Below are 114,651 nucleotides of genomic sequence, written 5' to 3'. Positions count from 1 at the left end.
AATGCCCGGGACTTCGAGCGCGTGCGCGGCCTGATCTATAAACGCGCCGGCATCTCGCTGGCCGACAGCAAGCAGGAAATGGTGTACAGCCGCCTGGCGCGACGCCTGCGCGCCACCGGTATTGCATCGTTCGCCAAGTACCTCGACGACCTCGAAGCCGGCCGCCTGGGCGAGGAGTGGGAGGCATTCACCAATGCGCTCACCACCAATCTGACGTCGTTCTTCCGCGAGGCGCACCACTTCCCGCTGCTGGCCGACCATATCAAGGGCAAGCGCGACACCTTGAACATCTGGTGCTCGGCCGCGTCCACCGGCGAGGAACCGTATTCGATCGCCATGACCGTGTGCGAGGCGTTCAACACGCTCACGCCCAACTGCAACATCATCGCCACCGACATCGACACCAACGTGCTGGCCCACGCCGCCAACGGCGTCTATACGATGGACCGGCTCGACAAGATGAGCCCCGAGCGCAGCCGCCGCTTTTTCCTGAAAGGCAAGGGCGAGCGCGAAGGCCAGGCCCGCGTGCGCCAGGAGCTGCGCAACATGATTACTTTCAAGCCGCTCAATCTGCTGGCCGACAGCTGGCCGGTAAGCGGCCAGTTCGACGTGATCTTTTGCCGCAACGTCATGATCTATTTCGACAAGGACACCCAGCGCAAGATCCTGTCGCGGTTCGTGCCGTTGATGAAGCCGGACGCGCTGCTGTTCGCGGGTCATTCCGAGAATTTCCTGTACGTGTCCGATGCGCTCAAGCTGCGCGGCAAGACGGTGTACGAGCTCGACGAAAAAAACCGGACCGCGGCCAAGGCGCCGCACCGCACCTAGAGAGCTGCCATGGACCTCGAACAATTTGCCACGAATCTGTACTACGACCGCACCTTCGATTGCGAAGCGGCCAAGATCCTGCCGGGCGAATACTATTTCACCAACAAGGACATGCTGATCGTGACCGTGCTGGGTTCGTGCGTATCGGCCTGCATCCGCGACCGCGTGACCGGCCTGGGCGGCATGAACCACTTCATGCTGCCCGATGGCGGCGGCGACGGCAGCCCGGTCTCGGCCTCGGCGCGCTACGGCACGTACGCAATGGAAATCCTGATCAACGACCTGCTCAAGGCCGGCGCCAAGCGTGAGAACCTGGAGGCGAAAGTCTTCGGCGGCGGCGCCGTGCTGAAAGGTTTTACGGCGATCAACGTCGGCGAACGCAATGCCGCCTTCGTGCTCAGCTTCCTGAAGACCGAACGCATCCGCGTGGTGGCCGAGGACCTGAACGACATCCATCCGCGCAAGGTGTACTTCTTCCCGCGTACCGGCAAGGTGCTGGTGAAAAAGCTGATGCAAACCCATAACGATACGCTGGTCAAGCGCGAAGTGGAGTACGCGAGCCGCCTGAAGAAAGCACCGGTCGGTGGCGAAATCGATTTGTTTTAATTTGTAGAAAGCACACGTATGAAGATCAAAGTTCTCATCGTCGACGACTCCGCGCTGATCCGCAGTGTCATGAGCGAGATCATCAACAGCCAACCCGACATGGAAGTGGTGGCGACGGCGCCCGACCCGCTGGTCGCGCGCGAGCTGATCAAGCAGCACAACCCGGACGTGCTCACGCTCGACGTCGAGATGCCGAAGATGGACGGCCTCGACTTCCTGGAAAAGCTGATGCGCCTGCGGCCGATGCCGGTCGTGATGGTGTCGTCGCTCACCGAGCGCGGCTCCGAGATCACCATGCGCGCGCTGGAACTGGGCGCGGTCGATTTTGTCACCAAGCCGAAGATCTCGATCCAGGCCGGCATGCGCGAATATACCGACCTGATCTCCGACAAGATCCGTGCAGCCGCCAAGGCCCGCGTGCGTGCGCGCACGCTGCCTGCTGCCGGCGCCGCCCAGGGCAGCGTGCCGCTCTCAGCGCTACGCAACCCGCTGCTGTCGTCGGAAAAACTGATCATCGTGGGCGCCTCCACCGGCGGCACCGAAGCGATCCGCGAATTTTTGATGCAGATGCCGTCGGACTGCCCCGGCATCCTGATCACCCAGCACATGCCCGAAGGTTTTACCCGCTCGTTTGCCAAGCGGCTCGACTCGCTGTGCAAGATCTCTGTGCAGGAAGCGCAGGGTAACGAACGGGTGCTGCCGGGCCACGCCTACATCGCGCCCGGCCACTCGCACCTGTACCTGACCCGCAGCGGCGCCAACTACATGACCAAAATCGACCAGGCCGAACCGGTCAACCGCCACCGGCCCTCGGTGGACGTGCTGTTCCGCTCGGCGGCGCAGGCGGCCGGCAAGAATGCGGTGGGCGTGATCCTGACCGGCATGGGCAAGGACGGCGCGGCCGGCATGCTGGAGATGAGGAATGCCGGCGCGTATAATTTCGCCCAGGACGAAGCCAGCTGCGTGGTGTTCGGCATGCCGCGCGAAGCGATTGCCATCGGCGCCGCGCACGAGGTCGGTGCGCTGACGGCGCTGCCGGGCATGGTACTAGGTTATCTTGCGCAGCACGGCATGCGCGCATTGCGGGTCTAAAGGGTGTAAATGTGGTTGCAGTGACGTTTTACTGCGACTTTGTTCGCCTTGGAGCAACGAAAATGCTATCCTACAACTTGCTTGGAATTCGTAGGCAATATTAACAACCGCGTAAAGAAACAACGGAGTAATTCATGGCTGATCCAAAGATGAAATTTTTAGTTGTTGACGATTTTTCGACGATGCGTCGCATCGTCCGAAATCTGTTGAAAGAACTGGGTTATGCCAATGTCGACGAGGCGGAAGACGGCGTCATGGCGCTGGCCAAGCTGCGCGCCGAGTCGTTCGACTTCGTCGTCTCGGACTGGAACATGCCGAACATGGACGGCCTGACGATGTTGCAAAACATTCGTGCCGACCCCGCCCTGGCCAAGCTGCCGGTGCTGATGGTGACCGCCGAAGCCAAGAAGGAAAACATCATCGCCGCCGCGCAAGCCGGCGCCAATGGTTACGTGGTCAAGCCGTTCACCGCCGCCACCCTGGACGAAAAACTGAACAAGATTTTCGAAAAGCTGGGCGCGTAATACTTCGGTAGTCGGGCCCGTCCCGACTACGCTCGACATCCTGCCCACGGACGGTCATGCACCACACCCATTTCCTGGTTCGCGAGCCGTTGCTCGACCCGCAGCAGCGGGTGGTCGGGTATGAGTTGTCCTGGCAACAGCCGCAACATGCGGCCACTGGCAGCGCCTCCCCGGCGCCTGCGCTGGAGTCCCTGCTGGCGTTTGTCGCCAACCACGTGATCGGTGGCGACGACGGCGAGTCCTGGCTCCTGCTCGATAAAATCCTGTTCCTCGAAGCCGTGCCCGAGATGCTCTCGGCCGACGCCCTGCATCGAATGCCGCCGTCGCGCACGGTGCTGTCGCTGCCGGCCGCCACCCTGGACCATCCCGACACCCTGCAAGCGGTGCACGCATTGCGCGCCGGCGGCGTGGGCATCTTGCTGCGCAACTTTGCCCGCGCCCCGGCCGGCCTGCGCCTGGCGTCGCTGGCGTCGTTCGTGGAAGTACGGTTCAGTGGCGCGAACGTGGCCACGCAGGCGCGCGCGTATGCGGCACTCAAGCAGTCGGGGCTGACCATGGTAGCGCGCCCGGTGAGCAACTGGGCCGACTTCGACGCCTGCGCCGCACTGGGCCTGAACGCCTTCGTCGGCAAGCTGCACCTGACGCCGCGGCCGGGCACGGCCACGCGCGGCGTCAACCCGGCCCAGGCCATCATCCTGCAACTGATGCAACTGGTGAAGGAAAACGCCGACCTGGCCCAGATCGAAGCCGTGCTCAAGCGCGATCCCACGCTGTCGTACAAGCTGTTGCGATTTATTAATTCGTCCGGCTTCGGGGCGGGGCGCGAGGTGCAGTCGATGCGCCAGGCCCTGACCCTGCTCGGCTATGCGCCGCTGCACCGCTGGCTGACGTTGTTGCTGGCAACGGCCAGCACCAGCGGCTACTCGCCGGTGCTGCTGGAAACGGCGGTGGTGCGCGGCCGCCTGGCCGAACTGCTGGCGCGCGATACCCTGGGCAGGAGCGAGGCCGAACAGGTATTCGTGGCCGGCATGTTTTCGCTGCTGGACCGTTTGCTGGGCATGACGATGGAAGAGGTGCTGGGCGCGATCCAGTTGCCGGACGAAGTGATCGAGGCGCTGCTGACCCGCAGCGGGCGCTACGGGCCGTACCTGGCGCTGGCCGAGGCGTGCGAGCTGAACTCGGACCTGGTGGCGGCGCTGGCGATTTCTCTCAAGCTGAGCCCGGAAGAAATCAACCAGGCCCACCTGCAGGCGCTGGCGTGGGCGCAGCAGATGGCGGTTTGAATTTTACGCTGGTTCAAATTTCCAGGTTATCGATCAACCGCGTACCACCAAGCTTGGCCGCCGCCAGCACCACCAGCGGCGCGCCCTGCGCCAGGTCGCCGGCGGTTGGCGGCTGCAAGTCGATACGCTTGCGGATCGACACGTAATCGGGCTGCCAGCCGCGCTGCGCCAGGTTTTCCATCGCCTTGTGCTCGACCTCGAACACGTCCAGGTGACCGGCGCGAACTTCCTCAGCGACAAAATTCAGGGTCTGGAACAGCACCGGCGCTTCGGCCCGCTCGGTCTGCGACAGGTACATATTGCGCGACGACAGCGCCAGGCCATCCTCGGCGCGATAGGTTTCCGCCCCGATGATCTCCGTTGGCAGCGCAAACTGGCGGCTCATATTACGCACCATCATCAACTGCTGGTAATCCTTCTTGCCGAACACGGCCACCTTCGGCTGCACGCACGAAAACAGTTTCAGCACGATGGTGGTCACACCGGTGAAGAAGCCCGGACGGAACTCGCCCTCGAGCGTATTGCCCAGGTCGGACGGCGGGTTGACGCGGAATTCCTGGGGCTCCGGGTACAAGTCCTTCTCGGTCGGCGCGAACAGCACGTACACGCCTTCCTTTTCCAGTTTTTCCACGTCGGCCTGGAAGGTGCGCGGGTACTTGTCGAAGTCTTCGTTGGGGCCGAACTGCAGGCGGTTGACGAAGATGGACGCGACCACCGGATCGCCATGCTTGCGCGCCAGTCGCATCAGCGACAGGTGGCCCTCGTGCAGGTTGCCCATGGTGGGAACAAAGGCGGTGCGCAGTTGACCGCTGAGCTGATCGCGCAATTCTTCAATGGTGGTGATGATTTTCATGGGTGATTTCTGTAAACATTTCAGGCTGGCGAGTAGGCCAGCCGGACATAGATCGGTGCGAACGGTTCGGCCTGGGTGATTTCGATCAGCGTTTCCTTGGCCAGCTCGAGCAGGGCGACAAAATTGACCACCACCACCGGTACGCCGCCAGCGACGTCGAACAGGTCGGCAAACTCGACGAAGCGTGTCGATTGCAGACGCCGCAGAATACCCGTCATGTGCTCGCGCACCGACAGTTCCTCGCGGCTGATCTTGTGGTGCTGGGTCAGTCGTGCACGCTTCATCACGTCGAGCCAGGCCTGCTGCAAATCGACCGGCGCCACGTCGGGCAGCACGGTCACCAGGCTTTGCTCGATATGGATCTGGGTGCGCACGAAGTCGCGGTCGAGCTGCGGCAGGGCGTTCAGGTCGAACGCGGCCAGCTTGATCTGCTCGTAATCGAGCAGGCGCCGCACCAGCTCCGCGCGCGGATCGTCCGCCTCGATATCGAGGTCGCTCTGGCGCTGCGGCAGCAGCATGCGCGACTTGATCTCGATCAGCATGGCAGCCATCAGCAGGTACTCGGCCGCCAGTTCCAGGTTGGACTTGCGGATCTGGTCCACGTACTTCAGGTATTGCAGCGTGAGCTGCGCCATCGGTATGTCGAGAATATTAAAATTCTGCTTGCGGATCAGGTACAGCAGCAAGTCGAGCGGGCCTTCGAACGCGTCGAGGAACACTTCCAGCGCATCGGGCGGAATATACAGGTCGTTGGGCAGCTTGAGCAGCGGCTCGCCGTACAGGCGCGCGAAACCGGACGCATCGACGGTCGCCTCTGCCTCGGCGCCTGCCGGCGTCCCCGGCGTCACCGGTATGACATCGGCCGCTGGTTCTGGCAACATGCCTGCCGCCCTGGTGTGATCAGAGCTTGTTCTGGTACACGTAGGCTTGCTGTTTGACGGCCGACTTCAGCTGGCGTTCCTGCTCGTCGAGCGAGATCGGCGGGCGGTCCCACAGCAGGGCGCGGCCTTGCTGCTGACCGGCTTCGATCGCCGGATTCTTCGCTTTCAACTCTTTGATGAACAGGGTGTGGTCGGATTCGTACATCGAATGTTGTTTAGAGAGTTTCATATCGTCCGTATGAGTGGATTAGCAACGGCTATTTTACCGCGCCAGCGCCTTGCCAGGCGAATTTGATCGCTGCGCCGGGCGGCGGTTGGCACGATGGGTTAAGCTCACCGCATAAAAGTTGCCAATCTATAACCATGATAAAGCCATGACCGTGCGCCCGACCTCCCGCGCCATCTTCCTGCTGACCTTGCCGCCCTTGCCATGGGCCGGCAACGCCATCGTCGGTCGGCTGGTGCACCATATGGTGCCGCCGGTGCTGCTCAACCTGCTGCGCTGGACGATTGCAGGCTTGATCTTGCTGGTCCGCATCTTTGCCACGGCGCGGCGTTCGCGTTGATCGTGGCCGGTATCATGGTGTCGGCGCGGCGCTGACACTCGTGCCGGTAAGCGTACGCTAAGAGTACGGAACGCGAACGAAGCCGCGCCGGTTGCCCGGGGCGGCTTCGTCACGATGGAGTGGGATCGCTGTTTAGCGAACCATCGGGCGTGCGTTGGCGCGCTGGCAATCGGCTTTTGCCAGGCGGTTATCGTGTTTGCCGGCGTTGGCAGCCGTTTGCGAAGGCGAGGAGGTGGCAACGGCGCCGTCAACGCAGTTCACATCGGCGTTGTACTGGGCCGAGGCCATCTTGGCGTCCTGGCGGGTCTGATAGCGTTGTTGCGGATCGGTCTGGGTGGCAGCGTGGCTCGGCAGGGTGGGGTGCAGCTCACCGGTGGTGGAGGCAGCCTGGACCGACGTGGTGCTGATCGGTGCCGCTTCTTGCGGGCTCAGCTGGTTAGGTGTCAGCGCCGAGTTTTGCGCAAACACACTGGCGCTCATGCACAGGGTGGCGATCAGTGCGGTCATCTTGGCGGTAGTCTTGGTGTTCATGTCGGCTCCTCTTGTTGCGTTGAATGAGGCTTGATTATTCCATCTCCTTCCGAGTTCAACCGTAGGACTCACGCTCATGACAACGTCGGACGACGCGGCGCCGGATTGCCGTCCTGGTCCCATTAAAACCAAGTGTCGGTGACGACACGCAACAGTGATATGACGTGCCAGTCCCACCCATGCGGTATCACGCAACTGGGGTCGGACCCCGATCAGGGTCCGACCCCAGCCTTGGCCGAGCGGGGTTCGGCCCACCACGCTTACGGGCAGTTACCGACCTTGTAGAAGCCCTGGGCAGTCTGGGCCAGCGTGCTGCGGAAGTACAGGCTCGACAGTCCCAACAGGTCGTTCGAACCGTTGGCATAGGCCACGCCGTACTTGACGGTGGCGCGGCCCGCCTGCACGTGGGCGTAGTTGCTGGCCGTGACCGCAGTGCAGGTCCAGCCGCCGTTGCCGGCGGTGGTGGTCACCGACAGGGCCGCCGACTGCGCGCTCTCGCCGCCATTGCCCACCGAGGTCACCGTGATGGTGTAGGCGGTGTTGGCGATGAGGTTGCTGACGGTGTAGGCGGTGCCGGCTACCGGCTCGGTCGTCACGCGGGCGCCGTTGACGTACACCTGGTAGCCGGTGGCAGCGCCGGCGGCGGTCCACGTCAGTGGCACGGTGGTGTCGGTGACCGCGCCGGCGGTGATGCCGGTCGGTGGCGTCAGCGCCGGCTCGCTACCGACCGAGAACTGCGCAATGTTGCAGGCAGCCGAAGTGCGGTTGGCGGTGTCGGTGGCGGTCACGGTGCCGCTGTAGTTGCCGGCGGCCAGGTTGTAGGTCTTGTTGAAGTTGGCGCCGGCGCCGGCGGCGTTGTCGTTGACGGCGGTGGGGCCGTTCAGCACGACCGTGTAGTTCTTGACGTCGCCGGTGGCTGCGCCGCTGACGGTGGCGCTGGTGGTACTGATGCCGGCCGCCGTGCACGATTTCATTTCCGGTCCGACGCTGGTGCCCACGCGCAGGTTGTTCTTGTACCAGAAATCCATCACGAAGGCAGGGTAGTTGACCTTGGTGTTGTCCACGAAATTGACGTTCTGGCCGCCGGGGCCGGCCGGCCACGAGTGGCCCATGCCGGCGACCGTGATTTCGTGGGTGCGCACCTTGCCGTTGCTGTCACGGTACGGAATGTTGGTGCCGCCGCCAGGCACGGTTTCCGCCGCGCTCGGGGTGAACGAACTGCCGTAGACGATGCGCATCGCTTCCGTGGCCAGCGGACCATACTTCTGGTCCACCGTGTAGTCGAACGTGCCCCAGATGGCGCCGGCGATCTGCGTGCTGAACTTGTCGGCAGCGCTGCCAGCCATGGCCTTGCAGCGCGAGGCTGCGGTGCTGGCGGTGTAGCCGGAGGGCACGCCGCCGATCTGGATGGTCGTGGTGCCCGGGGTCGGGCCGGCATTGATGCCCACGCCGGCAAACACGTCAGGCGCCAGGCAACCCATCACCATGGTTTCGCCGCCGCCCGACGACAGGCCGGTGACGTACACCTGGTTCGGATCGATCTGGTACTGCGGATCCTTGACGAAGCGGTCCACCACGTCGAGCAGCACCTTGTCGTGGCCAGAGGCGCGGGTGTGGCTGGTGTTGGCGTAGTCCCAGCAATGGTTGTAGTAGACATTGCCGGTGGCATTGGGGGCGACGATGACGGCGCCGTACTGCTCGCCCATGGCCGACCAGTTGTAGCCGCCGTCGTTGCCGTTGACGACGTCGGCGGCAGCGGTTTGTTTGCAGCCGTGCAGGACCAGCACCAGCGCCCGCTTGCCACCAATCTTGGGTTCGCTTGCTGGCCAGTAGAAGAAGCCGGTGAGGTTGCCGCCGTTGACGCTGTCGGCGGCCCAGGTTTGTTGCGCACTCCACTTGCCCGGGCCCGGGGTTGCGCCCCACGAGGGCCAGGCCCAGCATAGAAGTATTAAGACGAGCGCGTGCCACAGCGTGCGCTGGATCTGGTGAGTCATGATGGTCTCCGTTATAAAAAGAATGGTGTGCTAACCCAGCCAAAAAAATGAATGGCTGAGGAAATATTAGTCCACGAAAATTTTCATACAAGCTCCCCCGTAGTTCTACTGTTGCGTGCGTGATTGGCGCGACTCAACAAAATGCTGTAAAGGAGAAATTGAAAGCGCGCCTTATAAAATAAGGCGGTCTGAGCAGTTGGCGCATCGGGAGGACCTGATTCGGCGCCGGCGGAGTCTGGTTGAGTCAGACGTTGTGGTTATGCTGCTGAGTGCGCTCGGATCGCAAGTCGGCACCTCAATTTCGCATTCGGCGCCACCTTTGGAGTGGCGTCGGCGAGCAGTATTTCACAAGTTTTTTCTGGAATAAGTAGGAGTATTACTCGTCCGCGAGTGGGAACGATGCCAACCGCCCATGGCGGGCGGTTGGCGAGGAGGCGGGGAATCAGCGGATGCGCATACCAGGCTCCGCACCTGGCCATGGAGTGAGGATGTAGATGCCAGGGGTGGCTTTTTCGTCCTTGGCCGACCCGGCCAATACCATGCCTTCGGAGACGCCGAACTTCATCTTGCGCGGCGCCAGGTTGGCGACCATGACGGTCAGCTTGCCCACCAGGTCTTGTGGCTGGTACATCGATTTGATGCCCGAGAAGACGTTGCGCAGGCGGCCTTCGCCCACGTCGAGCGTGAGGCGCAGCAGCTTGTCGGAGCCTTCCACGTGTTCGCAGTTGACGATTTTTGCCACGCGCAGGTCGATCTTGACGAAGTCGTCGATCGAGATTTGCGGCGCCAGTTCTTCCACGCCTTCGGGCATCGGCACCACCGGCGCAGGCGCAGATGCAGCCTGGGCGGCCTGCTTGGCTGGCTTGGCCGGTTTTTCAACCGGGGCCGCTGCTTGCTGGTTCGGTGCATCGAACAGCTCTTCGATCATCTTGGCGTCCACGCGCGTCATCAGGTGCGTGTAGGCGCCGATGGTGCGGCCGAGCATCGCTTGCGAGACGGCGCCATTGGCGACCATGGTGTCGGCCCACACCAGCTGGCCGTCACCCAGGAACTTGGCCACGTTGGCCGCCACGCCTGGCAGCACTGGCGAGAGCAGGATGGTGAGCTGGCGGAACAGGATCAGCGCGGCCGTGCACACGTCGTGCAGTTCGGCGGTTTTGGCGTCGTCCTTGGCCAGGATCCACGGCTTGTTTTCGTCGACGTACTGGTTGGTGATGTCGGCGATTTCCATGATCTCGCGCAGCGCCTTGCCGTATTCGCGAGCCTCGAAATTGGCGGCGATATTGGCTTGCCGTTCCACGCCCTCGGGCGTGACCAGCGCGCGCTTGATCCATTCCTGCGCGCCCGGCGACAGGGTTTCGGCCAGCTTGCCGTCGAACTTCTTGGCGATGAAACCGGCGCAGCGGCTGGCGATGTTGACGAACTTGCCGATCAGGTCGCTGTTCACGCGGGCGACGAAATCGTCACCGGTGAAGTCCAGGTCTTCGACCTTGGAGTTCAGTTTGAAGGCGATGTAGTAGCGCAGCCACTCCGGGTTCATGCCCAGGTTCAGGTAGCGCAGCGGCGAGATGCCGGTGCCGCGCGACTTCGACATTTTTTCGTTGTTGACGGTCAGGTGGCCGTGCACATTGACCTTCAGCTTGTCGATCACCGGGTGGCCGGCGAACTTGAGCATGGCAGGCCAGAACAGCAGGTGGAACGAGACGATGTCCTTGCCGATGAAGTGGATCTGTTCGGTGGCCGGGTCGTTGAGCAGGCCATTGAAATCGATGCCCTGTTTTTCGCAGTAGTTCTTCAGGCTGGCCAGGTAGCCTACCGGCGCGTCGAGCCAGACGTAGAAGAATTTGCCCGGTGCGTCGGGAATCGGGATGCCGAAGTACGGTGCATCGCGCGAGATGTCCCAGTCGGCCAGCTTTTCGCCGGACTCGCCCAGCCATTCGCTGACCTTGTTGACCATTTCGGGCTGCAGGCGGCCTGGCGTGTTGAGCCAGTCCTTGAGGAACTGGTAGCAGCGCGGGTCGGACAGCTTGAAGAAATACTGTTCCGAATCCTTGAGCACCGGCGTGGCGTTGGTAAACACCGAGAACGGGTTGATCAGTTCGGTAGGCTGGTAGGCCGCGCCGCACACTTCGCAGTTGTCGCCGTACTGGTCTTTCGCGTGGCATACCGGGCACTCGCCCTTGATGTTGCGGTCGGCCAGGAACATGCCCTTGACCGGGTCGTAGAAGCGCGGCACGATCTTGGTCTGGATCAGACCGGCATCGCGCAGCTTGCGGTAGATGCCCTGCGACAGTTCGACGTTTTCCGGCGAATCGGTCGAGTACCAGTTATCGAACGCGATGTGGAAGCCGTCGAGGTACTGGGCGCGGCCGGCAGCGATCTTGGCGACGAATTCCTGCGGCGTGATGCCTTCCTTTTCGGCGGCAATCATGATCGGCGTGCCGTGGGTGTCGTCGGCGCCCACGAAGTGCACGATGCGCTGCTGGTCGCCGTCGCGCTGCATTCGCTGGAACCGGACCCAGATGTCGGCCTGGATGTACTCCATCATGTGGCCAATATGGAAAGCGGCGTTTGCGTAGGGCAGGGCAGTGGTGACGAACAGCTTGCGGGTCATGGTTGATGCACTTTGTGGGTGGGAAAACAAGCATTTTAACAGCGGTTCGGGTTGGCGGTCATCCCGCCGGACCGGCGCCCGGGGATTTTTGCCGCGATGCGCTAGAATGGGCGCATATTTCACGGAGAGCCTCATGAGCATCACAGTAGACGCAGTCAAAGCCGCCCTGTCGCAAGTTATTGACCCAAATACAACGAAGGATTTCGTCAGCGGCAAGGCCGTGAAGAATCTGAAGGTTGATAACGGCGATATTTCGCTCGACATCGAGCTCGGCTACCCAGCAAAGAGCCAGGTCGACAGCATCCGCCGCAACGTCATCGCCGCCATCAAGGCCCTGCCCGGCGCCGGCAATATCAGCGTCGGCGTGAGTTCCAAGATCATTCCCCACACGGTGCAGCGCGGCTTGAAGCTGATGCCCAATGTGAAGAACATCATCGCCGTGGCTTCGGGCAAGGGCGGCGTGGGTAAATCGACCACCGCCGTCAACCTGGCGCTGGCGCTGGCTGCCGAAGGCGCGTCGGTCGGCCTGCTCGACGCCGACATCTATGGCCCGTCGCAGCCGATGATGCTGGGCGTGTCCGGTCGTCCGCAGACGGTCGACGGCAAGTCGATGGAACCGATGGAAAACCACGGCGTGCAGGTATCGTCGATCGGTTTCCTGATCGACCCGGACGAGCCGATGGTCTGGCGCGGCCCGATGGTCACGCAGGCGTTGCAGCAACTGCTGGAACAGACCAACTGGCGCGACCTCGACTACCTGATCGTCGACATGCCGCCGGGTACCGGCGACATTCAGCTGACCCTGTCGCAAAAAGTGCCGGTCACCGGCGCGGTCATCGTCACCACGCCGCAGGACATCGCGCTGCTCGACGCCCGCAAGGGCCTGAAAATGTTCGAGAAGGTCGGCATTCCTATCCTCGGTATCGTGGAAAACATGAGCACCCATATCTGCTCGAACTGCGGCCACGCGGAAGAAATCTTCGGCGCCGGCGGTGGCGAGAAGATGTGCAAGGACTTCAACGTGGACTTCCTCGGCGCGCTGCCGCTGACCATGTCGATCCGCGAGCAGGCCGATTCCGGCAAGCCGACCGTGGTGGCCGACCCTGACGGTCCGGTCGCTGCCATCTATAAAGACATCGCCCGCAAGATCGCGGTGCAGGTGGCGGAGAAGGCGAAGGACATGACCAGCAAGTTCCCGAGTATCGTCATCAAGAACGACTGACGATGACAAGGCTGGCGGCGCCACTCCGCCAGCCTTGGGCAGTGCCTACCACGGCCATGCCACGCTGTTGCCCAGTTCCTGCGCGACTGCCGCACCATACAAATACTCTCCCAGCACCAGGTCCTGCAACGCCAACCCTGTCATATCGAATACCGTCACGTCGTCTGCCGCGCGCGTGAATGCACCGCCGGTCAGCACATCGCCCAGCTCCAGGCACGCGACGTCTTCCGCCCACTGCATCTCTCCCAATGCCTGCGCCTGCGCGCGATCATCGGCCACCACGCGTGAGCGCGCCAGCAAGCCATCGGGCAGCTCGCGCTTGCCGCGCGTATCGGCGCCGACAGCAGTGATGTGCGTGCCGGGCTGCACCGCCTCCATGGTAAATAAAGCGCCGCCGCCCGGCGTCGCAGTGATGATCACGTCGCTGTCGGCCACGGCCGAATCGGCGTCCGGCGCGTGGCTTATGCAGCGCACGCCGGACAGTTCGGGCAAGCCGGGCGCATTGCACAGTACCTCGGCCAGCGCAGCCTCGAACCGGGCATGGGGCTTGCCATCGCGCGAGACGTAGCGCACCGACATCAGCGCGGGCAGGGCGCGCAAGGCTGCTGCCACCTGCGCGCGGGCCTGCACGCCGGTGCCGAACACGGTCAGCCGGGTGCTTTCGGCGCGCGCCAGCAACTGTGCACCGAGTTCGCCGGCGGCGGCCGTGCGCGCCGTGGTGATGGCGTTGCCGTCCAGCAGGCACACGGGCCGACCGGTGGCGGGATCGAACAGCATCACAGTGGCCTGGTGCGGTTCGCCGCCGTACTGCCGGTTGCCCGGCCAGAAGCCGGCCGCCTTGAAACCGAGCAGGTCGCGCGCCGCCACGTCGCCGGACTTGATGCCGAACACGCCATCGGCGAGTTTTTCACGGACCACCGGAAACACCCGGCCTTCGCGCTGGCAGTGCAGCGTGAACGCATCGCGCACTGCGGTGAGGGCGAGCTCCGTGGAGAGCAGGGCGGCGATGGCGTCGCGGTCGAGCAGCAGCAATTGGGCGATGTCGCGCATGAGGATTTCTCGTTATAAGATAATGTTTGGCATTTTATCTAAAAATAGATAAAATGTCTTTATTAAATCCAACTGGAGTCTCATCATGTCGTTGAGCCTGGAAACCCCGGCGCTGCTGCTGGACGAAGCGCGCATGCAGCAGAACATTGCGCGCATGCAGCAGCGGCTCAGTGCCTTGGGTGTGGCATTTCGTCCGCATGTCAAAACCAGCAAGTGCCTGGAAGTGGCCAGGCGCCAGCTGGCAGCAGGCGCGCAGGGGATCACGGTGTCCACCCTGAAAGAGGCCGAGCAGTTTTTCGAGGCAGGTATCAATGACATCCTGTATGCGGCAGCCATCGTGCCCAACAAGCTCGATCATGCGCTGCGCCTGCTGCGCGCTGGCCTGCGCCTGACGTTACTGGTGGAGTCGGTGGCGATGGCCGAGCACGTCGCCCGTCACGGCGCGCAAAACCGCGTGTGCTACGACGTGCTGATCGAAGTCGATACCGACGGCCACCGCTCCGGCATCGCCCCGGCAGATCCGCTGCTGCTGGACGTGGCCGCAAACTTGCGCGGCGGCGCGCGCTTCAAGGGCGTGATGACGCACGCCGGCAGCTCGTACGACCTGCGCACGCCCGAGGCGCTGGCCGCCATGGCCGAGCAGGAGCGCAGCCGCTGCGTCGATGCCGCCGAGCGGTTGCGCGCGGCCGGCCATGCGTGCGAAGTGGTGAGCGTCGGGTCCACGCCCACCGCGCTGTCGGCCGTTCACCTCGAGGGCGTGACCGAGGTGCGGGCGGGCGTGTACGTGTTCTTCGACCTGGTGATGGCCGGCGTGGGCGTGTGCCGCGTTGGCGACATCGCCTTGTCGGTGTTGTGTACGGTCAGTGGCCACCGGCCGGACCAGGGCTGGATCATCACCGACGCCGGCTGGATGGCAATGAGCCGCGACCGTGGCACGCAGAAGCAGGCGCGCGACTACGGCTACGGCATGGTCTGCGACGCGGACGGTAACGCCATCGCGGAACTCGCATTCGACCAGGCCAACCAGGAACACGGCGTGCTGCAATGGACCGGTGCCGAAATCGACCTGGCGGCGCGGTACCCGGTCGGCAGCAGCCTGCGCATAGTCCCCAACCACGCCTGCGCCACCGGCGCGCAGCATCCCTTCTATTATGTCTTGCCGCAGGACGGTGGCGCGCCGCGCAAATGGCAGCGTTTCAGCGGCTGGTGACGGCATTGGGGAAGCAAGGCTGTAAAATAGCGCTCTTTCTACCTCAGCTTTATAGAATCCGATGACCAACGCACCAGCCAAACCAGTCCGCACCCGTTTCGCCCCCAGCCCGACCGGCTATCTCCACCTGGGCGGCGCCCGCACGGCGCTGTACTCGTGGGCCTTTGCCCGCCACTTCGGCGGCACTTTCGTGCTGCGTATCGAAGACACCGACCTGGAACGCTCCACGCCCGAAGCGGTGCAGGCCATCATCGAAGGCATGGAGTGGCTGGGCCTCGGTCACGACGAAGGCCCGTTCTACCAGATGCAGCGCATGGACCGCTACCGCGAAGTGCTGGCGCAAATGCTGGCAGCCGGCACTGCCTACCAGTGCTACTCGTCGCCCGAAGAAGTGGAAGCGATGCGCGAGCGCATGCGCGCCGCCGGCGAAAAGCCGCGCTACGATGGCACCTGGCGCCCGGAGCCGGGTAAAACCCTGCCTGCCATTCCAGCAGGCCGCAAGCCGGTGCTGCGCTTCAAGAATCCGCTTGATGGCGAAGTGACCTGGAACGACTTCGTCAAGGGCTCGATCACCATCGGTAACAAAGAGCTGGACGACCTGGTGATCGCCCGCCCGGACGGCACGCCGACGTATAACTTCTGCGTGGCCATCGACGACCTCGACATGGAAATCAGCCACGTGCTGCGCGGCGACGACCACGTCAACAACACGCCGCGCCAGATCAACATCCTGCGCGCCATCGGCGCACCGCTGCCCGAGTACGGCCACCTGCCGATGATCCTCGGTTCGGATGGCGCCAAAATGTCCAAGCGCAAGGACGCCGTCAACGTGATGGACTATCCGGCGCAAGGCTACCTGCCCGAAGCGATCCTGAACTACCTGGCGCGCCTGGGCTGGAGCCACGGTGACGAGGAAGTATTCTCGATGGACCAGATGATCGAATGGTTCGACGGCAGCCACCTGTCCAATTCGGCGGCGCAGTTCAACATCGAAAAACTGAACTGGCTCAATAACCACTATATCAAGCAGGCCGACAACGAACGCCTGGCCAGCTTGGCCCGGCCGCGCATGCTCGATAACGGCGCCGAGTTCGATGGCGCGCCGGCGCTGGCAGTGGTGCTGGGCCTGATGAAGGAGCGCACCAATACCGTCAACGAGTTGGCCGACGCGTCGATGCTGTTCTTCCGCACGCCGCAACCCGACGCCGCGCTGCTGGCCCAGCACGTGACCGATGCGGTGAAGCCGGCGCTGGCACAATTTGCCGAGCGCTGCCAGACGGTGGAGTGGAACAAGGCCGCGCTGGCCGCGATGATCAAGGAGGTGCTGGCGGCGAACGGCCTGAAGATGCCGCAGATGGCGATGCCGCTGCGCCTGTTCCTGACCGGTCAGTTGCAGACGCCGGCGATCGACGCGGTGCTGGAAATCTTCGGTCGCGAGACCGTTGTGGCGCGCGTGGCAAAGTTTCTTTAAATATTAGTAGATTGCAGGGGCAAAGTTGCAAAAGGGTATTTGCATAATACGGCGCCTCTGCTATACTCTTGTCTCTCGCGCAAACGGGGGTATAGCTCAGCTGGGAGAGCGCTTGCATGGCATGCAAGAGGTCAGCGGTTCGATCCCGCTTACCTCCACCAAGTTTGCAGAGTTGATGTAGTAAAAGTAGTGCCGTAGCACCAAGGTCCCCATCGTCTAGAGGCCTAGGACATCACCCTTTCACGGTGAGTACGGGGGTTCGAATCCCCCTGGGGACGCCAGCTTCGCCAAAGCTGGTAGCAGTAAGTAGTCAATGTTTTTGCGCCCGGGGGGTATAGCTCAGCTGGGAGAGCGCTTGCATGGCATGCAAGAGGTCAGCGGTTCGATCCCGCTTACCTCCACCAACAGCGCAAAGACGAAACGATGTAAACAGCTTTACCGTAGTGCCAAGGTCCCCATCGTCTAGAGGCCTAGGACATCACCCTTTCACGGTGAGTACGGGGGTTCGAATCCCCCTGGGGACGCCAGGTAGTTTGTGCTGGCAGTAGTAAAGAAGTAGATGTACGACAGAAGACTTTCTGCGCCCGGGGGGTATAGCTCAGCTGGGAGAGCGCTTGCATGGCATGCAAGAGGTCAGCGGTTCGATCCCGCTTACCTCCACCACTGCGTAGAGAGCACAGACACTGTCCCCATCGTCTAGAGGCCTAGGACATCACCCTTTCACGGTGAGTACGGGGGTTCGAATCCCCCTGGGGACGCCAGGTAGTTGTTCAGCAAAGCCGCTCACCGAGCGGCTTTTTGCTATGCGCGGCAGTTTCGGGGCATCCAAAAAATCCTGTGAAAACAACGGTTTTGGTTGCGTTGATCGCGGTACACTGCTATGATTCGCGCCTTGGAAATGTCCCCATCGTCTAGAGGCCTAGGACATCACCCTTTCACGGTGAGTACGGGGGTTCGAATCCCCCTGGGGACGCCAGATATTTCCAAGTAGTAGTATGTAATTGGCCAGTACGGACAGATTTCCGGATAGTTCGAAAAACCGTAGCGAGCGGTTCGTTATTGTCGTGAGTAGCGGAAGCGTACGAAGGTACGCTGAGCAACGAAGCGGCGATAGCGGATCGCCCAGTAGGTTTGTCGGACTAACCATTGTCCCCATCGTCTAGAGGCCTAGGACATCACCCTTTCACGGTGAGTACGGGGGTTCGAATCCCCCTGGGGACGCCAGACAGCAAGAAGAAAAAGCCGCCTCGTGCGGCTTTTTTCCATTTCGCCTTTAACTTCTCCACCATGACCATGCGCCTCGACCTGTTTTGCCGCGTTATCGACAACTATGGCGACATCGGCATCTGCTGGCGGCTGGCGCGCCAGCTGCACGCCGAGCATGGCATCGCCGTGCGGCTGTGGGTGGACGACCTGGCCAGTTTCCAGCGCCTGTGCCCCGACGTCGATACCAACGCCGAAAACCAGGTGGTGCAGGGCGTGGCCGTGCGTCACTGGCGCGGCCAGGACGGCATGTACACGCCGGAGGATGTGGCCGATATCGTCATCGAATTTTTTGCCGTCGATCTGCCGCCGCACTACGTGGCCGCCATGGCGCAATGCACGCCGCGCCCGGTGTGGTTCAACTTCGAAGGTTTGACGGCGGAAGAGTGGGTGGAAGGCTGTCACCGCCTGACGTCGCCGCATCCGCAACTGCCGCTGACCAAGCACTTTTTCTTCCCCGGTTTTACGGACAAAACCGGCGGCCTGCTGCGCGAGGCGGCGCTGTTCGACGAGCGCCGCGCCTTCCTGGCCGATCCCGCGCTCGCCAGCGATTTTTTGCAGTCGCTCGGCGCCAGCCCGGCCGAATTGGCGGCCACGCGCGTGTCGCTGTTTTGCTATCCGTTTGCGCCGGTGGCGCCGCTGTTCGAGGCGTGGCAGGGTGGCGCTGAAGCGATCACCTGTTTCGTGCCCGAGGGCGTGGCGACCCAGGCGGTACAAGGCTTCCTTGGTGGCGATGCAGTTGCCGGGGCGGTGGCCACGCGGGGACACCTGACCGTGCGCGTGCTGCCGTTCGTGCCGCAGCCGGACTACGACAAGCTGCTGTGGGCGTGCGATGTCAACCTGGTGCGCGGCGAGGATTCCTGGGTGCGCGCGCAGTGGGCGGGCAAGCCGTTCGTGTGGCATATCTACCCGCAGGACGACAATTTACACCACAAGAAACTGCGCGCCTTCTTGCAGCGCTATGCCGTGGGACTCGATGCCATCAGCGCTTTTACGCTGGCGTGGAATGGCGTACACCTTGACGCCGACTGGCCTGCCTTGTGGCGTGGTTTGCGGTCCGAGGCGCCGCAGATCGCTGCGCGTGCGGCAGAATGGGAGCCGGAGGTGACGGCGCACGGCGACTTGACCGGCAACCTGGTGGCTTTTGCGCAGTCGCTAAGATAGGCTCAGCCAGAAAACCCGGGTATAATGCCGGGTTAATCTCTAGAACATTTTTACCCTGATCAATCGTGAGCTGATGGCCCCGCGCCCGGCGCAGATGATTTTTACGCAACTTAAATTTTTAAGTAACTACTATGAAACCAGCAAAAGAAATTCGTGTCGGCAACATCATCATGGTCGATGCCAAGCCATTCATCGTGCTGCGCTCGGACGTCAACGGTTCGAGCCGCACCGGCTTCACCTACAAGTGGAAGATGAAAAATCTTCTGACCAACAGCCCGCTGGAAAACGTGTTCCGCGGCGACGACAAGTTCGACGTGGTGGTTCTGGACAAAAAGCCAGTGACCTACTCGTACTTCGCCGATCCGCTGTACGTCTTCATGGACGCTGACTACGAACAGTACGAAATCGAAGAAGAGAACCTGGGCGACGCACTGAACTACCTGAAAGACGGTATGGAATGCGAAGCGGTGTTCTACGATGGCAAAGCCATCTCGGTCGAACTGCCAACCACCATCCAGCGTCAGATCGTGTACTCGGAGCCTGCAGTCAAGGGCAATACCTCGGGTAACGTACTGAAAGAAGCGCGCATCGAAAACGCCATCGAATCGAAGCAGCACACGGTTCAAGTGCCGCTGTTCGTGAGCCAGGACGACGTCATCGAAATCGACACCCGCACCAACGAATACAAGAAAATCGTCCGCAACTGATCGACCCTGTCGAGCGACGATCACAAAAACGCCCTCCGGGGCGTTTTTTTTCGCCCATGCAGTTAATGCTTTGCTATATTAATGCAGCGCAGCAAATTTAATTGACAGGGGTGGGCATGGATCGCAGGCAGTTCGTTCGGATGGGCGCGGTATTGGGTTCTACTGTGAGTGCTGCTGCGGGAGCGGTAGCGGGCAGCGGCAACGCCTTGGCGGCAGCCAGGCCGGCCAGCGCCAGCATTCTCGAAGCTGGCGTGCGCGAGCAGCAGCAGCAGATGGAAGCGGGCAAGCTGACATCGCATGCACTGACCTCGCAGTACCTGGCGCGCATCCGCAACATCGACAAGGCCGGCCCGCGCATCAACGCCGTCATCGAGGTCAATCCCGAAGCGCTCAAGCTGGCGCTGGAAATGGACCGAGAGCGTACCGCCGGGCGCGTGCGCGGTCCGCTGCACGGCATCCCCGTCCTGCTGAAAGACAATATCGCCACCGGCGACCGCATGAGCACGACCGCCGGTTCGCTGGCGCTGGCCGGCGTGCGGGCCAAACGCGACGCCCACGTGGCTGCGCAGCTGCGCGCCGCCGGCGCCATCATCATCGGCAAGACCAACCTGAGCGAGTGGGCCAATATGCGCTCGACCCAGTCGGTGAGCGGCTGGAGCGCGCGCGGCGGCCTCACGCGCAACCCGTATGCGCTCGACCGCAATTGCAGCGGCTCGAGTTCCGGCTCCGGCGCGGCGATCGCCGCCGGCCTGGCCACGCTGGCCGTGGGCACCGAGACCGACGGCTCGATCGTCTCGCCGGCGTCGATCTGCGGCGTGGTGGGCATCAAGCCCACGCTGGGACTGGTGAGCCGCAGCGGCATCATCCCGATCGCCCATTCACAGGACACTGCCGGACCGATGGCGCGCACCGTGGCCGATGCGGCGGCGCTGTTGACCGCGCTGGCCGGCGTCGATCCGCGCGATGCGGCCACCCGCGATGCGAAACCGGTCAACTACCTGGCCGCACTCGAGCAGGGCGGCTTGCATGGCAAGCGCCTGGGCGTGGCGCGCAATTTCTTCGGCCACAGCGTGGAGGTCGATGCCGTCATCGCCAAGGCGCTCGATGTCTTGAGCGCGCAGGGCGCGGTGCTGGTGGACGTGGAAGTGCCCAACACCGACAAGTACGGCGACTCCGAGACCGAGGTGCTGCTGGTCGAATTCAAGACCGACCTGGCGGCGTACCTGAAGGAGTATGCACCGCATGCCAAGGTGGCCACCATGGCCGACGTGATCGCCTTCAACCGCGAGCACGCGAAAGAAGAGATGCCTTACTTCGGCCAGGAGTACCTGGAACGGGCCCAGGCCAAGGACGGTCTCGACGCGCCGGCCTACCGCGCGGCGCTGGCCAACAACGAGCGCTATGCGCGCGCCGAAGGCATCGACCAGGTGATGAAAGAGCATCGGCTCGACGCGCTGGTGGCGCCCACCGGCGGCGTGGCCTGGCTGACGGACTTCATCAACGGCGACCATTACGGCGGCAGCTTCTCGTCACCGGCGGCGGTAGCCGGCTACCCGCACATTACCGTGCCGGCAGGGCAGGTGCACGGCTTGCCGGTGGGGCTGTCGTTCGTGGGTGCGGCCTACAGCGAGGCGGCGCTGATCCGCATGGCGTATTCGTACGAACAGGCCACGCTGCACCGGCGCGCGCCGCAGTTCAAGGCCAGCGTGTCGCTGGCGGTGCGCTGATTCTATTTACCGAGCACGTGGCGCAGCGTCGGTTCGATGTTGCGGCGGTGAAGTTCGGCGACGATGTCTTCCAGCGTGGCGTGCTGCAGCAGCAGGCCTGATGGCGACGCCTGGCGCGTTGCTGCTGCTTGCGGTGCCGGCGCTGCTGCCGGCGCCTCGGCATCGAGCACCTGCAAGGCATGCTCGAACTGCTCGGCGGTGATGCTGTCGAGGCCATGCAGGAACGCCGCTTGCGCGCTGATCGGCGGCGGCATCTCCAGGCCCAGGTCCTCTGCCAGCGACGCGCCCATGGCGGGATTGATGAAGGCCGCCCACAAGCCGCTGCCCTGGTGCAGGCAGGGCGGCAGTTCCACCACGGTGGCGCCGGGCGCAGCATCCAGGTCGGCAAAGTAGGCCTGGTGCAGCAAGGCGTGCAAGCGGCGCAGTCGCGCCAACGGCACCGGCTGCGCAAACGACAGCCACAGGTTGTACTTGTCGGCGCCGTTGACGCTGACGGCCGGCGCCGGCAATTTCAGATCCTGCTGCAGCGCGTTGGCCACCTCGCACAGCAGCAGCCAGTGCTGCTCGTCCGGCAAACGCGGAAAATCGAGCACCAGTGCGCGCGCCATGCTGGTGTTGGTGGCCAGGTCGATGGCCAGCGTGGTGTTGGCGCGCAGGTGGTCTTCCAGCGCGGCGGTGGCCGGGTGCTGGCTGTCGGGGAGGTAGAGCCTTCTGAGCTCGGCGATGAGTTTTTCCATCGCTGCATTGTAGTGCTATTCGGCTTGGACCGGGGTGCGCCACTCGGTCAGATAATGCTGCGGCGTCCTGCCCAGAATGCGCCGGAACATGGCAGTAAACGCACTGGGGCTGGCATAGCCCAGCGCCGCCGCAATCGCCCCCACGCTGTGGCCCTGCGCGAGCCGCCCGAACGCCTCGGCCAGGTGCACCTGCTGCACCCACTGGCGGTAATGCAGGCCGGTCTCCTGCGGGAACAGCCGGATCAGGGTGCGTGCGCTGGCGCCCACGTCGGCGGCATGGTCCTCGATGGTGCGGGTGCTGCCCGGATCGGCCACGATCGCTGCGCACACGGCCACCAGGCGCCGGTCGCGCGGCCACGGGATGGCAATCGGCACCGTCTCCGCTGCCGCCAGTTCGGACAGAATCAGCATGGCCAGGTGTTCGCCGCGGCCGGGCATCGGGTATTCGATCGGCTCTTCCAGCAGCGCCAGGATCAGCTGGCGCAGCAGGGCGGATACTTCGATCACGCGGCAGGCGTCGCCGTACTGGCGCACCGCGTCGGCCTCGATGTAGATGGTGCGCATGGTCACGGTACCGATCGAGGTCCAGTAGTGCACCACGCCGGGCGGGATGAACAGCGCGCGGCGCGGCGGCAGGATCCACACCCCGAGGTCGGTCGTCACGCGCATCAGGCCTGACGTGGCGTACAGCAGTTGCGCGCGCTCGTGGCTGTGCGGCCGGGCGGTCACGCCATGGCGTTCGTCGCGCGCCATGGCGGTGACCACGCGTGGTACGCGCTGGTAGTCGCGGTGGTCGCTGCTGCGTTCGGGGTGCGTCATTTGTCACTTTCTCGACGAAGATTGGAATATCCGGGATTCCCGACCATATTACACTGCCAGTTCTTGATAGAAAGGCTTTCCCCATGAACTCCACTGCTGCCACAGCCTTGGCGCCACCCGCAAGCGCGCCTGCTACCCAGTCCCAGACCGTGATGCAAATCCTCGGCGCGGTCGCCTTTGCCCACCTGCTCAACGACCTGGTGCAGGCCATGCTGCCGTCGATCTACCCGATGCTCAAGGCCGAATTCGGCCTGTCGTTCACCCAGGTCGGCCTGATCACGCTGACGTTCCAGTGCACCGCTTCGCTGCTGCAGCCGTGGATCGGCCTCTACACCGACCGCCGCCCCATGCCGTACCTGCTGCCGGCCGGAATGGTGTCCACCTTTATCGGCGTGCTGATGATGGCGGTGGCGCACAGCTTCCCGGCGCTGCTGGTATCGGCCGCGCTGATCGGCGTCGGTTCGTCGACGTTCCACCCGGAGGCCTCGCGCGTGGCGCGCACGGCGTCGGGCGGACGCTTCGGCTTTGCGCAGTCGCTGTTCCAGGTCGGGGGCAACGTGGGTTCCGCATTGGGACCGGTGCTGGCTGCCGCCATCATCATCGGCCGTGGCCAGGGCAATATCGGCTGGTTCGCGGTGCTGGTCGGCGTGGCGTTCGCGGTGCTGGTGTACGTGAGCCGCTGGCACAGCGCCCACCTGGCCAGCCTGCCGCGCAAGAAGGCGGTGGTGGCGCAGTCGCCGCTGCCGAAGGCGCGCGTGTATGCGGCGCTTGGTGTGCTGGCGCTGCTGGTCTTCTCCAAGTACATCTACATGTCGAGCCTGAGCAGCTACTACACGTTCTACCTGATCGATAAATTCGGCGTCTCGGTGTCGTCGGCGCAGATGTATCTGTTCCTGTTCCTGGCGGCGGTGGCAGCCGGCACCTTCATGGGCGGCCCGATCGGCGACCGCATCGGCCGCAAGCGCGTGATCTGGATGTCGATCCTGGGCGCGGCGCCGTTCACCCTGATGCTGCCGTACGTCGATCTGTTCTGGACTGCCGTGCTGACGGTGGTGATCGGCTTCGTGATCTCGTCGGCGTTTTCCGCCATCGTGGTGTTTGCCCAGGAGCTCATGCCGGGCAAGGTGGGCATGGTGGCCGGGATCTTCTTCGGCCTGATGTTCGGCGTGAGCGGGATCGGTGCGGCGGCCATGGGTCACCTGGCGGACGTGGCCGGCATCGCCTACGTATACAAGCTCTGTTCGTACCTGCCGTTGCTGGGTATCTTGACGGTGCTGCTGCCGCATGTCGAAGGGCAGAAGCGGTAAGGCGGAAAAATGAGATTCCCGCCTTCGCGGGAATGACGGAATTAATGCCGTGGGCCTTAAGCCGCGACCACGGATTTCATTGCGTCGGTCGTCAAGTCGTCATGTCGCATCGGCGGACCGCCGCGCAGGCGGGCATCCAATTGTTTAGACTTCGATAAACCGCATCTTGAAGTTACGCCCCTTGATGGCGCCGAAGTCGCCACCCAGCGGGTTGTTCTTGCTCAGGCGATCAAACGCCTCGTACGCCACCCGGCGATCGAGCGCCACGTAGGTCTGGAACTCGAACACGTTGATCTTGCCAACCTGCTCCTTGCTCAGGCCAGCTTCGCCGGTGAGGGCGCCCAGCAGGTCGCCGGGGCGCAGCTTGTCCTTCTTGCCGCCGCTGATCACCAGCGTCATCATCGGCGCCGGGTCGACGCCGTAGTCGCCGCCGTCCAGGCTTTTCAGGTCGTACCATTCCACCGGCGCGCTCTGGTATTCCTCGATCAGTTTGACCCATTTCTTTTCGTTCGGCGCGCACAACGACAGCGCCAGGCCTTTTTCACCGCCACGGCCGGTACGACCCACGCGGTGGATGTGCACTTCGGTGTCTTTCGAAACGTCGACGTTGATCACCGCTTCCAGGTTCGGAATATCGAGGCCGCGCGCGGCGACGTCGGTTGCCACCAGCACCGAGCAGCTGCGGTTGGCGAACAGCACCAGGATCTCGTCGCGCTCGCGCTGTTCCAGTTCGCCGTACAGCGCCAGCGCGGTGAAGCCCTGCTCGCGCAGGTGCTCGGTCAGTTCGCGGCACTGCACCTTGGTGTTGCAGAAGGCGATCGCCGACACCGGCTTGTAGTGGCCCAGCAGCGTGGCCACGGCCTGGTTGCGGTTGTCGAAGCCGATTTCGAAGAACAGCTGCTCGATCTGGCTGTTGTCGTGCTGAGCCTGCACCGTCACTTCGACCGGATCGACCAGGAAGGAATCGGTGGCGCGGCGGATGTCGTCCGGGTAGGTGGCCGAGAACAGCAAGGTCTGGCGACGCTTCGGGCAGGCGCTGACGATGCCGGCGATTTCGTCGTAGAAGCCCATGTCGGTCATGCGGTCCGCTTCATCGAGCACCAGGGTTTCGACCTTGGACAGGTCGAGCGTGCTGCGGCCCAGGTGATCGCGCACGCGGCCCGGCGTGCCGACGATGATGTGGGCGCCGTGTTCGAGCGAGGCGATTTGCGGACGCATCGGCGAGCCGCCGGTGAGCACCAGCACCTTGACGTTGCCGGTACTGCGCGCCAGGCGGCGCAGCTCATTGGCCACCTGGTCGGCCAGCTCGCGGGTAGGGCACAGCACCAGCGCCTGCACCGCGAACCACGCCGGATTGAGCTTGTTCAGGATGCCCAGGCCAAAGGCGGCGGTCTTGCCGCTGCCGGTCTTCGCTTGCGCGATCAGGTCGCGGCCAGCGAGCACCGACGGCAGGCTCTGGGCCTGGATGGTGGTCATCTCCTTGTAGCCGAGCGTGTCGAGGTTTTCCAGCAGCGCGGGAGTGAGCGCCAGGCTGGCGAAGGAAGTGGCGTCGTCTTGCTGTTCGGGCGCGAAGGTGTCGGTGGATGTCATGGTGTCAGACCTGTTCAAAAAGGACGTTGGCACAGTCTAACAGGCTCCGTTCCGGCCCTGATGCTGTGTGAGGGAATGCTGAAATTGATACTGGTAAAGCTTAATCTGGCGCCCAAACGGGCAGACCGGTGAGATCGAGCTTGTCGTCGCGCACCCAGACCGGCAGGCCCGAGTTGTCGGTCGGCTCGAGCAGTTCGAGCTGTTCCTGTTTGGCGCCAGGTCGCCGAACACGCGGCGCCGGTGGCCGCTTGGCTTCCGGTTCGAGCGGCGCGGCCGGGCCGAAACCGGGCAGGTCGAACGTGGCGTTGTCTTTTTTATCTCTCATTGCGCAATCTCGTGCCCACGACGCGCTTTTCGAAGCTTCCCAAAAGGCGTCGCTCAAAACAAAAGCCCGGCTGCGAGAGTCGGGCTCAGTGAAGCGCGCAGTGTATCACAAAGCGCCATGCCAAAAAACCTTTAGCGGAAGCTCAATGCCCCGGTCAGGTCGCCCGGCGGCGTGGCGTGGTTGGCTGCGAACGCCTCGTTGCGCGTTTTGAGTCCCTGCAGCAGCGGCAGGCCGTGCAGGCGCGTGATGAAGCGCAGGATCGACGTGGTGTCGTAGAAGCTGTGATCGACCTGGCCCTTTTTGGAAAATGGCGAGATGACGATGGCCGGAATGCGCGAACCAGGACCCCAGCGGTCGCCCTTGGGCGGCGCCACGTGGTCCCACCAGCCGCCGTTTTCGTCGAACGTGATCACCACCACCATGTTGTTCCACTGCGGGGACTTCTTCAGGTGTTCGATCACGTTGGCGATGTGGGCGTCGCCCGACTCGATGTCCGAGTAGCCGGCGTGCAGGTTCAGGTTGCCCTGTGGCTTGTAGAACGTCACGGCCGGCAGCTTGCCCGCCACCGCTGCGGCAATGAACTTGTTCGAGATCGGGCTGTCACCGAGGCCGCCGTCGCGCAGGTGCTCGGCGCGCGCGGCGGTGCCCGGCGCGAACTGCTTGAAGTAGTTGAGCGGCTGGTGGTGGAACTGGAAGTTCGGCCTGCTGCCGCCGCCCTTGCTGTCGAGCGCCGCCTGCCAGCCACCGCCATACCACGCCCAGCTCACGCCCTTGCGCGAGAGCAGGTCGCCGATGGTGTCGTAGGTTTGCGGCGGCAGCGTGTTGGCGTCGGCCGGATCGGCAGCCAGCGGGTCGCCGTCGTAGGCGGGACGGATATAGCTGGGCTGGTACGGTGGCGCCATGGTGTTGACCACGTAGCCGTCGGGCGTGATGGCGCCGTCGTTGACGAAATGCGGTTTGCCGTCCAGTGCCGATTTGGGCGAGTCGGGCGCGGTGGCCAGGCGCACGCCCTGCGGGCCGTCCGCCAGTACCGCGATCTTCTTCCTGGCGGCGGTGTCGGCGGCGTTGAAGTATTCGTTGGCGCGGCCGGTGACCAGGAACTGGTGGTTCATGTACGAGCCGCCGAAGGCCGCCATGAAGAAGTTGTCGCACAGCGTGTACTGGCGCGCGATCTGCCAAAGGTTGAGGTTTTTCGACGTCTCGCCGTAGTGACCCATCACCAGGCCGCCGCTGTCGGCCCACGCGGCAAAGCCGTCGTTCTTGCCGCCGTTGATCTGCATCTGGTTGTTATAGAAGCGGTGCACCAGGTCACGCGTGATGATCGCCTCGGGCAGCGGCTTGCCTGCGGTGTCGCTCAATTTGAAGGGCGCGTTGGGCAGGTCCTTGATCTGGTCTTCCTTGATCAGGTAATCGGTGCCGCCGATATTCTGCTGCTCGGGCACCATGCCGCCCCACACCTTCGGCAGGGTAGGCAGCACCGAACCATCGCGGTCGCGCTGCACATAGGCGGCGGCCGGCACGTCCGACAGCGGCGCGGCGGTGCCGGGGAAGTTGGCAAACAGGTTGTTGAAGCTGCGGTTTTCCAGGTAGATCACGACCACGTTCTTGACGTTGGCCTTGAGCTTGACGTCGAGCGAGCCCCTGGTGACGGCCGGCTTGCTGGCCGCTTCGGCCATCATCGGCAGGCTGGTGGCGATGCCGGTGGCGGCAGCGGCCTGGAATATGCGCCGGCGCGAAGGGCTGGCGGGGGCATCCTGCTGCGCTGCGGTTTGTGCGGGTACCGGTTGCTTGTCCTGATCGTTCACCGTCTGCTCCTCGAATGACTGAAAGCAGCGATTGTGACAGTTCTGGATGAGTTTGGATATGTGCCGGGTTTCACCTTGCAAGGTCGTAATGATGAAAGCGGGAGCCCAATGCAAAAACCGTTGATCTTCTAATGAAAATCAACGGTTTGCTGTATCTGGTTGCGGGGACAGGATTTGAACCTGTGACCTTCGGGTTATGAGCCCGACGAGCTGCCAGACTGCTCCACCCCGCGTCTGAGGCATGAATTATATACAGGTTCAGCCAATTGTGCAAGGACCGCTTTTAACGCTGCCCTGGGCAAGTGATCAGGCGGCCGCCAGGCGCCACAGCGACGTCACTTCGGCGGCGCGGGCTTTGTGCAGCGGGTCGCTGGCGTCGGCGGCGCGCGGGTGGGTGGGGCGCACGTCGATGCGGTCCACCACCTTCAGGCCGGCTGTCTCTATCCACGCCAGCAGTTCGGCGCGCGGACGCAGGCCCAGGTGCTCGGCCAGGTCGGACAGGATCAGCCAGCCTTCGCCACGCGGCGCCAGGTGGTCGGTCAGGCCGGAGAGGAAGCCGCGCAGCATGCGGCTCTCGGGATCGTACACCGCGTGTTCGATGGCCGAACTGGGGCGGGCTGGCACCCATGGCGGGTTGCAGACGATTAGCGGCGCGCGGCCTTCGGGGAAGAGGTCGGCGACCTTGAGCTCGATCCGCTGTTCGAGTTCCAGTCGGGTGATGTTCTCGCGGGCGCAGCTCAGCGCGCGCGGGTCCTGGTCGGTGCCGATCACGCGCTTGATGCCGCGCTGCGCCAGCACGGCCGACAGCACGCCGGTGCCGACGCCGATGTCGAACGCCAGCGAGGTATCTTGGGGCAGCGGCGCCTCGGCCACCAACTGTACATACTCGCCACGCACTGGCGAGAACACGCCGTAGTACGGGTGGATGCGCGCGCCCAGCGCCGGTATCTCGACGCCGGTGCGGCGCCATTCGTGGGCGCCGATGACGCCCAGCAGTTCACGCAGCGACGCGACGAACGGTTCTTCGAAGCGGCCGTAGGCTTCGTTGCACGCCAGTTGCACGTCCGGCGCGCGGCGCAGCGGCAGCGTGTAGCCGTCTTCGAACGGCAGCAGCAGCATGGCCAGGGTGCGGGCGCGCTGCGATTGGGCCTGGCGGTGCAGGTGGAAGGCTTCGGTCGGCGTGGCCGGGGCTTTTGCCGGCTTGGCTTTCTTGGCCGGTTTGCTTTTATGGTCGGCGCGGCGGGCCAGCGCTTGCAGGAGCTGACGCGCGTTCTGGAAGTCGCCGCGCCACAGCAGGGCCGTGCCTTCGCACGCCAGGCGGTACGCCACGTCGGCATTGGTGCGATCGTCGGCGATGACCACACGCTTCGGTGGCGGCATGCCGGCCTCGGAGCGCCAGCGGGCGGTGTGCTGCACGCCGTTTTCCTCCCAGTGGATCTGCTGTGGCGTTGGGGAGGTAGAGGTATTTGCGGACATGGCGGGCGATCGGTAAAAGTAATAAGCGGATGAACCAGGCAAGGCACGCAAAAAACGCCGGCGACGCGTTGCGTTCATCCGGCGTTGGCGTGCATTTTGCGTGAACCTGGTGCGTGATGCAGGTGCGTGACACGGTGCGTATTATACCGGGCCGCAGGCGTGGGGATATCGAGGCCGATTCCGGCCAGCCGGTTGGCTTATGCCGGGCCCCTCCGAGGGTGCGGGTAGCGGGCTGTGGGCGTGCGGCGTTTAACTGGCCGGAGCGTCCGGCTTTGCTGCAGCAGGCGCCGGGTCAGGCGTGGCGGTTGCTGCCGGTACGGACGCCTCCGCAATCGCTTCCGGCGGCGCCTTGACCGGCATCGTCACATCGTCCACCGGCGCCTGCTCGCCGTAGGCGGCGGCCGATTTGGCCTTGTCGGCTGCCGACGGCATCGTGTAGGTGTCGGCGTTTTTGCTATCGACCAGGTTGAGCAGGCGCAGCGACAGGCCGCGCAGGGTGTTACGGTCGATATTGTCGCTGGCCTGGTCGGACTGGTCGGCGCTGCTGGCGAGGGCCGATTGCAAATCGCGGCCGATCAGCTGGAACAGGTCGGCCAGCGTGCCCGGGAAATCGATATTCGGCACCTTGACGGTGGGCAGGTCGGCGAGGTTGCCGTTCTGCGGCTTGGCGTCGGTCTTGTCGGCGGCGGGCTTGCCGGTCTGGCTGCCGGCGGCGACGTCGAGCTGGAACTCGTACTTGACTTCCACCTCGAAATCGAACTTGCGGCCATCGGCGGTGGTGATGGTGCCCTTGCCGATGAAGTGCGAGCTGTCGGACAGGCTCAAGCCGGCCAGCGTGCGCACGCCGTTGGCGTCGGACGTCTGCTGCACCCCCATGGCGATGCTGGACGAGGCTTCCAGGCTGGCCGAATCGAAATCGATGGTGGCGCCCTTGGCGTCGTCGCCGAACAGCGCCTGGGTAAAGCTGTTGACGAAGTTCTGCGCGAAATCGACCGTGGCATTGCCCAGCGAGGCCACGCGCTGCTGCATGTCCAGCGCATTGCTCGACAGCTTAGACAAGTTCGACGCTGTCCCTGCCTGCTGGGTGGCAGGGGTGTTGGCGGGCTTGCCGTCGGCCCGGGGCGCGGCTGGAGTGTAGTTGGCCGGCAGGTTGCGGGCGCCGAGTGCGGGGATGGTGGCCATGGCAGCTTCCGTTTGATAATACTTCTATAACGGCCGCACGTGACGGAACTTGAGGGCTTGCTGTTTTTTAATGAAATCAGTGGTGGTGGGTCCAGCCTTCCGGCGCGGCCAGGTACGACGCCACGGCGTCTTTCTGGCCGATGGCGTGGTGCTTGACTTCACCGCAGGCGCACACGCCCAGGTAAGGCTGGATGTGCGAGCAGGCCGACACTTTTTGCAGGCGGACCTGTACGGCCTTGGCGCATTTTGCGCATTTGAAGGTGAGGGTGCGTGGTGCTTTTAACATGATTGATCTGTGCAGGTTGGCGCGAAAGGCGCGATTTTATCACTCACGCCGTGACATCGATGGTGGGCGCCGCGCCGGGGGCGATGCTGTAGCCGCGCTGGACCTTGTCGCCGGTCGCGCCATCCTGCCTGGACAATTCGGCCCTGGCCTGGGCCGCCATCTGCTGCGCCTGGGCGGCCACTGCGCGATCGGCCCCGGAAGGATCGGCCGGCGCGGAAGCCGCCGCCTGGATCGACGCCGCGCGGGCGATGGTTTCCTCGGGCGTGGCGCCGGGCGACGTATCGATCTGGACCTCGCCGCCGATGGCGTAATTGACGCCGTTGGGGCCGCGCTGGTAGGTGTAGGTGGCGCCGGAGATGGCCAGGCCGCCGGCTGCGGCCAGGTGGGCTTGCTCGTGCTGGCGTACTTCGGTGTCGCGGGCCTTGAGTTCTTCCACCACTTTGAGCGCCTCGGGCGAGAGCTTGGTGATGCTCGACTCTTGCGGCCCGGTGCCCGCAGCGGGCGCGGGCGCGTCGGTACGCGCCGCTGGCGTAAAACGCTCGGGCTGGCTGACGGCGGGGCTGACAGTGATGGCGCCTATGCTCATGGTGAACTCCCAGGCAGGAGCTCAAATCATAGCATGGTTATATTTACACCACGCTGATGGTGCTGCGCCCGCCGGCGGCCGGTTGCACCAGGATCTTGGTGGAGATCCGCTCCGTCATCTCCTGCACGTGCGAGATCACGCCCACCTTGCGGCCCATCGCCTGCAGGCCGTCCAGCGCATCCATCGCCACCCGCAGGGTTTCCGCATCGAGGCTGCCGAATCCTTCGTCGATGAACAGCGACTCCACCCGCACCCGGTTCGACGACAGCGAGGCCAGTCCCAGCGCCAGCGCCAGCGACACCAGGAACGATTCGCCGCCCGACAGCGAATGGACCGAGCGCATCTCGCCGCCCATGTCCTGGTCGCGCACCAGCAGCGCCAGCGAAGGGCTGGCCGGATTTTGGATGCGCTCGAGCTGGTAGCGGCGCGACAGGTGGTTGAGGTGGGCATTGGCGTAACCGAGCAGCACGTCCAATGTGAACTGCTGGGCGTAGTTGCGGAACTTCTTGCCGTCGGCCGAGCCAATCAAATCGCTCATGCGCGACCAGCGCTGCTCGATCGCCTCCTGCTGCGCAATCTCGGCCAGCATCGATTGCGAGCGCTGGCGCTTGGCGTCGTCCTGCGCCAGCGCCAGTTGCACGGCGGCGGCGCTGTCCTGGGCGGCTTTGCGTTCGGCCAGCAGGGCGTTGAGGGCGGTCGCCAGCACGGCTACTGGCGCCGCTGGAACTGCCACCGGGTCGGCCGTTGCATCGGTATCCACATCGGCAACGCGCGCTGGCGGCGCCGCCAGCTGGTGCTGCGCGCGCTGGCGCTGGCGTTCGGCCAGCACCGTGGCGGCATGGTCGGCGGCGCGGTCGATTGCGGCCAGCGCTGCGCGTTCGGTGTCGATGGTGGCTTGCGGTTGCGCCAGCAGTGCGTGCAACTGCTCGAGATCTCCCACCTCGGCACCGGGTTCTCGTTGCCGGAAGTCGGCCAGCCATTGCACCAGTTGCCGGCGCGCGGAATCGGCCGCCGTGCCCAGGGCATTCAGGCGGTTGCCGGCCTGGGTTTGCGCCTCGTCGGCACGCACGCGTGCTTGCGCGGCCTGCTGCGCTTCGTGCTGGCGGCTGGCCAGCAGCGCGCGCGCCTGTTCGATGGCGGCGACCAGCATGCGTTCCACCGCGCCCACTTCGCGCCCTTCCCACAGCGCCATGCGCTGGTCCTGCGTTTCCCTCAGTGCGGCGTCGGCCTGGGCGTAAGCGTGGCGCACGCCCAGCGCATCTTCGCCGGCGCGGTTGACGGCGTCGTGCAGCGCTTTCATTTCTACATCGAAACTGGCCAGCGAGGTGCTGCGCTGGTCGTGGGCGTCGCGCTGCGCCAGCCACTGCCGGCTCTCGGCCTGGCGCGCCTCGTAAAAGCGCGCCGGCGCTGCGCTCCACTCGTCCTTCCAGCCATCGTTGGGCAGGTCGCCGCCGGTAAAGGCCGGGTCCAGGTCGGCCAGCAGGTCGGCCAGGGTGATCATCACTTCGCCGCGCTGGTCTTCCAGCGCCTTGGCTTCGGCAGACGCTTGCGCCAGCGCGGTGCGGGCCTGGGCTGCCGTATCGGTCAACTGCTTCATCTCGGCCGCTGCCGCTTCGTAAGCGGCTTGAGCCTGGTCGCGCGTGGCGCGCGCCGCGCTCAGTGCGCGGTCCTGCTGCTCGATCGCCTGCAGGTTGGTGCGGGCGGTGTCCAGTTCGGCCGCGAACCAGTCGCGGCGCAGGTGCTCGGCCGGTGGCGGCGCCGGGCTGTCATCGGCCAGCAAGGGATGGTCGCGCCAGGCGGCGCTGGCGTGTTCCAGCGCCTGCGCTACATCACCGGCTTGCGCTGTCAGCGCAGTCAGTTGTTCGCCACTGGCCTGGACGGTGGCGCGTTGCACCGCCTGCTGGCTGACGTTGGCGTCGAACTGGCGGCGGCAGCGCGCCACTTCCGCTTGCAGCGTATCGAGCATGCCCCGCAGGGCCGGGTCGTTGTGGCGGTACGGGTGGTCGTGGGCGCCGCACACGGGGCAGGGCGCATCGGCGGTGAGCGCGGCGCGCAGCTTTTCCACGGTTTCGCCCGATGCGGCTTGCGCCAGCGCCAGCGAGCGTTCGGCTTGGGTGAAGGCGGCAGCCAGGCCGGCACCTTCCTGCTGCGCCGCCGCCAGCAATTGTTCGGCGGTGGCGATGGCGGTGCGCAGTTGCTTGCCCTGCGCGTCGAGCTGGGCGTGGCGCTGCTGGCGCGCATCGAGTTCGAACCACAGCTTTTCGCCACTGGCCAGCAGCTCGCGATGCTGCTGCCAGCCGCTGCGCGCGGTGTGCAATTGCTCGGCGTCGAAGGCGGCCAGTGCGGCGTTGGCGTCCTGGCGCCGTGCTTCCAGGGTTTCAAGCACGGTGGCCGACTTTGCCAGCCTGGCGGCCGCTTGCGCCTCTTCGTCGCGGTGGGCCTTGGCGGCGCGCTGCACGCGGGCCAACTGCTCGTTCAGACGCTCGGCCTGGCCGGCGGCATGGCCGGCCTGCACGAACAGCACATCCCAGCGTTCCCACGACTGCGCCAGGGTTTGCCATTGGCGGTGCTGCGCCAGCCACGTGGCGCCGGCTTCCACCTGCGCTTCCAGGCGGCGGCGTTCATCCTGCCGCGCTTGCAGTGCTGCCCTGGCGGTGGCCTCTGCCTGGTTGGCTTTCTCGCAGGCGCTGGACGCCTGGCGCCACGCCGGCAGCATTGCTTCCACGCGGGCGTCGAGCGCCTTGGCCTGGTCGAGCTGTGGCCCGGCCGTGCGCTGCGCGTTTTCCGCTTGCTGCACTTGCACGGCGGCCTGCTGCTGGCTGGCATTGGCGCGGTCCAGTTGCAGCGCGGCGTCGGCCATGGCCTGGGCGCCGGCAGCCAGCGCCGCTTCGGTGGCGGCGATGTCGGCGTCGATGCGGGCGATGTCATTGGCCAGCGGCCGCGCCGCCTGCACGGCCACCAGGTGGGCCAGGGCGGCGCGGCGCGGGGCGGACGCCGCCACGTCCGCAGCCGTTTGCTCGCAGGCCTGGCGCGCGGCCAGTTCGTCCTGTTCCAGTTGCTCGGCCTGGCGATGCCAGCGCAGTTCCTGCTCCAGGTCGGCCTTGCGTTGTTCCAGAACGTGCAGCGCTGCGGTGGCTGCTGCTGCCTGCGCTTCGATCTCTGCGCGTTCGTCGGTGGAGAGTGGCTTCTGGTCGGCCAGGCGGGCGTTGAGTTTTTGCAGCACCTGTTGTTCGAGCTTGGCGCGCTCGAACGCGCGCATCGAGATCTCGGTATAGACGGTGCTGCCGGTGAGGGTTTCCAGCAGTTCGCCGCGTTCGTTGTCCTCGGATTTGAGAAAGGCGGAAAACTCGTTTTGCGCCAGCAGCACGGCGCGCGTAAATTGTTCGAACGACAGGCCGATGCGGCGTTCGATCTCGCCTTTGACTTCGGTCTTGGTGGCGCCGATCGGTTGCAGCGCCGGCAGCAGGTGCAAGGTCATGGCGGTCGGTTGCAGCGCGCCTTCCACCCGGGTGCGCGAACGGCGCACGCTCCAGCGCGCGCGGTATGCCGCGCCGTCGTTGCCGATGAAGTCCACCTCGGCGTAGCCATCTGCCGTGCCGCGCCGCAGCAGCGTGCGGGTATCCTGCGTGGACACGGTCTCGGTGCCCACGTCGGCCAGCATGCTGCGCCCCGATACCTTGAGCAGCCGTGGCGTGTCGTCGTACAGCGCCAGGCACAGAGCGTCGAGCAGGGTGCTCTTGCCGGCGCCGGTGGGGCCGCTGATGGCAAACAGGCCGGTGGAGGCGAGCGGCTCCTGCTCGAAGTCCACGGAAAATTCTCCTGCCAGCGACGCCAGGTTTTTACCGCCGATGCGCAAAATTCTCATGGCAGCATCAACTCCGCAAAGGCGCTCAACTGGTCGGGCGGCGCCTGGTTGCCGAAGCGCTGCTGGTACAGCTGGCGGAAGATGTCGTCGGGTTTCAGCTGCTCCAGGCGGTCGAGCGTCATCACTTCCGCATCCACTGCCGATCCGCGCGCCGCGCTCGACGTTTCGATCTTTGCCAGCCGTACCGGCTTGCCATCCAGCGCCGCCTCGATGCGGGCGCGCAGGCCCGGCTCGGGCGCATCGAGCCGCACGCGCACTTCCAGGAACGGCTGTTCTTCGGTCGGCGCGTCCGGCACATCCAGCGCCGCCAGTTCTTCCAGCACCTGCGCGATCAATGCCGGCCTGGCGGGCACGCGCAGCAGTTGCACTGCGCGCGGTATCGCAATCGGCGCGATCTCGCGCACCGCATCGCCATCGAGGTCGATGCGCAGCACCTGGTGCTGGTAGCCTACCTCGGCGAACGACAGCGGGATCGGGCTGCCGCAGTAGCGGATGTGGTTTTGCTTGCCCACCGCCTGCGCCAGGTGCAGGTGGCCCAGCGCCGCGTAGGCGATGGCCGGATCGAAGATTCCGGCCGGCAGCATCTCGGTGCCGCCGATGACGATGCGGCGCTCCGAGTCGGCCGACATCTGGCCATCGACCATGTGGCAGTGGCCCATGGCGACGATGGCCTGGCCGGGCTGGCGCCTGGACAGCGCCAGTTCCAGGGCCTGCCTGTAGAGCAGGGCGATGCCGGCCAAATAGGGATCGGCTGCGTTCTCGGAAGGATAGTCATCGGCGGTCTTGCGCGGCACATCGCCCGGGCGCAGGAACGGCACCGCCAGGCACCATGCCTGCACCGAGCCGTCGGCGCCAGTGAGCGGCAGCACCAGGGCATCGAGGTCGATGGCGCCATCGGCGTGGCGCTGTACGGCGCCTATCACCCGGGTGCCGTGCGCTTCGAGCAGCGGACCCGGTGCTTCCAGCCGGCCCGGCGAATCGTGGTTGCCGCCCACGACCACCAGGTTCAGGTGCGGCATGCGCTCCTTCGCGCGTTGCAGGAAGCGGTACAACTGCTTTTGCGAGGCCGACGAGGGGTTGGCATTGTCGAAGATGTCACCGGCGATCAGGAGCGCGTCCACGCGCTCGGTCTCGATGGTATCGAGCAGCCAGTCGAGGAAGCGCTGGTGTTCGTAATGACGTTCGAAATTGTGCAGGGCTTGGCCCAGATGCCAGTCGGAGGTGTGCAGCAGACGCATGAATTAAGAATAAACAACCGGGAAAAACACAATATAGCGCATCCGGGCCGCAAGCCAGCCTAAAATATCGCGTGTGCCGGACGTTCGGCAGTGCGTAGTTACCCGAGTAAAGGATCGATCTTGAACAACACCGGTACGGTGGAAACACCATGAGTTTGCCCCCAGCGCCTGCCCGCCTGCTCGGCGCCGACGGCCAGCCGCTGCTGGGCCGCTATGCCGGGCAAACCGGCCAGATCGACTGGACCGGCCTGGCGCCGCCGTTCGCGCATGGCGCGCTGTGGCGCCGCCTGCACCACAAGCGCTGGCATTACGTGGCGCTGTGCACAGAGCGCGTGTTTTGCGGCGTGGCGATCGTCGATCTGGGCTGGACCAGCACCGCGTTTGCCTATGCGTTCGACCGTAACGACGGCGACATGCTGGCCAATTTCTCGGCCGATGGCCGCCTGGGCCGGCGCGGCCGGGTGGCCGACCACTCGGGCGGCGCCAGCTATTTCGCGTCGGCCAAGGGCCGTATTGCACTCGAACCGTCGGGTGCGGGCAGTTTCAGCTTGTCGGTCGCCTGCGATCACCTGGAAATCGACGCCGCATTCGGCCCACCCAATGCGCCGCTGCTGCTGGCGGTGGGCGCAGTAGCGGGCGGCGCGGTCCATTCCACCCAAAAATCGTCGGGCATGCCATTGACCGGCGAAGTGCGCACCTGGCGCGAGGAATACGACCTGGCCGGCGGCGTGGCCAGCTTCGACTACTCGAACGGCCTGCTGGCGCGCAATACCGCGTGGCGCTGGGCGTCGGCGCACACGCTCGATATGGGCTTCAACCTCCAGGCCGGCTACTTTGGCGCCAACGAGAACGCGCTGTGGCTCGACGGCCAGGTGCACGCGCTGGCGCCGGCCCGCTTCCTGTACGATGCCAAGGATCCGCTATCGACCTGGCATATCTTTACCGAAGACGATTTGCTCGAACTGCACTTCACGCCCGAGGGGGCGCGCCGCGACAACCGCAAGAAACTGGTCGCGGCGACCCGCTTTTTGCAACCGGTCGGCGCTTTCACCGGCTGGGTGCGGGGCACGCCGGACGAACCGAAGCGCATCGTCACGCAGATGATGGGCGTGACCGAGGACCACCGGTCGCGCTGGTAGCAACCCTGGTAGCAGCATATAAAGAGGGCCACATGAGCATCAAGCATCTCGACCGGTTGTTGGCTCCTCGATCGGTGGCCGTGATTGGCGCGTCGAACAAGCCGCACCGCGTGGGCACCCGCGTGCTGGTCAACCTGGCCGCCGGCGGCCTTGTCATGACCGGCGCCATCTGGCCCGTCAACCCCAAGTACACCGAATTGCGTGGCATGGCTTGTTACCCGCGTGCGGCGGCGCTCCCCGAGGCGCCCGACCTCGCCATCATCTGCACGCCGGCGGCCACCATCGCCGGCCTGATCGAGGAACTGGGTGCGCGCGGCGCCCGCGCCGTGATCGTCATGACGGACGTTAACGGACGGGCGCAGCGCCAGGCCTTGTTGGCTGCTGCGCAGCCATACCAGCTGCGCATCCTGGGACCGGGCAGCATCGGCCTGCAAGCGCCGGCGCTGGGGCTGGACGCCAGTTTTACCCATTTGCCGGCAGGCGCGGGCAAGCTGGCGTTCGTCTCGCAATCGGGCGCGCTGGCAGGGGCGGTGCTGGACTGGGCCGGCCAGCGCGGCATCGGCTTTTCGCAGTTCGTCACGCTGGGCGACGACGTGGACATCGATTTCGGCGACCTGCTCGACTACCTGGCCGCCGATGCCGCCACCGAGGCGATCTTGCTGTGCGTGGAAGACCTGCGCTCGGCGCGCAAGTTCATGTCGGCCGGACGGCTGGCGGCGCGCGCCAAGCCGGTGATCGTGTTCAAGTCGGGGGTACGGCAGGATCTCGATGATGGCGCCGACCTGGTGTTCGACGCTGCCATCCGCCGCGCCGGCATGCTGCGCGTGCACTCCACCGAAGACCTGTTCGATGCCGTGGAAACGCTGGTGCGGCGCCGTCCGCAACAAGGTGAGCGGCTGGCGGTGCTGACCAACGGCGCCGGCCTGGCGGTGATCGCGGCCGACGCGCTGGCAGCCGGCGAGATCCGTCCGGCGCCGCTCTCCGGTGTTACGCGCAAACGCCTGGGGCAGCAGGGCATGGCGATCGCAGTCAATGCTGGCGCCCATTCGGCTGCTGACTCGGCGATCAACCTGCCGGCTGACGCGCCGGTCGAGCTGTATGTCGCGGCGGCAGAGGCGCTGCTGGCCGACGACCAGACCGACGCGCTATTGCTGCTGCATGCGCCCACGCCGATGGTGGCCGCCGACGCCATCGCGCAGGCCCTGGCGCCGTTGTTCCAGGCGACCGGGCGCAATGTGCTGACATGCTGGCTGGGCGGCGCCTCGGCAGCCCGGGGGCGGCGCCAGTTTGCCGACGCTGGCCTTGCCACTTTCGACACGCCGGAAACAGCGGTCCATGGCTTTTTGTACATGGCGCAGTACCGCCGCAACCAGGCCTTGCTGATGGAAGTGCCGGCCGGCGTGCCCGGCACCGCAGCGCCACCGCGGGCGGCGGCGCGCGCGCTGGTCAAGGCGGCGCTGGCGGCCCACCGTGAGGAGCAGGAAAAGAACAAGGAAAAGAACAAGGAAAAGAACAAGGGGGCGGTGATCCTGAGCGACGACGAGGCGCGCAGCCTGCTGGCCGCGTACGGCATCGCGTTGGCCACACCGCAGCAGGCCGCGCTGGCCGGCCATACGCCGGCGGCGGTGCGCATCGAGATCGGTATCGACCGGGTGTTCGGGCCGGTGGTGTTCTTCGGCCAGGGCGGCCCGGCGGCCGACGTGTCGTCCGGCCTGGCGGCCGACCGTACCGCCGGGTTGCCGCCGCTGAACATGGTGCTGGCGCGCGACATGGTTGGCCGCACCCGTATCGCGCGCCTGCTGGCGCAAGGCCAGACCGCCGCCGACGCCGAAGCGCTGGTGCGCACGCTGGTGCAGGTGGCCGACATGCTGACCGATCTGCCGGAACTGGCCCAACTCGACCTCAACCCGGTGCTGGCCATCGGCGGCGCGGTGGTGGCGCTGGGCGCGCGACTGCAACTGGCAGCGCCGCGCAGCCGCCGAACGCTGGCGATCCGGCCGTATCCGCAGGAGCTGGAGCAAACGGTGGCGTGGGGCGGCGGCGAAATCGTGCTGCGGCCGATCCGCCCCGAGGACGCGGCCCAGCACCAGGCCTTCTTCCACGCGCTCGATGCCGACGACGTGCGGCTGCGGTTTTTTACCGCCATGCGCGAGCTGCCGCCGTCGCAACTGGCGCGCCTCACCCAGATCGACTACGACCGCGCCATGGCCTTCATCGCCACCCGGCCCAACCCCGTTGCCGCTGCCGGCGGCGGCGCCGAAACCCTAGGCGTGGTGCGCGCGGTGATCGATCCCGCCAACCAGAGTGCCGAGTTCGCCATCATCATCCGCTCGGACCTGAAGGGCCAGGGACTCGGCTACATCCTGTTCGGCAAGCTGGTCGATTACCTGCGCTCACGCGGTACTGCCGAGATCGTTGGTGATGCGCTGGCCGAGAACCTCGGCGTGCAAAAACTGGTGCGTCATTTCGGCGGCGTGGTTTTGCCGCACCAGGAAGCTGGAATGGTGCGGCTGCAACTGCCATTGCAGTAGATTTCGCTTTTTGGTTGTTATATATTGGCTACTAATTCATGCACTGTCTTGGGCCGGGTTTGTCCTGGGTCAAGGCATTAGTGTCGGAATTATTTACACTTTCTTCTTCCGCTCTCGCTGTCTCGCCATGGGCGCGCAACTTCAGTTTTGGGAGTCAGAATGTTAACAGCCACATATACCCTGGTCGCGCTGTCGGTGGAGCAAGCCAGCGTCCGCCTCAGTCTGCAATCGTTCCAGCAATACGTCCGTAATACCTTGCTGCAGCAAAACAGCATCACGCTCTCGCAGCTCGAATTCGCTTGCGAATCTCTGCACAAGCTCTACCAGGCATGTCACTGGCGCAAGACCGAAATGTATTTGATCCCCGCGCTGCGCCAGACCACCGAGCGCGCCGACCACCTCTTAGACGAGCTGAACCGCTTGAACCAGTCAGCGCTCACCGCGATTCGCAACCTGCAGGAAAAGATGGGCATTTTTGCGGGCATGCAGGACTTCCGCGTCGAACATGTGTGCCACAGCATCGAAACCTTTTGTTCGTCGATGTTGAAGCGGCTGGAAAAAGAAGAGCAGGAGCTGTTTGCGATTGCCCGTGCAGCGTTTGCCGGCGATACCTGGTTTTCCATCGCCAACCAGCTGATGATGCACGACAAGCACCTGGAAGAGATGAAGCGTTGCGCGCCGGCAGCCGTGGCGCCGCGTGCTGCGGCCAGGCAACTCACCGACGCGCAGATCACGATTCCTGGGCTGCAGGTATTGCCGATCGTCGAGGAAGACGCCTCCGAGGAAACGTCACCGCGCACCGGACCGGTCCGCGTGCGGCCGGCGGTGCGGCATGGCCTGCTTGACGAAGCCCTTGCCAAATAAGAAGCTCATGACCCGATACGGTCCCGAATCGTACGCCCGCCGGGCAAATTCTCCCTGCTTTGCTATGATGGTGGTTTCTCCCACCTCCATAGCGCCCCATGTTCGATTTCATCTTTAAGCGCACTACCGCCCAAACCCAGGCCACGCCCAATGCTCCGGGCGCAGCGGAGACGGGCGCTGCCGCGTCTGCGGCTGCGGCTTCGACCAGCCGCCGTGACGAGCAGGCGCAACGCGCCGCCGCGCTGGCCGGTGACGAAGCTGGCGCCGTGGCCCTGATCCTGCAAAGCGAGTTTGCCGGCGTGCGCCTGGCCGCTGCCGAGCACGTGCAATCGCAGGCCGCGCTGGAACAGGTGCTGGCCGCGATGCGCAACACCGACCGCCGCGTGGCCAAGCTGATGCAGGGCCGGCTCGACGCCATCCGCTACCAGCAGGCCGAGCTGAAAAAAGCCGAGGCGTGCCTGGACCAGGCGCAGCGCCTACTCAAGGAAGAAAAACTCACCCCCAACCAGGTTGCCGAACTCGACCGCCAGTGGGCCATCACGTCGGCGGAGCCTGCCGTGGCCGAGCCGTACGCGGCCGCCCGCGCGGCGCTCGGTGCTCGGTTGGAGGCACAGGTCGCGCTGCAACGCACGATCATCGACGCCATGGCCGTGGTGCGCCAGCTGCCGGACGCCGGATTGCCGGCGGACCAGGCCGAGCAAACGCTGGCGCGCCACGCTGCCGACCTGGCCGACTACCAGCAGGCGCCCGAGCACGCGGCGCTGCCACGCCATTTGCTGTCCGATTACAACCAGGCGATCGAGCAGGCGCGCACCGCGCTGTCCGCTGCCGCCCGCCAGGCGACGGCTGCGACTCCTGCAACTCCTGCACCTGCCGCTGGTGTAGCCAGTGCTGCCGGCGCCACTGCTGCGCCAGCCGGTGCCGCTGACGCCGGCGCCACTGCGCCAGCCGCCACCGATGCCGCAACCGATCCTGCAGGCAATGCCGGCACCGATACCTCCGCACCGGCCGCACCCCCGGCCAAAAAGGAACGCCCACCGAAACCCCAGCAATCGAAGGAAGTGGAAAAGAAATTCCTCGAAACACTGGAAGCGATGGAAGCTGCCCTCGAGCAAGGCTCGCTGCACGCCGCCGCCGAGCACGACAAGTGGCTCAAGGATCACAAGATTCGCCTCTCGCAACAGCAGACCGACCACCTCAACCACGTCCGCGCCCAACTCAAGCGCCTGGCCGACTGGGCGCGCTGGAGCGGCAATGTCTCGCGCGAAGAACTGGTCAAGGCGGTGGAGGAATTGCCGGCCCAGGGCCTGTCGATGAGCGAACTGGCCCAGAAGGTGGGCAGCATGCGCGAACGCTGGAAGGAACTCGACGCCGTCTCCGGCCACGCGCCCAAGGGCCTGTGGGAAAAGTTCGACGCCGCCTGCACCGCCGCCTACGCGCCGGCCGCCGCCCACTTCAAACACCTGGCCGAAGAACGCCACGCCAACGCCGCCAAGGCCCAGGCCCTGATCGATGAAACCCTTGCCATGGCCGAAGCCGCCGCCGATGGCGCCGACCTGAAGAACGTCGCCGCTGCCGTGCAGCGCCTGCGCCAGGTGTGGGGCCGGCTGGGCGCCATCGACCGCAAGGAAAAGCGCAAGCTCGACCAGGCCTTCGACAAGGCCCTGGCGCACATGCAGGCGCCGCTGTCCGAGCAGCGCAAGATCGAGGCCGCCAAACGCGAGGAGCTGATCGCCGAAGCCGAGCAGTTGCAGCCAGCCGACCGCCACACGCTCGACAAGCTGCGCCGCCTGCAGGAACGCTGGCAGGAACTGGCCAAGGCGCTGCCGCTCGAGCGCAAGATCGAGCAGGCGCTGTGGCAGCGCTTCCGCAGCGTGTGCGACGCGATTTTTGCCAAGCGCAAGGAAACCGCGCACGCCGCCGACCACGAGCGCAAGGCCCATCTGCATGCGCGCGAAGACATCTGCAAGACGCTGGAAACAGCCACCTTCAGCGGCGAAGACAAGGCGCAACTGGCGGCCATCGCGCAAACTTTGCGTGACGCCCAGTTGGCGTGGAATGGCGCCGGCGTGGTGCCGCGCGCAGCCGAGGCCCGCATCAACGAGCGTTACCAGGCCGCAGCGGCCAGTGTGCAAGCGCAGGCCGACGCCATCAAGCGCCGCGCCGGCGCTGCCCAGGCCAATGCACTGCGCGACAAGCTGCGCCTGGTGCAGGCGCTGGAACAGTCGATTGCAGGGCAGGGCGAGCAACTCGATGCCGATGCCTGGCAAGCGCGCTGGACTGCGCTACCACCGTTGGGCGGCGATTACGACAAGGCGCTGCAAGGCCGCTTTGCCGCCGGTGTGACCGCGCTCGAAGCTGGCCGAGAAGCGTACGCCAAACAGCTGGAAGCCAATCGCACCAAGCTGCTCGACGAAGTGCTGCGCCTGGAAATCGTGGCCGGTGTCGATTCCGGCGCCGAGTTCGCGCGCGAACGCTTGAAAATGCAGGTGGAAGTGCTGCAATCGTCGCTCAAATCGGGCCAGAAGCCGCTGTCGGCCACTGCCGCCTACCTGCAACTGTGCGCGATGCCGGCGCTGGCCGACGACCGCACGGTCAGCCGCATCGAGCAGCTGCTGCGCCGGATCGGCGGTTCGGAGCGGGCATGAGTCTGAGTGACGTCCGGATCCAGACCGAAGACTTCGACCTCACCACCGAGGTGGCGCGCCTGCGCGCCGCCAACCCGAAGATCGGCGCGGTGGTGACGTTCGTCGGCGCCGTGCGTGATTTGAACGACGGCGCGTCGGTTGCCGAGATGGAGCTCGAACACTACCCGGGCATGACCGAGCAGTCGATCGCCGTCATCATCGAGCAGGCGAAATTGCGCTGGCCCACCTTCGGCGCGCTGGTGATCCATCGCGTGGGGCCGCTCAAGCCGCTCGACCAGATCGTGCTGGTGGCGGCCACCGCCGCGCACCGGGGCGAGGCGTTTGCCGCCTGCGAGTTCATCATCGATTACCTGAAGACCGAAGCGCCGTTCTGGAAGAAGGAAGTCACGCCAGGCGGCGCGCGCTGGGTCGATGCGCGCGTCAGCGACGATGCGGCGCTGGCCAAATGGCAGGGGGCTGCCTCTGCCTGATGTTGTCTGAAGTATCTTGCCGCTGCCCTTGAAAATGTGATCGTACAACCCTATCTGTGCGCTAACCTACATCTATCGGAGCATCACCATGCGGCAAGATAAACTCACCACCAAACTCCAGGAAGCGCTGTCGGACTCGCAGAGTCTGGCAGTGGGCAACGACAACCAATACATCGAACCAGCACACCTGCTGCTGGCGCTGCTGAACCAGGATGACGGCAGCGCCCGTTCCATCCTGCAGCGCGCCGGCGTCAACGTCGGCGGCCTGACCAAGTCGCTCAAGGATGCACTCGACCGCAAACCCAAGGTCTCGGGCACGGGCGGCGATGTCCAGGCCAGCCGCGAGCTGGTCAGCGTACTCAACCTGGCCGACCGCGAAGCGCAAAAACGCGCCGACCAGTTCATCTCCAGCGAAATGGTGCTGCTGGCCCTCGCCGAAGACAAGTCCGACGCCGGCACCCTGGCCCGCGAGAGCGGCCTGACCCGCAAGGCGCTGGAAGCGGCGATCGACGCCGTGCGCGGCGGCGGCAAGGTCGATTCGCAAGAGGCCGAAGGCCAGCGCGAGGCGCTCAAAAAATACACCTTGGACCTGACCGAGCGCGCCCGCGCCGGCAAGCTCGACCCCGTGATCGGCCGCGACGACGAAATCCGCCGCGCGATCCAGGTGCTGCAACGCCGCAGCAAGAACAACCCGGTGCTGATCGGTGAGCCTGGCGTGGGTAAAACCGCCATCGTTGAAGGCCTGGCGCAGCGCATCGTCAACAACGAAGTACCCGATTCGCTCAAGGGCAAGCGGGTGCTGGCGCTCGACATGGCCGCGCTGGTGGCTGGCGCCAAGTACCGTGGCGAGTTCGAAGAACGGCTGAAAACGGTCTTGAAAGAATTGGCCATGGACGAGGGCCAGACTATCGTCTTCATCGATGAAATGCACACCATGGTCGGCGCCGGCAAGGCCGATGGCGCCATGGACGCGGGCAATATGCTGAAACCGGCGCTGGCGCGGGGCGAGCTGCACTGCGTGGGTGCCACCACGCTCGACGAGTACCGCAAGTACATCGAGAAAGATGCCGCGCTCGAACGCCGCTTCCAGAAAATCCTGGTGGACGAGCCGAGCGTGGAAGACACGATTGCGATCCTGCGCGGCTTGCAGGACAAGTACGAGCTGCACCACAAGGTCGCCATTTCGGACGCCGCCATCATTGCGGCGGCGGAATTGTCGCACCGGTACATCACCGACCGCTTCCTGCCCGACAAGGCCATCGACCTGATCGATGAAGCGGCGTCGAAAATCAAGATCGAGATCGACTCCAAGCCCGAGGTGATGGACAAGCTCGAACGCCGCCTGATCCAGCTGAAGATCGAGAAGGAAGCGGTCAAAAAGGAAAAGGACGAAGGCTCGCGCCGCCGCCTGGACCTGATCGAGGAAGAGATCGAGCGCCTGCAACGCGAACTGAACGACTACGAGGAAATCCTCAAGGCCGAAAAAGCGGTGGTGCAGGGCAGTACCCACATCAAGGAAGAGATCGAGCGCATCAAGTTGCAAATGGAGCAGGCCACGCGCGAGAGCAACTGGCAGCGCGTCTCGGAACTGCAATACGGCCGCCTGCCCGAACTCGAAGCGGAACTGAAGCAGGCGGAAACGGCAGCTGCCAACGGCGTGTCGCTGGAAAAGAACACGCCGCCAAAACAGCGCCTGCTGCGCACCGAGGTGGGCGCCGAAGAGATCGCCGAAGTGGTGTCGCGCGCGACCGGGATTCCCGTTTCGCGCATGATGCAGGGCGAGCGCGACAAGCTGCTGCACATCGAGGAAAAGCTGCACGAACGCGTGGTGGGCCAGGACGAGGCGATCAATGCCGTGTCCGACGCCATCCGCCGCTCGCGCGCCGGCCTGTCCGATCCGAACCGGCCATATGGTTCGTTCATGTTCCTGGGACCGACCGGCGTGGGTAAAACCGAGCTGTCGAAAGCGCTGGCCGGCTTCCTGTTCGACACCGAGGAATCGATGATCCGCATCGACATGAGCGAATTCATGGAGAAGCACTCGGTCGCGCGCCTGATCGGCGCGCCGCCCGGCTACGTCGGTTACGACGAGGGCGGGTATCTGACCGAGGCCGTGCGCCGCAAGCCGTATAGCGTGATCCTGCTCGACGAGGTGGAAAAAGCGCACCCGGACGTGTTCAACGTGCTGTTGCAAGCGCTGGACGATGGCCGCATGACCGACGGCCAGGGCCGCACCGTGGACTTCAAGAACACGGTGATCATCATGACGTCCAACCTGGGCTCGCATAAAATCCAGGCGATGGAAGATTCCGACCCGTCGGTGGTCAAGCTGTCGGTGATGGCCGAGGTGCGCTCACACTTCCGTCCGGAGTTCATCAATCGGATCGACGAGATCGTGGTGTTCCATGGCCTCGACGAGAAGAACATCGGTGCGATTGCCAAGATCCAGCTGGCGATCCTGGAAAAACGCCTGGCCAAGATGGAAATGGCGCTCGAAATCACCGACGCCGCCCTGCAAAAGATTGCCGAGGCTGGCTACGATCCGGTGTACGGCGCGCGTCCACTCAAGCGCGCGATCCAGCAGCAGATCGAAAATCCGCTGTCCAAGCTGATCTTGCAGGGACGGTTTGGGCCGAAAGACGTGATTCACGTCGATGCGGAAAACGGCGAGCTGACGTTCAAGTAACAGGTAGCGGCTAACAGTCAGCCGCAGAGCCGTCATCCCCGCGCAAGCGGGGATCCATAGACATGCTGCGCCGTCGAGCAAACACTGTTCAACGGACGCATGGATCCCCGCGTTCGCGAGGATGACGGAGCTCCGTACAACTTAGCTAAAAAACGCCGTCGGCGTACTGCCGAACGTCTTCTTGAACATCGCCGAAAACGCCGACTGGCTTGCATACCCGAGTTGCGCGGCTACCTGCGACAACGGCATCCCGCGCGCAATCAGCGGCGCCGCGTGCGCCAGCCGCACCTGCTGGCGCCACTGCACGAAACTCATCCCCAGCTCCCGCTCGAACAACCGCGTCAAGGTCCGTTCCGACGCGCCTACGCGCCCGGCCCAATGCTGCAAGGTCAACTCCACGCCCGGGTCATCGATCAGCGCATCGCACAGCGCTTTCAGGCGCTTGTCCACCGGCAGCGGCACCCTCATCGGCCGCACCGCGCAGCGCGTGACTTCGTCGAGGATTGTTTCGCTCAGCAGCCGTTCGCGGTCCGACTGTTCGTTCTCGTCGTGCTGCTCGAGCGCGGCAATCAGCTCGCGCAGCAGGTTCGAAACATGCACCACCTTGCAGTCGTCGCCGGCAAACGGCGAGCGGCTGGCGTGGACGAATACGGGCCGCAGCAGCGTCGGTTCGAGCACCGTCACCGTGTGCTCCATGTTGGGCGGAATCCAGATTGCCCGCTGCGGCGGCACGATCCAGCTGCTGTTGTTGGCGGTTACCCGCACCATGCCCTGCATTGCATACGTGAACTGGCCGTACGGATGGTGGTGCGGCAGCAGCACCGCGTTGGCGGCCAGGTTGCGCCCGGCAATCGTGACCTGGCGCTCCGGCGTGGGATAGACGCCGTGGCGGTCGAACCGGGTATGCGTGACGATGGGGGCTGGCATGGCGGCGAGGTTGTGGCGGATTTGCGCTAAAAGATGTCGTTCTATCTTAAATCCGACGGCGCGCTTTCACCTACACTGGCGTTTCAAAATAACAACAGGAGCGCACGATGGATGACCGACAACTGTTCCGGCAAGACGCACGTGTGATCGGCCTGGTAGGGCTGGCGCACGGCACTTCCCACTTTTATCACCTGATATTGGCTGCGTTGATCCCGTGGCTCAAACCCGAGTTCGACCTGTCCTACGGCGAGCTTGGTTTGCTGATGACGGTGTTCTTTGCCGTGTCCGGGGTGGGGCAGGCCATGGCCGGTTTCGTGGTCGATCGCTTCAGCGCGCGGGTGGTGCTGATGAGCGGGGTGGCGCTGCTCGGCATTTCCGCCGTGGTGCTGTCGTCGGCGCAGAACTACGTCCAGTTGATGGGCGGGGCCTTCCTGGCCGGTTGCGGCAACTGCGTGTTCCACCCGGCCGACTACACCTTGCTTAACCAGCGCGTATCGAAACAGCGGCTGGCGCATGGGTTCTCGGTGCACGGCATCAGCGGCAATATCGGCTGGGCGCTGTCGCCGTTGTTCCTGACCTCGGTGGCAGGGCGTACCGACTGGCGCACCGCGCTGCTGTGCGCGTCCTTGCTGCCGTTGTGCGTGCTGGCGCTGCTGCTCTGGAACCGCCATGCCCTTCGCCCGGAACCGGTGGCTGTGCCCGCGGACGATGCGGCGGCGGTTGCCGGAGCAAGTGCGCTCGGTTTCCTGCGCCTGAAAGTGGTGTGGATGTGCTTTGCCTTCTTCGTGATTTCATCGATTGCCCTCGCTGGCGTGCAAACCTTCGCTTCAACCAGCCTGGTAAGCCTGTACGGCATGTCGCTGGCGTGGGCCACCTCGGCTTACACCTGCTTCATGCTGTCGTCGGCGGTGGGGATGTTGTATGGCGGTTTCCTCGGTGCAGGCAATGGCCGCCACGACCGCATCATCATCGGCGCCTTTGCGGCAGCGGCAGTGTTCGCCCTGGTACTGGCGGCGGCGGTCGTACCGGCCTGGATGGCGATCGTGCTGATGGGCCTGGTTGGCTTTGCCACCGGCATCGCCGGGCCGTCGCGCGACCTGATGATACGGGGCGCCGCGCCTGCCAACGCCACCGGCCGCGTGTTCGGCGTGGTGTACTCGGGGCTGGACACCGGCCTGGCCGTCGGTCCGTTGATGTTTGCCGCGCTGATGGATGCCGGCCACCCGGCGGGCGTGTTCGTCGGCATTGCCATCTTCCAGGCGCTGGTCATCTTCACGACCATCGGCGTGGGCAACAACAGCCGTTCCATGATCGCGGCCAAGGCAGCCTGACGCCACGCCGCGCTCGCTTGAACCGCCACTGTTGTTGGATGGTTGCGTCACTTTTGCGAATTATTTTTTAGATAAGTCCATCGGTGGACCAGGATAAAGGCGCTTTTTGCGCCTTTTTTTCATCTGGCGAAAAATAGATTTCACATCGTGGAATTTCATGTGAGTTTGCAGCATCGACTTCTTTCATGCTGAGAAAAGCCTTTCCGTATCCTGAAATATTGTTTTTATCTCCTTAATTAATAAGGAATAAATTTTAGTTATATGTCTTATAGAAGACTTCTCGTGCGCTGCACAAAAAGGACTACTATAGTTCCAACGCCGCAGCATTCTTTTGTCATCTACTGAATCAACCTGAGGAGAACCACCATGGCAACTCGTGAACAGCAAATCGCCGCCCTGCAACAAGACTGGGACACCAACCCGCGCTGGAAGGGTGTCACCCGTACTTACACGGCGGAAGACGTGGTGCGCCTGCGCGGCTCGCTGCAGATCGAGCACACGCTGGCCAAGCGCGGCGCCGAAAAACTGTGGGACCTGGTCAACAACGAACCGTTCGTCAACGCACTGGGCGCGCTGACCGGCAACCAGGCCATGCAGCAAGTCAAAGCCGGCCTGAAAGCGATCTACCTGTCGGGCTGGCAAGTGGCGGGCGACGCCAACGTGGCTGGCGAAATGTACCCGGACCAGTCGCTGTATCCGGCCAACTCGGTGCCGCTGGTCGTGCGCCGGATTAACAATACCTTCCAGCGCGCCGACCAGATTCAATGGTCCGAAGGCAAGGACGACATCGATTACTTCGCACCGATCGTGGCCGATGCCGAAGCCGGTTTCGGCGGCGTGCTCAACGCCTACGAGCTGATGAAGTCGATGATCGACGCAGGCGCCGCCGGCGTCCACTTTGAAGATCAGCTCGCTTCGGTCAAGAAATGTGGCCACATGGGCGGCAAGGTGCTGGTGCCATCGCGCGAAGCCGTGGAAAAACTCACTGCCGCGCGCCTGGCAGCGGACGTCATGGGCACCTCCACCCTGGTGATCGCCCGTACTGATGCCGAAGCGGCCGACCTCCTGACGTCCGACGTCGATGAAAACGACCGTCCGTTCTGCACCGGCGAGCGTACAGTGGAAGGCTTCTATAAAGTCAAGCCGGGCATCGAGCAGGCCATTTCCCGCGCGCTGGCGTATGCGCCTTACGCCGACCTGGTGTGGTGCGAAACCGGCAAACCGGACCTGGCCTTTGCCAAGCAGTTTGCCGATGCGGTGCACGCCAAGTTCCCGGGCAAGATGCTGGCCTATAACTGCTCGCCGTCGTTCAACTGGAAGAAAAACCTCGACGACGCCACCATCGCCAAGTTCCAGAAAGAACTGGGCGCCATGGGTTACAAGTTCCAGTTCATCACGCTGGCCGGTTTCCATGCACTGAACTACGGCATGTTCAACCTGGCGCACGGTTATGCCCGCAACCAGATGACGGCTTTCGTGGAATTGCAGGAAGCGGAATTTGCTGCCGCCGAGAAGGGGTTTACGGCGGTCAAGCACCAGCGCGAAGTCGGTACCGGTTATTTTGACGCCGTCACCCAGACCATCCAGAACGGCCAGTCGTCCACCACGGCGCTGCACGGCTCCACCGAGGACGAGCAATTCTTCGACAAGAAGGTGGCATAACAGTTTAAAACCCGCACAGCCAAGCGGGGTCGGACCCGATAGGGTCCGACCCCAGGCAGTGACGCTTGCATTTCGCCAAAAGCGGGGTAGAAGGGTTATTGCTTGCCGTGCTGCGCCTGCAAGGCTTCTTGCAGGCGCTTCTTCAATTGCTCGCCGTCGGTAATCGCGCCGGTGTCATCGGCCACGTCCACCACGTGCGACTGGAATTCCTTCAATATCACGTGCTCCGGCACGGTGTCTCCCGGTATCGCCCCCAAAATTTCGCCCTGGTCGTCGGTCACGATGGTCATCTTCATGTTTGCCTCCCCGTTGGTGGATTTGCCATCTTAGATTTGCCCGAACAGGGCGCCTTGATGCAAACGAGGTGCAACCCTTTTTGGGGTTGGCGCCGGTTCTGGTGGATAATGCGGGATTGCGCAGGCCAGTCTGCATTACCTATTTGGAAAGTCCCCCACCATGTTCAGCTACCGCCACGCCTTTCACGCGGGAAATCACGCCGATGTATTGAAGCATTTCGTGACCATCCAGATGCTGCAATACCTGAATCAAAAAGACACCGCCTACACGTATATCGACACCCACTCGGGCGCCGGCGTGTACGCGCTCGATGGCGCTTTCGCGTCCAAGAATGCGGAATACGACACCGGCATCGGCCCGTTGTGGGACTTGAAGGACATACCGGCGCCGGTCAAGGAATACGTTGACCTGATCAAGGGCATGAACCCGAGCGGCAAGATGCGCCAGTACCCGGGCTCGCCGTTCATCGCCGACCTGGTGGCGCGCGAGCACGACCGCCTGCGCCTGTTCGAGCTGCACCCGGCCGACTTCAAGCTGTTGACCGATAACTTCCGCAAGCTCGACGAGCACGCCGCCCAGCAGGGCATTCGCCCGACCACGCGCGGCAAGCGCGTGCTGGTGACCAAGGGCGATGGCTTCCAGTCGCTCAAGGCGCTGCTGCCGCCGCCGTCGCGCCGCGCCTTGGTGCTGATCGACCCGCCGTACGAAGACAAGCAGGACTACAAAAAGGTCAAGGACACGCTGGCCGATTCGCTGCTGCGCTTCCCGGGCGGCACCTATGCGGTCTGGTACCCGCTGCTGCAACGGATGGAATCGCGCGAATTCGCCGACAAGCTCAAGCAACTGCAATGCAACGACTGGCTCAACGTGGTGCTGACCACCCACACCCCGATGCCCGACGGTTTCGGCTTGCACAGCAGCGGCATGTTCATTCTCAATCCACCGTACACGCTCGAGCCGATGCTCAAGGAAGTGATGCCGTGGCTGGTCAAGGCGCTGGGCAAGGACAGCGGCGCCCGCTTCACGCTCGAGAGCGGCAAACCGCTGCCGGTCGGCAAATCGATCCGCACCCGCACGCCACTGGCGCGTCCCGGCGTGGGCGAGGGCACTGCCGCCGGTCGTCCGGGCGGCACCGGTCGTCCCGGTGGCCGTCCGGGTGCCAGCACCAGCGCACCGTTCAACGCCAAGCCTGGTGTTGGTCCCAAGCCGGCATTCGGCGCCAAGGCCGCGCCGGCAGCCAAACCCGCTGGCGCCCGCCCAGCCCCGGCCAAGCCGGCTGCCGCCAAACCGGCCGGCAGCGACCAGCCGGCTGTTGCACGCAACACCGGCCCGCGCCGCTCCGGTACGCGCTAAGAACGGGTCTTGAGTTGTCATTTCGGTAGCATCGGGTATAGTGGAGTTTCGTGGGCGTCCACTGCATGTGGGCGTCTCGTTGCAGTCGTTGAAATGAGGAGATCTCATGCTTTCGGCTACCGAGCTGCCATCGAGGCTTGCCGATAATTTCTTTCTTGCCCGCCAGCCCATCCTCAACCGGGGCCAGCGGCTGGTCGGTTACGAATTGCTGTTCCGCGATGCCCACACCGCCACCACGGCGCAGTTCCGCGACGACGCGGCCGCCACCGCCACGGTGATCGCCCACGCGTCCGAGCTGGGCATGGAGCACGTGGTGGGCGACCAGCTGGCCTTTGTCAATATCGATGAAGTCGGCCTGATGAGCGACTTCATCCGCTTTCTGCCGCACGACAAGGTCATTCTTGAAATCCTCGAAACCGTGGAAGCCACGCCGGCCGTGCTCGAGCGCGTACGCGAACTCAAGCGCGCCGGTTTCCGTTTCGCCCTCGATGACGTCATCGGCGAGACCGAGGACGTGCAAAAGCTGCAGCCGCTGTGCGACGTCATCAAGGTCGACATCAAGCAGATGAAGCCCGGCACCTTGCCGGCATTGGCCCGTGTTCTTAAAAATCCCAGACAGAAGTTGCTGGCCGAAAAAGTCGAGACGGTGGAAGAGTTCCGCCAGTGCATGGATCTCGGTTTCGAGTACTTCCAGGGCTATTACTTTGCCCGTCCCGTCATCCTCAGCGGCAAAAAGATTTCGCCATCGCAGCGCAGCGTGCTGCACCTGCTCGACCTGATCGATACCGATGCCAGCAGTCACGAAATCGAATCGATGGTCAAGCATGATGTCCTGATCACCCTCAATTTGCTACGGCTGGTCAATACCCCGGCGGTGGGCACGCGCTACCGCATCAATTCGGTGGGCCATGCCTTGATGGTGCTGGGGCGGCGCCAATTGCGGCGCTGGCTGCAGATTTTGCTGTACGTAAAAAGTGGCGGCCCGCAGGAATTCACCTCGCCACTGCTGCAACTGGCCACCACGCGCGGCAAGACCATCGAACTGCTGGTCGAGCATACGCGGCCGGGGGAGCGGATCAGTGCCGACATCGGCTTTACGGTGGGCGTGATGTCGCTGATGGACACGCTGTTTTCGATTCACATGCAGGAACTGCTCGACAGCGTGAACGTGCTCGACGAGGTGCGCACGGCGCTGCTGGAGCGGGCCGGCGAGTATGGCTTGCTGCTGAGCTTGATCGAGAATATCGAGCGCGGCCGCGATACGGTGGCGCTGGGGCAGATGCTCGAGCAGATTGCCGTCAGGCCGGCCGAATTGTATGCGATACAGCTGGCGGCGATCGAGTGGGTGACCGAGTATTCGCGCGGGTTTTGATGCCGCATTGACTCACTGACCCAGCAACAAGAACACCGTCGGCTTCTTGTGAAACTCCGGCGCTTTCCCGGCTCCCAGCTGACTCTTCCACTGCGCCCCGGTCTGGGTACGGATCGTCTCGGTCGCCAGGCTGAGGTCGGTCGCCACGCAAATCAGCGTGCCTGGCGCACAGGCGCCGACCAGGGCTTCCAGCATGGCCGTATTCCGATACGGTGTCTCGATGAACAGCTGGGTCTGCTTTTCCTTGCGCGAACGCGTTTCCAGTTCCTTGATGCGGGCGGTGCGTTGCGCCGCATCGGTAGGCAGGTAACCGTTGAAAGCAAAACTCTGGCCGTTCAGGCCGCTCGCCATCACGGCCAGCAGCAGCGACGACGGCCCCACCAGCGGCCGCACCGGGATGCCGTGCTGATGCGCCAGTCGCACCAGGTCGGCGCCGGGATCGGCCACGGCCGGCACGCCTGCCTCCGACACCAGGCCGCCATCGCGACCGGCCAGCAGCGGCGCCAGCAGGCCGGCCAGCGCGGCTGGCGGCGTGTTGACGTTCAGTTCCGAGATGGTGATTTCCTGCAGCGGTTTGGCCAGCGGGTGGCTGGCGTTGACCAGCTTGAGGAAGGCGCGCGCGGTTTTGGCGTTCTCTGCCACAAAATAATCGAGTTGCGAGGTGATGTGCTGGACCTGTTCAGGCAGCACAGAGGCGAGCGCTTCGGTCTCGCCCAGGGTATTCGGGATCAGAAATAAGGTGCCGGGCATGGGTCAGTGTTCAACTATCTAAAAAAAGAAATACCAAGATTGCGCAGCATGCCTGTCAGGGCGATCAAAGGCAAGCCGGTGAGGGCGGTGGGGTCGGTGCTGTCGATGCGTTCGAGGATGGCGATGCCGAGCGCTTCGTTTTTGGCGCTGCCGGCGCAGTCGTACGGCTGCTCGATGCGCAGGTAGGCGTCGAGCTCGGCATCGGGCAGGTCGCGGAAGGTCACGCGGGTCTGGATGTTGGCCAGCTGGGCGGCGCTGTCGGGATGTTCGGCGCGGCCATCCCACACGCATAGTGCTGTATGAAAGATCACTTCGCGTCCGCGCATTTTTTGCAGCTGCGCCAGGGCGTTGGCGTGGTTGCCTGGCTTGCCGATCTGTTGCTCGTCGAGCGTGGCGACCTGGTCCGAGCCGATCACGATGCTGCCCGGCAGTTTTGCCGCGACCGCAGCAGCCTTCTCGCGCGCCAGCCGCACTGCGGTGGCGCTCGGCGTTTCGCCGGGCAGCGGACTTTCGTCGATGTCGGGAACAGCCACCTCGAACGGCAATTGCAGGCGCGAGAGCAACTCTTTTCGATAGGCGGAGCTGGAGGCCAGGACCAGGCGGAACGGTAAACTTGTTGTCAGGCTTGATGTCATAAGGGGAATGTTATATGCTCTGTCGCCGGCGTTCGCTGATGCGCGCCGGGCACACTAAAAACCTGAAAAAAGCGCGAAATGCACGCAGCTTTTGACTTGCGGGTGAAAACCCTGCTATTATCGCAGGTTTTCCGGGGAATTTTTCTGTAATGAATGCTACGGTCATCGACGCTTTTGATTTTTGTCGTCACAATGGCAGCGAACACGGCGTAACGCCTGTTGCTCAAATGACCCGTCTGGCCAAGGACTGCGCTGACGCGTCCGGCGAGATTACCTGGAAGGTAGAGGGCGGCGCCGGCAAGATGGGCTACCCGCAGTTGACCCTGTCGGTTGCCGGCACGGTGCAACTGGTCTGCCAACGGTGCCTGACGCCTTATGCCCACACCCTCGATTCTTCGACCGTGCTGGTGCTTGGTAAGGATGATCAGGAAGCCGATGAAATCGAAGAAATAATTGCCGACGAATCGATCGATGTGATCGTCGGCACCCGCAGCATGCCGGTAATGGACCTGGTGGAAGACGAAGCATTGCTGGCCCTGCCGCAATCGCCGCGCCACGTGGTCTGCCCCGATGCGTCGCTGCTGGACAAGGCGAAAAGCGCCAAGATCTCGCCCTTCGAAGCGCTCAAGGGCCTGAAGTAAAGTCGGCCTCAGCCGCAAATCCGAACAAGCTGTAGTAAAAGAACGTGTCATGCGCGTGCATTAATCGAGTATTGGCAAGTTGTAGTAAAGGTAGTACCCGCATTTAACGTCGCCGGGCTGTATTGCTGGCGGGATACTCGATTCGCATGTATTTGCTGATCGATTGTGTTAAAATTTTAGAACTTATGTATTAGGAGTCATTAACATGGCAGTTCAACAGAACAAGAAGTCCCCTTCGAAGCGCGGTATGCACCGTTCGCACGATTTCCTGGTAGCTCCACAACTGGGTATCGAGCCAACCACCGGTGAAACTCACCTGCGTCACCACATCAGCCCTAACGGCTTCTACCGTGGTCGCAAAGTCCTGAAAACCAAAAACGACGAGTAATCGACGCTTTTGCTGGACACGGAAACAGGCGGTGCTGAGTTATTGAGCATCGCTTTTTCTTTTTTCATCGGCTGCAAACCACTTTTGCACACCGTCATGTTGATACGGCGGCCGTTACAGGTCCGCAGCTTGCCGCAGCTCGCCCCGCAAGGGTTGGAGCGTGGTACTGAACCCAAACAATGACAATCAAAATTTCTATCGACTGCATGGGCGGAGATCACGGTCCATCGGTCACCATCCCCGCAGCACTCTCCTTCGTCAACCGCGAACCAGACGCCGAGCTGATCCTTATTGGTCTCGAAGACGTCCTGCGCGCCGAACTCAAAAAGCATCACGCCGACACCCATCCGCGCCTGTCCATCGTCCACGCTTCCGAGCAGGTGACCATGGACGATCCGCTGGAAGTGGCGCTGCGCCGCAAAAAAGATTCGTCGATGCGCGTGGCGATCGAGCAGGTCAAGTCCGGCAATGCCCAGGCTGCCGTCTCGGCCGGCAATACCGGCGCGCTGATGGCCGTGGCCCGCTACGTGCTCAAGACCATGAGTGGCGTCGATCGTCCGGCGATCTGCTCGATCATGCCGAACCAGAAGAACGGCCCGACCTACATGCTCGACCTGGGCGCCAACGTCGATTGCGAACCGCATCACCTGCACCAGTTCGCCATCATGGGCTCGGTGCTGGTGTCGGCCATGGAAAACATCGAACGCCCGACTATCGGCCTGCTCAACGTGGGCACCGAGGACATCAAGGGCAACGAGGTGGTCAAGGCCACCGGCAAGTTGCTGCAGCTCGATCACGAGCGCGGCGCGCTCAACTTCTTCGGTAACGTCGAAGGCAACGACATTTTCAAAGGCACCACCGACCTGGTGGTGTGCGACGGCTTTACCGGCAACGTCACGCTCAAGGCAGTCGAGGGCGTGGCCCGCTTCTTCGCCGATACCGTCAAGACCGAATTCAAGCGTACACCGCTGACCATGCTCAGCGCCTTGCTCGGTCGCGGCGCGCTCACCGCCATCAAGAACCGCCTGTCGCCATCGCGCTATAACGGCGCCAGCCTGCTCGGTTTGCGCGGCCTGGTGTTCAAGAGCCATGGCGGCGCCGACGCGTATTCCTTTGAGTGGGCGATCAAGCGCGCGTATGATGCTGCCAAAAACGACGTGTTGCCGCACATTTCGACCCTGATCGCCGAGCTGATGCCGCGCAACACCGAAACGCCCGAGGTGGCAACCGCTCCGGCGATTGCCACCAGCGCCGCCGGCCTAGTCGCCGGCTCAACTATTTAGTGGACGGTAGACTGCATGGCTTTGTATAGCAAAATTATCGGTACCGGCAGCTACTTGCCGGCCCAGCGCGTGACCAACGCAGACCTGGCTGCGCAACTGGCCGCCAAGGGCATCGAAACGTCGGACGATTGGATCGTTAGCCGCAGCGGTATTTCGGCGCGCCACTTTGCCGCCGCCGACGAAAAATCGTCGGACCTGGCCGCCAACGCCGCCAAGAAGGCGCTGGAAATGGCGCGCCTGGCGCCCAACGATATCGACCTGATCATCGTTGCCAGCTCCACCCCCGACTTCTTCGGCAGCTTCCCCAGCACCGCCTGCATCGTCCAGCAAAAACTCGGGATCACCAACCACGGCGCGGCTGTCGATGTCCAGGCCGTCTGCAGCGGTTTCGTGTATGCGCTGTCCACCGCGGATGCGTTCATCCGCGCAGGCGTGCACAAGAACGTGCTGGTGATTGGTTCGGAAGTGTTTTCGCGCATCCTCAATTTCAACGACCGCACCACCTGCGTGCTGTTTGGTGACGGCGCCGGCGCCGTGGTGGTGACTGGCTCGGACGAGCCTGGCATCTTGGCCACCGCGCTGCACGCGGACGGCAGCCACTCGGGCATCCTGTGCATGCCCAACTCGTTTGGCGGCGCCACCGCCGGCGAAGCCTACCTGTACATGGATGGCCCGGCAGTGTTCAAGCTGGCCGTTTCGGTACTGGAAAAAGTCGCCCATGAAGCGCTGAACAAGGCTGGCATGACCGCCGCCCAGATCGACTGGCTGGTGCCGCACCAGGCCAATATCCGCATCATGAACGGCACTGCCAAGAAGATGGGCCTGCCGCTGGACAAGATGGTGGTCACCGTCGATCAGCACGGCAATACGTCGGCTGCGTCGATCCCGCTGGCGCTGGACGCCGCCGTACGCGACGGCCGCATCAAGAACGGCCACAACGTCATGATGGAAGGCGTGGGCGGGGGCTTTACCTGGGGCGCGGTACTGGCCACCATGAGCGGCTTGCCGGACACGCTGTAAGCTGCGCCTGTTTGGTCGGAATTAGAGTTAGAGTTCTAACCGCTACAAGCGTAGACGCGACAAGATTAGATTCCCTTCGAATGGATGACGTATGACTAAATTTGCATTTGTATTCCCGGGCCAGGGTTCGCAGGCGATTGCCATGCTCGACGGCTTCGCCGGCAACCCGGTGGTGGCAGAGACCATCGCCGAAGCTTCGGCTGCGCTCGGTTTTGACCTGGGCAAGCTGATTGCCGAAGGTCCGAAAGAAGAGCTCGACCTCACCACCAACACCCAGCCGGTGATGCTCACCGCTGCCGTGGCCGTGTACCGCGCGTGGATCGCTGCCGGCGGCCCGGTGCCAGCCATTGTTGCCGGCCACAGCCTGGGTGAATACTCGGCGCTGGTCGCTGCCGGTGTGATCTCGTTCAAGGATGCCGTGCCGCTGGTGCGCTTCCGCGCCCAGGCGATGCAGGAAGCCGTGCCGGTCGGACTCGGTACCATGGCTGTCGTGCTCGGTTTGTCGGACGACGACGTTCGCGCCGCCTGTGCTGAAGCCACCGCTGCCGTGTCGGACTCGGTGGTGGAAGCGGTCAACTTCAACGCCCCGGCGCAAGTCGTGATCGCCGGCCATACCGCCGCTGTCGAGCGCGCCTGCGATATCGCCAAGGCCAAGGGCGCCAAGCGCGCCATGAAACTGCCGGTCTCGGCGCCATTCCACTCGTCGCTGTTGAAGCCCGCCTCGGACCGCCTGCGCACCTACCTGGCCGATCTGGCGTTCTCGGCGCCGCAAATTCCGCTGATCAACAACGTCGACGTCGCCGTGTTGAACGACGTCGATGCGATCAAGGATGCGCTGGTACGCCAGGCTGCCGCACCGGTTCGCTGGGTGGAAACCATGCAGCAGGTCGCCGCGCAAGGCATCACCCAGGTGATCGAATGCGGTCCGGGCAAGGTGCTGATGGGCTTGACCAAGCGCATCGACGCCACCCTGGTCGGCGACGCCATCACCGATCAGGCCTCTTTGGAGCGCATCTTGACCTCGCTCAAATAAGAGCACAGGGCAGGGCACTATCGTTACGTACCACCACGAAGGACATACATGAATTTAGCAAATCAAGTTGCGCTGGTGACCGGCGCCTCGCGCGGCATCGGCAAGGCCATCGCCCAGCAACTGGCGCGCCAGGGTGCGCGCGTGATCGGCACCGCCACCACCGAAGCCGGCGCTGAAGCGATCTCCGCCTACCTGGCCGAAGTGGCAGCAGAGGTCGGCGCCGAGCCTGGCAAGGGCCTGGTCCTGAACGTGACCGACGCCGAGCGCTGCGCCGCCGTCATCGACGACATCACCAAGACGTACGGCGCGGTCGCCATCCTGGTCAACAATGCCGGCATTACCCAGGACAACCTGGCCATGCGCATGAAAGACGACGAGTGGGACAGCGTGATCGCCACCAACCTGTCCGCAGTCGGCCGGCTGTCGCGCGCCGTGCTGCGTGGCATGATGAAGGCGAAAGCTGGCCGCATCATCAACATCACCTCCGTAGTGGCCTCGTCGGGCAACCCGGGCCAGATGAATTACGCTGCCGCCAAGGCGGGCGTGGAGGGCATGGGCCGCGCGCTGGCGCGTGAAATCGGCAGCCGCAACATCACCGTCAACAGCGTGGCGCCGGGCTTTATCGACACCGACATGACCAAGTCGCTGGGCGACGACCAGCACGCCGCGCTGCTCACGCAAATCCCGCTCGGACGCCTGGGCAAACCTGAAGATATTGCCGCTGCGGTCGCCTTTTTGGCATCGCCGCAAGCGGCTTATATTACCGGCACCACGTTGCACGTGAATGGCGGTATGTATATGAACTGATGGGAATTCCCATCTTTTACCAGCGATTTCGGTGCACTTATGGGGAAACTCGTAGCAAACACCGAAATTAGTTTTTCAGTGCGCAAACCTGATAAAATGCGCGCTTTCCGTAACAAACAAATGGAGCCATAACATGTCGGATATCGAACAACGCGTTAAGAAAATCGTCGCAGAACAACTGGGCGTCGCAGAAGCAGACATCAAAATCGAATCCTCGTTCGTTGACGATCTGGGCGCTGACTCCCTGGACACCGTGGAACTGGTGATGGCCCTGGAAGACGAGTTCGAAATGGAAATCCCTGACGAACAAGCAGAAAAGATCACCACCGTGCAGCAAGCCATCGACTACGCTACTGCGCACGTCAAGGCGTAATAGCCGCCCGATCGACTTTAGGAGAATCGCTTGAGAGGTTCTAAAAACCGTCGTGTTGTCATTACCGGCCTGGGCGCCGTTACCCCGATCGGCAACAATGTTGCCGAGACCTGGGCAGCGGCACTCGAGGGTAAATCCGGCATTGCCACCATCACCAAGTTTGACGCACAAGCTTTCAGCACCCGTTTTGCCGGTGAAGTCAAAGGCTTCAATATCGAGGACTACATCTCGGCCAAGGAAGCGCGCCACATGGATACGTTTATCCATTACGGCATGGCGGCCGGCATCCAGGCGGTGCAGGATTCGGGTATCGAAGTGACCGACGCCAACGCCGATCGTATCGGTGTGATCATCGGTTCCGGCATCGGCGGCTTGCCGATGATCGAAGAGCAGAAGGAAGACTACGACAAGCGCGGCCCGCGCCGGATCTCGCCGTTCTTCGTGCCAGCTTCGATTATCAATATGATTTCGGGCAACCTGTCGATCAAGTACGGCATGCGCGGTCCTAATCTGTCGATCGTCACCGCTTGTACCACCGGCCTGCATTGCATCGGCGCCGCCGCTCGCATGATCGAGTATGGCGATGCCGACGTGATGATCGCCGGTGGCGCCGAGTCGACCGTTTCGCCGCTGGGTCTCGGTGGCTTTGCTTCGGCAAAAGCCCTGTCCTCGCGCAACGACGACCCGGCCACCGCGTCCCGTCCCTGGGATACGGACCGCGACGGCTTCGTGCTGGGCGAAGGCGCCGGCGTGATGGTCGTGGAAGAGTACGAACACGCCAAGGCACGCGGCGCCAAGATTTACGCCGAGCTGGTCGGTTTCGGCATGAGCGCCGATGCTTACCACATGACGTCGCCCCTGGAAGACGGCAGCGGTGGCAGCAAGTCGGCGCAAGCCGCGCTTGCCAACGCCGGCCTTAACCCGGACCAGGTGCAGTACGTGAACGCGCACGGCACCTCGACGCCGCAAGGCGACGTGGCTGAAGTGCAGGGCATCAAGCGCACCTTCGGCGACCACGCCAAGAAGCTGGTAGTCAACTCGACCAAGTCGATGACCGGCCACCTGCTGGGCGGCGCCGGCGGCCTGGAAGCGGTGTTTACGGTATTGGCGGTGCACCACCAGGTGTCGCCACCGACCATCAACATCTTCAACCAGGATCCGTCGTGCGACCTGGACTTCTGCGCCAATGTTGCCCGCGACATGAAGATCGAGTATGCAGTCAAAAACTCGTTCGGCTTTGGCGGTACCAACGGCAGCCTCGTGTTTGGTCGTATTTGAGTCGTCAAATAAGTAGTAAAAAAGTTTAACTTTCGGTTGAACTAATCCCGCGCCCGCCATGTCAAAGCATGGTGGGCGAGGATTAGGCGCTGGCATTCGCCAGCGCCTGAATTGCCCGGCCCCGCGCCGGCGCATCCAGTTGTATCGCTCCCCATCCGTATAAATTTTTGGTTGTCTCTATCCGTGTTGCAGTCATGTCGATCGCGGTGTCCGTCATCGTTCGTCCCTCGCCTGGTTTGCGTTTGCTGCACGCCGGGTTGTGCTGTTGCGTGCTGGCGTCCGCTGCTGCCTGTCCTGGCGTGCTGGCGCCGCTGGCGTGTGTGGTCGCTGCCATCTGTGGCTATGTCTGTGGGCAACCAAGCGCTTTTGCAATGGCGGTTGATATAACCGCAGTCGGGCAATTCCGCACTGCGCTATACCAACAATCGGGAGCGCTGCTGAGCCTGCTTGACGACTCGACTATGTGGCGCGGCTTGCTGCTGCTGCGCTTAGGTAGTGCGGACGGCGGCGTGCGGTCGGTGCTGGTATTGCCCGATTGCGTAAGCGGGGCGGAGTTGCGCGCGTTGACGCTGGCCTGTCGGGCCGCCGCCGCGCGCAGCGAAATAAATACGCCAACACTGTGAACTTCTTGCAGCGGGCTAACTCTATAGCATAAGGGTTCCGGCAACGCTGCAGGTTACCGAGGAATGCCCGAGTGACGACAGAACGTGAGTGTGACCAGATGCTGGTCGACCGGGTCCGGGCCGGCGACAAGCAGGCATTCGATATGTTGGTGGCGAAGTATCAGCGCCGCCTCATGCGCCTGCTGTCGCGTATCGTGCACGACCCGGTGGAAGCCGAAGACGTGGTACAAGAGACATTTATCAAGGCCTATCGGGCGCTGCGGCATTTTCGCGGCGACTCGGCCTTCTATACGTGGCTGTATCGCATCGGAATTAACACGGCCAAGAATTTCCTGATGACGCAGGGCAGGCGCACGCCCACGACTACGGAAACCGACGCCGAACATGCCGAGGGTTTTTACGATGGCGATAATTTGCGCGACATCAATACGCCGGAATCCATGTTGGCCAGCAAGCAAATTGCCCAGACCGTCAACGCGGCCATGGACGCCTTGCCGCTCGATTTACGGACTGCGATCGCCTTGCGCGAAATAGAAGGGCTGAGCTACGAAGAGATTTCCGATATCATGGCTTGCCCCATCGGCACGGTCCGCAGCCGCATCTTCCGAGCCCGAGAAGTCATCGCTGAAAAGTTAAAGCCTCTGCTCGATATGCCGGTTGACAAGCGCTGGTAAGGCAGGAATGATGGCATTGGCGCCCGGCAATTTGTCGGCCAAGGTGGCAATGTATTGACAGGCGGAGCACGCGATGGATACCCATAAAAGACTGCACGAAAATATCTCGGCGCTGGCAGATGGCGAGCTGGCCCAGAGCGAGCAGGAACTTGCCTTCGCGGCGCTGCAAACCGCCGAGGGCAGGGCGGCCTGGAAGGCCTACCACGTGGTCGGCGACGTGTTGCGCGATAGCGCCCAGGGCGCGCTCAGCGCTGGGTTCAACGCGGCGCTGGCGGCGCGGCTGGCGGCCGAAGCCGCGTACGAACTGTCGCCACTCACCCCGGGCGTGAATGACGCCGCTGCGCCGCCGTTTCCAGGTGCCGCCAACGGTGCCGCTGCCAGTGCCGCCACCGCCACCGTCAATGCCACCGGCGCCGCTGCTGCCGCCTCCGCTGGCAGTGGCTCGACCACCAACGGCGCCACCACCGCCGCCGCCACCACCGCCGCCACCACCGCCAACGCGCAGGGCCAGGATCAATCCACCGCCCACGTAATTCTCCCTTAAGCCGTTTTCTGTCGTCCTGCTCGTATAATTGCCTGGTGTCCCGCGTGTGGGACTTTTATGCTCCCATGTGCTAGCCTCATGGGGCACGCCTCGAACCGCGACGTGTGCTGCCTGCATTCCAGAACTTTTAGAGAACGATATCCCATGAAAAATAATTTCAAAAATAATTTCGAAAATAGTTTATCTACCGGTAGTAAAACTCTCTCCGCGCTGCTGGTCAGCGCAAGCGTTTGGATGTCGCCTGCGGTGCTGGGCATGAGCCCGGCGGTGGCTGCCGCGCCGGTGACCGGCATGGTGACGGGCTTGCCCGACTTCGCCAACCTGGTCGACCGCGTCGGCCCGGCCGTGGTCAATATCCGCACCACCGAGCTGGTCAAGCAGGGCGGCCGCGGCGAGATCGGCGAAGACGAAATGGCCGAGTTCATGCGCCGCTTCTTCGGCGGCGCCATGCCGGTGCCGCCGCAAGGCCAGGGCCGCAAGAATGCACCAGGCCGCAAGCCGGTACCGGAAGAGCCGGTGCCGCGCGGCGTTGGTTCCGGTTTCATCCTGTCGGCCGATGGCTACGTGATGACCAATGCCCACGTGGTGGAAGGCGCCGACGAAGTCTTCGTTACCCTTACCGACAAGCGCGAATTCAAGGCTAAGGTGCTGGGCGCTGATGCCCGCACCGACGTTGCTGTGCTGAAAATCGAAGGCGACAAACTGCCGTTCCTGCTGATGGGCGACTCCGACAAGATCCGCGTGGGCGAATGGGTGATCGCCATCGGCTCACCGTTCAACCTGGAAAACACCGTCACTGCCGGCATCATCTCGGCCAAGCAGCGCGACACCGGCGACTACCTGGCGCTGATTCAAAGCGACGTGGCCGTCAACCCCGGCAACTCGGGTGGCCCGCTGATCAATATGCGCGGTGAAGTCATCGGCATCAACTCGCAGATCGCCACCCTCTCCGGCGCATATAACGGCATTTCGTTCGCGGTGCCGATCGACGAAGCGATCCGCGTCTCCGAGCAGCTCAAGAAGAACGGCAAGGTCACCCGTGGCCGCATCGGCGTACAGATTTCCGAAGTGAACAAGGAAGTGGCAGAGTCGCTGGGCCTGAAAAATGCTGAAGGTGCAGGCGTGGCCATGGTCGAGCCGGACGGTCCGGCCGACAAGGCCGGCGTCAAGCCGGGCGACATCATCCTGAAATTCAACGGCGCGACCATTACCCGCTCGTCGGACCTGCCGCGCATCGTCGGCGGCACCGCCATCGGCAGCAAGGCTACCATTACCGTGTGGCGCAAGGGCCAGCAGCTGGACCTGCCGGTCAACGTGGTGGAAATGGATGCCGACAAGGCCGGCAAGGGCGCGACCGGCAAAGGCAAGGGCGGCAAGGCCGAACCGGAGCAGGCCAAGTCCAACGCGCTGGGCCTGGTCGTCACCGATCTGCCAGCGGACAAGCGTAAAGAGATCGGCGTCGATGGCGGCGTGGTTGTGGCCGATGTCGATGGCGTGGCCGAGGCTGCTGGTCTCGACGAAGGCGATATCCTGCTGCAGCTGAATAATGTCGCAATCAAGGACGCCAAGCAGTTCAATGCGCTGGTGACCAAGCTCGATCCGAAGAAGCGTTCGGTGGTGCTGGTGCGCCGTGGTGATCAGACGCAGTTCATTTCGCTGCGTCCGAGTGAGCAGGCCAAGTAACACTGGCTGAACCCGCACCCCTGGGACACATGGGGCCGCACCCCGTGCAGGCGGTTTTTTAACCCTGAGAGCCATGGGGTCGGACCCGTACGGGCGGCTTTTTAACCCTGAGACCCATGGGGTCGGACCCCGTACGGGCGGCTTTTTAACCCTGAGACCCATGGGGTCGGAGCCCGTACGGGCGGCTTTTTAACCCTGAGACCCATGGGGTCGGACCCCGTACGGGGTCCGACCCCGGGCTTCGGGCTTCGGGCTTCGAGTTGCGGGGTTGATCTCTTAACGCTATGCATTTCACACTTTACTCGCGCAACTATTGCCACCTGTGCCAGGACATGCACGACGCGCTCTTACGTATGCAACCGCCAGGCATGACCTTCACGGTGGATGTGATCGACATCGACCAGGCCGGCAACCAGGAGTTGCTGGCCCGCTACGACGAACTGGTGCCAGTGCTGTTTGCCGACCTGGCCGGCCCCGAGCTGTGCCATTACCACCTCGACGAAGGCAAAATCGTGGCGCTGCTTGCCAAATAGTTAAAAATCTTGGCGAAAAGACCGCACTTCGCATAAGTCGGCCTTTCCACTCTGAAATCCGGTAAAATGCCGGGTGTTCCATTTGGCATCCCAAGGCGCTCGCCAGGGCAATCATGCCCAGCTTTGAGCGCTTTTTGTATTGCGCGCGGTGTTTTATCGATGCGCGCCCCCGTCGTTTCGACCTGTTTTTTGATTATTTGTTAATGAACAACATACGCAATTTCTCCATCATCGCCCACATCGACCACGGTAAATCGACCCTGGCCGACCGCATCATCCAGCTTTGCGGCGGCTTGTCCGACCGCGAGATGGAGGCGCAGGTGCTCGATTCGATGGACCTGGAGCGCGAGCGCGGCATCACCATCAAGGCCCAGACCGCGGCCCTGAAATACAAGGCACGCGACGGCCAGATCTACAACCTGAACCTGATCGACACCCCCGGCCACGTCGACTTCTCGTACGAAGTCTCGCGCTCGCTGTCGGCGTGCGAAGGTGCGCTGCTGGTAGTCGATGCCTCGCAGGGCGTGGAAGCGCAAACCGTGGCCAACTGCTACACCGCGCTTGACCTGGGCGTGGAAGTGGTGCCGGTCCTCAATAAAATCGACTTGCCGAACGCCGATCCGCCGACCGCGATCGCCGAGATCGAAGACGTGATCGGCATCGAAGCGGGCGACGCCGTCCATTGCTCGGCCAAGACCGGCCTGGGCGTGGAAGACGTGATCGAATCGATCATCGCCAAGGTACCACCGCCAAAGGGCGATCCGGACGCGCCGCTGCAGGCGCTGATCGTCGACTCGTGGTACGACGCCTACGTGGGCGTGGTGATGCTGGTGCGCGTGATCAACGGTACCCTCAAACCAAAAGACAAGATCAAGCTGATGGCCACCGACTCGGTGCAGCTGGTGGAAGACGTGGGCATTTTTGCGCCGCGTTCGCTGTCGCTGCCGCAGCTGTCGGCCGGCCAGGTGGGTTTCATCATCGCCGGCATCAAGGAACTGAAGGTTGCCAAGGTGGGCGATACGGTCACCCTGGCCAACCGTCCGGCGCCAGCGCCGCTGCCCGGCTTCAAGGAAGTGCAGCCGCAAGTGTTTGCCGGCCTTTTTCCGGTCGAAGCGAACCAGTACGACGCGCTGCGCGACTCGCTGGAAAAGCTGAAACTGAACGACGCCGCGCTGATGTACGAGCCGGAAGTATCGCAGGCGCTGGGCTTCGGCTTCCGCTGCGGCTTCCTGGGCCTGCTACACATGGAAATCGTGCAGGAACGTCTCGAGCGCGAGTTCGACATGGACCTGATCACCACCGCGCCGACCGTGGTGTACGAAGTGGTGATGCGCGACAACAGCATCGTCAAGGTGGACAATCCATCGCGCATGCCCGAGCCGACCAAGATCAACGAGATCCGCGAACCGATCGTCACCGTCAACCTGTACATGCCGCAAGAGTATGTCGGTTCGGTGATCACGCTGTGTATCGGCAAGCGTGGCGTGCAGATGGACATGAGCTACCACGGCCGCCAGGTCAAACTGGTGTACGAGATGCCGATGGGCGAGATCGTGCTCGACTTCTTCGATAAATTGAAATCGACCTCGCGCGGTTACGCGTCGATGGACTACGAGTTCAAGGAATACCGCGCGTCCGACGTCGTCAAAGTGGACATGCTGATCAACAGCGAGAAGGTCGATGCGCTGGCGATCATCGTGCACCGCTCGAACAGCGCCTATCGCGGCCGCCAGGTCGCTGCCAAGATGCGCGAACTGATCCCGCGCCAGATGTTCGACGTGGCGATTCAAGCGGCCATCGGTGTCAACGTGATCTCGCGTGAAAACGTCAAGGCGCTGCGCAAGAACGTGCTGGCCAAGTGCTACGGTGGCGACATCAGCCGTAAAAAGAAACTGCTCGAGAAGCAGAAGGCCGGTAAAAAACGCATGAAGCAAGTGGGCTCGGTCGAGATTCCACAAGAGGCGTTCCTGGCAATCTTACAAGTGGATGATAAATGAGCATGCAAGTGATTTTGGGTAACTTCGCGCTGATCCTGTTCGTGCTGATGGTGATCACGGGCGTGATCTGGTGTCTCGATGTGTTCGTATTGGCCAAGCAGCGCCGCGCCGCCGCCAACCGCGCGCTGGCCGAGTACGACGCCCGGGCCGCCAAGCTGACTGCCGACGGCTACCAGGCCGACAACAACGTCAACCGCGCCGCGCTCGAAGCGAGCATCCTGCGCCAGCCTACCTGGGTGGAATACTCGGGCAGTTTCTTCCCGGTGATCGCGCTGGTATTCGTGCTGCGTTCGTTCCTGTACGAGCCGTTCAAGATTCCATCGTCGTCGATGGTGCCGACCCTGGAAGTGGGCGACCTGATCCTGGTGAACAAGTTCACTTATGGCATCCGCCTGCCGATACTGAACAAGAAAGTTATCCAGATCAACGATCCGCAGCGCGGCGATGTGATGGTGTTCAAGTATCCGCTGGACATGACCCAGGATTACATCAAGCGCGTGATCGGCGTGCCTGGTGATAAGATCACGTACGAGAACAAGAAGTTGACCGTGAACGGCGTGGCAGTGCAGTACACGGCCTTGCCCGATTACCTCGGTGGCGATGAGCAAAAGCAGCTCAGTTACAACAAGCAGTACCAGGAAGCGCTGACCGGCGTTACCCATCGCATTCTCAACTTCGAGAACGCGCCAACGCTGAGTCTGCCGCAAGTGATGGACTTCCCGATGCGGCAAGAGTCGTGCACGTACACGTACGACAGCTTTACGTGCACGGTGCCTGCCGGTCATTACTTCATGATGGGCGACAACCGCGACAACAGCACCGACAGCCGCTACTGGGGCTTTGTTCCGGACAAGAATATCGTCGGCAAGGCATTCTTCGTCTGGATGAACCTGGGCAACCTGAAGCGTATCGGCAGCATCAAGTAACACACATCGGCCCGAGGGCCATACAGGGAGAGCTGAAATGCGAACACATCGGCAAAACGGCGTTTCCCTGACCGGGTTGATCCTGGTCCTGGCCGTGCTGGGCATCGTGGCCGTACTGGCCCTCAAGATCTTGCCCACGTACACGGAATACCGGGCGGTGAAAAATGCCATCGTGACGGCCAAGGCCGCCGGTGGCAATTCACCGCTCGAGATCCGCAAGGCCTTCGACGCCAACGCGACAGTGGCCTACATCACCGCCATTTCCGGCAGCGACCTGACCATCGAGCGCGAAGGCGAGGGCAAGGGCGTCGAGGTCAGTTTCGCCTACGAAAAGAAAATCCCGCTGGTCGGACCGGCCAGCCTGCTGCTGGAATACCAGGGCACCACCGGCACTTCCGCCGCAGCCGCCAAACCTCATTAAAAACCAGAAACGAACCAATGAATCTTCAGTTATTGCAAACCCGTCTAGGCTACACGTTCCAGGATGCCGGCCTGCTCCAGCAGGCCTTGACCCACCGTAGCCATAGCAGCTTGCATAACGAACGTCTCGAGTTCCTCGGCGACTCCGTGCTCAACTGCGTGGTCGCCACCATCCTGTACGAACGCTACACCACCATCGACGAGGGCGACCTGTCGCGCTTGCGCGCCAACCTGGTCAAGCAGCAGTCGCTGTTCGAGATCGCCCAGAAGCTCGAGCTGTCGCAGTTCCTGCGCCTGGGCGAGGGCGAACTGAAATCGGGTGGCTTCCGCCGGCCGTCGATCCTGGCCGACACGCTCGAAGCGATCCTGGGCGCAATCTTCCTCGATGGCGGCTTCGACCCGGCCGCCGAGGCAATCCGCGCCTTCTACATCCCGATCCTTGACACGGTGGACCCGCAAACGCTGGGCAAGGACGCCAAGACCCTGTTGCAGGAATTCCTGCAAAGCCGGAAGATTTCGCTGCCGCTGTACAATGTTGTGGCCACCCACGGCGCCGCCCATAGCCAGGAATTCGAGATCGAGTGCCAGATTCCCAAGCTGGGCATCCAGCTGTTCGGCCGTGGCGGCAGCCGCCGCGCCGGCGAGCAAGCCGCCGCCAAGCTGGCGCTGGAAGCGGCGCAGCAGGCGCTGCTCAAGACCCCGGCCGCAGTGCGCAAGGCCAAGCCGCGCGCCGCCCAGCTCAAGCTGGCCGGCATCGCCACTGTGCAAACCGATGACGACGCAGACGCTGCACCATCGGCCCAGGCAGCCAACAAGTAACGAACTAAAAGAAACGATCATGACGACCGAAACGACCCCCGCCAATTTCCGCTGTGGCTATATTGCCATCGTCGGCCGCCCCAACGTGGGCAAATCGACCCTGATGAACACGCTCATTGGCGCCAAGGTCAGCATCACCTCGCGCAAGGCGCAAACCACGCGCCACCGCATCACCGGCATCATGACCTATGAAGATGCCCAGTTCATTTACGTCGATACCCCGGGTTTTCAAACCCGCCACTCCAACGCGCTGAACAAGACGCTCAACAAAACGGTGACCAACACCCTGATCTCGTCGGACCTGATCCTGTACGTGATCGAGGCGGGCACCTTCGGCCCGGCCGACCAGCAAGTGATGGACCTGCTGCCGAAGGAAGTGCCGGTGGTCTTGGTGATCAACAAGTCCGACCGCGTGAAGGACAAGGCCGTGCTGCTGCCGTTTGCCCAGCAGGTCGCCGCCAAGTTCGATTTCGCTGCGATCGTGCCGGTATCGGCCAAGCTGCGCTTCCAGCTCGAAGGCCTGCAAAACGAGATCAAGCGTTTCTTGCCGGAAAACTCGCCGATCTTCGGACCCGACGACATCACCGACCGCAGCGAGAAATTTTTGGCGTCCGAAATCGTCCGTGAAAAGCTGTTCCGCTTTGTCGGCGACGAACTGCCGTACACCAGCACCGTGCTGATCGAACAGTTTGAGCAGGAGGGCGACCTGCGCCGCGTGTTTGCCGCCATCCTGGTCGAGCGCGATACGCACAAGTCCATGATCATCGGTAACAAGGGTGCGCGCCTGAAAGAAGTTTCCACCCAGGCCCGCCTGGACATGGAAAAGCTGTTCGGCGGTCCCGTGTACCTGGAAATCTGGGTCAAGGTCAAATCGGGCTGGGCCGATAACGAAGCAGGTCTGCGCGCTTACGGCTACGAATAAATCGATGTCTTCCACCACGCCCGACGTCGTGCCCGAAAGTGCACCGGCGTCACCGCAGCAGGCCGCGCCTGACGCGCAGGGCGGGGTGGTGCTCGCCCCGGATACAGGTCACCGGGAACCTGCGGCGCCCTTGGCGGCGCCTGCAAATGCCGTCGCTGCCATGCCGGCAGCCGACACCGGCGCCGACGCGCTTGCCGCACCTGTCGTGGCAACCACGGTACCGGTCACGCCCGCATCGAAGCGTGTTCGAGCGCCGTCGCGCGAGCGCACCATCGGCACCAAGGTGGCCGGCCAGCCGGCCTTCGTGCTGCACAGCTATCCCTACAAAGAAACCAGCCTGATCATTGACTTGTTCACGCGCGACTTCGGCCGCGTGGCGCTGATCGCCAAGGGCGCCAAGCGGCCGCACTCGCAGCTGCGCGGCGTGCTGCAAACGTTCCAGCCGCTGTCTTCGAGCTGGGTAGGAAAATCCGAACTGCGCACCCTGACCGACGCCGAGTGGGTCGGCGGCATGCTGCCGCTGGAAAAGACCGCGCTGCTGTGCGGCTTTTACCTGAACGAACTGCTGGTCAAGCTGCTGGCGCGCGACGACGCCCACCCGGCGCTGTTCGACCATTATGTTTCCACACTCAACCAGCTCGCCCACAACGAACCGGCCACCATCGTCTTGAGAAAATTCGAACGGGCCTTACTTAGGGAGACAGGGGTGGCGGCCGACCTCGGGCGTTGCACCAGTACGCGCGCGCCGGTGCAGGCCGACGTGACCTACGTGGTGGACCCGGAGCGCGGACCGCGCCCCGAACGCGCCTCGGACCCGTGGCCGCGCGTGGCTGGCAAAACCCTGCTCGACATGGAGCGCGAAGATTACCAGGACGCCGCCACGCAGTCGCAAAGCAAGCAACTGATGCGCTTCCTGGTGGCGCACCACCTGAATGGCGCGCCATTGAATACCCGACAGATACTGGTCGATCTGTCACAATTATAAGAACCCCGATTACTCTATAAACGGTATAGAACGAATGAGCTTCCTGCACCCCAACGGCACCATCATCGACCTCGGCGTCAACATCGACCACGTGGCCACCTTGCGCAACGCGCGCGGCACCAGATACCCGGATCCGATCCGCGCCGCGCTGCTGGCCGAGCAGGCTGGCGCCGACTGCATCACCCTGCACCTGCGCGAAGACCGCCGCCACATCAAGGATGCCGACGTGATCGCACTGGCGCCGCAGCTGCTCACGCGCATGAACCTGGAAGCGGCCGTGACGCAAGAGATGATCGATTTCGCCTGCCGCATCAAGCCGGCCGACGTGTGCCTGGTGCCGGAAAAACGTACTGAAGTGACCACCGAAGGCGGCCTTGACGTGGCCGGTAATTTCCACGCGGTGCAGGCGGCAGTGAAGCAGTTGCAGGCCGAGGGCATCCGCGTGAGCCTGTTCATCGATGCCGACGAAGCGCAGATGGACGCCACCATTGCGGTGGGCGCGCCGGTAATCGAGCTGCACACGGGCCGCTACGCCGATACCGAAGGCGCCGAGCAGCAAGCCGAGCTCGAGCGCGTACGCCGTGGCGTGCTGTATGGCGCCTCGAGAGGCCTGAAAGTCAATGCCGGCCACGGCCTGCATTACACCAACGTGCAGGCGATTGCGGCCATCCCCGACATCGCCGAGCTCAACATCGGTCACGCGATTGTCGCGCATTCGGTGTTCGTCGGCTGGGAGAACGCGGTGCGCGAGATGAAGGCGATCATGGTGTCCACCCGCCTGGGCCGTCAATGATTTACGGTATCGGTACCGACATCTGCATGATTCCGCGCATCGAGGCGGCATTGGTGCGCCACGGCGACCGCTTCGCGCAGAAGATCCTGGGGCCGCAGGAAATGGAGAAATACCTGGCGCGCAAGGCCAGGAGCCCGGTACGCGGCATCCGTTTCGTGGCTACGCGGTTTGCCGCCAAGGAGGCGTTTGCCAAGGCCATCGGCCTCGGCATCCGCATGCCGATGACCTGGCCGGCCGCGCAGATGCTGAACGCGCCAAGTGGCAAGCCGATGATCGTGTGCAGCGGCGTGCTCAAGGAATTCATGGACAAGCACCGGCTGACCACGCAGGTCACCGTGAGCGACGAAGCGGAATATGCGGTAGCCTTCGTGATCGTCGAACAGGCGGCTTGAAAATATTTGTTATAAGCAGAACCGTTACCTGCAGAGACGGAGTGGCGGCCAGAGGTGAAAATTGACTGACCAGGTAGTCCCCAACATCGTACCCGCCACCCCCGACCCGCGCGAGCAAGTGCTGGCCACCGTCGCCAAGCTGCCGAACCTGCCGGGCGTGTACCGCTACTTCGACGCCGAGGACAAGGTCCTCTACGTCGGCAAGGCGCGCGACCTGAAAAAACGCGTGTCGAGCTACTTCCAGAAAAACCTGGCCAGCCCGCGCATCGCCATGATGGTCGAGCGCATCGCGCGCCTGGAAACCACGGTCACGCACAGCGAGGCCGAGGCGCTGATCCTCGAAAACAACCTGATCAAGGCGCTCAGTCCGCGCTTCAACATCCTGTTCCGCGACGATAAGTCGTACCCTTACCTGAAGATCACCGGCGGCGACTCGCCCCGGATGGTCTATTACCGCGGCGCAGTGGACAAGAAGAACCAGTATTTCGGCCCGTTCCCCAGCTCGTGGGCGGTCAAGGAATCGATGCAGATTTTGCAGAAGGTGTTCCAGATTCGCACCTGCGAAGACAGCGTGTACGCCAACCGCACGCGGCCGTGCCTGCTAAACCAGATCGGCCGCTGCAGTGGTCCGTGCGTGGACCTGATCAGCAAGGAAGACTACCAGCTCGATGTCGACAACGCCGCGCGCTTCCTGCGCGGACGACAGAGCGAAGTGCTGGCCGACCTCGAAGCGAAAATGCACGCGTATGCGGCCGACCTCAAGTTCGAGCAGGCGGCAGCAGTACGCAACCAGATCCAGTCGCTCTCGCGCGTGCTGCACCAGCAGAGCATGGAAACCGTGGGCGACGCCGACGTCGACATCATCGCCGTGCTGGTGCAGGGTGGGCGCGCCTGCGTCAACCTGGCAATGGTGCGCGGCGGCCGCCACCTCGGTGACCGCGCCTACTTCCCCACCCACGTCAGCGACGCCGAGGCGATTGCCGAAGAGGCGATCGAAGTGGAAGTGCTGGCGGCATTCCTGGCCCAGCACTATGCCGACAAGTTCATCCCCGGCATCCTGATCCTCAACATCGAGTTCGACCACCCGGCGCTGATCCAGGCCTTGCAGGAGCAGTGCGGCCACCGCATCAACCTGATTTTCCAGCCGCAGGACCAGCGCCGCAAATGGCTGGAGCTGGCGCAGAAGGGCGCGCAGATTTCGCTGGCGCGCCTGCTGTCGGAACAGGGCTCGCAGCAGTCGCGCACGCGCGCGCTGGTCGACGCGCTGTCGCTGGAGCCAGAAGACATCGACGCCCTGCGGGTGGAATGCTTCGACATCAGCCACACCATGGGCGAGGCGACGCAGGCCTCGTGCGTGGTGTTCCACCACCACCAGATGCAGAACGGCGAATACCGCCGCTACAACATCAACGACATCACTCCCGGCGACGATTACGCGGCAATGCGGCAAGTGCTGTTCCGCCGCTACGAAAAAGTAGCCAACGGCGACGGCGTGATGCCCGACGTGGTGCTGATCGACGGCGGCAAGGGGCAAATCGAAATGGCGCGCCAGGTGTTTTCCGAACTGGGCCTGGACATCAGCCTGATCGTCGGCGTGGCCAAGGGGGAAGGGCGCCGCGTGGGCCTGGAGACCTTGATGTTTGTCGATGGCCGCCCGGCGCAGGAACTGGGCAAGGAATCGGCCGCGCTGATGCTGGTCGCGCAAATCCGCGACGAGGCGCACCGCTTTGCCATTACCGGCATGCGTGCCAAGCGCGCCAAGACCCGCCAGACCTCGCGCCTGGAAGAAATCGAAGGCATCGGCGCCAAGCGCCGCCAGCGCTTGCTGGCGCGCTTCGGCGGACTGCGGGGCGTGGTCAACGCGAGCGTGGAAGATCTGAAGCAGGTAGAGGGTATTTCCAGCGCGCTAGCCGAGGAGATTTACAAGCAGTTGCACTGACGAAGGGCAAACGTGCTGGTTTAATACATGATGGCAAGGTAGACTAGCGGCGCATTTCCACCATTCCTTTGGCCGTACTTATTTAGCAAGTTTATGCCCTTCAATATTCCGATTCTGTTGACCTGGTTGCGCGTGGCGCTCATTCCGCTGGTGGTAGGCGTGTACTACCTGCCGACTTCAGTGCTGCCGGTCGCTGACCAGAATCTGGCCGCCACGCTGGTGTTCATCATCGCGGCCGTGACGGACTGGTTCGATGGCTTCCTGGCCCGCCGCTGGAACCAGACGTCTGCCTTCGGCGCTTTCCTCGATCCGGTCGCCGACAAGCTGATGGTGGCCGGCGCCCTGATCGTGCTGGTGCAACTGGACCGCGCCAACGCCGTGATCGCATTCGTGATCATCGGCCGCGAAATCGCCATCTCGGCGCTGCGCGAATGGATGGCGCAGATCGGCGCCTCGAAATCGGTGGCGGTCAGTTCGATCGGCAAGATCAAGACCACTGCGCAAATGGCCGCGATCCCGCTGCTGCTGTACCACGATGTACTGTTCGGCGCCATCGACACCCAGTTCTGGGGCGCACGTTTCCTCGAAGTGGCGGCGGTGCTGACCGTGTGGTCGATGTTCTACTACATGCGCCTGGCGTGGCCGATGATCAAGGAAAAGGGCGGTCACCTGTAAAGCTGGGCAAATGCCGAGCTAACCGAATAAACGGTTTTCAATATTTTTTGTTCGACAAAGTTTTTGCCATTGACAGCCCGTCCAGATCCTCTATAATGCTGGCCTGTTGTTGATGACAGCGACGCGGGAGTAGCTCAGTTGGTAGAGCGCAACCTTGCCAAGGTTGAGGTCGAGAGTTCGAGACTCTTCTCCCGCTCCAGTTGCAAAGCTGGAGGTTGTTGCAAGTAGCACTGGCAATAACGATAGCGAGCTGTTAAAATGTTTGACTCCAAATGCGGGAGTAGCTCAGTTGGTAGAGCGCAACCTTGCCAAGGTTGAGGTCGAGAGTTCGAGACTCTTCTCCCGCTCCAGTTTCCTCGGAAGCTGATTGGATGAAAAAAAAGCAGTAAAAAGTTTCACCTCCTATGCGGGAGTAGCTCAGTTGGTAGAGCGCAACCTTGCCAAGGTTGAGGTCGAGAGTTCGAGACTCTTCTCCCGCTCCAGAATTCGGAGCACAGCACATAACCGGCTGTGTTCTCGTGTCAAGTCTTCCTCCGGCGAGGTAGCAAAGCGGTTATGCAGCGGCCTGCAAAGCCGTCTAGGTCGGTTCGACTCCGATCCTCGCCTCCATCAAATCAAGTACTTAGTGTCAATCGAACAAACTGAGCATGGTTTGCAACATCTCAAAAAAAGCGGCGCACCTCTCGCTGCAGTGGTCATCTGGCCACCGAGCGATAAACTAAATAAATAGTTTATATAATTTATCTATTCGATAGCCTTGGAGCAAGTCTCGACAAATTTGGCTGTCGCTGGTTGCATGTTCGTAAGCCGGCATCAGCCGATCAGTATGGCTGCCAGCACCATCCCTAGTCCGATCATGGACGCCAGCCATACCAAAGAGCGCACATAGGGAATGGCGGCTGCATACAGCGGCACGTACACCACCCGGCACAGCAAGTATAACCAGCAGCCCCACAGCGTCAGGTCGCCTTCGCGGCCCGCGACGTGGGCGATCAGGACAGCGCCGATAAACAGCGGCAGGGTCTCAAACAGATTAGCCTGCGCCCGCTGCAAACGGGCCGTGACCGGTCGTGGCGGCGGCGCCTTGGCATCGCGTGCGCTGGCATTGTATTCAAGACCAGCCTCGGCCGTGCGCATTTGCGCCACCAGCATAATCTGAACAATAGCGAGCACCAGGGTGCAGGCTAGCAGTGTCAGTTCGGTTGTCATCATCGGGGCTCCAACGGTAAGTTCAGTGGGGAAAAGGGTAACCCAATCCAGTCACTTGCTCACCCTGCGTTCGATGCGCACAGTGCACTGCTGCACATAGACAGGCTTCCGGGTGTGAGCGATGCAAGCGGTCGCGTCCTCTTATGTTCGATGCAACCGGTGTCGGAACCTCGTGTGTCGCGTAGCCGCTACACGCTCCAGTCTTCCACGCGCAGCCCCGGCACACGGTCAAATTCTCGACGATTGTTGGTGACAATTATCAGGCCGCGTGAGCGGGCATGGCCGGCGATCATCTGGTCATAGGGGCCGATTGGCGTGCCGTTTCGCGTTAGCTCTGCCCGGATCTGTCCTGTATGGGCTGCTGCATGACCGTCAAAGTCCAATACCTCCAGTCTGGCCGCGAAGCCTTCCACTTCAGCAAGGTTTCGTGACGGGTTGGCCGATTTTTCGACGCCGTAAAATAACTCAGCCAAGGTCACTGTACTGATGCACATCAAACCATGCTGCCGGATGAACTGCTCTCGAGCGTGGGCAGGCTTGTTCTTGATCGTGAAAATGCAGATATTGGTATCGAGCATGAACTTGAGCATTTAAAATGATTCCCTTTCCTGCTCGCCAGGCTGCTCACGCTCAAGCATAAAGTCAGCGGTGACGCCTGGCGCATCAAACCAGCTCTCCCATGATGAACCTGCCGGTGTAATGATGCGGGTTTTTCCCAACACCACGACATCAACCCGCTTGACATCATCAGGAAAAGCGACAGCCTTGGGCAAGCGAATTGCCTGGCTACGATTGCTTTGAAAAATGGCACCTTGATCCATGATTGACTCCTTGGAATATACGGAAAGTATATCCCAATTTTAGTGGGCCATAGGGATATGTCAATGGTAAATCACGTCGATCCTCGCCTCCATCAAACCAGGTACTTCAAGCCTGTTCGCAGATGTTTATTTATCGCACAGCACCCCCTTTTCGCTTGATGATGAGCAATGGACCGGCATAAATATTGCATACTCCCACTGTCATCGACATTCAAGGAGCATGTAGTGAAACAGAGAGCAGTCAAGCTGGTCGCCGTCACCCTGGTGCTTTCCCATGCCTCGGCCCTGGTGGCCGCGCAGGATTACAGCAAGTACAGCCCCGCCGCCCAGGAAGCCGAATTGGCCGCCATCGCCGTCTCGCGCCTGGGCGTGATGGTGCCGATGCGTGATGGCGTGGCGCTGTCCACCGACATCTATACGCCGAAAAAACCGCAAGCGAAGCAGCCGGTGATCCTGTGGCGCACGCCGTACAACGAGCACAAGCTGCGCGGCTCGACGCTGCGCTACGTGCTCGAGTCGGTCAAGCGCGGCTATACCTTCATCGTCCAGAACGAGCGCGGCCGCTACTTCTCGCAAGGCCAGTGGGAAATCCTCGGCCACCCGCAAACCGACGCCTACGATGCGCTGACCTGGATCGCCAGCCAGCCCTGGTCGAACGGCAAGGTGGGCACGCTGGGCTGCTCATCGTCGGCCGAATGGCAACTGGCCCTGGCCGGCATGAACCACCCGGCCCATGCGGCCATGGTGCCGATGTCGGCCGGCGCCGGGATCGGCAAGGTCGGCCGCTTCCAGGAGCAGGGCAACTGGTACACGGGCGGCGTGCCGCGCAACCTGTTCTTCGTCTGGCTGTATGGCGTGGACAATCCGCTGCGCGCAGAACTGCCGGCCACGCTGACCGATGAAAAAATGCGCGCGCGCATCGAGGCCTACAACGACCTCGACGCCACCAAGCCCAAGGTGGACTGGAACAAGCAGATCAAGCACCTGCCGGTGAACCAGATGCTCACCGACCTGGGCGAGCCGCCGGCCACGTTCGAACAACTGATCGCCCGCACCCCGGCCGATCCGGCCTGGAACCAGGGCGGCCTGTATCACGAAGGCATGGGCTGGGGTGTGCCGGCGCTGTGGTTCAATACCTGGTACGACGTCTCGATCGGCCCGAACATGGAGCTGTTCAACCTGGCGCGCACGGCCAATACCGACAAGGAGGCAAGCGCCAACCAGTATGCGGTGATCGCACCGGTGCCGCACTGCCAGTTCGCCAAGCTGGGCCCGGACACGGTGGTGGGCGAGCGCGACATGGGCGACACCAGTTTCGACGTCGATGGCGCCGTGTACAGCTGGTTCGACCGCTGGCTCAAGGGCGACGGCAAAGCCTTCCCGGCGTCCACGCCGCGGGTACGCTACTACCTGATGGGCGCCAACCGCTGGCAGAGCGCGGCCCAGTGGCCGCCGCAGGAAGCCAGGCCGCTGCGGCTGTACCTGCGCTCCGGCGGCAAGGCCAACTCGCTGTACGGCGACGGCCGCCTGGCCAGCGACGCGCCGCCGGCGGCCGAAGCTGCCGACCGCTACCGCTACGACCCGATGAACCCGGTGCAAACCATCGGCGGCGGCGACTGCTGCAACGGCGGCGTGGTGATCCCGGGCGCGTTCGACCAGCGCCAGATCGAGTCGCGCCAGGACGTGCTGGTGTACAGCAGCGAGCCGCTGACCGCACCGGTGGACGTGGTGGGCTTTGTCGATGCGGTGCTGAAGGTGTCGTCCAGCGCCAAGGACACCGACTTTGCCGTGAAACTGGTGGACGTGGCGCCCGATGGCACCGCCCTCATCATCGGCGACACCATCTTCCGCGCCCGCTATCGCGATGGCTACGACAAGCCGGCCATGATGGCGCCGGACCAGGTGTACACGATTCGTCCCACGCCGATCACTACCGCCAACCGCTTTGCCGCCGGCCACCGCATCCGGGTGGAAGTGACTTCGTCGAACTTCCCCAAGTTCGTGCGCAACCTCAACACGGGCGGGCCGAACGAGAGCGAGAAAACCGGCGTGGTGGCCGACAACGTGATCCACCACGAAGCGGCCGCGCAAAGCTATATCGAGCTGCCGGTGCTGCCTGCCAGGTGATCATGGCTTCGATGCAGCGGCGTTCTCCGCATCTCGGAACGCCGCCGCATCGCCGGCCATCATCTCCTCGAGCTCCAGGCGGCCCTTGCGCGTGATCGACACCATCTCGTCCTGGTCCTGCTGGTGCGGGTACACTTCGAGCAGGGTCTTGAGGTTATGGGTGCGGAAGATGCGCGCAGCCTGCTCCGCGCGGTCGGCGCCGAAGCCCAGTTGTTGCAGCACCTTGGCACCGAGTTGCAGCGACGCTTCGAAAGTTTCGCGCTCGATCAGCGTCACGCCCCGGTCGAGCAGCGAATAATAGTGCGAGACGTTGCGCGCGCGCGCCAGGATGGTCAGGTCGGGATAGCGCTCGCGCACGGCGTCCACCAGTTCCAGGCTGTCGTCCACGGTGTCGATGGCGATCACCAGCGCGCTGGCCTTGCCGATGCCGGCCGCTTCCAGCAGGTCGATGCGGGTGGCGTCGCCATAAAACACTTCGTAGCCGAACTTGCGCAGCAGCTCGATCTGGTCGGGGTCATGGTCGAGCACGGTTACGCCGATGCGGTTGGCCGCCAGCAGGCGGCCGACGATCTGGCCGAAGCGGCCGAAGCCGGCGATGATCACCGGGTTTTCCACCGCAATCTTGTCGGCCTCGCGCTTCTTTTTGCCGGTGCGCAGGCGCGGCGCCACCAGCCTGTCGTGCAGCAGGAGCAGCAGCGGCGTGGCCACCATCGACAGCGTGACCACCACCACCAGCAGCGCCCCGGTGGCCGGCGGCAGCACCTTGGCGTCCACCGCCGTGCCGAACACCACGAAGGCAAATTCGCCGCCCTGCGACATCAGCAGCGCAAAGAACAGGCGCTGGCCGCGCGGAATATCGAACCAGAACGACATCCCGTACAACAGGCCGCCCTTGACCAGCAGCAGCGCGCAGGTCAGGCCCAGCACCAGCCACGGTTGCGCCAGCAGCAGGCCGAAGTCGGCCGACATGCCCACCGCCATGAAGAACAGCCCCAGCAGCAGGCCCTTGAACGGCTCCAGGTCGCTAATCAATTGGTGGCGATACTCGGAGTCGGCCAGCAGCACCCCGGCGGTAAACGTGCCGAGCGCCAGCGACAGGCCCACCCATTCCATCAACAGGCAAATGCCGATGATGAGCAGCAGCGCAAAGCCGGTAAACAGTTCGCGCAGGCCGGTGCGGGCCAGGTAGCGCATCACCGGGTTGACCAGGAATCGTCCGCAGGCGAACAGCGTGAGCAGCACGGCCAGCAGCTTGACCGCCTTCATCCAGCCTTGCTCGTCGTGATCGGCGACCACGCCGGCCATGGCCAGCAGCGGCACCAGCGCGATCATCGGGATGGCGGCAATGTCCTGGAACAGCAAAATGGAAAAACTGGCCGAGCCTGCCGGACTGGGCAGCAGCTTGCGCTCGCCCAGCGTCGCCAGCACGATGGCGGTGGACGACAGCGACAACGCCAGGCCGGCGACGAGGGCGATATGCCAGTCGATGCCGAGCGCAATCGCCACGCCGGCCAGGCCGGCGCTGACGGCCACCACCTGCAAGCCGCCCCAGCCGAAGATGGGACGGCGCAGCGACCACAGTTTTCTTGGTTCGAGTTCGAGGCCGATCAGGAACAGCATCAGCACCACGCCGAATTCGGAGATGCTGAGCACATCTTCGACGTTGCCGATCAGGGACAGGCCCCAGGGGCCGATGATGGCGCCGGCCGCAAGATAGCCGAGCACGGCGCCCATGCCGGCGCGCTTGGCCAGCGGCACCAGCACCACGGCCGCCACCAGATAAAACACCATGTGGAGGAGGAAACCGTGGCTCATGAGTTGGAGGAAGTGAAGTTGTTCATCGGATCAGTATCGCATCCGACGGGCAACCCGTCCATCCTCCGAGAGGGTTACACCCCGACCATCGACACCGCCTTGGTATTGAGGTAAGCCTCGAGCGCCTCCGGGCCGCCTTCCGAACCATAGCCCGAATCCTTGACGCCGCCAAACGGCATCTCGGCGCTCGGCGTGGCCGGCTGGTTAATCCACAACATGCCCACTTCGACGTTGTGCATCAGCTGGTGGGCGTTCTTGATCGAGCGCGTGAACGCGTAGCCGGCCAGGCCGAACGGCAGGCGGTTCGATTCGGCGATCGCTTCATCCAGGGTGTCGAAACCACGGATGGCGGCGACCGGGCCGAACGGCTCGTCGTTGAAGACGCTGGCGTTGAGCGGTACATCGGCCAGGATGGTCGGCGCGAAGAAGTTGCCTTCTGTACCCACGCGCTGGCCGCCGGTGGCCACGTTGGCGCCCTTGGCGCGGGCGTCGTCCACCAGTTGCGTCATGGCGGACACGCGGCGCGGGTTGGCCAATGGACCGAGGGTGGTACCAGCGTCGAGGCCGTTGCCAAGTTTCAGGCCTTCGGCATGGGCGACCATGGCGCGGGTAAACTCGGCCTTGATGCTGTTATGCACCAGGAAGCGGGTAGGGGACACGCACACCTGGCCCGCATTGCGGAACTTGGCGCCGCCGGCCGCTTCCACTGCCAGCGCCACGTCGGCGTCCTCGGCGATGATCACCGGGGCGTGGCCACCGAGCTCCATCGTCACGCGCTTCATGTGGGCGCCGGCCAGCGCGGCCAGTTGCTTGCCGACCGGGGTGGAGCCCGTGAAGGTGACCTTGCGGATCACCGGGTGCGGGATCAGGTAGCCCGAAATTTCGGCCGGATCGCCAAACACCAGGCCCACGGTACCGGGCGGCACGCCGGCATCGACGAAGCATTGCAGCAGCGCGGCCGGCGACGCCGGGGTTTCTTCGGGCGCCTTGCACAGGAACGAGCAGCCGGTGGCCAGCGAAGCTGCGAGCTTGCGCACGATCTGGTTGATCGGGAAGTTCCACGGCGTGAAGGCGGCAACCGGGCCGACCGGCTCTTTCAATACCAGTTGCTGGGCGGCAGGGTTGCGTGCCGGCACAATGCGGCCATACACGCGCATGCCTTCGGCGGCAAACCAGTCGATGATGTCGGCGCCGGCGGTTGCTTCGGCCTTGGCCTGGGCCAGTGGTTTGCCTTGCTCTTGCGTGAGCAGGCGACCGATGTCGTCGGCGCGTTCGCGCAGCAGGGCAGCAGCGCGGCGCATGATGGCGGCGCGCTCGAAGGCCGGCACCTTGCGCCAGGCGTCGAAGCCGCGCTGGGCCGCTTCCAATGCGCGGTCGAGGTCGGCGATGCTGGCGTGCGCCACGGTGCCGATGGACTGGCCGGTGGCCGGATTGATGACGGGGATGGTCTTGCCGCCAGTGGCGTCTTGCCACTCGTTGGCGATCAAAAGGCGGGTATCTGGATAGCTGGTGGTGGTCATTTTCTGGGATCTCCGGTCAGAATGAGTTGATACGGGGCGCATTACCACGCATGATGGTGGTTACGCGAGCGACCTCTACTTTGCCAGAAAATCAGAAACCGGGTACGACGTGGTCAGTTCGGTCTTGATCCGGCGCGGAGGCGCTGGGGCGGTGAAACTCCGGCCCAGCCAGCACGCGCAGCGCAGTCCCACGATCGACGCCATGGGTGAGCATGAACTCGAGCGCCGGTCCCACGCCTTCCTTGGTGGCGACGTCGAGTCCGGTATCGACTGCTTGCACGGGGCCGTCGTGGCGGCGTTCGATGGTGGGAAAGTGATCGTGATGGGTCATGGCGATATTCCCTGCCAAAATCCCAGCATAGTCGCTGCCAGCGGGTTTATCCGTTGGCTTGCGCACTTATGCCGGCAGGTGGATGATCCGGCAGCCCCGGTCAAGGCAAACGCTGAAAGCCTTCCGCCCGCACCACCCACGTGCCATCGCGCGGGAATCCGGGCGCATTGCCTTCTGGCGCGCCATCCCAGCCGCCCGCCATCATGGCCACGGCCGCCAGCAGCGCGCCGTTGCCGGGCAGGTACACCGGCAGGTTGGTGTTGGTGTTGTGGCCAGCGGCTGTGTAGTTGTTGTTGGGGCCGTCCGTTTTGAGCAGCACGTCCACCGCCGCCTGCGTTTCACCGAGGCGCGCGGCCGTCATGGCAATCATCGGGTAGTCCCAGCCCCAGATCTTGGTTTTCCAGTCCCAGCTGGACAGTACCGCGTGCAGCGTGCGGCGCATGGTCTCGCGGTCGACGCCGTCGCCCGGCAACTGGCCCAGCGCCATCAGGAATGACGGATGGTCGTGGCGGCTATCGACGTTGTTCCAGGTGTCGGGGTACGACTCCAGCGCCACGTATTTGCCGTCCTTGACCGGCAATTGCGACAGGTGCGTGCGCCGTTGTTCCCAGCCCGCATCGCGCGCCAGGCCCAGCCGTTCGCGCCATTGCTGGGCGATTTCCAGGCCACGGGCCCAGTAACCGAGTTCGTAGGCGGGATTCATGCTGGTGCGCTGGTCGTAGATTTCCTGGGCGATCCACAGCGGCGGGCCGAGCACATAGCGCTGGCCCGCATCGTCCCAGTGCAGCATCGAGGCCATGCCTTCGGCGGTGTCGAACACCAGTTCGCGATAGCGCGCCAGGGTGGCCGCTGTAGGATCGGCGCGGTACAGCAGTTCGGCCAGGTGGATCGCGTGCGGCTGGTTCCAGGCGATCAGCGGGTTGCCGCCCGGGCTTTCACGCCCGCCGGGCCCGGTCATTTTCATCCAGCGCGCACCGGTCAGACCGCGCTCTTGCGCCACAGTGCGGGCGGCGGGCAAGGTGCGCTGGTACCACGACAGCGTGCGCGCAGTAAATTCTGGCCGGCCCCACAGCGCGAAGTGGGCGGTGTGCCACCACACCATTTCGGTGTGATGCTTGCCGTACCAGGTGGACGTGGTGAGCCCGCTTTCCGATGCCGGCAAGGTGTCGCCTGTCTGCACCGCCGTCAGGTATTGCGACAGCACCACGCGGCGCTCCAGTTCCGGCGCGCGCGGGTCGCTGCTGCCGGCAAAATCGATGGCGGCGCCTTGTTGCCAGAAACGCTGCCAGTGGCGGGCGCTGGTGTCGAATACGGCAGCCGCGTCCGGCGCCTGCGCCACGCCGTCCTGGGCGAAGGCGACCGTGACGTCCAATTTGTCGCCGCTGGCGGAGGCGATTTGCAACACGTGCGGCGCCGGGTGGGTGATCACGAGTTTGCCGCCGCTGGTCACGGTCATGGCGTAACGGGCGCCATCGCGGCGGTGTTCCACCACCAGCTTGTGGCCGGATTGTTCGAGCACCGTGCTGCGATGGGCGTCGGGCTGCGTAAAATCGAGCGGCGGATTGTGGTGGGTTTTGGCGCGCGCGTAACCGAGCGGCACGGCGATGCGCACCGCCAGCCGACCTTGCCCCAGCAGCGGCGACGTGATCGCCAGGGCCAGCGCGTCGCTGTCAGGCGCCACCGCGCTGCGCACGCTGACCGGCTGGCCAAGCAGCGTGACCCGGCTGTGCAAGCGGCCTTGCCACAGGTCGAGGCGCTGGTCGATGGCGGTGAGGTCGGCGCCGGTGATCGCGCGCGCATCCTTGCCGGTGAGCACGAAGCCGATGCGCGGCAGCGGCTGCGTATGCGGATTTTCGCGCAGCCACTGGCCGGCCGCGGATTTGGCATTGGTGGGATAGCCCACCGTGCGGCCATGTGCGGTGTACGCGACGTTGGCGTCGGCCAGCGTGTAGCCGGCAGGGTTTGCGTCCTCGTGCCACGACCAGCGCGCCTGGGTTTCCAGTGGAATACCGTGTGCGTGATACAGATCGGGCAGGGTTTGCAACCCGGTCACATCGGCCGTAAAAGCGAACCGTCCGTTGCCCACCGTAAGCGGCGCCTGCGGATCGAGCGCCAGCAACCGCGGCGCGTGGCGCGCAACGACCGCCTGGCGGTCGATCGGTGGCACGGGTTCGGCGGAGGCGCTGGCGAGGCTGGAAGCGAGGGCGAGCAAACATAGACAGGCGAGACGGGGAATTTTCATTGAGTGATTCCATTAGCCACAAAGATAGAATAATGAACCCATAGTGCAGCAACTTGCTGCCACATTTCAAACCACCCGCCCGGAGCACCCATGCCCCACGCCACCCAAACCGAAGCTGCGGTCCTGATCCTGGTCGATCTCCAGCAACGCCTGCTGCCCAGCATTGCCGATGGGCCAGCGGTGGTGCGCGAGGCGTTGCGGCTGGCGCAGATTGCCCGTTTGCTCGATGTGCCCGTGATCGGCACCGAACAAAACCCCGACGCCCTCGGCCCCAACCTGCCAGAACTCAAGGCGCTGTGCGACAGCACGCTGGCCAAGCACCACTTCGACGCTTGCCGCGACGGCCTGGTGGCGGCGCTGCCGGCGGGGCGGCGCCATGTCGTTGTGGCCGGCAGCGAGGCCCACGTGTGCGTGCTGCAAACTTCGCTCGGCTTGCAGGCGGCCGGGCTGCACGTGACCGTCGTGATCGACGCCATCGGCTCGCGCACCAGGCAAAACCGGCAAGCTGCGGTGGACCGGCTGGCTGGCGCCGGCATCACCTGCGCCACGGTGGAGATGGTGGCGTTCGAATGGCTCGAGACTTGCCGTCATCCGCGCTTTCGCGAGGTGCTGGCGCTGATTAAATAGCGATGGATTCCACTCCCGGGCGCCCGCACCGCCACTTTACAATCAGGATGCTTCATGTATATTACTCGCAATATTGCATCGCGAAAACAAGTCAGCGGCGTGACCCGATTGTCATGCCTTTGATATGATGATTCAAGGCTGATCAAATTGATATTAACAGCGCACTGTCCCAACAACCTGTACTGAAAGGAAACGACTATGGCTATTAGTTTGCAAAAAGGCGGTAACGTCAACCTGAGCAAGGAAGCACCGGGCCTGACCAAGGTGGTCATCGGCCTGGGCTGGGATCCGCGCTCGTCCGACGGCTCCGCTTTCGACCTCGATGGTAGCGCTTTCCTGCTCAAGACCGACGGTAAAGTGCGTGGCGACTCCGACTTCATTTTCTACAACAACCTCAAATCCACCGATGGCTCGGTCGTCCACACCGGCGACAACACGACCGGCCAGGGCGACGGCGACGACGAGACCCTCAACATCGACCTGTCCGCCATTCCGGCCGATATCGATCGCGTGGCGTTCTGCGTCACCATCCACGAAGCCGATGCGCGCCGCCAGAACTTCGGCATGGTGGGCAAGGCCTACATCCGCTGCCTGAACGCCGCCAACAGCGGCGAGCTGGCCCGTTACGACCTGTCCGAAGACGGCTCCACCGAAACCGCGATGATCTTCGGCGAACTGTATCGCCATGGCAGCGACTGGAAATTCCGCGCCATCGGCCAGGGCTTCAAGGGCGGCCTCGGTCCCCTCGCGCGTTCGTTCGGCGTCAACGCGTAACGACGCTTAAATAAGCTCACCAGGCAGGAGCGCCATGGAACAGATTTCCAAAGGGGGACGCGTTACCTTGGCGCCCGCCATCACCGACCGGGCCTTTCATGCCGAGTTTGCGGCGCAGGGACTGGCGCTCGACGTCGCCAGCTTTGCGCTGGACGCCAACGGCAAACTCGTCGGCGAGCCTTACATGACGTTCTTCAACCAGCCTGCCACGCCGTGTGGTGGGGTGTTCATTGGTAACGGACTGGCCGGCGCACAGCGCTTTACCTTTCACCTGGCGCGCCTGCCGGCCACGGTCGAGCGGGTGGTAATCACCGCCAGCATCGACGGCCCCGGCGTGATGTCGCAACTTCAATCCGGTTACCTGCGGCTGCTGGCCGGCGACGAGGAGCTCGTCCGCTTCGCCTTCACCGGCGCCGATTTCGCGTCCGAACGGGCGCTGATGGTCGGCGAGATTTATCGCCGCAACGGCGAATGGCGCTTCATGGCCTCGGGCCAGGGTTTCGATGGCGGTCTCGACGTGCTGGTGCGCCACTTCGGCGGCGCCGTCGATGATGGGCCAGCGCCTGCATCTGCGCCGGCACCTGCTTCCGTCAAATCCGGCGTCGACCTGGAAAAACGCTTGCAACAGCAGGCGCCGCAACTGGTCAGCCTGGTCAAGTCGGCCAGCGTCTCGCTGCAAAAAGTGGGGCTGCAAAGCCACCGCGCCCGCGTGTGCCTGGTGCTCGATATTTCAGGCTCGATGGGCATGTTGTACAAGCGCGGCCTGGTGCAGCAGTTTGCCGAGCGCATCCTTGCGCTCGGTTGCAAGTTCGACGATGACGGCGAGATCGACGTGTTCCTGTTCGGCCGCAACGTCCACCACGTCGATCCCATGGGCATCAGCAACTTTGCCAGCTTCGTGCAAAAAACCATCGACCGCCATCCGCTCGAAGGCGACACCCGCTACGGCGCCGCGCTCGAAGCCGTGCGCCGTTTCTATTTCCCCGACGGCGCCGGTGGCGAGCGCAACAAGCCGCAGTGCGCCGACCTGCCCGTGTACGTGATGTTCGTCACCGACGGCGGCACCTCCGACCAGGGCCTGGCCGAGCGCCAGGTGCGCTGGTCCAGCCACGAGGCGATTTTCTGGCAGTTCATGGGCATCGGCAAGGGGCGCAAGTCGAAGAACCGCAAGCTGGCCAGCTTTGCCGACTCCGACTTCCCGTTCCTGGAAAGCCTGGACGAATTGCCGGGCCGCCTGGTCGATAACGCCAATTACTTCTCGGTCGCCTCGCCCGACGAATATACCGACGCCGAACTGTACGATTTACTGATGGCCGAATACCCGGACTGGCTCAAGGCCGCCCGCGGCGCCGGCCTGATCGCTTAACCCACCCAAGAAAAATCACCATGCCTACCTTTACCGTCACCGGGGACGTCGATCCCTTCCTCCACGTGGCCCTGCGCCGTGGCGAAAAAATCTATTGCGAATCCGACGCGATGGTCATGATGGAAACCAATCTCGACCTCAAGGGCCGCATGACCGGCGGCATCATGGGTTCGATCATGCGGCGCATGGCCAACGGCGAATCGTTCTTCCAGCAGCATATCGAAGCGGTGCGCGGCGACGGCGACTGCCTGCTCTCGCCCACGCTGCCCGGCGCCATGCAGGTGGTCGATATCGGCCCCGCCACCTACACCCTCAACGACGGCGCTTTTGTGGCCGCGTCAGACGGCGTTGAACTGAAAACCCGCACCCAGAGCCTGGGTAATGCGTTGTTCGCGCAATCGGGCGGCTTCTTCGTGATGGAGGCGACCGGCCGTGGCCAGGTGGTGGTGTCGGGCTTTGGCTCGATGTTCCAGCTCGACGTGGTGCCGGGCAAGGACGTCATCATCGACAACTCGCACGTGGTCTGCTGGGACAGCACGCTGCGCTACGAGATCAGCGTGACCACCGGCAGCACCGGCGGCGGTATCGGCGGCATGATCGGCAATATGATCAACAGCCAGACCAGCGGCGAAGGCGTGGTGCTGCGCTTTAGCGGCACCGGCAAAATCCACATTTGCTCGCGCAACCGCACCGGCTTCCTGCAGTGGGTGCAAAAGCCGGCGTAGAGTACATACAGTTTCGTTTCTGATCGCGCCGGTGACAGGTTGAGCATTTGAGTAAATTATTGCTCATAGTTGCGCACAACAATCATCAGCTTGACGCATTCGAGTTGTTGCAGGCGGGTACACTCCCAGTTGCGACCGGACCCTACCTGGTGATCCCGGCCGGTTCAAAACAACTCAAATGAAGGAGACGTACTTGATGAATTCCTCGACGCTGCGCCGCTGCCTGACGGGCGCACTCGTTGCCGGTTTGTTCCCGGTGGTGTTCAACGCTGTGGCGCAGGAAGCCCCGGCCGCGCAAGAGAAGGGCCCGGCCGCCGCCGACGCCATGCTGCACGCGCTCACGGTCGAGTATCCCACGCCTTACCGTGCCATGAGCGCGGAAGAAGTCAAGACTGTCCTCGACCGCGTGTACACCTACCTCGAACGCACCACGCCCGCTGAACTGATCCACAAGTCCGACGGCACGCCGATCACCAACCTGACCACCGCCGATCCCGACGCCGTCTTCAAGCCGGGCGACTTCCGCCTGACCAGCTACGAGTGGGGCGTGACCTACCTGGGCATGCTCGCTGCCGGCGCCGCCACGGGCGATGCACGCTACACCGATTACACCATCAAGCGCCACCAGCTGCTGGCCGACCTGACCAAACTGTATAACCCGGTAGTGCAGGCCGACCTGAAAAATTCGCACGCGCCGCACAAGAGCTTCCTGAACCCGCATGCACTCGATGACGCGGGCGCGCTGTGCCACAGCTTCCTCAAGGCCAAGCTCGGAGGCTCCAAGGTCGATTACACCCAGATGATCGGCATTTGCGGCAACTTCGTCACCAAGAAAGAGTACCGCCTGCCGGACGGCACGTTTGCCCGTGGCGGCCCCGATGGCAACGGCGGCTTCAAGGCCCGCCCGCTGAAAAACACCGTGTGGCTCGACGACATGTTCATGGGCGTGCCGACGATTGCCTACCTGGGCGCCGTCAACGGCGACAGCAAGCATTTCGACGACGCCGCCAGGCAGGTGCTGCAATTCTCCAAGCGCATGTTCAACCCGCAGCTGGGCATCTATATGCACGGCTACGTGGAAGGCCAGGCCGACCATCCGGAGATGCACTGGGCCCGCGCCAATGGCTGGGCCGTGATGTCGATGGTGGAAGTGTTGGAAGTGCTGCCGAAAAATCACAAGATGCGCGACGCCATCGTCAGGCAGCTGCGCGCCCACATCAAGGGCCTGTCCACGTACCAGACCCGCGACGGTTTCTGGCACCAGCTGATCGACCGTCCCGACACCTACCAGGAAACCTCGGCCACCGCCATCTACACCTACGCCATCGCGCGCGCCGTCAATCGCGGCTACGTCGAAGCGCAGGCCTACGGCCCGATGGCCAACCTGGCCTGGAATGCCACCGCCTCCAAGGTGCTGGCCAACGGCCAGATCGAAGGCATCTGCGTGGGTACCGGCATGGCGTTCGATCCGGCGTTCTATTCGTATCGCCCGACCAGCGTGAAGGCGGCCCATGGCTACGGCCCGGCGCTGCTGGCTGGCGCCGAGATCATCGAGATGAACAAGAAGTTCAAGTTCGGCCTCAATGACAGCGGCTTGATGTACCAGGGCCTGCGTTAATGAAAACAGTATTCGCATTACGCCGCAGCGTGGCGCTGGTGGCGGCAACCCTGGTGCTGGGCGCTGCCAGCACGGCAAGCGCGGTGACGCCAGCCAGCGGCCCGGCCGCACGTTGGGTGGAAGCGCTGGACCGTGGCGTGGTGGCCGTGCCGGCGGTCGAAGCGGGCAACCTGGTCAGCTGGCGCCTGCTGGCCAACGACGCGTCCGACACCGCCTTCGACGTCTACCGCGACGGCCAGAAAGTCAACGACCAGCCGCTGGCGGGCGCCACCAACCTGGTCGATAAAGCCGGCAAGGCCACATCGACCTACACGGTGCGTACGCTGGCCGCGGGCAAGCAAGTCGCCGCGAGCAAGCCAGTTGGCGTCTGGGCCGACGGCTTCCTCGGCATCGCCATCGACCAGCCGGCGGGCGGCGTCACGCCCACCGGCCAGGCCTACACTTACACCGCGCAGGAAGCCAGCGTGGCCGACCTCGATGGCGACGGCCGCTACGAAATCATCCTCAAGTGGGACCCGACCAACGCCAAGGACAATGCCTTCGACGGTTACACCGGACCGGTGATGCTGGACGCGTACACGCTCGAAGGCAAGCGCCTGTGGCGCATCGACCTCGGTAAAAACATCCGCGCCGGCGCCCATTACACCCAGTTCCAGGTGTACGACTACGACGGCGACGGCCGCGCCGAACTGGCCGTGCGCACCAGCGACGGCACCATCGACGGCGCCGGCAAGGTGCTGGGCGACCCGCATGCCGACTGGCGCGAGAAGGGGGGCGAAGTGGGCTCGACCGACCGCACCGGCGGCGTGGTCAAGGCCGACGGCACCATGGTGGCGCCGCTGCAGGGCCGCATCCTGAAAGGCCCGGAATTCCTGACGATCTTCGACGGCTTGACCGGCCGTGCGCTGGCCAGTGCGCCATACTGGCCGGCCCGCGATCCGCGTACCGATGCGCCGACCACCGCGCAAATGAAAGAGACCTGGGGCGATGGCTATGCCAATCGCTCCGACCGCTTCCTGGCCGGCACCGCGTACCTGGACGGCCAGCGTCCCAGCATCGTGATGGCGCGCGGCTACTACGCACGCACCACGGTGGCCGCCTGGGACTGGCGCGACGGCAAGCTCACCCAGCGCTGGACTTTCGACAGCTCCACACCCGGCAACGAAGCCTTCGGCGGCCAGGGCAACCACCAGTTCAGCGTGGCCGACGTCGATGGCGACGGTCGTGACGAAATCGTCTACGGCGCCATGGCGCTCGACGACAACGGCAAAGGGCTGTGGAGTTCGCGCCTGGGCCACGGCGACGCCATGGCCGTGAGCGACCTCGATCCCACCCGCCCTGGCCTGGAAAAATTCGGCGCCCACGAAGACGTGCGCGGCAACGGCCAGATCGGCTCGGCCATGCTCGACGCCAGGACCGGGCAGATCCTGTGGAGCACCCCGGCCGAGAAGGACACCGGCCGCGCGGTGGCCGCCGACATCGACCCGCGCTTCCCCGGCACCGAAGCGTGGGCCACCAACAGCACCACGTTGTACACGGCGCAGGGCAAACCGATCGACGGCGTCCGTCGGCCGGTGGAAGCGAGCTTCGTGGTGTGGTGGGACGGTGACGACCTGCGCGAACTGTTCGACAAGAATCGCATCAACAAGTGGGACTGGAAGGCTGGCAAATCGCACACGCTGCTCGAGGCGAACGGCGTGGTGGCGTCGAACGGCACCAAGAACGTCCCGGTGGTGTCGGCCGACCTGCTGGGCGACTGGCGCGAAGAGGTGATCTGGCACACGCCCGACGAGAAATTCCTGCGCGTGTACACCACGCCGCATCCGACCGCACGGCGCCTGGTCACCCTGATGCACGACCCGCAGTACCGCGTGGCCGTGGCCTGGCAAAACACCGCCTACAACCAGCCGCCGTACCCGAGCTTCTTCATCGGCGACGGCATGGCGACGCCGCCAGCGTCCAACGTGGTGGTGCGCAAGCCGCAGTAAGGGTTGTCTGCTCGACTACCGGCGCCGGCCGCGCTGGCGCAGGTAGTCGAGCAGGTCGTCGGCGATCGGAATGATCGACAGCGCCATCAGGGTGACGGCCAGCGGCACCGTGGCCGCGTAGCCGAGATGCTTGAAGCCGAGCGCGCCGCTCACGCCGCCGATGAAAAAGCACAGCGCCAGCATGGCCAGCAGGCGCAGGCGGGAGCGGTCCGGCACTTTGGCGCCTGTACCGGGGCACAGCAGCTTGCCCATTTCGATGCCGATGTCGGTGATCACGCCGGTAATGTGAGTGGTGCGCATTTCAGCGTTGGACAGCTTGGTGATGACGGCGTTTTGCAGGCCCATGATAAAGCTGAGCAGCATCACCGTGGCCGATACATAGTAGCCGTTGAAACCGCTGATCTGGCTGCCCAGCAGGCCAAAGCACAGCAGCAGGCCCGCTTCCACCAGCAGCGGCAGCGCGTACTCGCTGTGCAGGTTGCGCTGGCGCGAGTGGCGCACCATCATGGTCGACAGCGTCGCGCCCAGCAGGAACGACACCAGTGCACTCAAACCCACTGCCACCAGGCTGTACATGCCCAGCGCCAGCTGGTCGGCCATGGCCGAGACAATGCCGGTCATGTGCGACGTGTAGTGCTGCACCGCCAAAAAGCCCCCCGCGTTGACCGCACCGGCGATAAACGCCAGCATGCAGCCCAGCTGGCGGTTGGCCGGCTGGGTGCGGGTGCGGCCAGTGAGCCGCCGCGAGTAGTTGAGCGAATAATTGAGTGGCATCGGGCACCGCCTGCAAAAGACCATGCCCGAGTATAGATCAACTGCCGAGCAACGGCAGGTCGAAAGCCCGCTCGACGAACCACACCAGCGCCAGCAAGGCGATCAGCGCCGAGCCGCCGGTCAGCAGCAGGCGGTAGAAGCGCGTGTCGCGCAGCAGCCAGGCCAACGGCAGGAACACCGCCACGATACACAGCTGGCCGATCTCCACGCCCACGTTAAAGCCGAGCAGGCTGGTGACCAGCGCGCCTTGCGGCAGTCCCAGGTCGCCCAGCACGCTGGCAAAACCGAAGCCGTGCAGCAGCCCGAACGCGAACGCCGCCACCGGCCGCCGCGTGCGGAACAGCGGGTAGATATTGTTCACCGCCGCCAGCACCACCGAGGCAGCAATCGCCGACTCCACCAGCCGCGAGGGTAACGAGATCAGCGACAGGCTGGCCAGGGTGAGCGTGATCGAATGCGCCAGCGTAAAGGCGGTGACCACTTTGAGCACGTCGATGAAGGCGCCGCGCAGGTTGTTGGCCGGTGGCGCCAGCAGCACCGCCGGCAGCAGCAGCGACAGCAGGAACAGGATGTGGTCGTAGCCGATCCAGATATGCCACACGCCTTCCTTGACGTAGGTGGCGAACTGGCGCCAGCGGTCGGGTGCGGCCACGGCCAGCGCCTGGCGCGCATGCTGCGGATCGAAGATGGCGGTCGAGGTTTCGCCATCGTGGGTCAGGCGCAGCAAGCCTTTGTGCTGCGGATCGACGTCGGCGAACAGGCTGTAATGGACATCGAGCGACTTGACGGGCGCCGCGCAGGTGGCGGTGAACCGCAGCACGCTGTAGGCGCCGTCGGTGTGGTTGTCGATCAGTTGTTCATTGGCCTTGGCTACGCACGGGCCTTGCTCGGTCGATAGCGCCAGCCGTTCGAGCGCGTAGGCGGCAATGGCCGCATGGCGCGCGCGGATTTCGTCCCAGGTCAGCTTGCCGTCGCCGTCCTGGTCGAGGCCAATGGCGAAATCGAGGTCGCGCAGCGCGATGTCCCACTGGCCGCTGACCTGCGCGCCCTTGACGTCGAGCGCCAGGTAGCTGTCGCTGGGCTTGTGGGCCAGCGCCGGCAGCGCCACGCCGCTCAAACACAGCAGGCAAAGCAGCCGAACCAGCCGAACCAACCAAAAGCCCATCATGCCGATTCTCCGAGCTGGCGCACTAGCCTGGCGGCGGCTGCGTCCTCGGTCTTGTGTTTGGCGATCCAGTCGAGCACCGGTTGCGCGGCCTCACGGTCGCGCGCCTGCACGGCCGCTTCCAGGTAGATGCGGATGTCGGCCGGCTCCTTCTGAATCGACCAGTTCTTGCGCGCCAGCGCCAGCGCCTTGGTGGTGTCGCGCCGCAGCAGCTCGAAGCGGGCCTGTTCGCGCTGGTGCACGGTGTCGCCGCGCAGCATGGCGGCGTCGAAGCGCGCGGCCAGTTCGGCCACGTCGGCCGCCAGCGGCGCGGTCTTGCCTTGCTGCTGCAGCGCCAGCGCGCGGCGCAGCAGCAGCGCGTCGATGCGGGTCTGGTCGGCCAGCAGTGCTTCCACCCGCGATGGCCGTTTTTGTTCGAGCAGGAAGTCGCTGTAAGCGCCGAGCAGGTAGCTGTCGTGCGGATCGAGCGCCAGCGCGCGCTGGAAGCGGGCTTCGGCCACGGTGGCGGCGTCGCGCCGCTGCGCCATCTCGGCCAGCAGCGTCAATACCCATACCTGCAATTCCGGCTTGGTGGCTCCGCTGCGCTCGAGCGTCAGTGCCAGCAGCTTTTCGCTGGGCGCGGCGCGGCCGGTCACTGCGCCCACCTGGGCCACGCAGGTGACGGTAATGAGTTCATTGGCCAGCGCCGACAGCCGCGCGCAGCTACTCGTCGCATTGGCGTAGTCGCCCTGCACGGTTTGCACGGTGGCCAGCGTGAGCCAGGCCTGGGCATTTTTCGGTTCCTGCGCCAGCACGCCTTGCAGGTCGGCCAGCGCGGCGGGAAACTGGTGGGTGCTTTGCAGCAGGGTGGCGCGCAGCAGGCGCACCTCGGGCGGGGGCGCGGGCTGCCGCCACCACGGCGCCAGCGCGGCCTGGGCGTAGCCGAGGTAGCGCGGATCGGTCTCGCTGCGGCCCAGTGCGATATAGCGGCGCGCCAGCGTGGCGGCCAGCGCAACGTCGTTCGGTTGCGCGTTCAACTGCGCGCGCAGGCGGCGCAGTTCCTGCTGCACCGGGTCGCCCCGGCGCGGCAGGGTTTCGATCACCTGGGCGCCGCTGGCGGGCAGGTAGGGCGCAGCCTGAGCGCACAGGGCCGCGCCTAGCAGCGCAATGAGAGACAGCAGATTCTGAATTCGGGTCATCGATGCATCCTGCAATGACAACCGGCGCCAGTCTGTCAGGACTGGCGCCGGTTGGAGTACGACGGTTTATTTGACTGCGACCGGTTCGGTGTCTTCCGGCGCGGTAGCCACGATGCTGGCGGTAGCCACCGGCTCGGTCGTGGTCTCGGCGCCGTCGCCGATCAGCGCCAGCACGGCCGCGTAGAAGCTGTCCACCATGCTCACCGGCGGGGTGGTGCCGCCGCCGGTACCGCCGCCGGTGTTGCTGATCGCCCGGTCATCGCTGCTGCCGCAGCCGGCCATTGCCAGCAGCGCAGCGGCGCCAATTACTGCCATCAATTTTTTCATGGTGCGCTCCTGGCAGCCGTGGTGGTCGCTGCAGATTGTGGCGAACCGGCGATCGGGGTTTTCAGGTACGGGAAGCTGGCGTTGAAGAAGCTGTCATCGATGTAAGCGCCATCGGTGAAGCGCAGCGCGCCGGCCGGGGCATCGGCTGGCGCACAACCGAGGTTGATGGTGCACAGCTTGCCCATCACAACACGCAGGGCGATATCGACCACGTCGTCGCCGGGACGGCGGCCGTTCGGGAAGCCGGCATTGTCGCCGCCAATCACGCCCAGGCGGTTCTGCGCGCCCATCGCCACGGCGGGCGTGGAGGTGTTCAGGCGCAGCATCTCGGACGCGGTGACGGTGGCTGGCTGGTTCAGGCCCTTGACGCCGGTGAGGAAGGCGGCCACCAGGTCGTTACGCGGGAAGTTGGTCGGCGCCTTGGCGCCGGCGCTGCCGTACAGGATTTCGATCAGCGCCGGCAAGGTCGGGTTGGTGACGTAGTCGGCAAACTGGCCGTCGCCCGAGGGCTTGCTGGCGTTGAAGGTGTCCTTGTCCTTCAGGCCGATCACCACTTCGTTGACCAGCGGTGCGCCCAGGCGCGACACCTGGGTCCAGGCGCCGCCTTCCTTCGATGGCGTGCCACTGTTCGGGGTCGGATTCAGCACGCGCGCCTGGCGCACGCTGGCCGTGGTCCAGCCGCCGATCACGGGGTCGGTGCTGTTGGCGGCGGTCAGGCAGCTGCTGGCCACTTCCATCTCGATCGAGGTCACGTTCTTTTGCGCCAGGTCGTCCTTGGCGGCGCGTTCGGCGTTGGCGGCAAATTCCACTGCCGGGGCCTTGATGTTGACCAGGTCGAAGGTCTCGCCCAGGTTGACCACGAACGGATCCTTGCGCTGGCCGACGAACACGCGCGCTGGCGTGGCGCATCCGGGAATGTTGACGCTGTAGACGTGGGCGGCGGCGTACGCGGCGTAGTCGGGAATCGACTTGTTGCCGATATTGTCGAGCGGTTTGTCGAAGCTGGTGGCGCCGGCGGTGTTGGTCACCGCAGCCTTGGTGCCGGTGCGGCGGTCGCCGCGCACCACGTTGATGCTGTAGGTTTCGCGCACGTTGGCGCCGGGAGCGTTGGCCCCGGCGATCGCGCCGCCGTTGACCACCAGCGGGATCGAGACCGACTTGCCGCCGATGGTCAGCTTGGTGTCCTTGTTGGTATTGGTGAAGCGGAACTGGAAGGTGAGGTCTTCCTTGGCGTCGCCGTTGTTATCGATATGGATTTCGTACAGCGCGTTCGGGTCCATGGCGAAGTAGTTCGGGCCGCCATAGGCGTCCTGCAGCGGCACGTAGTCGGCGATCAGGGTGACGAAGCCGGCGCGACCCGTCTCGTAGCTGCGGAACATGTAAAAGTCGGCGCCGTCCACTTTCGGCATTTGCGTGACGAACGGTGCTTCGCGGTGGCTCGAGGCCAGCGCCGCCGGCGCCAGCGCGCCAGCCAGGGTACCCAGTACTGCCATGCCGAGCGCATGTTTCATAAACGTTTGCATTGTATATCCCCTTTGATTTAACTTCGCTTACCTGCATCACCAACTGCACAACTGCGGTTGCTGCCCACACCTATACGGCGCACGATAGACGCCGGATTCAGATTCAATGATTATTTTTTTGCATAGTTTTAAAAACGGTGATTCAGGGTGAGGCGCGCGGTGCGCTGCTCCACCGGGTGAAAGTGGCTATCGTCCACGCCGTCGGCAGGCTCGCCCGGCAGACGCGAGGCGTAGTAGTAATCGATGTCGCTGGCCTTGCGGTTCAAAAGATTGAAGCCGTCGAGCGTGACGCGGGTGCTTGGTGTGAGCTGGTAGCCGATGCGGCCGTACATCAGCGTGGTGGAGCGCGAGCGCACGCTGTTGTCCTCCAGGAGCGGACGCTGGCCGAAGTAGCGCACTTCCAGCGCGCCCTGCCAGCGGCCCAGGTCTTTTACCGTGACGCCGAACGAGGCCACCTTGTTGATCGACTCGGGCACGTAATTGCCGGCCGGGTCGTCCTGGCGGTAGCGCGCGCGCGAGGCCGACAGGTCGAGATCGAACAGCAGCCATGGCGCGGCGATGTAATGGCTGGTCCATTCCACGCCACGGCGCCGGCTCGGGCGGCTCGCTTCGGTCTGCCCGCTGTCGCCGGCAAATACCAGTTCCGAGTCAATGTCCAGGGTCCATAGCGATAGCGAGGTTTGCAGGCCGGGCAGCCATTCGCTGCGCACCCCGAGTTCCGCGCCGCGCGTGGCCACCAGCGGCGTGGCCGGATCGACCGCCTGCACCACGCCGCGCGCGTCGTTGCTGTGAAAGCCGCCGCCGTAGTTGATGAAATACTCGGTGCTGGCCCACGGGCCCAGGATCACCGCCAGCTTGGGCGAGGTGCGGTGCGCCGTGACTTTATCGCTGTTCACATCGAAGCGGTAGACATCGTGGCGTACACCGAGCACGGTGCGCAGCGTAGGCTGCCAATAGGCGGTGTTCTCGACATAGAAGCCGGCGCTGCCTTCGTTTACACGGTCTTCGCGCACGGTGGCTATGCGTGCGCGCGCCACCGTGGCGTACAGGCCCAGTGGCGAGATATGGTCGTAGCGCGTCTGCACGCCGACCTTGTTGCGCACATCGATGCCTCCCCAGTTGGCCAGCCACGCGGTGCTGGCGTTGGCGCCGGTCATGGTGCGCCGCTCGCTTTGCTGGAACTGGTCGCCGTTGACCGGATCGTTCAAAAAATAGGTGAAGTTGCTGAACAGGTCCAGGCGCGAACGGACGATGTACGCGGCCGCTTCGGTCACGCGATCGGCGCTCTTGCTGTGCATATTCCAGGACAGGCTGGCGCGGTCGGTCTTGCCGCCGTCGCTGGCGTCAATTACGCCATAGCGGTCGATCAGGCCTTGCGCCACCGCGCGCTGCGGCACCTGGTCGGTCGCGTTCCAGCGGTTGCGGTAGGCCATGGCCGTGACGTTGTAGCCCTGCTGGGCGTCGCCGCTGCTGTAGCGCAGCAGGGCGCTGGCCTTGCGCACGTTTTCCGGCGTGTCCCACGGGCCGTCGTTGCGGCCGGCATCGACGCCGTACAGCAGCCTGCCGCCGCCGCTGCCGGTGTTGAAGGAATCGGCCAGCACCGCGCGCTGGTAGCCGTAGCTGCCCAGGGTGACGCTGGCCAGGCCCTGCGGCAGCGTATCGACCAGGGCCAGTCGCGCCGCACCGGCCGACGAGAAGTCGCCTTCGTCGGCAAAGTAGGGACCCTTGCGGTAGTCGATGCGCTGCACCAGTTCCGGGATGATGAAGTTGAGATCGGAGTAGCCCTGGCCGTGGGCGTTGCTGCGCATATTGACCGGCATGGCATCGACGTAGGTGGCGAAGTCGGTGCCGTGATCGAGGTTGAAGCCGCGCAGGAAATACTGGTTGGCCTTGCCGTCGCCGCTGTGCTGGGTGACGATCATGCCGGGCACGAATTCGAGCAGTTCGCCGGTGCGCAGGGCGGGGCGGTTGGCGATCAGGCTGGCGGTGACAGTGCCTTCGCTGGCCGCATCGGACGTACCGACGGCGTTGTCGTAATTGCCCATCACGGTCACGCGCGGCGGCGCTGGTTCCTCTTCCGCAATCGTCGCTGCCGCATTGCTGGCGACGGCGGCCGGCGCAAACACTGCGGCCAGCATCCCACCCAGCCAACCCACTACCATGTTGAATCTCATCCTGTCCCCTGAAGTCGGCTGCTTTATTTGCTTTGTGCAAACGATTCTACGCAGCAGTCGTGAAAGCGGATTCATCTTTCGTGCAGTATTTGTGGACAGTGTGGTATTTTCATGTCGCTTCAAACATTCAATCCACTTCGTCCCCACCACACAGACAAGCCCATCGTGCCAGACACCATTCATTCCGACCCCCAGCAACTGCGGCTCTGGCTCGCCGGCGCCGCCCGCCGCGATGCCGATGCATTCCGCGCCTTGTACGACGCCACGGCGCCGAAACTGTTCGGCTTCGCGCTGCGTATATTGAACAAGCGGGAACTGGCCGAGGATGTCTTACAGGAGAGCTTTGTGGCGATCTGGAACAATGCAGGACACTATCAAAGCCACCTGGCCGCGCCGATGACGTGGATGACGACCATCGTGCGCAACAAGGCGTTCGACCTGCTGCGCCGCGCCGACCACGACACCGAAATCGATGGCGACCCGTTTGCCGCCGACGTCATGGCCGCCTTGCACGATCCCGGCGCCACGCCGATCGAAGCGCTGCAACTGAGCCGCGACGCCCGCGCGCTGGCCTATTGCATGTCGGCGCTGGAGGGCCTGCACCGGCAGGTGGTGGGGCTGGCATTCTTCCACGACCTGTCGCACAGCGAGGTAGCGGCGCAGATGGCGCTGCCGATCGGCACCGTCAAGACCTGGATTCGGCGCAGCCTGGAAAAACTCAGGGCCTGCCTGGCCAGAGAGAACGGGGAGCGCACATGAACCTGCGCGACAACCTGCCGCTGCGCGAAAAACTCGCTGCCGAATATGCGCTCGGCACCCTGAAGGGCGGGGCGCGCCGCCGCTTCGAAGGCTATCTGCACAACGACGCCGCGCTGCGCCGCACCACTGCCGAGTGGCAGGACCGGTTGGCGCCGCTGGCCGAATTTGCCGGAGCCCAGGCGCCGCGCAAGCGGGTCTGGACCGGCATCGAGCGGCGCCTGGGCCTGCGCCCGGCGGCGCCTGCATGGCAGTTCTGGCGCAGCGATGCATGGAGTCACGCCTACAATTGGCGCCCGCTGGCGCTGGCCTCCACGGCAGTGGCGCTGGTGCTGGCGGCGCTGCTGGCCACCCAGAGCCTGCAGGCGCCGCAAGTAGACTACATGGCCACGCTGATCGACGAGCACGCGCAACCGGTGCTGGTGCTGGCCGCCGACAACCGCAAGCAGCAACTGACGGTGCGCGTGGTGAATGCGGCGCCGGTGCCAAGCGACAAATCGCTGCAACTGTGGGCCGTGCCCAAGGCCGGCAATCCGCGCTCGCTCGGTCTGGTCGATCCGGCCGGCCAGGTCACGCTGGCGCTGGGCGCGCCGGGACTCGCACTCGGCGACGACGTGGCGCTGCTGGCCGTGTCGCTCGAGCCGAAAGGCGGTTCGCGCGATCCGAACGGGCCTACCGGTCCGATACTGTACAAGGGTAACTGGGTGCGTGCCATGTGAGGTCCGCCGGTTGACTGTGCCGGGCAAATGGGTAATCATCGTGAAATCGTTTTCAAAATCAGTCAAAACTACAATGAGACAGCCGATGCCAACTTCCCGCACCTCTCTTGCCACCACCATTGCCACCGCTATCGCCTGCCTCGGTGCGGCCGGTACCTCCAGTGCTTTCGCTGCCGAGATCAAGCTTAATCAACTGGGTTTTCTGCCCGGCGCAGCCAAGGTGGCCGTGGTGCCCGCAGCAGGGACAACGGCTGGCGCCACCGCCTTTAGCGTGATCCGCGCTGGCAGCGGCGCCGTGGTGCAGCAAGGCGCGCTCGGTGCGGCCAAGGCGTCGCCCGACTCCGGCGACACGGTGCGGCTGGCCGACTTTTCCAGCTTGACCACGCCGGGCCGCTACCAGCTGCGCGTGGCGGGCATGCCCGATTCGCTGCCGTTCGAGGTTGCCTCCGGCGCGTACCAGGCGCTCAACGTGGGCGCGCTGCGCGCCTATTACTACAACCGCGCCGGCATCGCGCTCGATGCAAAGCACGCGGGCGCCTACGCGCGCGCGGCCGGCCATCCCGATACCAACGTGATGGTGCATGCCTCGGCCGCGTCCACCGCGCGCCCGGCCGGCACCATCATCGCCAGCCCGAAGGGCTGGTACGATGCCGGCGACTACAACAAGTACATCGTCAACTCGGGCATCGCCACCTCCACCTTGCTGGCGGCGTGGGAAGACTTCCCGGCGTTTTTCCAGTCGCAGGCACTGAACATTCCCGAGAGCGGCAACGGCATTCCCGACATCCTCAACGAAACGCTGTGGAACCTGGAGTGGATGCTCACCATGCAGGACCCCGATGACGGCGGCGTGTATCACAAGCTCACCGATAAAAAATTCGACGGCGCCGTGATGCCGGCCGACGCCCGCCAGCAGCGCTACGTGGTGCAAAAGACCACCGCCGCCGCGCTCGACTTTGCCGCCACGATGGCCACCGCCAGCCGGGTGCTGGCGCCGTACGACAAGCAGCTGCCCGGCATGGCCGCGCGCATGCGCACCGCTGCCGAACAGGCGTGGCGCTGGGCCAATGCCAACCCCGCCGCGTACTACCAGCAGCCGGACGACATCAAGACCGGCGAGTATGGCGACAAGGATCTGCGTGACGAATTCGGCTGGGCCGCCGCCGAACTGTTCATCACCACCGGCGACCCCGCCTATTACCAGGCCATGCAGGCGCCTTCCCTGAACGCCACCGTGCCTTCGTGGGGCGAGGTCGGTGGCCTGGCCTGGCTATCGCTGGCGCGCCACCGCCAGCACTTGAATGCGGTGGCCGACCAGGCCCTGATCGCCAGCCGCATCGACACCCTGGCTGGTCAGCTGGCCGCCGCCCGGCAGCGCTCCGCGTATGGCTATGCCATGCAGACTTCCGACTACGTCTGGGGCAGCAACGCGGTGGTGCTGAACCAGGCCATGGTGCTGGCCAGCGCCTATCGCCTCACCGGCAAGCGTGCCTACCTCGACGCGGCGCAGGCCAACTTCGATGCCATCATGGGCCGCAACGCGGTCGATATCTCGTTCGTCACCGGCTTCGGCACCCGCTCGGCGCTGCACCCGCACCACCGGCCATCGGAAGCGGACGGCATCGCCGCACCGGTACCGGGCTTCGTGGTGGGCGGCCCGCAGCCGGGCCGCGAAGATCAAAAAAACTGCAAGGCGCAATATCCATCGGCACTGCCGGCCCGCGCCTACCTTGACGACGAATGCTCGTACGCCAGCAACGAAGTCGCCATCAACTGGAACGCGCCGCTGGTGTATGTGTCGGCGGCGTTGCAGGCGTTGACGCCGGCACCGGGGCAGTAGTCGCTGCCTGGTCGCTGCCATTGGTGCAAGGCGGATTTTCCGCTTGCGGTACTATCGAGTCCGCAAGCGCGCCACCTGTTGCGCGCCACGACAGGAGACACGATGAGAGCAATCGAGCGACCAACTGGCGCACTGCTGTTGGCCGGCATATTGATGCTGGCGGCCGCCACCCCCGCCACGGCGCAGCTGCAGCCGGCGCCCACCGCCGCGCAAGATGTGCCCACCCCGCAGCAACTGTTCGGCCCCCTGTACCAGGCCGTGCAAACCGCCCATATCTACCCGGACGCCAAGACCTTTGCCGACGCCGTGCCCAGGTCCGATCCGCAGCAGATCCTGGCGCAATATCAGAAAGAGCAGCCGCGGGACAAGGCCGCGCTGCAAGCGTTCGTCGACCGTCATTTCGATCTGCCGGCGCCAGCGGCGATCACGCTGCGCCAGCACATCGCCTCGCTATGGCCGGTGCTCACGCGGCCGCCGCTCGACCCGCCCAAGTGGTCGTCGGCCTTGCCGCTGCCGGCCAATTACGTGGTGCCGGGCGGGCGCTTCCGCGAGATTTATTATTGGGACTCGTACTTCACCATGCTGGGCCTGCAAGCCGACCATCGCAGCGACCTGGTCGATTCGATGATCGTCGGTTTTCAGAGCCTGATCGAACGTTACGGCCACATCCCCAACGGCACCCGCAGCTATTACCTGAGCCGCTCGCAGCCGCCGTTTTTTGCGGCGATGGCGCAATTGAAACCGCTCGGGGTGAGCAAGTCTGACGCCAAGGCCGATACGCGTCTGCTGGCCGCGCTCAAGCGCGAACACGATTATTGGATGCGCGGCACTGCGTGCCTGCCCAGGACCGGGCAGGGCGCCTGCGAACACGTGGTGCGCCTGGCCGACGGCACCATCCTCAACCGCTACTGGGATGCGAAAGACACGCCGCGCGACGAGGCCACCCAGCCCGATCTCGACACCGCCCGCGATACTGACCGTGCCAAGCCGGCGCTGTTCCGCGACCTGCGCGCGGCTGCCGAAAGCGGCTGGGACTTCTCGTCGCGCTGGCAGGACGATCCGCAGCGCCTGGCCACCGTGCACACCACGTCGATCGCCCCAGTGGACCTCAACAGTCTGCTGTACCAGCTGGAAGGAGAAGTGGCGCGCCGCTGCGAAGCTGCGCGTGATTTGGCCTGCGCCAAACAGTTCAACCAGGTCAAGGCCACGCGCGCAGCAGCGATCCAGAAGCTGTTCTGGGTGGCCGCCGAAAAACGCTACGCCGACTATGACCTGCGCCAGCAACGGCCAACCAGGGTATTGAGCGCGGCCACCTATTACCCGCTGTGGGTCGGTATCGCCACGCCGGCGCAGGCGGCAGCGGTAGCCGAGACCACGCAGCAGCAACTGCTGGCCGAAGGCGGCTTGCGCACTACCTTGCTGCGCACCGGCCAGCAGTGGGACGCGCCCAACGGCTGGGCGCCGCTGCAATGGATTGCCATCGATGGCCTGGCGCGCTACGGCCACGAACCGCTGGCGCGCGAAATCGCCAAGCGCTGGGTGGCCACCGTGCGCCGCACCTGGGTGGAGACCGGCAAGCTGCTGGAAAAGTACGACGTCGAGGAACGCAAGAGCGGCGGCGGGGGCGAGTATCCGACCCAGGACGGCTTCGGCTGGACCAACGGCGTCACCAGCGCGCTGCTCGAGCGCTACCCGGACCTGGCGCACTGACCGGCGCCGGCGCTGTCAAAAATGGTGCGGCGCACACGGCGCCGCACCGTGGGCGCGCATCGCTGCACCTTGCTGGTGAGCACTGTTGTTTCCGGATTTATCCTGCCGATTTATTACCCCGTCAACGTTGCAATCTGGTGCTGCCTGCCGCACAATGCCCCGGCTTGTAGCCGCATCCTTACCCAGGACGCGCGCACTTATCCAGACCCCGTACCGATGCAAGGAAAAAATCGATGGAAGCTTTTATCAGTAGTTTGAATGGCGTGATCTGGAGTCCCGCGCTGATTTACCTGTGCCTTGGCGCCGGCCTGTTCTATTCGATCCAGACCCGTTTCGTGCAGGTGCGCCTGTTTACCGAAATGCTGCGCCTGCTGTTCAAGAAGCGTGACAACGATTCCGGCATCTCGTCGTTCCAGGCCCTGGCCGTGTCGTTGTCCGGCCGGGTAGGCGTGGGCAATATCGCCGGCGTGGCCGCCGCCATCGGTTTCGGCGGTCCTGGCGCGGTGTTCTGGATGTGGGCGGTCGCCTTCCTCGGCGCCAGCACGGCCTATGCCGAATCGACGCTGGGCCAGCTCTACAAGGTCGAAGAAAACGGCCAGTACCGTGGCGGCTCTGCCTACTTCTTCACGCGCTGCCTTGGCTGGCCGTGGCTCGGTGCGCTGTTTGCCGTCTCGGCCGTGATTTCCTGCGGCATCTTCCTGCCCGGCGTGCAAGCCAACGCGGTCGGTAATGCGGTCACCCAGATCTTCGGCGACGGCACCATGGTCAACACCTTCATGGGCAGCGTTGGCACCCACAAGCTGGCTGGCCTGGCGGTGATCCTGCTGGTGCTGGGCGTGATCATTTTCGGCGGCATCAAGCGCATTGCCCAGTTTGCCGAGTACGTGGTGCCGTTCATGGCGTTCGGCTACATCGTGCTGGCGCTGATCGTCATCGGCATGAATATCGACAAGCTGCCAGGCATTTTCCAGCTGATCTTCTCGGATGCATTCTCGGCCCAGGCCGGCATGGGCGCAGCGATCGGCTGGGGCGTCAAGCGCGGTGTGTACTCGAACGAAGCGGGGCAGGGTACCGGCACCCACGCGGCAGCTGCTGCCGAAACCGAGCACCCGTCGCAGCAGGGCCTGGTGCAGGCGTTCTCGATCTATGTCGATACCCTGCTGGTCTGCACCGCCACCGCGCTGATGATCTTGATCACCAACCAGTACAACGTCCAGGGCACGCTGCCCGACGGCCAGTTCCTGGTTCAGAACCTGCCGGCCAATACCGAGATCGGTTCGGCGGCGTTCACGCAAATGGCGCTGCAAAGCACGTTCGGCGGTTTTGGCCCGGTGTTCGTGGCGCTGGCGCTGTTCTTCTTCGCCTTCACCACCATCGTTGCGTATTACTACATCGCCGAGACCAATGTCGCTTACCTGAACCAGTACTTCAAGCGCAGCGTGCCGCTGGTGGTGGTCAAGCTGCTGATCATGGCGATGGTGGTGTTTGGCACCATCAACAGCGCCGGCTATATCTGGAACCTCGGCGATATCGGCGTGGGCATGATGGCGTGGATTAACATCATCGGCATCCTGATCATCTTTTTCATCTCGCGCCCGACCATCGTCTGCCTGCGTGATTACGAGAAGCAGCTCAAGGCCGGCGGCCCGATCACCTTCGATCCGGTCAAGCTGGGCATCAAGAACGCCACCTTCTGGGAGCAGCGCGCGGCCAAGCGAAAATAGGCAGATAACAAATATGCCCGGGCTTAACAAAACCCTATCGTTGCCCGGGCTATATTAGAATGGCGGCTGCCCATTCATCTTGCCCTGAAAGAAACAACCAATGCATGAATTTCTGACCCTGCTAAGCGCCTGGTTCCTGCACCTCGACGTGCATCTGGCCGAACTGGTCGCATCATACGGCCACTGGATTTACCTGTTGCTGTTCGCCGTGATCTTCATCGAAACCGGCGTGGTCATCATGCCTTTCCTGCCCGGCGATTCGCTGCTGTTCATCGCCGGCGCACTGGCCGCCAAGGGCTTGTTCGATCCGTGGATACTGTTCTTCCTGCTGCTGACCGCCGCCATCACCGGCGATGCGCTCAACTTCGCCATCGGCACCTACGTGCGGCGCAAGGCAGTCGATACATCGCGCATCCCGTTCCTGAAAGCCGAGCACATCGCGCTGACGCAACAGTTCTTCGAGCGTCATGGCGGCAAGACCATCATCCTGGCCCGCTTCGTGCCGATCGTGCGCACGCTCGCGCCGTTCGTCGCGGCCCTCGGCTCGATGCCGGCCCGCGTATTCTTCATGTACAACGTCGTCGGCGGCCTGGTGTGGGTAGGAAGTTTGCTGCTGGCTGGCTACCTGTTCGGTAACATCCCGTGGGTGAGCAACAACCTCACCATCGTCGTGCTGGGCATCGTGTTCCTGTCCATCCTGCCGGGCATCATCGCCTGGTTGCGCTCGCTGGGCAACCGGTCCAGCAAAGCCTGATATTGGTCGATTTATGGGGGCCTTGAAAAACCGTAGCGAGCGGCCCGATATCGCCTTGAGTAGCGGAAGCGTACGAAGGTACGCTGAGCAACGGATAGGCGATAGCGGGCCGCGCAGTAGGTTTTTTGAGGTTCCCTCATGCTAGAGATCCTGGCAATCACCAGCCCCATTTATCTGGTGGTGCTGGCTGGTTACCTGGCCACGCGGTCCGGCGTGTTCCTCCGCGCCGACATGGCCATTTTCGGCAAGTTCGTGCTGAACCTGGCGCTGCCGGCGCTGATCTTCAATGCGCTGGCGCAGCGCCACATTTCCGACGTGCTGCACCCCACCTACCTGCTGGCCTACCTGGGCGGCTCCGTGCTGGCCATGACCACGGCCTACCTGGTCGGGCGCCGCCTGTGCGGCTGGGACCGTACCCGCAGCACGTTTCTCGGCATGGGGGTGTCGTGCTCGAACAGCAGCTTCATCGGCTACCCGATCCTGTTGCTGATGGTAGCCCCCGGTAGCCGGCGTGGCGCTGGCACTCAATGTCCTCATCGAAAACCTGCTTATGTTGCCGCTGCTGCTCGCGCTGGCCGAGAGCGCGCGCGGTAATGGTGGCACCTGGCAGCAGGTACTGCGCCAATCGCTGCTGCGACTGGCGCGCAATCCGCTGGTGCTGGCGGTGTCTGCGGGTCTCGCCATCAGCCTGGCGCAGGTGGACTTGCCGCAACCGGTGCTGCGCACCGTGAACCTGTTTGCGCAAGCCAGTGGCGGCCTGTCGCTGTTTGCCATCGGCGGCATGCTGTTGGGGCTGCCATTGCGGGCGGGCTGGCAGAGGGTGGTGCCGGTGGTACTGGGCAAGCTGGTGGGGCATCCGCTGGCGGTGCTGCTGGTGCTCACGGTGGTCACGGCTTTGGGCGTGGCGCCGATGGAGCCGCAACTGCGGGCAGCGGCGCTGCTGATGGCTGCCATGCCGATGCTCAGTATCTATCCGATCTTGGGGCAGGCATACGGCGAGGCCGACCGTAGCGCGACCACCTTGTTGCTGTGCATGGTGGCCTCGTTCTTCACGCTCAGTGCATGGATGTGGATGCTGCGCTAACCCCGAAAAGCCGGTGCGATACGGCTGCCTGACCGTTTGCGTTTGGGGTCGAACCCCGTACCGGGTCCGACCCCGGCCGTGGCTGTGCGGGTTAAAAAAAAGCCCTGCGCACCGTGAGGTTGGCAGGGCTTTATTACATCGATCCAGAAGGGGCGTTCGCCCCTTTTCACATCTTAGATGGTATCGAGCGCAGCGTTGAAGCTGGCGCTAGGGCGCATCGCAGCTGCCGTTTTCACCGGATCAGGCTGGTAGTAGCCGCCGATATCGACTGCCTGTCCCTGCACCTTGGCCAGTTCATCGACGACCTTGGTTTCGTTTTCCGACAGGGCCTTGGCCAGCGGTGCGAAGTGGGCTTGCAGTTCCGCGTCTTCGGTCTGCGCGGCCAGGGCTTGCGCCCAGTACAGCGACAGGTAGAAGTGGCTGCCACGGTTGTCGAGCTCGCCGGTGCGGGTCGATGGCGACTTGCTGTTGTCCAGCAGTTTGCCGGTGGCTGCATCGAGCGTCTTGGCCAGGATCTTGGCCTTGTTGTTGCCTTGCTTGATGCCCAGTTCTTCCAGCGACACGGCCAGCGCCAGGAACTCGCCCAGCGAATCCCAGCGCAGGTGGTTTTCTTCCACCAGCTGCTTGACGTGTTTCGGTGCCGAACCGCCGGCGCCGGTCTCGTACATGCCGCCACCGGCCATCAATGGCACGATCGACAGCATCTTGGCCGAGGTGCCCAGTTCCAGGATCGGGAACAGGTCGGTCAGGTAGTCACGCAGGATGTTGCCGGTCACCGAGATGGTGTCCAGGCCGCGCGAGACGCGTTCCAGCGTGTAGCGCATGGCGCGCACTTGCGACATGATCTCGATGTGCAGGCCGCTGGTGTCGTGGTCTTTCAGGTACAGCTGGACCTTCTTGATCACTTCGTTTTCGTGTGGACGATACGGGTCGAGCCAGAAGATGGCAGGCATGCCCGAGTTGCGCGCACGGGTGACGGCCAGCTTGACCCAGTCGCGGATCGGTGCGTCCTTGACCTGGCACATGCGCCAGATATCGCCTTCTTCCACGGTCTGGGTCAGCAGCACTTCGCCGGTGGCCAGGTCGGTGATGTTGGCGATGCCGCCTTCGGTCACCTCAAACGTCTTGTCGTGCGAGCCGTATTCTTCGGCTTGCTGCGCCATCAGGCCCACGTTCGGCACGGTGCCCATGGTGGTCGGGTCGAAGTTGCCGTGCCATTTGCAGAAGTTGATCATCTCCTGGTAAATACGGGCAAAGGTCGACTCCGGCATCACGGCTTTGACGTCGGCAGTGCGGCCATCGGCGCCCCACATTTTGCCGCCGATGCGGATCATGGCCGGCATCGATGCATCGACGATCACGTCGTTCGGCGAATGGAAGTTGGTGATGCCCTTGGCCGAATCGACCATGGCCAGCTTCGGACGGTGCTCCAGGCATGCGTGCAGGTCCTTGAGGATTTCGTCTTTCTGCGACGCTGGCAGTTTTTCGATTTTTTCCAGCAGGTTGGACATGCCGTTGTTGACGTTGACGCCCAGTTCATCGAAGACCTTGGCGTGCTTTTCGAACGCTTCCTTGTAGAAGATGCGCACGCAGTGACCGAACACGATCGGGTGCGACACCTTCATCATGGTGGCCTTGACGTGCAGCGAGAACATCACGCCGGTCTTGTACGCGTCGTCGATTTCCTTCTCGTAGAAGTCCAGCAGCGCTTTTTTGCTCATGAACATGCTGTCGATGATTTCACCGGCTTGCAGCGAGACTTTCGGTTTGAGCACGATGGTTTTGCCCGAAGCGGTGATCAGTTCCATCTTGACGTCGCGCGGCTTGTCGATGGTCATCGACTTTTCGCCGTGGTAGAAGTCGCCGGCGTGCATGTGCGACACGTGGGTGCGCGAAGCCTGGCTCCATTCGCCCATCGAGTGCGGGTGCTTGCGCGCGTATTCTTTTACCGCTTTCGGTGCGCGGCGATCGGAGTTACCTTCGCGCAGGACCGGGTTGACGGCCGAGCCGATGCACTTGCCGTAGCGTGCTTTCAGGGCTTTTTCTTCGTCGGTTTTTGCATCTTCCGGGTAGTCTGGCAGGGCGTAGCCCTTGCCTTGCAGTTCGCGGATGGCCGCTTGCAGCTGCGAGACGGACGCGCTGATGTTCGGCAGCTTGATGATGTTGGTGTCGGGGTTCTGGGTCAGTGCGCCCAGTTCGGCCAGCGTGTTCGGCAGGCGCTGCGCTTCGGTCAGGAACTCGGGGAATTCGGCGATCACGCGGGCGGCAACGGAAATGTCGCTGGCGACAACGTCGACGCCGGCCGGCGCGGTGAACTTCTGGATGATCGGGAGCAGGGAATAAGTCGCCAGCAGCGGCGCTTCGTCGGTCAGGGTGTAAATGATTTTAGATTTTTCTGTTGCCATGTTGATTCCCTCGGTTTTACCAGTTGGATCGGTGCCAGACGGCAGGAGTGTTAGCGGTCAACTAACCCAAACGAATATTTTAGACTGTCCGCGCGCGGTTTGTGCAAATTCCGTACTCATCAGGGGGCTAATGATGCCAAATTAATCATCCTGTAAGTAAAAACCCGGATCGGGCCGCCATGTAAACACGGTCAACTTGCAGATTGACTAATTTTCCACTGGACATCATTTACGCGGTGGGTCAAGATCGCTCGTTATCAATTCGGTACCGGATGTTCCATGCGCGACCACGCCCTTCGCCTGCAGTCCCTGTCCAAGTCGTTCGGCCGCCCGGCTGTCGACCAGCTCGACCTGGCGGTGCGCCGCGGCGAGTTTTACGCCCTGCTGGGCCCCAACGGCGCCGGCAAGACCACCACCTTGCGCATGGCCACCGGCCTGCTGGCGCCCGACAGCGGCAGCGTGGAAGTGCTGGGCGTGGACATGCTGCAAGACCCGGCCGCTGCCAAGCGCCACCTGGCCTACCTGCCGGACGAGCCGATGGTCTATGCCAAGCTCAAGCCGACCGAGTACCTGGAATTTGTCGCCGGCCTGTGGGGTATCAGTGCCGAGGAAGCGGAGCCGCGCGCGCGCCAGTTGCTCGACTGGCTCGACTTGAGCCAGCACGCCCACGAGCTGACCGAGGGTTTTTCGCGCGGCATGAAGCAAAAGCTGGCGCTGGCTGGCGCCCTGATCCACGCGCCGCAATTGCTGATCCTCGATGAACCGCTCACCGGCCTGGATGCCGCCGCCGCGCGCCAGGTGAAAGATCTGCTGCAACAGCACGTGGCCGATGGCGGCACCGTGGTGCTGACCACCCACATCCTGGAAGTGGCCGAGCGGCTGGCCGAGCGCATCGGCGTGATCCGCGCCGGCCGCCTGATCGCCGAAGGCACGCTCGATGAACTGCGTGCGCTGGCCGGATTGGGCGCCGACGGCACGCTGGAAGACGTGTTCCTGCAGCTGACCGGAGTGCCGGCATGATCGATTTGAAGGGCGCACCGGGCGGCACCTGGTGGCTGCTGCGCCACGAAGTGCGCATGTATTTCACCACCATGCGCAAGCTGCGCGCCAACGGCAAGATCAGGGCCAACTGGCTCGGTCCGGGCCTGAGCGTGGTGTTGCAGCTGGCCTTGCACTGGGGTGCGTACCTGGTCATTCCTGTCATCCATCAGCATGGCCCGACGCCGGCGCTGGCCGCAACGCTTGCGACCGGCGTGCTGCTGGTGGGTGTGACCTTGATGCTGGCAGCGGCCTTGCGCGGCAGCGTGGACGCCCTGTTCGAGCGGGGTGACCTGGACTTGCTGCTGTCGTCGCCGTTGCCGGCCCACAGCATTTTCTTCGCGCGCCTGCTGGGCATCGTGATCAGCGTGGCCGCCATGTTCCTGTTCTTCCTGGCGCCGCTGGCCAATATGGGGCTGCTGACCGGCCACCCGGAGTGGCTGGCGCTGTACGTGGTGGTGATTGCGCTGGCGCTGCTGGTGTCGTCCTGTTCGATGCTGCTCACGCTGGCGCTGGTGCGGCTGATCGGTGCGCGCCGCACCAAGGTGCTGGTGCAGGTGCTCAGCGCCGTGGCCGGCGCGCTGGTGTTCCTGCTCTCGCAGGCAGCCAATAGCCGCAGCGAAATGGGCGCCTGGCTGCAGGGAGCGCTGCATGGCGACTGGCCCGGCGTGCTGTGGCTTGGCCGCGCCGCGCTGGGCCAGCCGGCGCCGCTGGCCGGTTTGCTGGTCGCCGGCGTGGCGCTGTTCTTTTTTACCACCCGCACTATGCGCGGCTTTTTCGTCAGCGGCGTGCAGCAGGCGGCCGGATCGGGCAGGGCGGCTGCGGCCCCTCCGGGTGGGCCGCGCTTCAATTTCCGGCGCGGCCTGGTGTGGGCCACCATGGTCAAGGAATGGCGCCTGATCGCACGCGATACGCGCCTGCTCACGCAAGTGCTGCTGCGCCTGCTGTACATGGTGCCGCTCGGCTTCCTGATCTTCAAAAACTCGGAAACCGTCAACCTGGCGGCCGGCGCCTCGCTGGTGTTCGTCTGCGCCTCGCTGGCCGGTTCGCTGGCGTGGATCATCATGGCGGCCGAAGACGCGCCGGACCTGCTGGCCAGCGCGCCGCGCAGCGCCAGCCTGTTGCGCCGCGCCAAGCTGGCGGCGGCGGTGACGCCGCCGCTGGCGCTGGTGCTGTTGCCGGCGCTGTGGCTGGCAGTGCACCGGCCCTTGATGGGCCTGGTCACCCTCATCGCGCTGGTGTCGTCGTCGCTGGCCAGCGCCGTCATCGTCATGTGGAGCAGCCGTCCCGGCGCCCGCGCCGATTTCCAGCGCAGCGCCAGCGGTGTGAGCGCCACCCTGCAAGGCGTGAGCGGTATCGCCTGGGCCGGCGCGGCCTGGATGCTGCTCATCGGCCTGGAGTACGGCACCGGGCTTAAATGGTTTGCCCTGGCGCTGGGCGTGGCGCTGGCGGCGTTGCTGGTCGCGTGGGTTATTCACGGCAAGCGGGTGGGGCGGTGGAAGCAGTTGCCGTCGGCCGTCCGGGCCAAGGTGGGCTGACAACCTGGTTTGACAAGGTGGTTTGACAAGGTGGTCCGAGACAAGGATCACATGCGGTTCATCCCTGCCTTATAACTTTAGTGCCCCAGCAGCCTGGACGCTGCCGCTACCTGTTCATGTTCAAAGGCCGGTGCGAAGTCGTCCAGTTCCCTTGCGGTCAATCCCACCTCGCGGCTTAGCGCAAGCTCGCGCCAGGTTGTTACGGCAGACGTTACTTCGCACAGGATGGATGCCGCCTGTTCTCGTCCGAGAGAAAAATACGTCGCCCGTGCCATCAGCATCTGGATGTCTGTGATTGGCCCGTCCATCTCCGACAGCCAGGTCTTGGATTCCCGGTCCTTGTCGGGAAAGGGATTGATATCGAAGGCCGGGGCCAGTCGCCACAGCCCACGATCCACGTGCAGGAAGCCGTGATTTTGCAAATGATCGTCCACGTTCGTAATCAGCAGGTTGAATACAAGGCGCCGCCATAATTGGTGCAGATCCGGCGTGGGCGCGTGGCCGTGGGAACGGATGGCGTCTGCGACCTCTGTGTCGCTCCGGTCGTCGGCGCGCGCTGCCTGC

98 protein-coding genes, 13 tRNA genes and 2 pseudogenes (2 of these 113 only partly in view) are annotated in these 114,651 nt (G+C 63.7%); 75 read left to right on the top strand and 38 right to left on the bottom strand.

From position 1 onward, the window contains the following. The 5 genes from J2X54_RS10775 to J2X54_RS10755 all read left to right on the top strand — a co-directional run. Positions 1-828 carry the 3' portion of a CheR family methyltransferase gene (locus J2X54_RS10775; RefSeq protein ID WP_070246735.1) on the top strand. It extends 39 nt beyond the left edge of the window, so the window shows 828 of its 867 coding nt (coding positions 40-867); its start codon lies off the left edge, out of view; its stop codon occupies positions 826-828. Between the two features lie 9 nt (positions 829-837). Then, a complete protein-coding gene (cheD, locus tag J2X54_RS10770; protein ID WP_070246736.1) occupies positions 838-1,434 on the top strand; it encodes a chemoreceptor glutamine deamidase CheD in 597 nt (198 codons plus the stop codon). Between the two features lie 18 nt (positions 1,435-1,452). Then, a complete protein-coding gene (locus J2X54_RS10765) occupies positions 1,453-2,526 on the top strand; it encodes a chemotaxis response regulator protein-glutamate methylesterase (protein ID WP_310180534.1) in 1,074 nt (357 codons plus the stop codon). A gap of 134 nt (positions 2,527-2,660) precedes the next feature. Beyond that, on the top strand, positions 2,661-3,050 hold the full coding sequence (gene cheY / locus J2X54_RS10760) for a chemotaxis response regulator CheY (RefSeq protein WP_008450066.1): 390 nt from the start codon (positions 2,661-2,663) through the stop codon (positions 3,048-3,050). 56 nt (positions 3,051-3,106) lie between these two features. Beyond that, complete coding sequence (locus J2X54_RS10755; protein ID WP_310180517.1) at positions 3,107-4,333, top strand: HDOD domain-containing protein; 1,227 nt, start codon at positions 3,107-3,109, stop codon at positions 4,331-4,333. Positions 4,334-4,346: 13 nt separating this feature from the next. Here J2X54_RS10755 and panC read toward each other — a convergent pair whose 3' ends face one another. The 3 genes from panC to J2X54_RS10740 are packed head-to-tail and all read right to left on the bottom strand — an operon-like array spanning position 4,347 to position 6,296. After that, positions 4,347-5,186, bottom strand: coding sequence for a pantoate--beta-alanine ligase (gene panC, locus J2X54_RS10750; RefSeq protein WP_070246739.1), 840 nt, complete (start codon positions 5,184-5,186; stop codon positions 4,347-4,349). A 20-nt stretch (positions 5,187-5,206) separates the two neighbouring features. Continuing rightward, complete coding sequence (locus J2X54_RS10745) at positions 5,207-6,067, bottom strand: ScpA family protein (RefSeq protein WP_070246740.1); 861 nt, start codon at positions 6,065-6,067, stop codon at positions 5,207-5,209. Between the two features lie 19 nt (positions 6,068-6,086). After that, positions 6,087-6,296 carry a DUF3460 family protein gene (locus J2X54_RS10740; protein WP_026636982.1) on the bottom strand — a complete coding sequence of 70 codons (210 nt, stop codon included), beginning with the start codon at positions 6,294-6,296 and terminating at the stop codon, positions 6,087-6,089. Between the two features lie 145 nt (positions 6,297-6,441). On the opposite strand from J2X54_RS10740, the pseudogene J2X54_RS10735 reads away from it, so the two are divergent. After that, positions 6,442-6,597: pseudogene (locus J2X54_RS10735) on the top strand (EamA family transporter); the annotation flags it as partial. A gap of 168 nt (positions 6,598-6,765) precedes the next feature. Here J2X54_RS10735 and J2X54_RS10730 read toward each other — a convergent pair. The 3 genes from J2X54_RS10730 to metG all read right to left on the bottom strand — a co-directional run bounded on the left by J2X54_RS10730 (position 6,766) and on the right by metG (position 11,772). Then, on the bottom strand, positions 6,766-7,164 hold the full coding sequence (locus J2X54_RS10730; RefSeq protein ID WP_070246742.1) for a hypothetical protein: 399 nt from the start codon (positions 7,162-7,164) through the stop codon (positions 6,766-6,768). A 260-nt stretch (positions 7,165-7,424) separates the two neighbouring features. After that, on the bottom strand, positions 7,425-9,158 hold the full coding sequence (locus tag J2X54_RS10725; protein ID WP_310180511.1) for a PHB depolymerase family esterase: 1,734 nt from the start codon (positions 9,156-9,158) through the stop codon (positions 7,425-7,427). A 442-nt stretch (positions 9,159-9,600) separates the two neighbouring features. Beyond that, entirely contained in the window at positions 9,601-11,772 is a 2,172-nt protein-coding gene (gene metG, locus J2X54_RS10720; RefSeq protein ID WP_310180508.1) for a methionine--tRNA ligase, read from the bottom strand. A gap of 133 nt (positions 11,773-11,905) precedes the next feature. On the opposite strand from metG, the gene apbC reads away from it, so the two are divergent. Next, positions 11,906-12,994: an iron-sulfur cluster carrier protein ApbC gene (apbC, locus tag J2X54_RS10715; RefSeq protein WP_070246745.1), complete on the top strand. Its 1,089-nt coding sequence runs from the start codon at positions 11,906-11,908 to the stop codon at positions 12,992-12,994. 45 nt (positions 12,995-13,039) lie between these two features. On the opposite strand, the gene J2X54_RS10710 is transcribed toward apbC, so the two are convergent. Further along, complete coding sequence (locus J2X54_RS10710) at positions 13,040-14,044, bottom strand: ornithine cyclodeaminase family protein (protein ID WP_310180506.1); 1,005 nt, start codon at positions 14,042-14,044, stop codon at positions 13,040-13,042. An 85-nt stretch (positions 14,045-14,129) separates the two neighbouring features. Between J2X54_RS10710 and J2X54_RS10705 the strand changes: the two genes are divergently transcribed. The 13 genes from J2X54_RS10705 to J2X54_RS10645 all read left to right on the top strand — a co-directional run bounded on the left by J2X54_RS10705 (position 14,130) and on the right by J2X54_RS10645 (position 21,586). Continuing rightward, the gene (locus J2X54_RS10705) at positions 14,130-15,254 is read left to right on the top strand and encodes an alanine racemase (protein WP_310180504.1); all 1,125 of its coding nucleotides are present in this window, start codon (positions 14,130-14,132) and stop codon (positions 15,252-15,254) included. Between the two features lie 61 nt (positions 15,255-15,315). Further along, entirely contained in the window at positions 15,316-16,725 is a 1,410-nt protein-coding gene (gltX, locus tag J2X54_RS10700) for a glutamate--tRNA ligase (protein WP_310180502.1), read from the top strand. Positions 16,726-16,810: 85 nt separating this feature from the next. Then, positions 16,811-16,886: transfer RNA gene (locus J2X54_RS10695), tRNA-Ala, on the top strand. A 44-nt stretch (positions 16,887-16,930) separates the two neighbouring features. Next, positions 16,931-17,006: transfer RNA gene (locus tag J2X54_RS10690), tRNA-Glu, on the top strand. A gap of 47 nt (positions 17,007-17,053) precedes the next feature. Continuing rightward, positions 17,054-17,129 (top strand) — tRNA-Ala (locus J2X54_RS10685). A 47-nt stretch (positions 17,130-17,176) separates the two neighbouring features. Then, positions 17,177-17,252: transfer RNA gene (locus J2X54_RS10680), tRNA-Glu, on the top strand. A gap of 60 nt (positions 17,253-17,312) precedes the next feature. Then, positions 17,313-17,388 (top strand) — tRNA-Ala (locus J2X54_RS10675). Positions 17,389-17,410: 22 nt separating this feature from the next. After that, positions 17,411-17,486: transfer RNA gene (locus tag J2X54_RS10670), tRNA-Glu, on the top strand. 139 nt (positions 17,487-17,625) lie between these two features. Further along, positions 17,626-17,701 (top strand) — tRNA-Glu (locus J2X54_RS10665). A 172-nt stretch (positions 17,702-17,873) separates the two neighbouring features. Further along, positions 17,874-17,949: transfer RNA gene (locus J2X54_RS10660), tRNA-Glu, on the top strand. Positions 17,950-18,012: 63 nt separating this feature from the next. Further along, positions 18,013-19,152 (top strand): elongation factor P maturation arginine rhamnosyltransferase EarP, encoded by a 1,140-nt coding sequence (gene earP / locus J2X54_RS10655; RefSeq protein ID WP_310180500.1) that lies wholly within the window; start codon positions 18,013-18,015, stop codon positions 19,150-19,152. 131 nt (positions 19,153-19,283) lie between these two features. Continuing rightward, entirely contained in the window at positions 19,284-19,859 is a 576-nt protein-coding gene (locus tag J2X54_RS10650; protein WP_070246200.1) for an elongation factor P, read from the top strand. A 116-nt stretch (positions 19,860-19,975) separates the two neighbouring features. Then, positions 19,976-21,586: an amidase gene (locus tag J2X54_RS10645; protein WP_310180497.1), complete on the top strand. Its 1,611-nt coding sequence runs from the start codon at positions 19,976-19,978 to the stop codon at positions 21,584-21,586. Positions 21,587-21,588: 2 nt separating this feature from the next. On the opposite strand, the gene J2X54_RS10640 is transcribed toward J2X54_RS10645, so the two are convergent. Further along, positions 21,589-22,323, bottom strand: a complete 735-nt coding sequence (locus J2X54_RS10640) for a hypothetical protein (protein WP_310180494.1) — start codon at positions 22,321-22,323, stop codon at positions 21,589-21,591. Positions 22,324-22,338: 15 nt separating this feature from the next. After that, positions 22,339-23,142 carry a helix-turn-helix transcriptional regulator gene (locus tag J2X54_RS10635; protein ID WP_310180492.1) on the bottom strand — a complete coding sequence of 268 codons (804 nt, stop codon included), beginning with the start codon at positions 23,140-23,142 and terminating at the stop codon, positions 22,339-22,341. A 152-nt stretch (positions 23,143-23,294) separates the two neighbouring features. Between J2X54_RS10635 and J2X54_RS10630 the strand changes: the two genes are divergently transcribed. After that, entirely contained in the window at positions 23,295-24,449 is a 1,155-nt protein-coding gene (locus tag J2X54_RS10630; protein WP_310181160.1) for an MFS transporter, read from the top strand. 144 nt (positions 24,450-24,593) lie between these two features. On the opposite strand, the gene dbpA is transcribed toward J2X54_RS10630, so the two are convergent. From dbpA to J2X54_RS10580, 10 genes are all read right to left on the bottom strand, one after another. Then, positions 24,594-26,039: an ATP-dependent RNA helicase DbpA gene (gene dbpA / locus J2X54_RS10625; protein WP_310180490.1), complete on the bottom strand. Its 1,446-nt coding sequence runs from the start codon at positions 26,037-26,039 to the stop codon at positions 24,594-24,596. 100 nt (positions 26,040-26,139) lie between these two features. Beyond that, complete coding sequence (locus J2X54_RS10620) at positions 26,140-26,364, bottom strand: hypothetical protein (RefSeq protein ID WP_070246190.1); 225 nt, start codon at positions 26,362-26,364, stop codon at positions 26,140-26,142. Positions 26,365-26,495: 131 nt separating this feature from the next. Beyond that, entirely contained in the window at positions 26,496-28,169 is a 1,674-nt protein-coding gene (locus J2X54_RS10615; RefSeq protein ID WP_310180488.1) for an acid phosphatase, read from the bottom strand. Between the two features lie 156 nt (positions 28,170-28,325). Beyond that, positions 28,326-28,402: transfer RNA gene (locus tag J2X54_RS10610), tRNA-Met, on the bottom strand. 73 nt (positions 28,403-28,475) lie between these two features. Further along, positions 28,476-29,645 (bottom strand): class I SAM-dependent methyltransferase, encoded by a 1,170-nt coding sequence (locus J2X54_RS10605; protein WP_310180486.1) that lies wholly within the window; start codon positions 29,643-29,645, stop codon positions 28,476-28,478. A gap of 249 nt (positions 29,646-29,894) precedes the next feature. Beyond that, positions 29,895-30,827, bottom strand: coding sequence for a hypothetical protein (locus tag J2X54_RS10600; RefSeq protein ID WP_310180484.1), 933 nt, complete (start codon positions 30,825-30,827; stop codon positions 29,895-29,897). A gap of 76 nt (positions 30,828-30,903) precedes the next feature. Beyond that, positions 30,904-31,113, bottom strand: a complete 210-nt coding sequence (locus tag J2X54_RS10595; RefSeq protein WP_056153853.1) for a hypothetical protein — start codon at positions 31,111-31,113, stop codon at positions 30,904-30,906. A gap of 43 nt (positions 31,114-31,156) precedes the next feature. After that, a complete protein-coding gene (locus J2X54_RS10590) occupies positions 31,157-31,699 on the bottom strand; it encodes a putative metalloprotease CJM1_0395 family protein (protein WP_310180480.1) in 543 nt (180 codons plus the stop codon). Between the two features lie 43 nt (positions 31,700-31,742). Continuing rightward, positions 31,743-35,564 carry an AAA family ATPase gene (locus tag J2X54_RS10585; protein WP_310180478.1) on the bottom strand — a complete coding sequence of 1,274 codons (3,822 nt, stop codon included), beginning with the start codon at positions 35,562-35,564 and terminating at the stop codon, positions 31,743-31,745. Continuing rightward, positions 35,561-36,802 carry an exonuclease SbcCD subunit D C-terminal domain-containing protein gene (locus tag J2X54_RS10580; RefSeq protein ID WP_310180475.1) on the bottom strand — a complete coding sequence of 414 codons (1,242 nt, stop codon included), beginning with the start codon at positions 36,800-36,802 and terminating at the stop codon, positions 35,561-35,563. The genes J2X54_RS10585 and J2X54_RS10580 overlap by 4 nt, the downstream gene beginning before the upstream one ends. A gap of 149 nt (positions 36,803-36,951) precedes the next feature. Here J2X54_RS10580 and J2X54_RS10575 point away from each other — a divergent pair, with 149 nt between their 5' ends. From J2X54_RS10575 to clpB, 6 genes are all read left to right on the top strand, one after another. Further along, positions 36,952-37,941, top strand: a complete 990-nt coding sequence (locus J2X54_RS10575) for a DUF2804 domain-containing protein (protein WP_310180474.1) — start codon at positions 36,952-36,954, stop codon at positions 37,939-37,941. 32 nt (positions 37,942-37,973) lie between these two features. Then, complete coding sequence (locus J2X54_RS10570) at positions 37,974-40,472, top strand: GNAT family N-acetyltransferase (RefSeq protein WP_310180473.1); 2,499 nt, start codon at positions 37,974-37,976, stop codon at positions 40,470-40,472. A 159-nt stretch (positions 40,473-40,631) separates the two neighbouring features. After that, complete coding sequence (locus tag J2X54_RS10565) at positions 40,632-41,336, top strand: hypothetical protein (RefSeq protein WP_310180472.1); 705 nt, start codon at positions 40,632-40,634, stop codon at positions 41,334-41,336. Between the two features lie 98 nt (positions 41,337-41,434). Continuing rightward, positions 41,435-43,984, top strand: a complete 2,550-nt coding sequence (locus J2X54_RS10560; RefSeq protein WP_310180471.1) for a DUF349 domain-containing protein — start codon at positions 41,435-41,437, stop codon at positions 43,982-43,984. Next, complete coding sequence (locus J2X54_RS10555; RefSeq protein WP_310180470.1) at positions 43,981-44,454, top strand: molybdenum cofactor biosynthesis protein MoaE; 474 nt, start codon at positions 43,981-43,983, stop codon at positions 44,452-44,454. Before J2X54_RS10560 ends, J2X54_RS10555 begins: the two co-directional genes overlap by 4 nt. Before the next feature lie 88 nt (positions 44,455-44,542). Continuing rightward, entirely contained in the window at positions 44,543-47,140 is a 2,598-nt protein-coding gene (gene clpB, locus J2X54_RS10550; RefSeq protein WP_310180469.1) for an ATP-dependent chaperone ClpB, read from the top strand. Between the two features lie 141 nt (positions 47,141-47,281). Here the strand turns inward: clpB and J2X54_RS10545 are convergent, their stop codons facing one another. Beyond that, entirely contained in the window at positions 47,282-48,067 is a 786-nt protein-coding gene (locus J2X54_RS10545) for a helix-turn-helix transcriptional regulator (protein WP_310180468.1), read from the bottom strand. 107 nt (positions 48,068-48,174) lie between these two features. On the opposite strand from J2X54_RS10545, the gene J2X54_RS10540 reads away from it, so the two are divergent. Then, positions 48,175-49,398, top strand: coding sequence for an MFS transporter (locus tag J2X54_RS10540; protein ID WP_310180467.1), 1,224 nt, complete (start codon positions 48,175-48,177; stop codon positions 49,396-49,398). A 366-nt stretch (positions 49,399-49,764) separates the two neighbouring features. Then, positions 49,765-51,060: an isocitrate lyase gene (gene aceA / locus J2X54_RS10535; RefSeq protein WP_070246162.1), complete on the top strand. Its 1,296-nt coding sequence runs from the start codon at positions 49,765-49,767 to the stop codon at positions 51,058-51,060. Between the two features lie 95 nt (positions 51,061-51,155). Here aceA and J2X54_RS10530 read toward each other — a convergent pair whose 3' ends face one another. After that, positions 51,156-51,356 (bottom strand): hypothetical protein, encoded by a 201-nt coding sequence (locus J2X54_RS10530; protein WP_070246160.1) that lies wholly within the window; start codon positions 51,354-51,356, stop codon positions 51,156-51,158. 160 nt (positions 51,357-51,516) lie between these two features. On the opposite strand from J2X54_RS10530, the gene J2X54_RS10525 reads away from it, so the two are divergent. After that, positions 51,517-52,710 (top strand): 23S rRNA (adenine(2030)-N(6))-methyltransferase RlmJ, encoded by a 1,194-nt coding sequence (locus J2X54_RS10525; protein WP_310180462.1) that lies wholly within the window; start codon positions 51,517-51,519, stop codon positions 52,708-52,710. A gap of 106 nt (positions 52,711-52,816) precedes the next feature. Then, positions 52,817-54,082: an EAL and HDOD domain-containing protein gene (locus J2X54_RS10520; protein ID WP_070246157.1), complete on the top strand. Its 1,266-nt coding sequence runs from the start codon at positions 52,817-52,819 to the stop codon at positions 54,080-54,082. Between the two features lie 12 nt (positions 54,083-54,094). Here the strand turns inward: J2X54_RS10520 and J2X54_RS10515 are convergent, their stop codons facing one another. Then, a complete protein-coding gene (locus tag J2X54_RS10515) occupies positions 54,095-54,832 on the bottom strand; it encodes an SAM-dependent methyltransferase (RefSeq protein WP_070246156.1) in 738 nt (245 codons plus the stop codon). A 14-nt stretch (positions 54,833-54,846) separates the two neighbouring features. Further along, entirely contained in the window at positions 54,847-55,467 is a 621-nt protein-coding gene (locus tag J2X54_RS10510; protein WP_310180459.1) for a Maf-like protein, read from the bottom strand. 149 nt (positions 55,468-55,616) lie between these two features. Between J2X54_RS10510 and J2X54_RS10505 the strand changes: the two genes are divergently transcribed. The 27 genes from J2X54_RS10505 (at position 55,617) to J2X54_RS10375 (ending at position 76,824) form a co-directional block, all read left to right on the top strand. Continuing rightward, positions 55,617-56,108, top strand: a complete 492-nt coding sequence (locus tag J2X54_RS10505) for a DUF177 domain-containing protein (RefSeq protein WP_070246152.1) — start codon at positions 55,617-55,619, stop codon at positions 56,106-56,108. 205 nt (positions 56,109-56,313) lie between these two features. Further along, positions 56,314-56,496 (top strand): 50S ribosomal protein L32, encoded by a 183-nt coding sequence (gene rpmF, locus J2X54_RS10500; protein ID WP_008449924.1) that lies wholly within the window; start codon positions 56,314-56,316, stop codon positions 56,494-56,496. A gap of 179 nt (positions 56,497-56,675) precedes the next feature. Further along, positions 56,676-57,779: a phosphate acyltransferase PlsX gene (gene plsX, locus J2X54_RS10495; protein WP_310180431.1), complete on the top strand. Its 1,104-nt coding sequence runs from the start codon at positions 56,676-56,678 to the stop codon at positions 57,777-57,779. Positions 57,780-57,794: 15 nt separating this feature from the next. After that, positions 57,795-58,799: a beta-ketoacyl-ACP synthase III gene (locus J2X54_RS10490; protein ID WP_310180430.1), complete on the top strand. Its 1,005-nt coding sequence runs from the start codon at positions 57,795-57,797 to the stop codon at positions 58,797-58,799. 91 nt (positions 58,800-58,890) lie between these two features. Continuing rightward, positions 58,891-59,832, top strand: a complete 942-nt coding sequence (gene fabD / locus J2X54_RS10485; protein WP_310180429.1) for an ACP S-malonyltransferase — start codon at positions 58,891-58,893, stop codon at positions 59,830-59,832. Positions 59,833-59,880: 48 nt separating this feature from the next. Further along, a complete protein-coding gene (fabG, locus tag J2X54_RS10480; RefSeq protein WP_310180427.1) occupies positions 59,881-60,639 on the top strand; it encodes a 3-oxoacyl-ACP reductase FabG in 759 nt (252 codons plus the stop codon). Between the two features lie 133 nt (positions 60,640-60,772). Further along, complete coding sequence (gene acpP, locus J2X54_RS10475; protein ID WP_008449912.1) at positions 60,773-61,012, top strand: acyl carrier protein; 240 nt, start codon at positions 60,773-60,775, stop codon at positions 61,010-61,012. 30 nt (positions 61,013-61,042) lie between these two features. Next, on the top strand, positions 61,043-62,290 hold the full coding sequence (gene fabF, locus J2X54_RS10470) for a beta-ketoacyl-ACP synthase II (protein ID WP_070246144.1): 1,248 nt from the start codon (positions 61,043-61,045) through the stop codon (positions 62,288-62,290). 194 nt (positions 62,291-62,484) lie between these two features. Further along, complete coding sequence (locus tag J2X54_RS10465) at positions 62,485-62,913, top strand: hypothetical protein (RefSeq protein WP_310180358.1); 429 nt, start codon at positions 62,485-62,487, stop codon at positions 62,911-62,913. A 71-nt stretch (positions 62,914-62,984) separates the two neighbouring features. Next, a complete protein-coding gene (gene rpoE, locus J2X54_RS10460) occupies positions 62,985-63,587 on the top strand; it encodes an RNA polymerase sigma factor RpoE (RefSeq protein WP_071651573.1) in 603 nt (200 codons plus the stop codon). Between the two features lie 73 nt (positions 63,588-63,660). Further along, on the top strand, positions 63,661-64,131 hold the full coding sequence (locus J2X54_RS10455) for a sigma-E factor negative regulatory protein (RefSeq protein WP_310180354.1): 471 nt from the start codon (positions 63,661-63,663) through the stop codon (positions 64,129-64,131). Between the two features lie 234 nt (positions 64,132-64,365). Then, a complete protein-coding gene (locus J2X54_RS10450) occupies positions 64,366-65,814 on the top strand; it encodes a Do family serine endopeptidase (RefSeq protein WP_070246139.1) in 1,449 nt (482 codons plus the stop codon). A gap of 284 nt (positions 65,815-66,098) precedes the next feature. Further along, positions 66,099-66,347 carry a glutaredoxin family protein gene (locus J2X54_RS10445; protein WP_310180353.1) on the top strand — a complete coding sequence of 83 codons (249 nt, stop codon included), beginning with the start codon at positions 66,099-66,101 and terminating at the stop codon, positions 66,345-66,347. Positions 66,348-66,550: 203 nt separating this feature from the next. After that, positions 66,551-68,344 (top strand): translation elongation factor 4, encoded by a 1,794-nt coding sequence (lepA, locus tag J2X54_RS10440; protein ID WP_070246140.1) that lies wholly within the window; start codon positions 66,551-66,553, stop codon positions 68,342-68,344. Next, positions 68,341-69,270: a signal peptidase I gene (gene lepB / locus J2X54_RS10435; protein ID WP_310180350.1), complete on the top strand. Its 930-nt coding sequence runs from the start codon at positions 68,341-68,343 to the stop codon at positions 69,268-69,270. Before lepA ends, lepB begins: the two co-directional genes overlap by 4 nt. Positions 69,271-69,307: 37 nt before the next feature. After that, a complete protein-coding gene (locus J2X54_RS10430) occupies positions 69,308-69,691 on the top strand; it encodes a DUF4845 domain-containing protein (RefSeq protein ID WP_070246136.1) in 384 nt (127 codons plus the stop codon). Between the two features lie 17 nt (positions 69,692-69,708). Next, entirely contained in the window at positions 69,709-70,509 is an 801-nt protein-coding gene (rnc, locus tag J2X54_RS10425; RefSeq protein ID WP_310180346.1) for a ribonuclease III, read from the top strand. A gap of 19 nt (positions 70,510-70,528) precedes the next feature. Continuing rightward, positions 70,529-71,431: a GTPase Era gene (gene era, locus J2X54_RS10420; protein WP_070246134.1), complete on the top strand. Its 903-nt coding sequence runs from the start codon at positions 70,529-70,531 to the stop codon at positions 71,429-71,431. Between the two features lie 4 nt (positions 71,432-71,435). Continuing rightward, positions 71,436-72,416 carry a DNA repair protein RecO gene (recO, locus tag J2X54_RS10415; RefSeq protein WP_310180344.1) on the top strand — a complete coding sequence of 327 codons (981 nt, stop codon included), beginning with the start codon at positions 71,436-71,438 and terminating at the stop codon, positions 72,414-72,416. A gap of 34 nt (positions 72,417-72,450) precedes the next feature. Next, entirely contained in the window at positions 72,451-73,209 is a 759-nt protein-coding gene (gene pdxJ, locus J2X54_RS10410; protein ID WP_310180341.1) for a pyridoxine 5'-phosphate synthase, read from the top strand. Next, the gene (acpS, locus tag J2X54_RS10405; RefSeq protein ID WP_070246131.1) at positions 73,206-73,601 is read left to right on the top strand and encodes a holo-ACP synthase; all 396 of its coding nucleotides are present in this window, start codon (positions 73,206-73,208) and stop codon (positions 73,599-73,601) included. Before pdxJ ends, acpS begins: the two co-directional genes overlap by 4 nt. A gap of 85 nt (positions 73,602-73,686) precedes the next feature. Next, entirely contained in the window at positions 73,687-75,540 is a 1,854-nt protein-coding gene (gene uvrC / locus J2X54_RS10400; protein WP_141749396.1) for an excinuclease ABC subunit UvrC, read from the top strand. Between the two features lie 93 nt (positions 75,541-75,633). Then, on the top strand, positions 75,634-76,215 hold the full coding sequence (gene pgsA, locus J2X54_RS10395) for a CDP-diacylglycerol--glycerol-3-phosphate 3-phosphatidyltransferase (protein WP_019920154.1): 582 nt from the start codon (positions 75,634-75,636) through the stop codon (positions 76,213-76,215). A gap of 123 nt (positions 76,216-76,338) precedes the next feature. Next, positions 76,339-76,414: transfer RNA gene (locus J2X54_RS10390), tRNA-Gly, on the top strand. A gap of 75 nt (positions 76,415-76,489) precedes the next feature. Further along, positions 76,490-76,565: transfer RNA gene (locus J2X54_RS10385), tRNA-Gly, on the top strand. A 56-nt stretch (positions 76,566-76,621) separates the two neighbouring features. Beyond that, a tRNA-Gly gene (locus J2X54_RS10380) sits at positions 76,622-76,697 on the top strand. Between the two features lie 53 nt (positions 76,698-76,750). After that, positions 76,751-76,824: transfer RNA gene (locus J2X54_RS10375), tRNA-Cys, on the top strand. 204 nt (positions 76,825-77,028) lie between these two features. Here the strand turns inward: J2X54_RS10375 and J2X54_RS10370 are convergent. The 3 genes from J2X54_RS10370 to vapB form a co-directional block, all read right to left on the bottom strand. Continuing rightward, on the bottom strand, positions 77,029-77,427 hold the full coding sequence (locus J2X54_RS10370) for an MAPEG family protein (protein WP_310180333.1): 399 nt from the start codon (positions 77,425-77,427) through the stop codon (positions 77,029-77,031). Positions 77,428-77,612: 185 nt separating this feature from the next. Beyond that, complete coding sequence (vapC, locus tag J2X54_RS10365) at positions 77,613-78,014, bottom strand: tRNA(fMet)-specific endonuclease VapC (protein WP_310180332.1); 402 nt, start codon at positions 78,012-78,014, stop codon at positions 77,613-77,615. Beyond that, entirely contained in the window at positions 78,015-78,245 is a 231-nt protein-coding gene (gene vapB / locus J2X54_RS10360; RefSeq protein ID WP_310180331.1) for a type II toxin-antitoxin system VapB family antitoxin, read from the bottom strand. It abuts the gene before it with no gap. Positions 78,246-78,470: 225 nt separating this feature from the next. Here vapB and J2X54_RS10355 point away from each other — a divergent pair, with 225 nt between their 5' ends. After that, on the top strand, positions 78,471-80,372 hold the full coding sequence (locus J2X54_RS10355; RefSeq protein WP_310180330.1) for a CocE/NonD family hydrolase: 1,902 nt from the start codon (positions 78,471-78,473) through the stop codon (positions 80,370-80,372). Here the strand turns inward: J2X54_RS10355 and kefC are convergent, their stop codons facing one another. The 4 genes from kefC to J2X54_RS10335 all read right to left on the bottom strand — a co-directional run bounded on the left by kefC (position 80,373) and on the right by J2X54_RS10335 (position 86,280). Then, positions 80,373-82,187, bottom strand: coding sequence for a glutathione-regulated potassium-efflux system protein KefC (gene kefC, locus J2X54_RS10350; RefSeq protein ID WP_310180327.1), 1,815 nt, complete (start codon positions 82,185-82,187; stop codon positions 80,373-80,375). Positions 82,188-82,261: 74 nt separating this feature from the next. After that, on the bottom strand, positions 82,262-83,707 hold the full coding sequence (locus J2X54_RS10345) for an NAD-dependent succinate-semialdehyde dehydrogenase (protein ID WP_070247488.1): 1,446 nt from the start codon (positions 83,705-83,707) through the stop codon (positions 82,262-82,264). A 91-nt stretch (positions 83,708-83,798) separates the two neighbouring features. Next, the gene (locus tag J2X54_RS10340) at positions 83,799-84,038 is read right to left on the bottom strand and encodes a hypothetical protein (RefSeq protein ID WP_310180324.1); all 240 of its coding nucleotides are present in this window, start codon (positions 84,036-84,038) and stop codon (positions 83,799-83,801) included. A 100-nt stretch (positions 84,039-84,138) separates the two neighbouring features. Further along, positions 84,139-86,280 (bottom strand): hypothetical protein, encoded by a 2,142-nt coding sequence (locus J2X54_RS10335; protein ID WP_310180323.1) that lies wholly within the window; start codon positions 86,278-86,280, stop codon positions 84,139-84,141. Positions 86,281-86,370: 90 nt separating this feature from the next. Here J2X54_RS10335 and J2X54_RS10330 point away from each other — a divergent pair, with 90 nt between their 5' ends. From J2X54_RS10330 to J2X54_RS10305, 6 genes are all read left to right on the top strand, one after another. Beyond that, the gene (locus J2X54_RS10330; protein WP_310180321.1) at positions 86,371-86,907 is read left to right on the top strand and encodes an isochorismatase family protein; all 537 of its coding nucleotides are present in this window, start codon (positions 86,371-86,373) and stop codon (positions 86,905-86,907) included. A 198-nt stretch (positions 86,908-87,105) separates the two neighbouring features. After that, positions 87,106-87,681 carry a TerD family protein gene (locus tag J2X54_RS10325; protein WP_070247486.1) on the top strand — a complete coding sequence of 192 codons (576 nt, stop codon included), beginning with the start codon at positions 87,106-87,108 and terminating at the stop codon, positions 87,679-87,681. Between the two features lie 34 nt (positions 87,682-87,715). Beyond that, the gene (locus tag J2X54_RS10320) at positions 87,716-89,047 is read left to right on the top strand and encodes a VWA domain-containing protein (RefSeq protein WP_310180317.1); all 1,332 of its coding nucleotides are present in this window, start codon (positions 87,716-87,718) and stop codon (positions 89,045-89,047) included. A gap of 20 nt (positions 89,048-89,067) precedes the next feature. Next, positions 89,068-89,772, top strand: a complete 705-nt coding sequence (locus J2X54_RS10315; RefSeq protein WP_070247484.1) for a TIGR00266 family protein — start codon at positions 89,068-89,070, stop codon at positions 89,770-89,772. A 196-nt stretch (positions 89,773-89,968) separates the two neighbouring features. Continuing rightward, on the top strand, positions 89,969-91,390 hold the full coding sequence (locus J2X54_RS10310; RefSeq protein WP_310180313.1) for a glycoside hydrolase family 88 protein: 1,422 nt from the start codon (positions 89,969-89,971) through the stop codon (positions 91,388-91,390). Then, entirely contained in the window at positions 91,390-93,378 is a 1,989-nt protein-coding gene (locus J2X54_RS10305; protein ID WP_310180312.1) for a rhamnogalacturonan lyase, read from the top strand. Before J2X54_RS10310 ends, J2X54_RS10305 begins: the two co-directional genes overlap by 1 nt. A 15-nt stretch (positions 93,379-93,393) precedes the next feature. Here J2X54_RS10305 and J2X54_RS10300 read toward each other — a convergent pair whose 3' ends face one another. From J2X54_RS10300 to J2X54_RS10275, 6 genes are all read right to left on the bottom strand, one after another. Next, positions 93,394-94,152, bottom strand: a complete 759-nt coding sequence (locus J2X54_RS10300) for a YoaK family protein (RefSeq protein WP_310180311.1) — start codon at positions 94,150-94,152, stop codon at positions 93,394-93,396. A gap of 37 nt (positions 94,153-94,189) precedes the next feature. Continuing rightward, positions 94,190-95,320 carry a HupE/UreJ family protein gene (locus J2X54_RS10295; RefSeq protein ID WP_310180309.1) on the bottom strand — a complete coding sequence of 377 codons (1,131 nt, stop codon included), beginning with the start codon at positions 95,318-95,320 and terminating at the stop codon, positions 94,190-94,192. After that, complete coding sequence (locus J2X54_RS10290; RefSeq protein WP_310180308.1) at positions 95,317-96,495, bottom strand: hypothetical protein; 1,179 nt, start codon at positions 96,493-96,495, stop codon at positions 95,317-95,319. The genes J2X54_RS10295 and J2X54_RS10290 overlap by 4 nt, the downstream gene beginning before the upstream one ends. 66 nt (positions 96,496-96,561) lie before the next feature. Beyond that, the gene (locus J2X54_RS10285; RefSeq protein WP_310180306.1) at positions 96,562-96,822 is read right to left on the bottom strand and encodes a hypothetical protein; all 261 of its coding nucleotides are present in this window, start codon (positions 96,820-96,822) and stop codon (positions 96,562-96,564) included. Then, a complete protein-coding gene (locus J2X54_RS10280) occupies positions 96,819-98,333 on the bottom strand; it encodes a DUF4331 domain-containing protein (RefSeq protein WP_310180301.1) in 1,515 nt (504 codons plus the stop codon). Before J2X54_RS10280 ends, J2X54_RS10285 begins: the two co-directional genes overlap by 4 nt. Positions 98,334-98,473: 140 nt before the next feature. After that, entirely contained in the window at positions 98,474-100,507 is a 2,034-nt protein-coding gene (locus tag J2X54_RS10275) for a TonB-dependent receptor plug domain-containing protein (RefSeq protein WP_310180298.1), read from the bottom strand. A 177-nt stretch (positions 100,508-100,684) separates the two neighbouring features. Between J2X54_RS10275 and J2X54_RS10270 the strand changes: the two genes are divergently transcribed. From J2X54_RS10270 to J2X54_RS10235, 8 genes are all read left to right on the top strand, one after another. Further along, positions 100,685-101,278 (top strand): sigma-70 family RNA polymerase sigma factor, encoded by a 594-nt coding sequence (locus J2X54_RS10270; protein ID WP_070247477.1) that lies wholly within the window; start codon positions 100,685-100,687, stop codon positions 101,276-101,278. Next, complete coding sequence (locus tag J2X54_RS10265) at positions 101,275-101,994, top strand: anti-sigma factor domain-containing protein (protein ID WP_310180297.1); 720 nt, start codon at positions 101,275-101,277, stop codon at positions 101,992-101,994. Before J2X54_RS10270 ends, J2X54_RS10265 begins: the two co-directional genes overlap by 4 nt. 85 nt (positions 101,995-102,079) lie before the next feature. Continuing rightward, positions 102,080-103,834, top strand: coding sequence for a glycoside hydrolase family 9 protein (locus tag J2X54_RS10260; RefSeq protein WP_310180295.1), 1,755 nt, complete (start codon positions 102,080-102,082; stop codon positions 103,832-103,834). Between the two features lie 102 nt (positions 103,835-103,936). After that, complete coding sequence (gene treA / locus J2X54_RS10255) at positions 103,937-105,544, top strand: alpha,alpha-trehalase TreA (protein WP_310180294.1); 1,608 nt, start codon at positions 103,937-103,939, stop codon at positions 105,542-105,544. Between the two features lie 233 nt (positions 105,545-105,777). Then, positions 105,778-107,268, top strand: coding sequence for an alanine/glycine:cation symporter family protein (locus J2X54_RS10250; RefSeq protein ID WP_310180293.1), 1,491 nt, complete (start codon positions 105,778-105,780; stop codon positions 107,266-107,268). Positions 107,269-107,368: 100 nt separating this feature from the next. Continuing rightward, entirely contained in the window at positions 107,369-108,022 is a 654-nt protein-coding gene (locus J2X54_RS10245) for a VTT domain-containing protein (protein ID WP_070247472.1), read from the top strand. A gap of 138 nt (positions 108,023-108,160) precedes the next feature. Continuing rightward, positions 108,161-108,616 (top strand): AEC family transporter, encoded by a 456-nt coding sequence (locus J2X54_RS10240; protein WP_310180286.1) that lies wholly within the window; start codon positions 108,161-108,163, stop codon positions 108,614-108,616. Next, the gene (locus J2X54_RS10235; protein WP_310180283.1) at positions 108,573-109,106 is read left to right on the top strand and encodes an AEC family transporter; all 534 of its coding nucleotides are present in this window, start codon (positions 108,573-108,575) and stop codon (positions 109,104-109,106) included. The genes J2X54_RS10240 and J2X54_RS10235 overlap by 44 nt, the downstream gene beginning before the upstream one ends. A gap of 173 nt (positions 109,107-109,279) precedes the next feature. On the opposite strand, the gene J2X54_RS10230 is transcribed toward J2X54_RS10235, so the two are convergent. Next, entirely contained in the window at positions 109,280-111,511 is a 2,232-nt protein-coding gene (locus J2X54_RS10230; protein WP_070247470.1) for an NADP-dependent isocitrate dehydrogenase, read from the bottom strand. A 279-nt stretch (positions 111,512-111,790) separates the two neighbouring features. On the opposite strand from J2X54_RS10230, the gene J2X54_RS10225 reads away from it, so the two are divergent. After that, positions 111,791-112,531, top strand: a complete 741-nt coding sequence (locus J2X54_RS10225; RefSeq protein ID WP_310180278.1) for an ABC transporter ATP-binding protein — start codon at positions 111,791-111,793, stop codon at positions 112,529-112,531. Further along, the gene (locus J2X54_RS10220; RefSeq protein ID WP_310180275.1) at positions 112,528-114,087 is read left to right on the top strand and encodes a hypothetical protein; all 1,560 of its coding nucleotides are present in this window, start codon (positions 112,528-112,530) and stop codon (positions 114,085-114,087) included. The genes J2X54_RS10225 and J2X54_RS10220 overlap by 4 nt, the downstream gene beginning before the upstream one ends. Before the next feature lie 77 nt (positions 114,088-114,164). On the opposite strand, the pseudogene J2X54_RS10215 reads toward J2X54_RS10220, so the two are convergent. Continuing rightward, positions 114,165-114,651: pseudogene (locus J2X54_RS10215) on the bottom strand (type II toxin-antitoxin system HipA family toxin); its annotated part runs 506 nt beyond the window's last position; the annotation flags it as partial.

The organism is Duganella sp. 3397, from assembly GCF_031456625.1.
Classification (GTDB): domain Bacteria; phylum Pseudomonadota; class Gammaproteobacteria; order Burkholderiales; family Burkholderiaceae_D; genus Rugamonas; species Rugamonas phyllosphaerae.
The sequence above is the reverse complement of the archived record's forward strand: the minus strand, read 5'-3'. Positions and strand labels throughout refer to the sequence as shown.

Coding starts and splice junctions, on each gene's coding strand:
- cheD (WP_070246736.1), top strand. CDS start 838: ATGGACCTCGAACAATTTGCCACGAATCTGTACTACGACCGCACCTTC.
- J2X54_RS10765 (WP_310180534.1), top strand. CDS start 1,453: ATGAAGATCAAAGTTCTCATCGTCGACGACTCCGCGCTGATCCGCAGT.
- cheY (WP_008450066.1), top strand. CDS start 2,661: ATGGCTGATCCAAAGATGAAATTTTTAGTTGTTGACGATTTTTCGACG.
- J2X54_RS10755 (WP_310180517.1), top strand. CDS start 3,107: ATGCACCACACCCATTTCCTGGTTCGCGAGCCGTTGCTCGACCCGCAG.
- panC (WP_070246739.1), bottom strand. CDS start 5,186: ATGAAAATCATCACCACCATTGAAGAATTGCGCGATCAGCTCAGCGGT.
- J2X54_RS10745 (WP_070246740.1), bottom strand. CDS start 6,067: ATGTTGCCAGAACCAGCGGCCGATGTCATACCGGTGACGCCGGGGACG.
- J2X54_RS10740 (WP_026636982.1), bottom strand. CDS start 6,296: ATGAAACTCTCTAAACAACATTCGATGTACGAATCCGACCACACCCTG.
- J2X54_RS10730 (WP_070246742.1), bottom strand. CDS start 7,164: ATGAACACCAAGACTACCGCCAAGATGACCGCACTGATCGCCACCCTG.
- J2X54_RS10725 (WP_310180511.1), bottom strand. CDS start 9,158: ATGACTCACCAGATCCAGCGCACGCTGTGGCACGCGCTCGTCTTAATA.
- metG (WP_310180508.1), bottom strand. CDS start 11,772: ATGACCCGCAAGCTGTTCGTCACCACTGCCCTGCCCTACGCAAACGCC.
- apbC (WP_070246745.1), top strand. CDS start 11,906: ATGAGCATCACAGTAGACGCAGTCAAAGCCGCCCTGTCGCAAGTTATT.
- J2X54_RS10710 (WP_310180506.1), bottom strand. CDS start 14,044: ATGCGCGACATCGCCCAATTGCTGCTGCTCGACCGCGACGCCATCGCC.
- J2X54_RS10705 (WP_310180504.1), top strand. CDS start 14,130: ATGTCGTTGAGCCTGGAAACCCCGGCGCTGCTGCTGGACGAAGCGCGC.
- gltX (WP_310180502.1), top strand. CDS start 15,316: ATGACCAACGCACCAGCCAAACCAGTCCGCACCCGTTTCGCCCCCAGC.
- earP (WP_310180500.1), top strand. CDS start 18,013: ATGACCATGCGCCTCGACCTGTTTTGCCGCGTTATCGACAACTATGGC.
- J2X54_RS10650 (WP_070246200.1), top strand. CDS start 19,284: ATGAAACCAGCAAAAGAAATTCGTGTCGGCAACATCATCATGGTCGAT.
- J2X54_RS10645 (WP_310180497.1), top strand. CDS start 19,976: ATGGATCGCAGGCAGTTCGTTCGGATGGGCGCGGTATTGGGTTCTACT.
- J2X54_RS10640 (WP_310180494.1), bottom strand. CDS start 22,323: ATGGAAAAACTCATCGCCGAGCTCAGAAGGCTCTACCTCCCCGACAGC.
- J2X54_RS10635 (WP_310180492.1), bottom strand. CDS start 23,142: ATGACGCACCCCGAACGCAGCAGCGACCACCGCGACTACCAGCGCGTA.
- J2X54_RS10630 (WP_310181160.1), top strand. CDS start 23,295: ATGCAAATCCTCGGCGCGGTCGCCTTTGCCCACCTGCTCAACGACCTG.
- dbpA (WP_310180490.1), bottom strand. CDS start 26,039: ATGACATCCACCGACACCTTCGCGCCCGAACAGCAAGACGACGCCACT.
- J2X54_RS10620 (WP_070246190.1), bottom strand. CDS start 26,364: ATGAGAGATAAAAAAGACAACGCCACGTTCGACCTGCCCGGTTTCGGC.
- J2X54_RS10605 (WP_310180486.1), bottom strand. CDS start 29,645: ATGTCCGCAAATACCTCTACCTCCCCAACGCCACAGCAGATCCACTGG.
- J2X54_RS10600 (WP_310180484.1), bottom strand. CDS start 30,827: ATGGCCACCATCCCCGCACTCGGCGCCCGCAACCTGCCGGCCAACTAC.
- J2X54_RS10595 (WP_056153853.1), bottom strand. CDS start 31,113: ATGTTAAAAGCACCACGCACCCTCACCTTCAAATGCGCAAAATGCGCC.
- J2X54_RS10590 (WP_310180480.1), bottom strand. CDS start 31,699: ATGAGCATAGGCGCCATCACTGTCAGCCCCGCCGTCAGCCAGCCCGAG.
- J2X54_RS10585 (WP_310180478.1), bottom strand. CDS start 35,564: ATGAGAATTTTGCGCATCGGCGGTAAAAACCTGGCGTCGCTGGCAGGA.
- J2X54_RS10580 (WP_310180475.1), bottom strand. CDS start 36,802: ATGCGTCTGCTGCACACCTCCGACTGGCATCTGGGCCAAGCCCTGCAC.
- J2X54_RS10575 (WP_310180474.1), top strand. CDS start 36,952: ATGAGTTTGCCCCCAGCGCCTGCCCGCCTGCTCGGCGCCGACGGCCAG.
- J2X54_RS10570 (WP_310180473.1), top strand. CDS start 37,974: ATGAGCATCAAGCATCTCGACCGGTTGTTGGCTCCTCGATCGGTGGCC.
- J2X54_RS10565 (WP_310180472.1), top strand. CDS start 40,632: ATGTTAACAGCCACATATACCCTGGTCGCGCTGTCGGTGGAGCAAGCC.
- J2X54_RS10560 (WP_310180471.1), top strand. CDS start 41,435: ATGTTCGATTTCATCTTTAAGCGCACTACCGCCCAAACCCAGGCCACG.
- J2X54_RS10555 (WP_310180470.1), top strand. CDS start 43,981: ATGAGTCTGAGTGACGTCCGGATCCAGACCGAAGACTTCGACCTCACC.
- clpB (WP_310180469.1), top strand. CDS start 44,543: ATGCGGCAAGATAAACTCACCACCAAACTCCAGGAAGCGCTGTCGGAC.
- J2X54_RS10545 (WP_310180468.1), bottom strand. CDS start 48,067: ATGCCAGCCCCCATCGTCACGCATACCCGGTTCGACCGCCACGGCGTC.
- J2X54_RS10540 (WP_310180467.1), top strand. CDS start 48,175: ATGGATGACCGACAACTGTTCCGGCAAGACGCACGTGTGATCGGCCTG.
- aceA (WP_070246162.1), top strand. CDS start 49,765: ATGGCAACTCGTGAACAGCAAATCGCCGCCCTGCAACAAGACTGGGAC.
- J2X54_RS10530 (WP_070246160.1), bottom strand. CDS start 51,356: ATGAAGATGACCATCGTGACCGACGACCAGGGCGAAATTTTGGGGGCG.
- J2X54_RS10525 (WP_310180462.1), top strand. CDS start 51,517: ATGTTCAGCTACCGCCACGCCTTTCACGCGGGAAATCACGCCGATGTA.
- J2X54_RS10520 (WP_070246157.1), top strand. CDS start 52,817: ATGCTTTCGGCTACCGAGCTGCCATCGAGGCTTGCCGATAATTTCTTT.
- J2X54_RS10515 (WP_070246156.1), bottom strand. CDS start 54,832: ATGCCCGGCACCTTATTTCTGATCCCGAATACCCTGGGCGAGACCGAA.
- J2X54_RS10510 (WP_310180459.1), bottom strand. CDS start 55,467: ATGACATCAAGCCTGACAACAAGTTTACCGTTCCGCCTGGTCCTGGCC.
- J2X54_RS10505 (WP_070246152.1), top strand. CDS start 55,617: ATGAATGCTACGGTCATCGACGCTTTTGATTTTTGTCGTCACAATGGC.
- rpmF (WP_008449924.1), top strand. CDS start 56,314: ATGGCAGTTCAACAGAACAAGAAGTCCCCTTCGAAGCGCGGTATGCAC.
- plsX (WP_310180431.1), top strand. CDS start 56,676: ATGACAATCAAAATTTCTATCGACTGCATGGGCGGAGATCACGGTCCA.
- J2X54_RS10490 (WP_310180430.1), top strand. CDS start 57,795: ATGGCTTTGTATAGCAAAATTATCGGTACCGGCAGCTACTTGCCGGCC.
- fabD (WP_310180429.1), top strand. CDS start 58,891: ATGACTAAATTTGCATTTGTATTCCCGGGCCAGGGTTCGCAGGCGATT.
- fabG (WP_310180427.1), top strand. CDS start 59,881: ATGAATTTAGCAAATCAAGTTGCGCTGGTGACCGGCGCCTCGCGCGGC.
- acpP (WP_008449912.1), top strand. CDS start 60,773: ATGTCGGATATCGAACAACGCGTTAAGAAAATCGTCGCAGAACAACTG.
- J2X54_RS10465 (WP_310180358.1), top strand. CDS start 62,485: ATGTCGATCGCGGTGTCCGTCATCGTTCGTCCCTCGCCTGGTTTGCGT.
- J2X54_RS10455 (WP_310180354.1), top strand. CDS start 63,661: ATGGATACCCATAAAAGACTGCACGAAAATATCTCGGCGCTGGCAGAT.
- J2X54_RS10450 (WP_070246139.1), top strand. CDS start 64,366: ATGTCGCCTGCGGTGCTGGGCATGAGCCCGGCGGTGGCTGCCGCGCCG.
- J2X54_RS10445 (WP_310180353.1), top strand. CDS start 66,099: ATGCATTTCACACTTTACTCGCGCAACTATTGCCACCTGTGCCAGGAC.
- lepA (WP_070246140.1), top strand. CDS start 66,551: ATGAACAACATACGCAATTTCTCCATCATCGCCCACATCGACCACGGT.
- lepB (WP_310180350.1), top strand. CDS start 68,341: ATGAGCATGCAAGTGATTTTGGGTAACTTCGCGCTGATCCTGTTCGTG.
- J2X54_RS10430 (WP_070246136.1), top strand. CDS start 69,308: ATGCGAACACATCGGCAAAACGGCGTTTCCCTGACCGGGTTGATCCTG.
- rnc (WP_310180346.1), top strand. CDS start 69,709: ATGAATCTTCAGTTATTGCAAACCCGTCTAGGCTACACGTTCCAGGAT.
- era (WP_070246134.1), top strand. CDS start 70,529: ATGACGACCGAAACGACCCCCGCCAATTTCCGCTGTGGCTATATTGCC.
- recO (WP_310180344.1), top strand. CDS start 71,436: ATGTCTTCCACCACGCCCGACGTCGTGCCCGAAAGTGCACCGGCGTCA.
- pdxJ (WP_310180341.1), top strand. CDS start 72,451: ATGAGCTTCCTGCACCCCAACGGCACCATCATCGACCTCGGCGTCAAC.
- acpS (WP_070246131.1), top strand. CDS start 73,206: ATGATTTACGGTATCGGTACCGACATCTGCATGATTCCGCGCATCGAG.
- pgsA (WP_019920154.1), top strand. CDS start 75,634: ATGCCCTTCAATATTCCGATTCTGTTGACCTGGTTGCGCGTGGCGCTC.
- J2X54_RS10370 (WP_310180333.1), bottom strand. CDS start 77,427: ATGATGACAACCGAACTGACACTGCTAGCCTGCACCCTGGTGCTCGCT.
- vapC (WP_310180332.1), bottom strand. CDS start 78,014: ATGCTCAAGTTCATGCTCGATACCAATATCTGCATTTTCACGATCAAG.
- vapB (WP_310180331.1), bottom strand. CDS start 78,245: ATGGATCAAGGTGCCATTTTTCAAAGCAATCGTAGCCAGGCAATTCGC.
- kefC (WP_310180327.1), bottom strand. CDS start 82,187: ATGAGCCACGGTTTCCTCCTCCACATGGTGTTTTATCTGGTGGCGGCC.
- J2X54_RS10345 (WP_070247488.1), bottom strand. CDS start 83,707: ATGACCACCACCAGCTATCCAGATACCCGCCTTTTGATCGCCAACGAG.
- J2X54_RS10340 (WP_310180324.1), bottom strand. CDS start 84,038: ATGACCCATCACGATCACTTTCCCACCATCGAACGCCGCCACGACGGC.
- J2X54_RS10335 (WP_310180323.1), bottom strand. CDS start 86,280: ATGAAAATTCCCCGTCTCGCCTGTCTATGTTTGCTCGCCCTCGCTTCC.
- J2X54_RS10330 (WP_310180321.1), top strand. CDS start 86,371: ATGCCCCACGCCACCCAAACCGAAGCTGCGGTCCTGATCCTGGTCGAT.
- J2X54_RS10325 (WP_070247486.1), top strand. CDS start 87,106: ATGGCTATTAGTTTGCAAAAAGGCGGTAACGTCAACCTGAGCAAGGAA.
- J2X54_RS10320 (WP_310180317.1), top strand. CDS start 87,716: ATGGAACAGATTTCCAAAGGGGGACGCGTTACCTTGGCGCCCGCCATC.
- J2X54_RS10315 (WP_070247484.1), top strand. CDS start 89,068: ATGCCTACCTTTACCGTCACCGGGGACGTCGATCCCTTCCTCCACGTG.
- J2X54_RS10310 (WP_310180313.1), top strand. CDS start 89,969: ATGAATTCCTCGACGCTGCGCCGCTGCCTGACGGGCGCACTCGTTGCC.
- J2X54_RS10305 (WP_310180312.1), top strand. CDS start 91,390: ATGAAAACAGTATTCGCATTACGCCGCAGCGTGGCGCTGGTGGCGGCA.
- J2X54_RS10300 (WP_310180311.1), bottom strand. CDS start 94,152: ATGCCACTCAATTATTCGCTCAACTACTCGCGGCGGCTCACTGGCCGC.
- J2X54_RS10295 (WP_310180309.1), bottom strand. CDS start 95,320: ATGATGGGCTTTTGGTTGGTTCGGCTGGTTCGGCTGCTTTGCCTGCTG.
- J2X54_RS10290 (WP_310180308.1), bottom strand. CDS start 96,495: ATGACCCGAATTCAGAATCTGCTGTCTCTCATTGCGCTGCTAGGCGCG.
- J2X54_RS10285 (WP_310180306.1), bottom strand. CDS start 96,822: ATGAAAAAATTGATGGCAGTAATTGGCGCCGCTGCGCTGCTGGCAATG.
- J2X54_RS10280 (WP_310180301.1), bottom strand. CDS start 98,333: ATGAAACATGCGCTCGGCATGGCAGTACTGGGTACCCTGGCTGGCGCG.
- J2X54_RS10275 (WP_310180298.1), bottom strand. CDS start 100,507: ATGGTAGTGGGTTGGCTGGGTGGGATGCTGGCCGCAGTGTTTGCGCCG.
- J2X54_RS10265 (WP_310180297.1), top strand. CDS start 101,275: ATGAACCTGCGCGACAACCTGCCGCTGCGCGAAAAACTCGCTGCCGAA.
- J2X54_RS10260 (WP_310180295.1), top strand. CDS start 102,080: ATGCCAACTTCCCGCACCTCTCTTGCCACCACCATTGCCACCGCTATC.
- treA (WP_310180294.1), top strand. CDS start 103,937: ATGAGAGCAATCGAGCGACCAACTGGCGCACTGCTGTTGGCCGGCATA.
- J2X54_RS10250 (WP_310180293.1), top strand. CDS start 105,778: ATGGAAGCTTTTATCAGTAGTTTGAATGGCGTGATCTGGAGTCCCGCG.
- J2X54_RS10245 (WP_070247472.1), top strand. CDS start 107,369: ATGCATGAATTTCTGACCCTGCTAAGCGCCTGGTTCCTGCACCTCGAC.
- J2X54_RS10240 (WP_310180286.1), top strand. CDS start 108,161: ATGCTAGAGATCCTGGCAATCACCAGCCCCATTTATCTGGTGGTGCTG.
- J2X54_RS10235 (WP_310180283.1), top strand. CDS start 108,573: ATGTTGCCGCTGCTGCTCGCGCTGGCCGAGAGCGCGCGCGGTAATGGT.
- J2X54_RS10230 (WP_070247470.1), bottom strand. CDS start 111,511: ATGGCAACAGAAAAATCTAAAATCATTTACACCCTGACCGACGAAGCG.
- J2X54_RS10225 (WP_310180278.1), top strand. CDS start 111,791: ATGCGCGACCACGCCCTTCGCCTGCAGTCCCTGTCCAAGTCGTTCGGC.
- J2X54_RS10220 (WP_310180275.1), top strand. CDS start 112,528: ATGATCGATTTGAAGGGCGCACCGGGCGGCACCTGGTGGCTGCTGCGC.